General features: G+C 55.2%; 111 protein-coding genes, 3 tRNA genes and 1 pseudogene (2 of these 115 running past the window's edge). 45 read left to right on the top strand and 70 right to left on the bottom strand.

The window, feature by feature from the left end; all coding sequences use genetic code 11:
- From AC8GFP_RS12785 to AC8GFP_RS12715, 15 genes are all read right to left on the bottom strand, one after another.
- Positions 1-232 carry the 5' portion of an SDR family oxidoreductase gene (locus tag AC8GFP_RS12785; protein ID WP_506613778.1) on the bottom strand. The gene continues 671 nt to the left of window position 1, outside the view, so only the first 232 of its 903 coding nucleotides appear in the window; it begins with the start codon at positions 230-232; its stop codon lies beyond the left edge, outside the window.
- Complete coding sequence (locus tag AC8GFP_RS12780; RefSeq protein ID WP_506613776.1) at positions 229-1155, bottom strand: glutathione S-transferase family protein; 927 nt, start codon at positions 1153-1155, stop codon at positions 229-231. Before AC8GFP_RS12780 ends, AC8GFP_RS12785 begins: the two co-directional genes overlap by 4 nt.
- Positions 1156-1161: 6 nt before the next feature.
- The gene (locus AC8GFP_RS12775; RefSeq protein ID WP_506613773.1) at positions 1162-2175 is read right to left on the bottom strand and encodes an NADP-dependent oxidoreductase; all 1014 of its coding nucleotides are present in this window, start codon (positions 2173-2175) and stop codon (positions 1162-1164) included.
- A gap of 15 nt (positions 2176-2190) precedes the next feature.
- Positions 2191-2982, bottom strand: a complete 792-nt coding sequence (locus AC8GFP_RS12770) for an SDR family oxidoreductase (RefSeq protein WP_506613771.1) — start codon at positions 2980-2982, stop codon at positions 2191-2193.
- A 23-nt stretch (positions 2983-3005) separates the two neighbouring features.
- Positions 3006-4835 carry an acyl-CoA dehydrogenase gene (locus tag AC8GFP_RS12765; RefSeq protein WP_506613769.1) on the bottom strand — a complete coding sequence of 610 codons (1830 nt, stop codon included), beginning with the start codon at positions 4833-4835 and terminating at the stop codon, positions 3006-3008.
- Positions 4836-4954: 119 nt separating this feature from the next.
- Complete coding sequence (locus AC8GFP_RS12760; protein ID WP_506613768.1) at positions 4955-5347, bottom strand: hypothetical protein; 393 nt, start codon at positions 5345-5347, stop codon at positions 4955-4957.
- A gap of 158 nt (positions 5348-5505) precedes the next feature.
- On the bottom strand, positions 5506-6042 hold the full coding sequence (locus AC8GFP_RS12755; RefSeq protein ID WP_506613766.1) for a superoxide dismutase family protein: 537 nt from the start codon (positions 6040-6042) through the stop codon (positions 5506-5508).
- Positions 6043-6068: 26 nt separating this feature from the next.
- Positions 6069-7244, bottom strand: a complete 1176-nt coding sequence (locus AC8GFP_RS12750) for an acetyl-CoA C-acyltransferase (protein ID WP_506613764.1) — start codon at positions 7242-7244, stop codon at positions 6069-6071.
- 9 nt (positions 7245-7253) lie between these two features.
- Positions 7254-9356 (bottom strand): 3-hydroxyacyl-CoA dehydrogenase NAD-binding domain-containing protein, encoded by a 2103-nt coding sequence (locus AC8GFP_RS12745; RefSeq protein WP_506613762.1) that lies wholly within the window; start codon positions 9354-9356, stop codon positions 7254-7256.
- A 62-nt stretch (positions 9357-9418) separates the two neighbouring features.
- A complete protein-coding gene (locus tag AC8GFP_RS12740) occupies positions 9419-10114 on the bottom strand; it encodes an ABC transporter ATP-binding protein (RefSeq protein WP_506613760.1) in 696 nt (231 codons plus the stop codon).
- A gap of 1 nt (position 10115) precedes the next feature.
- Positions 10116-10880: an ABC transporter ATP-binding protein gene (locus AC8GFP_RS12735; RefSeq protein WP_506613758.1), complete on the bottom strand. Its 765-nt coding sequence runs from the start codon at positions 10878-10880 to the stop codon at positions 10116-10118.
- On the bottom strand, positions 10877-12157 hold the full coding sequence (locus AC8GFP_RS12730) for a branched-chain amino acid ABC transporter permease (RefSeq protein WP_506613756.1): 1281 nt from the start codon (positions 12155-12157) through the stop codon (positions 10877-10879). Before AC8GFP_RS12730 ends, AC8GFP_RS12735 begins: the two co-directional genes overlap by 4 nt.
- Entirely contained in the window at positions 12154-13182 is a 1029-nt protein-coding gene (locus tag AC8GFP_RS12725) for a branched-chain amino acid ABC transporter permease (RefSeq protein WP_506613754.1), read from the bottom strand. Before AC8GFP_RS12725 ends, AC8GFP_RS12730 begins: the two co-directional genes overlap by 4 nt.
- A 64-nt stretch (positions 13183-13246) precedes the next feature.
- A complete protein-coding gene (locus tag AC8GFP_RS12720) occupies positions 13247-14476 on the bottom strand; it encodes a branched-chain amino acid ABC transporter substrate-binding protein (protein WP_506613752.1) in 1230 nt (409 codons plus the stop codon).
- A 104-nt stretch (positions 14477-14580) separates the two neighbouring features.
- Positions 14581-16206 (bottom strand): 3-(methylthio)propionyl-CoA ligase, encoded by a 1626-nt coding sequence (locus tag AC8GFP_RS12715; RefSeq protein ID WP_506613750.1) that lies wholly within the window; start codon positions 16204-16206, stop codon positions 14581-14583.
- Positions 16207-16268: 62 nt separating this feature from the next.
- Between AC8GFP_RS12715 and AC8GFP_RS12710 the strand changes: the two genes are divergently transcribed.
- From AC8GFP_RS12710 to AC8GFP_RS12690, 5 genes are read left to right on the top strand one after another with little or no spacing between them, the layout of a single operon-like run.
- Positions 16269-17765, top strand: a complete 1497-nt coding sequence (locus AC8GFP_RS12710) for a protein adenylyltransferase SelO (protein WP_506613748.1) — start codon at positions 16269-16271, stop codon at positions 17763-17765.
- Positions 17762-18172 (top strand): peptide-methionine (R)-S-oxide reductase MsrB, encoded by a 411-nt coding sequence (gene msrB, locus AC8GFP_RS12705; protein WP_506613746.1) that lies wholly within the window; start codon positions 17762-17764, stop codon positions 18170-18172. Before AC8GFP_RS12710 ends, msrB begins: the two co-directional genes overlap by 4 nt.
- 4 nt (positions 18173-18176) lie before the next feature.
- A complete protein-coding gene (locus AC8GFP_RS12700) occupies positions 18177-18731 on the top strand; it encodes a septation protein A (protein WP_506613744.1) in 555 nt (184 codons plus the stop codon).
- The gene (locus AC8GFP_RS12695) at positions 18728-19000 is read left to right on the top strand and encodes a BolA family protein (RefSeq protein ID WP_506613742.1); all 273 of its coding nucleotides are present in this window, start codon (positions 18728-18730) and stop codon (positions 18998-19000) included. Before AC8GFP_RS12700 ends, AC8GFP_RS12695 begins: the two co-directional genes overlap by 4 nt.
- 60 nt (positions 19001-19060) lie before the next feature.
- Positions 19061-19849, top strand: coding sequence for a peptidylprolyl isomerase (locus AC8GFP_RS12690; RefSeq protein WP_506613740.1), 789 nt, complete (start codon positions 19061-19063; stop codon positions 19847-19849).
- Positions 19850-19955: 106 nt separating this feature from the next.
- Here the strand turns inward: AC8GFP_RS12690 and AC8GFP_RS12685 are convergent, their stop codons facing one another.
- On the bottom strand, positions 19956-20339 hold the full coding sequence (locus tag AC8GFP_RS12685; protein WP_506613738.1) for a hypothetical protein: 384 nt from the start codon (positions 20337-20339) through the stop codon (positions 19956-19958).
- 31 nt (positions 20340-20370) lie between these two features.
- Positions 20371-24342, bottom strand: a complete 3972-nt coding sequence (gene purL, locus AC8GFP_RS12680) for a phosphoribosylformylglycinamidine synthase (protein WP_506613736.1) — start codon at positions 24340-24342, stop codon at positions 20371-20373.
- A gap of 115 nt (positions 24343-24457) precedes the next feature.
- Here purL and map point away from each other — a divergent pair, with 115 nt between their 5' ends.
- Together map and AC8GFP_RS12670 are read left to right on the top strand one after the other, a co-directional pair.
- On the top strand, positions 24458-25267 hold the full coding sequence (gene map, locus AC8GFP_RS12675; RefSeq protein ID WP_506613734.1) for a type I methionyl aminopeptidase: 810 nt from the start codon (positions 24458-24460) through the stop codon (positions 25265-25267).
- Entirely contained in the window at positions 25200-27884 is a 2685-nt protein-coding gene (locus tag AC8GFP_RS12670) for a [protein-PII] uridylyltransferase (RefSeq protein ID WP_506613732.1), read from the top strand. The genes map and AC8GFP_RS12670 overlap by 68 nt, the downstream gene beginning before the upstream one ends.
- Before the next feature lie 18 nt (positions 27885-27902).
- Here AC8GFP_RS12670 and def read toward each other — a convergent pair whose 3' ends face one another.
- From def to AC8GFP_RS12645, 5 genes are read right to left on the bottom strand one after another with little or no spacing between them, the layout of a single operon-like run.
- Complete coding sequence (gene def, locus AC8GFP_RS12665) at positions 27903-28439, bottom strand: peptide deformylase (protein ID WP_506613730.1); 537 nt, start codon at positions 28437-28439, stop codon at positions 27903-27905.
- A gap of 3 nt (positions 28440-28442) precedes the next feature.
- The gene (gene ligA / locus AC8GFP_RS12660; RefSeq protein WP_506613728.1) at positions 28443-30527 is read right to left on the bottom strand and encodes an NAD-dependent DNA ligase LigA; all 2085 of its coding nucleotides are present in this window, start codon (positions 30525-30527) and stop codon (positions 28443-28445) included.
- 15 nt (positions 30528-30542) lie between these two features.
- Positions 30543-31595: a cell division protein ZipA C-terminal FtsZ-binding domain-containing protein gene (locus tag AC8GFP_RS12655; protein WP_506613726.1), complete on the bottom strand. Its 1053-nt coding sequence runs from the start codon at positions 31593-31595 to the stop codon at positions 30543-30545.
- Complete coding sequence (gene smc / locus AC8GFP_RS12650; RefSeq protein WP_506613724.1) at positions 31592-35107, bottom strand: chromosome segregation protein SMC; 3516 nt, start codon at positions 35105-35107, stop codon at positions 31592-31594. Before smc ends, AC8GFP_RS12655 begins: the two co-directional genes overlap by 4 nt.
- Before the next feature lie 53 nt (positions 35108-35160).
- Positions 35161-35517 carry an Hpt domain-containing protein gene (locus AC8GFP_RS12645; RefSeq protein ID WP_506613722.1) on the bottom strand — a complete coding sequence of 119 codons (357 nt, stop codon included), beginning with the start codon at positions 35515-35517 and terminating at the stop codon, positions 35161-35163.
- An 18-nt stretch (positions 35518-35535) separates the two neighbouring features.
- Between AC8GFP_RS12645 and dapC the strand changes: the two genes are divergently transcribed.
- Genes dapC through AC8GFP_RS12620 form a run of 5 tightly spaced genes read left to right on the top strand, consistent with a single transcriptional unit; the run spans position 35536 to position 41655 of the window.
- The gene (gene dapC / locus AC8GFP_RS12640; RefSeq protein ID WP_506613720.1) at positions 35536-36729 is read left to right on the top strand and encodes a succinyldiaminopimelate transaminase; all 1194 of its coding nucleotides are present in this window, start codon (positions 35536-35538) and stop codon (positions 36727-36729) included.
- Positions 36730-36756: 27 nt separating this feature from the next.
- A complete protein-coding gene (gene dapD / locus AC8GFP_RS12635) occupies positions 36757-37593 on the top strand; it encodes a 2,3,4,5-tetrahydropyridine-2,6-dicarboxylate N-succinyltransferase (RefSeq protein ID WP_506613718.1) in 837 nt (278 codons plus the stop codon).
- A gap of 17 nt (positions 37594-37610) precedes the next feature.
- Positions 37611-38768, top strand: coding sequence for a succinyl-diaminopimelate desuccinylase (dapE, locus tag AC8GFP_RS12630; protein WP_506613716.1), 1158 nt, complete (start codon positions 37611-37613; stop codon positions 38766-38768).
- Positions 38765-39649 (top strand): 50S ribosomal protein L3 N(5)-glutamine methyltransferase, encoded by an 885-nt coding sequence (prmB, locus tag AC8GFP_RS12625; RefSeq protein ID WP_506613714.1) that lies wholly within the window; start codon positions 38765-38767, stop codon positions 39647-39649. Before dapE ends, prmB begins: the two co-directional genes overlap by 4 nt.
- Entirely contained in the window at positions 39646-41655 is a 2010-nt protein-coding gene (locus AC8GFP_RS12620; protein ID WP_506613712.1) for an ABC-F family ATP-binding cassette domain-containing protein, read from the top strand. Before prmB ends, AC8GFP_RS12620 begins: the two co-directional genes overlap by 4 nt.
- Before the next feature lie 56 nt (positions 41656-41711).
- Here the strand turns inward: AC8GFP_RS12620 and AC8GFP_RS12615 are convergent.
- The 5 genes from AC8GFP_RS12615 to tolB all read right to left on the bottom strand — a co-directional run bounded on the left by AC8GFP_RS12615 (position 41712) and on the right by tolB (position 45271).
- Positions 41712-41787, bottom strand: a tRNA-Lys gene (locus tag AC8GFP_RS12615).
- 84 nt (positions 41788-41871) lie between these two features.
- Positions 41872-42642: a tRNA threonylcarbamoyladenosine dehydratase gene (locus AC8GFP_RS12610; RefSeq protein WP_506613710.1), complete on the bottom strand. Its 771-nt coding sequence runs from the start codon at positions 42640-42642 to the stop codon at positions 41872-41874.
- A 1-nt stretch (position 42643) separates the two neighbouring features.
- Positions 42644-43441: a tol-pal system protein YbgF gene (gene ybgF, locus AC8GFP_RS12605; protein WP_506613708.1), complete on the bottom strand. Its 798-nt coding sequence runs from the start codon at positions 43439-43441 to the stop codon at positions 42644-42646.
- Positions 43442-43464: 23 nt separating this feature from the next.
- Positions 43465-44010 (bottom strand): peptidoglycan-associated lipoprotein Pal, encoded by a 546-nt coding sequence (gene pal / locus AC8GFP_RS12600; RefSeq protein ID WP_506613706.1) that lies wholly within the window; start codon positions 44008-44010, stop codon positions 43465-43467.
- A gap of 16 nt (positions 44011-44026) precedes the next feature.
- Positions 44027-45271 (bottom strand): Tol-Pal system beta propeller repeat protein TolB, encoded by a 1245-nt coding sequence (gene tolB, locus AC8GFP_RS12595; protein WP_506613704.1) that lies wholly within the window; start codon positions 45269-45271, stop codon positions 44027-44029.
- A gap of 119 nt (positions 45272-45390) precedes the next feature.
- Between tolB and msbA the strand changes: the two genes are divergently transcribed.
- Positions 45391-47151 carry a lipid A export permease/ATP-binding protein MsbA gene (gene msbA / locus AC8GFP_RS12590; protein ID WP_506613702.1) on the top strand — a complete coding sequence of 587 codons (1761 nt, stop codon included), beginning with the start codon at positions 45391-45393 and terminating at the stop codon, positions 47149-47151.
- Here the strand turns inward: msbA and rng are convergent.
- Genes rng through clpS form a run of 10 tightly spaced genes read right to left on the bottom strand, consistent with a single transcriptional unit; the run spans position 47148 to position 56597 of the window.
- A complete protein-coding gene (gene rng, locus AC8GFP_RS12585; RefSeq protein WP_506613700.1) occupies positions 47148-48626 on the bottom strand; it encodes a ribonuclease G in 1479 nt (492 codons plus the stop codon). The two genes, msbA and rng, sit on opposite strands and share 4 nt — an antisense overlap.
- Before the next feature lie 2 nt (positions 48627-48628).
- Positions 48629-49234 (bottom strand): Maf family protein, encoded by a 606-nt coding sequence (locus tag AC8GFP_RS12580; protein WP_506613698.1) that lies wholly within the window; start codon positions 49232-49234, stop codon positions 48629-48631.
- Positions 49231-49698, bottom strand: a complete 468-nt coding sequence (gene rlmH / locus AC8GFP_RS12575) for a 23S rRNA (pseudouridine(1915)-N(3))-methyltransferase RlmH (protein ID WP_506613696.1) — start codon at positions 49696-49698, stop codon at positions 49231-49233. Before rlmH ends, AC8GFP_RS12580 begins: the two co-directional genes overlap by 4 nt.
- Positions 49695-50324, bottom strand: coding sequence for a ribosome silencing factor (gene rsfS / locus AC8GFP_RS12570; protein ID WP_506613694.1), 630 nt, complete (start codon positions 50322-50324; stop codon positions 49695-49697). The genes rlmH and rsfS overlap by 4 nt, the downstream gene beginning before the upstream one ends.
- Positions 50308-50910 (bottom strand): nicotinate (nicotinamide) nucleotide adenylyltransferase, encoded by a 603-nt coding sequence (gene nadD / locus AC8GFP_RS12565; RefSeq protein WP_506613693.1) that lies wholly within the window; start codon positions 50908-50910, stop codon positions 50308-50310. The genes rsfS and nadD overlap by 17 nt, the downstream gene beginning before the upstream one ends.
- A gap of 17 nt (positions 50911-50927) precedes the next feature.
- A complete protein-coding gene (hemF, locus tag AC8GFP_RS12560) occupies positions 50928-51845 on the bottom strand; it encodes an oxygen-dependent coproporphyrinogen oxidase (protein ID WP_506613691.1) in 918 nt (305 codons plus the stop codon).
- 14 nt (positions 51846-51859) lie between these two features.
- Positions 51860-53149 (bottom strand): phosphoribosylamine--glycine ligase, encoded by a 1290-nt coding sequence (gene purD, locus AC8GFP_RS12555; protein ID WP_506613689.1) that lies wholly within the window; start codon positions 53147-53149, stop codon positions 51860-51862.
- The gene (locus AC8GFP_RS12550) at positions 53146-53865 is read right to left on the bottom strand and encodes a YebC/PmpR family DNA-binding transcriptional regulator (RefSeq protein ID WP_506613687.1); all 720 of its coding nucleotides are present in this window, start codon (positions 53863-53865) and stop codon (positions 53146-53148) included. The genes purD and AC8GFP_RS12550 overlap by 4 nt, the downstream gene beginning before the upstream one ends.
- A gap of 2 nt (positions 53866-53867) precedes the next feature.
- Entirely contained in the window at positions 53868-56195 is a 2328-nt protein-coding gene (gene clpA / locus AC8GFP_RS12545) for an ATP-dependent Clp protease ATP-binding subunit ClpA (RefSeq protein ID WP_506613685.1), read from the bottom strand.
- A gap of 54 nt (positions 56196-56249) precedes the next feature.
- Positions 56250-56597 (bottom strand): ATP-dependent Clp protease adapter ClpS, encoded by a 348-nt coding sequence (gene clpS / locus AC8GFP_RS12540; RefSeq protein WP_506613683.1) that lies wholly within the window; start codon positions 56595-56597, stop codon positions 56250-56252.
- Between the two features lie 173 nt (positions 56598-56770).
- Here clpS and AC8GFP_RS12535 point away from each other — a divergent pair, with 173 nt between their 5' ends.
- Positions 56771-57076 carry a cold-shock protein gene (locus tag AC8GFP_RS12535; RefSeq protein WP_506613681.1) on the top strand — a complete coding sequence of 102 codons (306 nt, stop codon included), beginning with the start codon at positions 56771-56773 and terminating at the stop codon, positions 57074-57076.
- A gap of 23 nt (positions 57077-57099) precedes the next feature.
- Here AC8GFP_RS12535 and icd read toward each other — a convergent pair whose 3' ends face one another.
- A complete protein-coding gene (icd, locus tag AC8GFP_RS12530) occupies positions 57100-58353 on the bottom strand; it encodes an NADP-dependent isocitrate dehydrogenase (protein ID WP_506613679.1) in 1254 nt (417 codons plus the stop codon).
- Positions 58354-58432: 79 nt separating this feature from the next.
- On the opposite strand from icd, the gene AC8GFP_RS12525 reads away from it, so the two are divergent.
- Positions 58433-58873, top strand: coding sequence for a DUF192 domain-containing protein (locus tag AC8GFP_RS12525; RefSeq protein ID WP_506613677.1), 441 nt, complete (start codon positions 58433-58435; stop codon positions 58871-58873).
- A 43-nt stretch (positions 58874-58916) separates the two neighbouring features.
- Here the strand turns inward: AC8GFP_RS12525 and xseA are convergent, their stop codons facing one another.
- Positions 58917-60200 carry an exodeoxyribonuclease VII large subunit gene (gene xseA / locus AC8GFP_RS12520; RefSeq protein WP_506613675.1) on the bottom strand — a complete coding sequence of 428 codons (1284 nt, stop codon included), beginning with the start codon at positions 60198-60200 and terminating at the stop codon, positions 58917-58919.
- Positions 60201-60272: 72 nt separating this feature from the next.
- Here xseA and AC8GFP_RS12515 point away from each other — a divergent pair, with 72 nt between their 5' ends.
- From AC8GFP_RS12515 to adk, 6 genes are all read left to right on the top strand, one after another.
- Entirely contained in the window at positions 60273-60896 is a 624-nt protein-coding gene (locus tag AC8GFP_RS12515; RefSeq protein WP_506613673.1) for a MotA/TolQ/ExbB proton channel family protein, read from the top strand.
- 1 nt (position 60897) lies between these two features.
- A complete protein-coding gene (locus AC8GFP_RS12510; RefSeq protein WP_506613671.1) occupies positions 60898-61326 on the top strand; it encodes an ExbD/TolR family protein in 429 nt (142 codons plus the stop codon).
- 57 nt (positions 61327-61383) lie between these two features.
- Positions 61384-62418, top strand: coding sequence for a tetraacyldisaccharide 4'-kinase (gene lpxK, locus AC8GFP_RS12505; protein WP_506613669.1), 1035 nt, complete (start codon positions 61384-61386; stop codon positions 62416-62418).
- On the top strand, positions 62399-62581 hold the full coding sequence (locus AC8GFP_RS12500; protein WP_506613667.1) for a Trm112 family protein: 183 nt from the start codon (positions 62399-62401) through the stop codon (positions 62579-62581). Before lpxK ends, AC8GFP_RS12500 begins: the two co-directional genes overlap by 20 nt.
- Positions 62582-63349 (top strand): 3-deoxy-manno-octulosonate cytidylyltransferase, encoded by a 768-nt coding sequence (gene kdsB / locus AC8GFP_RS12495; RefSeq protein ID WP_506613665.1) that lies wholly within the window; start codon positions 62582-62584, stop codon positions 63347-63349.
- An 81-nt stretch (positions 63350-63430) separates the two neighbouring features.
- The gene (gene adk / locus AC8GFP_RS12490) at positions 63431-64087 is read left to right on the top strand and encodes an adenylate kinase (protein ID WP_506613663.1); all 657 of its coding nucleotides are present in this window, start codon (positions 63431-63433) and stop codon (positions 64085-64087) included.
- 78 nt (positions 64088-64165) lie between these two features.
- On the opposite strand, the gene AC8GFP_RS12485 is transcribed toward adk, so the two are convergent.
- Positions 64166-65137, bottom strand: coding sequence for an asparaginase (locus tag AC8GFP_RS12485; protein ID WP_506613661.1), 972 nt, complete (start codon positions 65135-65137; stop codon positions 64166-64168).
- A gap of 101 nt (positions 65138-65238) precedes the next feature.
- Here AC8GFP_RS12485 and lexA point away from each other — a divergent pair, with 101 nt between their 5' ends.
- Positions 65239-65898, top strand: coding sequence for a transcriptional repressor LexA (lexA, locus tag AC8GFP_RS12480; RefSeq protein ID WP_506613659.1), 660 nt, complete (start codon positions 65239-65241; stop codon positions 65896-65898).
- Between the two features lie 14 nt (positions 65899-65912).
- The gene (locus AC8GFP_RS12475; protein ID WP_506613657.1) at positions 65913-66188 is read left to right on the top strand and encodes a hypothetical protein; all 276 of its coding nucleotides are present in this window, start codon (positions 65913-65915) and stop codon (positions 66186-66188) included.
- Positions 66189-66242: 54 nt separating this feature from the next.
- Here the strand turns inward: AC8GFP_RS12475 and AC8GFP_RS12470 are convergent, their stop codons facing one another.
- Positions 66243-66911, bottom strand: coding sequence for a glutathione S-transferase (locus AC8GFP_RS12470; RefSeq protein ID WP_506613654.1), 669 nt, complete (start codon positions 66909-66911; stop codon positions 66243-66245).
- Positions 66912-67004: 93 nt separating this feature from the next.
- Here AC8GFP_RS12470 and AC8GFP_RS12465 point away from each other — a divergent pair, with 93 nt between their 5' ends.
- From AC8GFP_RS12465 to AC8GFP_RS12440, 6 genes are all read left to right on the top strand, one after another.
- Complete coding sequence (locus AC8GFP_RS12465) at positions 67005-68525, top strand: 3-hydroxyacyl-CoA dehydrogenase (RefSeq protein WP_506613652.1); 1521 nt, start codon at positions 67005-67007, stop codon at positions 68523-68525.
- 4 nt (positions 68526-68529) lie between these two features.
- Positions 68530-69312, top strand: a complete 783-nt coding sequence (locus tag AC8GFP_RS12460) for an oxepin-CoA hydrolase, alternative type (protein WP_506613650.1) — start codon at positions 68530-68532, stop codon at positions 69310-69312.
- A 73-nt stretch (positions 69313-69385) separates the two neighbouring features.
- A complete protein-coding gene (locus AC8GFP_RS12455; protein ID WP_506613648.1) occupies positions 69386-70102 on the top strand; it encodes a Crp/Fnr family transcriptional regulator in 717 nt (238 codons plus the stop codon).
- A 4-nt stretch (positions 70103-70106) separates the two neighbouring features.
- Positions 70107-71195, top strand: coding sequence for a phosphotransferase (locus AC8GFP_RS12450; protein WP_506613646.1), 1089 nt, complete (start codon positions 70107-70109; stop codon positions 71193-71195).
- Between the two features lie 22 nt (positions 71196-71217).
- A complete protein-coding gene (locus AC8GFP_RS12445) occupies positions 71218-72480 on the top strand; it encodes an acyl-CoA dehydrogenase family protein (RefSeq protein WP_506613644.1) in 1263 nt (420 codons plus the stop codon).
- 2 nt (positions 72481-72482) lie between these two features.
- Complete coding sequence (locus tag AC8GFP_RS12440) at positions 72483-73190, top strand: glutathione binding-like protein (RefSeq protein WP_506613642.1); 708 nt, start codon at positions 72483-72485, stop codon at positions 73188-73190.
- Position 73191: 1 nt separating this feature from the next.
- Here AC8GFP_RS12440 and AC8GFP_RS12435 read toward each other — a convergent pair whose 3' ends face one another.
- Complete coding sequence (locus AC8GFP_RS12435) at positions 73192-74115, bottom strand: hypothetical protein (RefSeq protein ID WP_506613640.1); 924 nt, start codon at positions 74113-74115, stop codon at positions 73192-73194.
- A 74-nt stretch (positions 74116-74189) separates the two neighbouring features.
- On the opposite strand from AC8GFP_RS12435, the gene AC8GFP_RS12430 reads away from it, so the two are divergent.
- Positions 74190-74885 carry a hypothetical protein gene (locus tag AC8GFP_RS12430; RefSeq protein WP_506613638.1) on the top strand — a complete coding sequence of 232 codons (696 nt, stop codon included), beginning with the start codon at positions 74190-74192 and terminating at the stop codon, positions 74883-74885.
- Positions 74886-74948: 63 nt separating this feature from the next.
- Positions 74949-75668, top strand: a complete 720-nt coding sequence (locus AC8GFP_RS12425) for a hypothetical protein (protein ID WP_506613636.1) — start codon at positions 74949-74951, stop codon at positions 75666-75668.
- An 8-nt stretch (positions 75669-75676) separates the two neighbouring features.
- Here the strand turns inward: AC8GFP_RS12425 and AC8GFP_RS12420 are convergent.
- Together AC8GFP_RS12420 and AC8GFP_RS12415 are read right to left on the bottom strand one after the other, a co-directional pair.
- Positions 75677-75753 (bottom strand) — tRNA-Arg (locus AC8GFP_RS12420).
- Positions 75754-75796: 43 nt separating this feature from the next.
- A tRNA-Pro gene (locus AC8GFP_RS12415) sits at positions 75797-75873 on the bottom strand.
- Positions 75874-75994: 121 nt separating this feature from the next.
- Here AC8GFP_RS12415 and AC8GFP_RS12410 point away from each other — a divergent pair.
- Genes AC8GFP_RS12410 through pobA form a run of 7 tightly spaced genes read left to right on the top strand, consistent with a single transcriptional unit; the run spans position 75995 to position 83294 of the window.
- Positions 75995-77572: a benzoate-CoA ligase family protein gene (locus AC8GFP_RS12410; RefSeq protein ID WP_506613634.1), complete on the top strand. Its 1578-nt coding sequence runs from the start codon at positions 75995-75997 to the stop codon at positions 77570-77572.
- Positions 77573-77603: 31 nt separating this feature from the next.
- Entirely contained in the window at positions 77604-78788 is a 1185-nt protein-coding gene (locus AC8GFP_RS12405) for an ABC transporter substrate-binding protein (RefSeq protein WP_506613632.1), read from the top strand.
- Entirely contained in the window at positions 78788-79651 is an 864-nt protein-coding gene (locus AC8GFP_RS12400) for a branched-chain amino acid ABC transporter permease (RefSeq protein ID WP_506613631.1), read from the top strand. Before AC8GFP_RS12405 ends, AC8GFP_RS12400 begins: the two co-directional genes overlap by 1 nt.
- Entirely contained in the window at positions 79648-80631 is a 984-nt protein-coding gene (locus AC8GFP_RS12395) for a branched-chain amino acid ABC transporter permease (RefSeq protein ID WP_506613629.1), read from the top strand. Before AC8GFP_RS12400 ends, AC8GFP_RS12395 begins: the two co-directional genes overlap by 4 nt.
- Entirely contained in the window at positions 80624-81388 is a 765-nt protein-coding gene (locus AC8GFP_RS12390; protein WP_506613627.1) for an ABC transporter ATP-binding protein, read from the top strand. The genes AC8GFP_RS12395 and AC8GFP_RS12390 overlap by 8 nt, the downstream gene beginning before the upstream one ends.
- Positions 81385-82095, top strand: a complete 711-nt coding sequence (locus AC8GFP_RS12385) for an ABC transporter ATP-binding protein (protein ID WP_506613625.1) — start codon at positions 81385-81387, stop codon at positions 82093-82095. The genes AC8GFP_RS12390 and AC8GFP_RS12385 overlap by 4 nt, the downstream gene beginning before the upstream one ends.
- A 2-nt stretch (positions 82096-82097) precedes the next feature.
- The gene (pobA, locus tag AC8GFP_RS12380) at positions 82098-83294 is read left to right on the top strand and encodes a 4-hydroxybenzoate 3-monooxygenase (protein WP_506613623.1); all 1197 of its coding nucleotides are present in this window, start codon (positions 82098-82100) and stop codon (positions 83292-83294) included.
- 190 nt (positions 83295-83484) lie between these two features.
- Here pobA and AC8GFP_RS12375 read toward each other — a convergent pair whose 3' ends face one another.
- Positions 83485-83799 (bottom strand): CcdB family protein, encoded by a 315-nt coding sequence (locus AC8GFP_RS12375; protein ID WP_506613621.1) that lies wholly within the window; start codon positions 83797-83799, stop codon positions 83485-83487.
- 1 nt (position 83800) lies between these two features.
- Positions 83801-84070: a type II toxin-antitoxin system prevent-host-death family antitoxin gene (locus AC8GFP_RS12370; RefSeq protein ID WP_506613620.1), complete on the bottom strand. Its 270-nt coding sequence runs from the start codon at positions 84068-84070 to the stop codon at positions 83801-83803.
- A gap of 115 nt (positions 84071-84185) precedes the next feature.
- Here AC8GFP_RS12370 and AC8GFP_RS12365 point away from each other — a divergent pair, with 115 nt between their 5' ends.
- On the top strand, positions 84186-85136 hold the full coding sequence (locus AC8GFP_RS12365; RefSeq protein WP_506613618.1) for a CoA transferase: 951 nt from the start codon (positions 84186-84188) through the stop codon (positions 85134-85136).
- Positions 85137-85336: 200 nt separating this feature from the next.
- On the top strand, positions 85337-85636 hold the full coding sequence (locus AC8GFP_RS12360; protein WP_506613617.1) for a hypothetical protein: 300 nt from the start codon (positions 85337-85339) through the stop codon (positions 85634-85636).
- Between the two features lie 45 nt (positions 85637-85681).
- Here the strand turns inward: AC8GFP_RS12360 and iaaH are convergent, their stop codons facing one another.
- From iaaH to AC8GFP_RS12335, 5 genes are all read right to left on the bottom strand, one after another.
- Complete coding sequence (gene iaaH / locus AC8GFP_RS12355) at positions 85682-87109, bottom strand: indoleacetamide hydrolase (RefSeq protein WP_506613795.1); 1428 nt, start codon at positions 87107-87109, stop codon at positions 85682-85684.
- A 211-nt stretch (positions 87110-87320) separates the two neighbouring features.
- A complete protein-coding gene (locus AC8GFP_RS12350; protein ID WP_506613615.1) occupies positions 87321-88019 on the bottom strand; it encodes a helix-turn-helix transcriptional regulator in 699 nt (232 codons plus the stop codon).
- 355 nt (positions 88020-88374) lie between these two features.
- On the bottom strand, positions 88375-88716 hold the full coding sequence (locus AC8GFP_RS12345; RefSeq protein WP_506613613.1) for a type II toxin-antitoxin system PemK/MazF family toxin: 342 nt from the start codon (positions 88714-88716) through the stop codon (positions 88375-88377).
- Entirely contained in the window at positions 88716-88964 is a 249-nt protein-coding gene (locus tag AC8GFP_RS12340) for a hypothetical protein (RefSeq protein WP_506613610.1), read from the bottom strand. Before AC8GFP_RS12340 ends, AC8GFP_RS12345 begins: the two co-directional genes overlap by 1 nt.
- A 344-nt stretch (positions 88965-89308) precedes the next feature.
- Complete coding sequence (locus AC8GFP_RS12335; protein WP_506613609.1) at positions 89309-91702, bottom strand: YgiQ family radical SAM protein; 2394 nt, start codon at positions 91700-91702, stop codon at positions 89309-89311.
- Between the two features lie 148 nt (positions 91703-91850).
- Between AC8GFP_RS12335 and AC8GFP_RS12330 the strand changes: the two genes are divergently transcribed.
- Genes AC8GFP_RS12330 through AC8GFP_RS12315 form a run of 4 tightly spaced genes read left to right on the top strand, consistent with a single transcriptional unit; the run spans position 91851 to position 93721 of the window.
- On the top strand, positions 91851-92120 hold the full coding sequence (locus AC8GFP_RS12330) for a type II toxin-antitoxin system Phd/YefM family antitoxin (RefSeq protein WP_506613607.1): 270 nt from the start codon (positions 91851-91853) through the stop codon (positions 92118-92120).
- A gap of 2 nt (positions 92121-92122) precedes the next feature.
- Positions 92123-92536, top strand: a complete 414-nt coding sequence (locus AC8GFP_RS12325) for a type II toxin-antitoxin system VapC family toxin (RefSeq protein ID WP_506613605.1) — start codon at positions 92123-92125, stop codon at positions 92534-92536.
- Positions 92537-92538: 2 nt separating this feature from the next.
- A complete protein-coding gene (locus tag AC8GFP_RS12320) occupies positions 92539-93105 on the top strand; it encodes a chromate transporter (protein WP_506613602.1) in 567 nt (188 codons plus the stop codon).
- Between the two features lie 34 nt (positions 93106-93139).
- Positions 93140-93721 carry a chromate transporter gene (locus AC8GFP_RS12315; protein WP_506613601.1) on the top strand — a complete coding sequence of 194 codons (582 nt, stop codon included), beginning with the start codon at positions 93140-93142 and terminating at the stop codon, positions 93719-93721.
- Positions 93722-93770: 49 nt separating this feature from the next.
- On the opposite strand, the gene nudB is transcribed toward AC8GFP_RS12315, so the two are convergent.
- The 17 genes and pseudogenes from nudB to thiD form a co-directional block, all read right to left on the bottom strand.
- Complete coding sequence (gene nudB / locus AC8GFP_RS12310; RefSeq protein WP_506613599.1) at positions 93771-94229, bottom strand: dihydroneopterin triphosphate diphosphatase; 459 nt, start codon at positions 94227-94229, stop codon at positions 93771-93773.
- Positions 94226-95692 (bottom strand): annotated as a pseudogene (gene lpdA / locus AC8GFP_RS12305) (dihydrolipoyl dehydrogenase); the annotation flags it as partial. The gene nudB and the pseudogene lpdA, both read right to left, overlap by 4 nt.
- Before the next feature lie 60 nt (positions 95693-95752).
- A complete protein-coding gene (lipA, locus tag AC8GFP_RS12300) occupies positions 95753-96718 on the bottom strand; it encodes a lipoyl synthase (protein WP_506613597.1) in 966 nt (321 codons plus the stop codon).
- A gap of 18 nt (positions 96719-96736) precedes the next feature.
- Positions 96737-97045: an MTH1187 family thiamine-binding protein gene (locus tag AC8GFP_RS12295; RefSeq protein WP_506613595.1), complete on the bottom strand. Its 309-nt coding sequence runs from the start codon at positions 97043-97045 to the stop codon at positions 96737-96739.
- On the bottom strand, positions 97032-97739 hold the full coding sequence (locus AC8GFP_RS12290; protein WP_506613593.1) for a lipoyl protein ligase domain-containing protein: 708 nt from the start codon (positions 97737-97739) through the stop codon (positions 97032-97034). Before AC8GFP_RS12290 ends, AC8GFP_RS12295 begins: the two co-directional genes overlap by 14 nt.
- 8 nt (positions 97740-97747) lie before the next feature.
- Positions 97748-98866 carry an acetoin dehydrogenase dihydrolipoyllysine-residue acetyltransferase subunit gene (locus AC8GFP_RS12285; protein ID WP_506613591.1) on the bottom strand — a complete coding sequence of 373 codons (1119 nt, stop codon included), beginning with the start codon at positions 98864-98866 and terminating at the stop codon, positions 97748-97750.
- Positions 98863-99879, bottom strand: a complete 1017-nt coding sequence (locus AC8GFP_RS12280; protein WP_506613589.1) for an alpha-ketoacid dehydrogenase subunit beta — start codon at positions 99877-99879, stop codon at positions 98863-98865. The genes AC8GFP_RS12285 and AC8GFP_RS12280 overlap by 4 nt, the downstream gene beginning before the upstream one ends.
- Positions 99880-99896: 17 nt before the next feature.
- Positions 99897-100880: a thiamine pyrophosphate-dependent dehydrogenase E1 component subunit alpha gene (locus tag AC8GFP_RS12275; protein ID WP_506613587.1), complete on the bottom strand. Its 984-nt coding sequence runs from the start codon at positions 100878-100880 to the stop codon at positions 99897-99899.
- 24 nt (positions 100881-100904) lie between these two features.
- Positions 100905-101975, bottom strand: coding sequence for an ATP-NAD kinase family protein (locus AC8GFP_RS12270; protein ID WP_506613585.1), 1071 nt, complete (start codon positions 101973-101975; stop codon positions 100905-100907).
- 123 nt (positions 101976-102098) lie between these two features.
- Positions 102099-102623 (bottom strand): redoxin family protein, encoded by a 525-nt coding sequence (locus tag AC8GFP_RS12265; RefSeq protein ID WP_506613583.1) that lies wholly within the window; start codon positions 102621-102623, stop codon positions 102099-102101.
- Between the two features lie 61 nt (positions 102624-102684).
- A complete protein-coding gene (locus tag AC8GFP_RS12260) occupies positions 102685-104631 on the bottom strand; it encodes a sigma-54-dependent Fis family transcriptional regulator (protein ID WP_506613581.1) in 1947 nt (648 codons plus the stop codon).
- Positions 104632-104829: 198 nt separating this feature from the next.
- Entirely contained in the window at positions 104830-105879 is a 1050-nt protein-coding gene (locus AC8GFP_RS12255; RefSeq protein WP_506613579.1) for an ABC transporter ATP-binding protein, read from the bottom strand.
- A gap of 15 nt (positions 105880-105894) precedes the next feature.
- Positions 105895-106986 carry an ABC transporter ATP-binding protein gene (locus AC8GFP_RS12250; RefSeq protein ID WP_506613577.1) on the bottom strand — a complete coding sequence of 364 codons (1092 nt, stop codon included), beginning with the start codon at positions 106984-106986 and terminating at the stop codon, positions 105895-105897.
- 9 nt (positions 106987-106995) lie between these two features.
- Positions 106996-107847 (bottom strand): carbohydrate ABC transporter permease, encoded by an 852-nt coding sequence (locus AC8GFP_RS12245; protein ID WP_506613575.1) that lies wholly within the window; start codon positions 107845-107847, stop codon positions 106996-106998.
- Between the two features lie 107 nt (positions 107848-107954).
- Entirely contained in the window at positions 107955-108815 is an 861-nt protein-coding gene (locus AC8GFP_RS12240) for a carbohydrate ABC transporter permease (RefSeq protein ID WP_506613573.1), read from the bottom strand.
- 70 nt (positions 108816-108885) lie between these two features.
- A complete protein-coding gene (locus AC8GFP_RS12235) occupies positions 108886-110556 on the bottom strand; it encodes an ABC transporter substrate-binding protein (protein WP_506613571.1) in 1671 nt (556 codons plus the stop codon).
- 235 nt (positions 110557-110791) lie between these two features.
- Positions 110792-111661, bottom strand: coding sequence for a bifunctional hydroxymethylpyrimidine kinase/phosphomethylpyrimidine kinase (gene thiD, locus AC8GFP_RS12230; protein WP_506613569.1), 870 nt, complete (start codon positions 111659-111661; stop codon positions 110792-110794).
- Between the two features lie 77 nt (positions 111662-111738).
- On the opposite strand from thiD, the gene AC8GFP_RS12225 reads away from it, so the two are divergent.
- A complete protein-coding gene (locus tag AC8GFP_RS12225; protein WP_506613567.1) occupies positions 111739-112206 on the top strand; it encodes a low molecular weight protein-tyrosine-phosphatase in 468 nt (155 codons plus the stop codon).
- Here AC8GFP_RS12225 and rlmB read toward each other — a convergent pair.
- Together rlmB and AC8GFP_RS12215 are read right to left on the bottom strand one after the other, a co-directional pair.
- Positions 112193-112945: a 23S rRNA (guanosine(2251)-2'-O)-methyltransferase RlmB gene (gene rlmB / locus AC8GFP_RS12220; RefSeq protein WP_506613565.1), complete on the bottom strand. Its 753-nt coding sequence runs from the start codon at positions 112943-112945 to the stop codon at positions 112193-112195. The genes AC8GFP_RS12225 and rlmB overlap by 14 nt on opposite strands.
- 17 nt (positions 112946-112962) lie before the next feature.
- Positions 112963-113655, bottom strand: partial view of an enoyl-CoA hydratase/isomerase family protein gene (locus tag AC8GFP_RS12215; RefSeq protein WP_506613563.1) — the 3' portion only. It continues 441 nt past the right edge of the window; the window shows 693 of its 1134 coding nt (coding positions 442-1134); the start codon falls outside the window, past its right edge; its stop codon occupies positions 112963-112965.

The following is a 113655-nucleotide window of genomic DNA, read 5'->3' as shown; positions in this document are numbered from 1 at the left end:
CGGCGCTGGCCAAGCCTTGCATCGCGTCGGCATTCGACACATCCACTTTTTTGGCCATCACCGTGGCACCCAGGCTTTTCAGTTCATCGTGGGCTTGCATCAAAGCGTCGGCTTGCACATCCACGATCACCAGGTTCATGCCCAAACGTGCACCGATGCGGGCGCACTCCAGGCCAAAGCCCGAAGCGCCACCTGTCAAGATCGCTGTCTTGCCTTTGAAATCAGAAATCATGCGTCAACCTTTTTCATGATGAAGCCCAAGCGGGGGAAATGCACGTGCACCGTGCCGGTTCGTTCGTGTTCGCGGCGCAAGGTGTAACGGGTGCGCGTGGCGGCCACCAATTCGCCGGTGGTGGGTTCGGTGCCAAAGCTTTCGGCGGCCACCGTGACCATGCTGCCCAAAGCAATGCCGTGCTCGTCTTGGAAAAATTCACCAGACACGGCCACAGGGGTGGCGGCTTTAGCCACCGCCAAGGCTTCTTCGGCGCTCATCTTGGTGGGGCTGCCCTGACCGAAGGCCGCCATGCGGGCGGTCCAGGCTTTCACCACCGGTGTGGCGTCCAAGATACCGGCCAAGATCGGCACTTGCACCTGGGTGAACCACACCGAGTGGTACACCGAGAAATCGGCCAAGCATGGTGTGTCACCCAACAAAAACGCCTGGTGTTCCAACATGCTGGCAATACGACGCAACTGGCTTTTGTACATGCCGGTGCCATCAGCTTGGTGCATGCGGGCGCCACCACCGCGCATGGCTTGCCGGTCTGCGGCAAATGCCTTCACGGTTTCAGGCGTGAAACTGGCCATCACTTGGGCCGCGCCTTGCGGTTGAAAGTTGTAGGCCATGGCCACTGGGAACAACAAGGTGTCGGCCCATTGCGCCACGCTGCGCACCAAGCCCTTGGGGGCTTTGTTGTAGAGCGAGGGCGTGGGTGCCACCTGCTCCAGCACATCGCAAATGAGCGCGGTGTCGCAGTACACATCCGCGCCGATTTGCAGCACCGGTGTTTTGCGGTAGCCGCCCGTGAGGGGCATCAGGTCCGGTTTGGGCATGACCGATGGAATCATCACGCTGTGCCAGGCAAGCTGTTTGAAACCAAAGACAGCGCGGATTTTTTCTGCGAACGGTGACGCGGGGTAGTGGTGAAGAATCATGGCGGATTAAATTTGAACAACTTGTTTGCCGAAGTTTTGGCCCTTGAGCAAACCGAAGAAGGCTGCTGGTGCGCTGGCCAAACCTGCTGCCACGGTTTCGCGTGGGCGAAATTTCCCACTGCCCACCAGTCCGCCGAGTTCTTGCAAAGCCAGCGGCCAATCATCTGGGTGTTCGCTGACGATGAAGCCCTGCACTTTCATGCGGTTCACCAGAATCAGTGACGGGTTGGCCATGGGCAGCGGTTGACCGTTGTAGCCTGCGATCATGCCGCAGACCGCGATGCTGCTGAAATGGTTCATGCGCAACATGACGGCATCCAACACCATGCCACCAACGTTTTCAAAATGGCCATCGATGCCGTCTGGACAAGCCTCTTTCAAGGCTTTTGACAAGGACAGATAGTCTTTGTGTTGTTTGTAGTCGATGCAGGCGTCAAAGCCAAGTTCTTTCACCACATAGTCGCATTTGTCTAGTCCACCGGCGATGCCGACGACGCGGCAACCACGTGCTTTGGCCAGCGCACCAAAGGCGCTGCCTACCGCGCCACTGGCGGCACTCACAGTAAGCGTTTGACCTGCCTTGGCTTCGATGATGCGCACCAAGCCATGCCATGCGGTGACGCCGGGCATGCCCACGGCACCCAGGTAATGGCTGATCGGCACGTGGGTGGTGTCCACCTTGCGCAGCATGCCGGGGGTGTCGGCATCGACCACGCTGTAGGTTTGCCAACCGCCCATGCCGACCACTTTGTCGCCCGCTGCAAATTTGGGATGGCGGCTCTCGACCACTTCACCCACGGTGCCGCCAATCATCACGCTGTTGAGCGGCTGCGGCAGGGTGTAGCTTTTGGTGTCGTTCATGCGGCCACGCATGTAGGGGTCGAGGCTGAGGAAGGCGTGTTTGACCAAGACTTGTTTGTCTTGCAAGGCCGGGGTGTCCAGGGTGACCAACTTGAAGTTGTCGGCCGTGGGTTCGCCGGTGGGGCGGCTGACCAAATGGATTTGGGGGTTTTGGGGCATGAAAGTCTCCTGAAGTTATCCGCCGGTGATGCAAGACACACCGCCGTCGATGGCCAGCCATTGGCCGGTGATGTGTTTGCCTGCATCGGATGCAAACAACACGGTGATGCCTTTCAAATCTTCGTCGTCACCCAAGCGTCGCAAAGGCGCATGGGCGGTCAACACGTCTTCGCCATAGGTTTCAAACGTGCCAGCCGTCATTTTGCTGGGGAAAAAGCCGGGGCAAATGGAATTGACGCGGATGTTGTGAACGCCCCATTCGCCAGCCAGTGCACACGAGAAATTGATGACCGCGGCTTTCGATGTGTTGTAGGCGATGGTGTTGATGCCGGTGGGGTTGCCGCCCAAGCCGGTGATGGACGCGATGTTGACAATGCTGCCACTGCGGCGTGGAATCATGCTGTGCTTGCCGATGTATTGGCTCAAGATGAAATAGCCGCGCACATTCAGGTTCATCACCTTGTCCCAGCCCTCGATCGGATGGTCTTCGGCGGGTGCACCCCAGGCCGCACCAGCGTTGTTGAGCAGCACATCGACATGGCCAAATGTTTTCAAGCTGTGTTCACCCAGTTTTTTCAAATCCTGTTCATCGGCACAGTTGGCGGCCATCCAATGCGCATCAATGCCGGCAGCTTTCAATTCCGCCACGGCTTGCTCTAGTTCTGCGGCCTTGCGTGACGCGATCATCACTTTGGCACCCGCCTCGCCCAAGGCATGCGCCATTTGCAAACCCAGGCCGCGCGAGCCCCCGGTCACCAAGGCGGTTTTGCCGGTCAAATCAAACAGTTGTTTCACAGTGCGGGTCATCTCAGGTTCCTTCAGTGTCAACATCAAAAAGCATCTTCGGGCATGTGGGCGCAAGTTGCGTCTTGACTTGCAACCACGTTCAACCATGCGCCGATTTTGGGCAATTCATAGTGATAGAAAAATTGGCAGGCCTGGCGGCGTCCGACATGAGCCGCCGCTGTGCCCGTGCTGGCCAAGTGCAATTCCAACCAAATCCAGGCCAACACCGTGTGACCAAAGGCTTGCATGTAGGGCACGGCGTTGGCCAGACTCAGGGCGGGGTCTGTCCCCTGCCAAGCCGCATGGGTGGCTTGCAGCACATCGCTCCACGCGTTTTGCAATGCCTGTGCATAGGCTTTGGTTTCTTCGGTGTGGGCCTTGGCCATGGTGACTTGCATGCGCTCGCCCAACAGCGCGAGTCCCAGGCCTTTGTCCATCAATACTTTGCGCCCCAGCAAGTCCATGGCTTGAATGCCGTGGGTGCCTTCATGGATCATGTTCAGGCGTTGATCGCGCCAATACTGTTCCACTGGGAAGTCGCGCGTGTAGCCGTAGCCGCCATGAATTTGGATGGCCAAGCTGTTGGCTTCTAAGCACCATTCGCTGGGCCAACTTTTGATGATGGGTGTCAACACTTCCAGCAACCACTGGGCTTGATGTTGTTGTTCAGGTGTACCGGTGTGCAAGTCATCTACCAAGGTCGCGCCATACAAACCCAGCGCCAGTGCGCCTTCGCCATAGGCTTTTTGCGCCAACAGCATGCGCTTGATGTCGGCGTGTTCAATCAAACGCACCGGGGCTTGCGCCGGGTCTTTGCCCGCCGGGCCCACTGGGCGGCCTTGGGTGCGGGTTTGGGCATAGTTCAGCGAGGCGTAGTAGCCCGCCAAACCCAACATGGTGGCGGCCAGACCGACACCAATGCGGGCTTCGTTCATCATGTGGAACATGCATTGCAAGCCTTTGCCCGGCTCGCCCACCAAATAGCCAATCGCACCTGCACTGCCACGCACCGGGTATTGGCCTTCACCAAAATTCAGCAAGGTGTTGACCGTGCCGCGCCAACCGAGTTTGTGGTTCAATCCGGCCAAAGCCACATCATTGCGTTCACCCGTGAGCTGACCTTGTGTGTCCACCAAATTTTTGGGCACGATGAAGAGCGAAATGCCTTTGGTACCCGGGATGGTTTTGCCGTCAGCCCCGGGAATTTTGGCCAACACCAAATGAATGATGTTCTCGCTCAATTCATGGTCGCCGGTGGAGATCCACATCTTGTGGCCCTTGAGCCGAAACCGGGGGCCCAAGGGGTCTTGCAAGTGGTCTGCGCCATCGGGGGTGGCGCGGGTGGCCACATCCGACAACGACGACCCGGCTTGTGGTTCGCTCAGGCACATGGTGCCAGTGAATCGACCGTTGAATTCGTTCAGGGCAAACACTTCTTTTTGCAAGGCACTGCCATGCTTCATGAGCAAATTGGCATTGCCCACGGTGAGCATGCCACCGCCGATGCTGACGGAGGCACACGCAAAAAAAGCATTGGCGGCCGCCTCGACGGTGAATGGCAATTGCATGCCACCGATGTCATGGCTTTGTGACGCGCTCAACATGCCACTGTCGACATACGCTTGGTGTGCATCGCGGGTGGACTCGGGCAAAACAACCCGCAACCCGCCTTGGCCGTCAGGCTCGGTGCGTGGTTCTTGGGTATCCACTTCACGGTTGAAGGGCGCAAATTTGTCACGGGCGATGCGCTCGCAGGTGTCAAGAACCGCGTCAAATGTTTCGCGACTGTGGTCGGCAAACCGAGGTCGTTGCGTCAAATCTTGAACGCGCAACCAGTCGTGAAGTAGAAATTGCAGACAAGCAGAAAGATGCATGGCACGACACAAAAAAAGGCAAGAATGACCACTGTAGCAGTCATTGACTGCCGCGATTGACTCTGAGATGACACCTCTGGCCTGGCCACTGCCCCTTGTTGGCAGTGGCATTGAGAACGCTAGAGCGGGCTTTGGCGGGGACGCTGAAAATGCAAGCTCAAATCACAACTGCCCCCGCCTGCAAACCAACGTGCTTCAACCTTGGACTGCGGTGACAACCAAGTTTGCGACACCGTGGCATTGCCACGGGTGTAAGAGGCCAACGAATGCGCCATGCCCAAGCGTGGAGACAGTGCATGCACCCAGTCTTGGGCCCGCGCTTTGCAAACCTGATGGGTCACGGCAGCACCTTGGTGCGGCACGCTTGCCACGATTTCGACAATCTGCCCGCCAGCATCGGCCATGGCCATGACGGTGGCAGACATGCCAGCCACCGTGGCTGTCACGACCGATTGATCACGTTCATCACAACCGGGCCCGATTTGCAACGCAGCGCGGTCCCATACAGCCATATGCTGCGCGGCCGTTTGCAGGGCGGATCCAAGCCGAAAGCTGCTCAGCCCCTGAGGATGAAGGGTCAAGTGGGGTGAGGTGGTATCGGCACAGGCCAAGCTGGATGCCAAGGTCAGCCAGCTCGCCACACCAGTGGCGCAAAACCCCTGCCAGCCGTTCACTGCACAGGCTTGACCACGCCGCAGTAACGACGGGCACCGGCTCCACCAATGGGTTGGGCCAAATGATCGTCGCGGTTCTCGTGGATCACGATGGCCGCTCCGTTGTCGTCTAGCAGCGCAGGTCGGCCACCTTGTCCGCTGAGGCTGGCCAGCATGGTGAACAACTCCACCTCCACCGACCCATCAGCATGCACCATCAAATTGGGGAGATCACCAGCATCAGGCCCTTCGGGGTTCATCAGCCCGTGCTTTTTGGCAGAAGGGTTCAGGTGGGCACCGGATGCCACAAAACCTTTGTCACCATCGGCGCAAGTGCCGACCTGATGGACGTGCATGCCTTTGGGCCCTGCAGGCAAACCCTTGGCGCTGACGTGCAGCAAGATGCCATGGGGGCCATCGGTGAAGCGAACTTCACCAACGACTTGACCTGCGCGGTCTTGCAGCACTGCCATGGCTTGATTGCTGGCTTGGGCGGACGCCGTGAACGTCAGTGCAAGCAAGCTTGGCAAGACGGCCATCCATGTGTTCTTCATTGAAATTCCTTCATGATTGAAAAGCTTTACAACACCTCAAACACACCAGCCGCGCCCATGCCGCCGCCAATGCACATGGTGACGCAAACACGTTTGGCACCACGGCGTTTGCCTTCAATCAGGGCATGGCCGGTCAGGCGTTGACCGCTGACACCATAGGGGTGGCCCACAGCGATGGCGCCGCCATTCACGTTCAGCAGTTCAGCGGGAATACCCAGCTTGTCGCGACAGAACAGCACCTGAACTGCAAAGGCTTCATTCAATTCCCACAGGTCGATGTCTTGCACCGTCAGACCCAAACGTTTCAACACTTTGGGAATGGCATACACCGGTCCGATGCCCATTTCATCCGGTTCACAACCGGCCACCGCAAAGCCCAAGAAACGGCCCAGCGGTTTCAAATTGCGCTTGGAGGCCAAGTCTTCGCTCATGATGACGCAAGCACCGGCACCATCGGAAAACTGGGACGCGTTGCCAGCCGACACCACGCCACCGGGCATGGCGGGTTTGATGCCTGCAATGCCTTCTTTGGTGGTGCCATCGCGCAGACCTTCATCCACACTGACGGTGACTTGTTTGGTCATCATGCCCATGACCTTGTCGACCACACCCGCTTGCACCGTGATGGGTGCGATTTCATCGCTGAACTTGCCCGCCGCTTGCGCAGCACACGCTTTTTGCTGGCTGGCGGCACCGTACTCGTCCATGGCATCACGGCCGATGTTGTAGCGCTTGGCCACTTGCTCGGCGGTTTGCAACATGTTCCAGTAAATCTCTGGTTTTTTCTTGTTGAGGGCTGGGTCCATCAGCATGTGCTGGTTCATTTCTTGTTGCACACAGGAAATGCTTTCCACACCACCGGCCACATACACCTCGCCTTCACCCGCGATGATGCGTTGTGAAGCCAGCGCGATGGTTTGCAAACCGGAAGAACAAAAACGGTTGATGGTCAGGCCACTGACGGTGACGGGGCATTCGGCCATCAGGGCGATTTGACGCGCGATGTTGGCACCGGTGGCCCCCTCGGGGTTGGCGCAACCCATGATCACGTCTTCGACTTCGTTGGCTTCGATGCCTGCGCGGGCAATGGCGTGTTTGACCGCGTGGCCACCCAAGGTGGCACCGTGGGTCATGTTGAAAGCACCGCGCCAACTTTTGGCCAAGGGGGTGCGGGCGGTTGAAACAATGACAGCGTTGGTCATGGTGGTTCCTTAATTGAAAGTTTTGCCGTCAGCGACCAAACGGGCCAACAAAGGCGCGGGTTGCCAGAATTGAGCGTCATCATGCGGGTTTTGCGCAAAGCGTTTCATGGCTTGGATGACGTTGAACAAACCGAATTGATCGGCATACAGCATGGGGCCGCCACGGTAGATGGGGAAGCCATAGCCGGTGATGTAGACCATGTCGATGTCGCTGGCCCGGGCTGCAATGCCCTCTTCCAAAATGTAGGCGGCTTCATTCACCAAGGCGAACACCAAGCGTTGCACGATTTCGTCGTCGCTGATCTTGCGGGCGGTGATACCAAGCGAAGTGCGGTGCTTGGCGATCATGTCTTCCACGTCTTTGTTGGGGATGGCGTCGCGCTTGCCCGCCACATAGTCGTACCAGCCCTTGCCCACTTTTTGGCCAAAGCGCCCTTGTTCGCACAACAAGTCGGCAGTTTTGCTGTACTTCATGTGGGGCTTTTCCACATAGCGGCGCTTGCGGATGGCCCAGCCAATGTCGTTGCCCGCCAAGTCGCCCATGCGAAACGGGCCCATGGCGAAACCAAATTTCTCCACCGCTTTGTCAACTTGTTGAGGCGTGCAACCTTCCTCGATCAGGAAGCCTGCTTGACGGCTGTATTGCTCGATCATGCGGTTGCCAATGAAGCCATCGCACACGCCTGAGACCACAGCGGTTTTCTTGATTTTCTTGGCCACGTCCATGACGGTGGCCATGATGTCTTTGCTGGTATCAGCACCGCGCACAACCTCCAGCAGTTTCATCACGTTGGCAGGGCTGAAGAAGTGCAGGCCCACAACGTCTTGGGGGCGCTTGGTGAAATGGGCGATGGCGTTCACATCCAGGGTGGAGGTGTTGGACGCCAAGATGGCACCGGGCTTCATCACCTCGTCGAGTTTGTTGAAGACCTGTTCCTTGACCCCAATTTCCTCGAACACGGCTTCAATCACCAAATCGGCATCGGCCAAGTCTGCGTAGTTCAAGGTGCTGGACAACAAGGCCATGCGTTGCTGGAATTTGTCTTCCTTCAACTTGCCTTTTTTCACCTGGGCTTGGTAGTTCTTCTCGATGATGGCAATGCCTTTGTCCAAAGCTTCTTGCTTCATCTCCAAAATTTTCACCGAGATACCGGCATTCAAGAAGTTCATGCTGATGCCGCCACCCATGGTGCCCGCACCAATCACGGCCACGCTCTTGATCTCGCGTTTGGGCGTGTCGGCCGGTACATCGTCGATTTTGGAGGCCGCACGTTGGGCCATGAACAAATGGCGCAAAGCGCGGGACTCTGGGGTCCACATCAGGTTGATGAAGATTTCGCGCTCGGCTGTCATGCCATCGTCGAATTTCATTTTGGTGGCGTTTTGCACCGCTTCAATGCATTTCAAAGGCGCAGGGTATTTGCCCTTGGTCATGCCGTTGACCATGTTGGTGCTGAATTTGAAGAAGGCGTCTGCATTCGGGTGTTTGCAAGGCAGGTCGCGCACACGCGGCAACGGACTGGTGCCCACCACGCCTTTGGCAAAGGCCATGGCTTCATCCAGCAACTTGCCAGCGGAGGACGCCATCTCGTCGAACAATTTTTGGCCCGGCAACATGGCCAGCATCTCGCTTTGAATCGCTTCGCCGCTGACGATCATGTTGAGGGCGGCTTCAACGCCAATGACGCGGGGCAGGCGTTGGGTGCCGCCCGCACCAGGCACCAAGCCCAGCTTGACCTCGGGCAAGGCCACCGAGCAACCAGGGGCGGCCACGCGGTAATGGCAACCCAGCGCCAACTCGAGACCGCCGCCCATGACCACCGTGTGGACCGCCGCCACGGTGGGCTTGGGACAGTTTTCCAGCGCCGTGATCAGGTTGAGCAAATTCGGCTCTTGCAGGGCTTTGGGCGAACCGAATTCTTTGATGTCAGCGCCGCCCGAAAAGGCTTTGCCTGCGCCGGTGACCACGATGGCTTTGACCGCGTCATTGGCCACCGCTTGGTCCAGTCCCTGCATGAAGGCTTGGCGCGTGGCCAAACCCAAGCCATTGACCGGCGGATTGTTCAAGGTGATCACGGCGACGTCGCCGTGAACTGCGTAATCAGCACTCATAGGGGTTCCTTGTCAGAAGCGTTGTTGCGTGGAGAAGTATAAAAAAGAACGACCGTTCTATTTTATACCTCAAGCCATTCTTGCCGAATCGACGCGTTTTCACGCAGCTCGGCTGGGGTGCCATCGAACACGATGCTGCCGTGCCCCATGACCAAGGCGCGGTCGGAGATGTTCATGGCGATGGTGAGTTTTTGTTCAATCAGCACCACGGATACGCCTCGGTTGCGCAACTCGCGCAGAAAGTCACCCACCAAGGCGACGATCTTGGGTGCCAAACCTTCGGTGGGTTCATCGATGATGACCAGATCGGGGTCGCCCATGAGGGTGCGACACAGGGTGAGCATTTGTTGTTCTCCACCTGACAAGACCCCTGCTTCGGTGTGCTGGCGTTCGCGCAGCCGAGGAAACAAGTTGTACATGTCCTCAAAGTTCCAGCGCCCGGTGGGTTTGTCCCCTTTGAGGCCGAGCAACAGGTTTTGCTGCACTGTGAGTTTGGGAAAGATGTCACGGTTTTCAGGCACGTAGCCCAAACCCATGTGGGCGATGTCAAAGGGCTTGCGATTGAGCAAGCTCTGGCCTTTGAACTGCAAATCGCCGTGGCATTGCACCAATCCCATGATGGCTTTGGCGGTGGTGGATCGGCCCGAGCCATTGCGACCCAACAGCGCCACGATTTCACCCTGCCCGACGCTGAAATTCACGCCTTGCAACACATGGCTTTTGCCGTAATACGCATGAAGGTCTTGGATGTGCAGCATGTCAGTGGCCTTGTTCTTCCATGCTGCCCAAATAGGCCTCTTGCACCCGCGCATTGGCGCGGATCTTGTCGGGGGTGTCGTAGGCAATGATTTCGCCATACACCAGCACGGCGATTTTGTCGGCCAAACCAAACACCACGCCCATGTCGTGCTCCACCGTGAGCAGGGTTTTGCCCTGGGTGACGTCTTTGATGAGTTCGATGAAGCGCTCGGTTTCGCTGTTGCTCATACCGGCCGTCGGTTCATCCAGCAACACCACGTTCGCGCCACCAGCCATGGTGATGCCAATTTCCAAAGCACGCTGCTCTGCATAGGTCAGGTTCATGGCCAAGACCTCGCTTTTGGCCTGCAAATGAATGCGTTCCATCCATTCATGAGCCAAGGCATTGGCGTCTTTCAGGTTGCCCAAGAAAGACCAAAAACTGTAGCGGTGACCCAGGCCCCACAAGACCGCGCAGCGCAAGTTTTCAAACACGCTGAGCTTGGGGAAGATGTTGGTGATTTGGAAACTGCGCGACAAGCCCAGCCGGTTGATCTCGAAGGGTTTGCAACCGTCAATGCGTTGCTGGTTCAAATAAATCTGCCCACTGGTCGGGGCAAAACGTCCGCTGATCAAGTTGAACAAGGTGGACTTGCCTGCCCCATTCGGGCCAATGATGGCCACGCGTTCGCCGCTGAAAACTTCCAAGTCCACACCGCGAATGATCTCTGTGTTGCCAAATTTTTTCGCGACTGCTTGCAAACGCAATGAAACAGAATCGGTCATGACTTCTCCTGCTTTGCTTGCGCGTTGATTTCGGATTGAATATCCGCCCAGATCGGCATGAAGCGTTGACGCAACCATTCAAAGCCAGCCAATCCCACCAAGGCGATGGCCAATGACGCCAGCCAAGTACTTGGTGCTTGGGCATTGAGTATCAAACCAGCAAATGGCAGATCAGGTCCCAAAGAGGCATTGAGTTGCTGGTGGTAAATCATTTCAACCAAGGCACCGGCACCTGCCAGCATCAGCAAACAAGTGAAAGCCATGCCCACATAGATGGGCACCAAGCGTCGCAGCGCACCAACCTGCATCACCCGCACATTGGCCATGATCAAACCGGCCAAACCGCCGGGCGCATAAATCACCATGAACAAGAACACCAAGCCCAAATACAACAGCCAAGCTTTGGTGATCTCTGAAAGCAACACAAAGGCCAAGACCATCAAAATGCCGCCAATGATGGGGCCAAAAAAGAAAGTCGCACCGCCCAAGAATGTGAACAACAAATAAGCACCCGAGCGAGCGGGCCCCACCACTTCGGCAGTGACAATTTCAAAATTCAAGGCGCCCAAGCCACCGGCAATGCCAGCAAAAAAACCGGCGATGATGAAAGCACGGTAGCGCACTTGCTGTGTGTTGTAGCCAATGAACTCGACCCGCTCTGGGTTGTCGCGCACCGCATTCAAGATCCGTCCCAACGGTGTTTGAGTGAAGGCATAAAGCAACCCAACCGAGACAAATGTGTAGATGGCGATCAGGTAATAGACCTGTCTTTGCGGACCAAATGTGATGCCCCAAAAAGCTTGGCCCACGACACGGTTGCCAGACACACCGGCCTCGCCACCAAAAAACTCCGAGAACATGAGCGACATGGCAAACACCAACTCGGCCATGCCCAAGGTGATCATGGAAAAAGCGGTGCCGGACTTGCGCGTGGTGACATAGCCGAGCAACACCGCAAAGCCCAAACCGGCCACGCCCCCCACCAAGGGCAACAAGACGACAGGAATGTAGAGGTTGCCGTTGCTAACCGCATTCAGCGCATGGATCGTGAGGTAACTGCCCAAGCCGGTGTAAACAGCATGGCCAAAACTCAGCATGCCCCCTTGACCCAACAAGATGTTGTAAGACAGGCAAGCAATGATGGCGATGCCCATTTGAGACAGCATGGTCATCGACAGGTTGCTGATGAACACCCAAGGAGCGACCAACAACACCAAGGCAAAGCCCAGCCAGATGGTGTAGTTTGCGGTGCTGGAGAGGTGCTGATGTCGCATCATGTTTCACGCTTTCCCAGCAAGCCCCGCGGGCGAAAAATCAAAATCAAGACCAAAAACAAATACGGCAAGATGGGCGCGGCTTGGGACACCGTCAACTTGGCGAAAGAATTGTTTTGCAGGCTTGCACTGCTGGCGACGCCCAAGTCGCTTAGCAATTGCAAAACGGAATAATCAATGGCCACGGCAAAAGTCTGAATGATGCCAATCAGCAAGGAAGCCAAAAAAGCGCCGCTGAGGGAGCCCATGCCACCGACCACCACCACCACAAAAACCACCGAGCCGACTGTGGCCGCCATGGCGGGTTCGGTGATGAAGGTAAAGCCACCAATCACGCCTGCCAAAGCAGCCAGACCGGTCCCCATGGCAAACACCATCATGAAAATACGCGGCACGTTGTGGCCCAGCGTTTCGACAGTTTCGGGATGGGTGAGTGCGGCTTGAATCACCAACCCCGCCCTTGTGCGGGTGAGCACCCACCAAAGACTCACCACCATGGCAATCGCGGTGACCATGATGAAGGCTCGGGTGGCTGGGAATGGGGTGCAAATCACGCGCACCGCCTCTGCCGACTGGCAAGCCGCACCGGCGGCACCAGCGACCAATGACAAACCTTGCTCGGCATGGTTGATCAAGGTGAAGACCGGGCCCTGCAATTCACTTGGTGGATTGAATTCAACAGCCACCCGGCCCCAAATCAACTGAACCAACTCCAACACAATGTAGGACAAACCAAAGGTGACCAGCAGTTCCGACACATGGCCGTATTTGTGTACCTTGCGCAGCACCTGGCTTTCAAACAAAGCACCGGCTGCGCCAGTGAGGATGGGGGCCAATAGCAAGGCAGGCCAAAAGCCGATGACGCCTGCCAAGGTGTAGGCCAAATAAGCACCCAGCATGTAGAAACTGGCGTGTGCAAAGTTCAACACGCCCATCATGCTGAAGATCAGCGTCAGGCCCGAGCTGAGCATGAACAGCAGCAGGCCATAGCTCAGGCCATTGAGCATGGAGATCAGAAAAAACTCCATGTCAGCCTGTTACTTGAATTCTGTGCAAGGCTGCATCCATTCCCACCAACAGCATCTTCACGGTTCAGGGCATTTTCATTTGGCAACTGGTGGGTGTGCTGGACACATAAGGCTCGAAAGTTTTGACAAGTGCCAAAGTCATGCCCGTGTTTTCAGCGCTGTAGGGGAATTTTTTATCTGCTTTCTGCCAGACGGTGACAAACAGTGTTTGTTGCAACTGGTGGTCGAGTTTGCGCATCTCCATGTCGCCATTGAAACCTTTGAATTTCATGCCATGCATGGCGGCGGCCACCTTGACCGGATCGGTGGATTTGGTTTGGGCCATGGCTTGCGTCAGCACATCAAAGATGCTGACCATCGAGCCGGTGTAGAGATCGTCGTTGTGTTTGGCTTTGAAGCCTGCCATGTGCTTGCCCATGACACCGCCCATGTTGTAGTGTGCATAAGCCACTTGATAGACCCGTCCTGCGGCGTTTTGACCCAGCGCAGTGGGCGTGCCTGTGACACCGGTGTAATAGGTGAAGAACTTGCCGTTGTAGCCACCTTCGTTGGCCGCTTTGACCAACAAAGCCAGGTCGGAGCCCCAGTTGCCGGTGATGACCGAGTCGGCACCAGAGGCTTTGATTTTGGCAATGTAGGGTGCGAAGTCGCGCACTTGGGCCAAAGGATGCAGGTCTTCGCCCACGATTTGGATGTCCGGGCGCTTGCGTGCCAAGTTTTCCTTGGCGTACTTGACGACTTGCTGACCGTGCGAATAATTTTGGTTGAGCAAATAAATTTTCTTGACCGAGGGTTGCTCTTTGATGAAGGTGGTCATGGCTTCCATTTTCATGGAGGTATCTGCATCAAAGCGGAAATGCCAGTAACTGCATTTGCTGTTGGTGAAATCAGGGTCCACCGCCGAGTGGTTCAAGAAAATAATTTCTTTGCCCGGATTGCGCTCGTTGTGCTTGTTCACCGCGTCAAGCAAGGCACCGGCCACCGAAGAGCCATTGCCTTGCGTGATGTAGCGCACGCCTTGGTCGATCGCAGACTTGAGCAGGTTCAGACTTTCGGCTGGGCTGAGCTTGTTGTCCAGGCCCAAAATTTCAAATTTCACACCAGCCACATTGTTTTTGTTGTATTCCTCGGCCAGGTACTGAAGTGTTTTGAGCTGATTGGAGCCGACAGGCGCCATCAGGCCGGAGAGTGGATCGATCCATGCAATTTTGACGGTTTCGCCTTTTTGAGCCCAAGCATTGACCGAGCTCAACAGACCCCATGCCAACAACCAACCGAATTTGCCAAAGCGCATGCTTTTCTCCTCATTCAAAGACTTCAGAGCCTAACTTCAATTGATGGACCGACCGGCTAGGGAATCCCCTAGCAAGGCCGATCTTGTGAAAAGAGCCAGCCTGCTCAGATCGGCAGTTTGTAATCGGCAAGTTGCTCTCGCAAACGGGTTTTGAGCATCTTGCCGGTGGCGCCCAAGGGAATGGCCTCGACAAACACCACGTCATCGGGGATTTGCCATTTGGCGATCTTGCCCTCATAAAACTGGAGCAAAGCGTCGCGCTCTAACGTGGTACCAGGTCGCTTGACCACCACCACAATGGGTCGCTCATCCCACTTGGGGTGCGCCATCCCAATGCAAGCAGCCATCGCCACCTCAGGGTGGGCCATGGCGATGTTTTCCACGTCAATCGAGCTGATCCACTCACCGCCAGATTTGATGACGTCTTTGCTGCGGTCGGTGATTTGCATGAAGCCTTCGGGGTCCACGGTGGCCACGTCCCCGGTGGGGAACCAACCATCCACCAGCGGTGAGCCACCCTCTTGTTTGTAGTACTCGCGCACCACCCACGGGCCTTTGACCAACAAATCGCCATAAGCCTTGCCATCGTGCGGTTGCTCCACGCCTTGGTCATCGACGATTTTGAAATCCACACCAAAAATAGCGCGGCCTTGCTTCAAGCGGATTTTCATTTGCTCGTCTTTGGGCAACGCCAGGTGCTTGTTTTTCAGGGTGCACAAGGTGCCCAAGGGGCTGAGCTCGGTCATGCCCCAGGCGTGCAGCACTTCCACGTTGTAGTCGTCGTTGAAGGCTTGGATCATGGCCGGTGGGCAGGCTGAGCCGCCAATCACGGTGCGCTTCAAATGGCTGAATCGCAAGTTGCCGGCCTTCAAATGGCCCAACAGCATTTGCCAAACCGTGGGCACGCCAGCGGCCAAGGTCACTTGCTCGGTCTCAAGCAATTCGTAAACCGACTTGCCATCCAACGCCGCCCCTGGAAAAACCAGTTTGCATCCCACCATGGCCGCGCTGTAGGGGATGCCCCAGGCGTTCACATGAAACATGGGCACCACCGGCAAGACACTGTCGCGCGCAGACAAACACATCACATCAGGCAAAGCGCAGGCATAGGCGTGCAGCAAGGTCGATCGGTGGCTGTAGAGCGCGGCTTTGGGGTTGCCGGTGGTGCCACTCGTGTAGCACATGCATGAAGCGGTGTTCTCGTCCAGGTCGGGCCAGTGATAGGTGTTGGCTTGCGAATGAATCCAAGATTCATAGCTCACCAGGTTGGGGACGCCCGTGTCGGCAGGCAGTTTGTCGGCGTCGCACAAAGCCACCCAATGCTTCACAGTGGGACATAGCGCATGGATGTTTTGAACGATCGGCAAAAACGTCATGTCAAAACACAGCACATGGTCTTCGGCGTGGTTGACGATCCAAGCAATTTGCTCGGGGTGCAAACGCGGATTCAAGGTGTGCAAGACACGGCCACTGCCGCTGACACCAAAATAAATTTCCAAATGCCGATAGCCGTTCCAAGCCAGCGTGGCAATCCGCGCACCTTGCGCCACCTTCCAAGCATCGATGGCATTGGCCACTTGGCGGGAGCGCTTGGCGATCGTGGCCCAGTTGCTGCGGTGGATGTCGCCCTCGATGCGACGTGAAATGATTTCTGTGTCTGCGTGGTGCTTTTCAGCAAACTCGATCAGCGAAGCAATCGACAAGTTTTGGCTCTGCATCAATCCCAACATGGGAAGTCTCCTTAATGGCACTCGGGTGCGTGTTGTTTCCACGTATTGTGCACAATCCCCTCATGCCAGCCTTAGACAACCAGCCTTTCACCTTGCCCTGGCGCAACCGTTATGCGGCGCTTGGCCTTGATTTTTTAAGCCCTGTGGCGCCAACCCCTTTGCCCGATTTGCATTGGGTGGCTCAAAACACCGCATTGGCTTCGGACATGGGTTTGCCCGCTTCATTCTGGAACGACCCACAGGTGTTGGCCGCGCTGGGAGGCAGTGCCACCTTGGATGGAAGCACGACCTTGGCCAGTGTCTACAGCGGCCACCAATTTGGCGTCTGGGCGGGCCAATTGGGCGATGGCCGCGCCTTGTGGCTTGGTGAAATAGACACGCCCATGGGGCCTCAAGAGTTGCAACTCAAAGGCGCCGGCAAAACCCCCTACTCCCGCATGGGCGATGGCCGCGCCGTTTTGCGCTCCAGCATCCGAGAGTACTTGTGCAGCGAAGCCATGCATGCGCTTGGCATCCCCACCACCCGGGCCTTGGCCTTGGTGGGTTCACCTGCCAAAGTGATTCGCGAAGAGCTTGAAACCGCCGCCGTGGTCACCCGCGTGGCGCCCAGTTTTTTGCGCTTTGGTCACTTGGAACACTTCGCGGCCAAAGGACAGCTTCAGCAGCTTCAAAGCTTGGTGGATTTTTTCATCGCGCACCAATGGCCCGATTTGCAGTCCTTTGACGCAGGCCCAGCGCGTTACACCGCCTTGTTGGCGCGGGTGTCTGAACGCACCGCTGCCTTGTTGGCGCAATGGCAATCGGTCGGTTTTTGCCACGGCGTGATGAACACCGACAACATGAGCTTGTTGGGCCTGACCATCGACTATGGTCCGTTTCAATTCTTGGATGGCTTTGACCCCAGTCACATTTGCAACCACTCTGACCACCAAGGCCGTTACGCTTATGCGCGTCAACCGCAAATTGCTTTTTGGAATTTGTACTGCCTGGGACAGGCGCTGATGCCCCTGATCAACGACCAAGACCTGGCGGTTTCTGCTTTGGAAGGCTTCAAAACCGACTACCCCAAAAGCTTGGACCAACAATTTGCAGCCAAGTTGGGCTTGCAACAGCGCCAAAGCACAGACCATGATTTGATTCACAGCTTGCTGACATTGTTGGCCACCGAAAAAACGGATTTCACGATTTTTTGGCGGCGCTTGAGCCATGCTGTGGCGGATCTCGCCTCAATGAGCACGGCAGTTGCATTCACACCGGTGCGTGATTTGTTCATTCAACACGGCGCTTGGGATGCTTGGTTGCCCGATTATTTGCAGCGTCTTGAACCGCAAAATGCGGCTCAGACGGGCCAACAGATGCTCAACACCAATCCCAAATTCGTGCTGCGCAACCATTTGGGCGAGGCCTCCATCAATCAAGCGAAAATAGGCGACTTTGCCGGTGTGCAAACACTCTTCACCCTGCTGTCCTCGCCCTTCGAGGAACACCCGGGGTTTGACGACTTTGCCGCCTTTCCGCCCGACTGGGCCTCCTCCATTTCCATCAGCTGTTCCTCATGACCTTGCCTGACAACAACGCCGATTGGCGTGCCCATTTGGCCGCCAAAAACGCCGAACCAGTGGCGTTTGAAGTGACCCGCATGGCGGCCACCGAGCGACCTTTCACTGGCCGCTACGAAGCCCACTGGGCTGCGGGCAGCTACCACTGCATTTGCTGCGACGCCAAATTATTCGATGCCGACACCAAGTTTGACGCTGGTTGCGGGTGGCCCAGCTTTTCCAAAGCCGCACAGCCGCAGGCCATCGAGGAACGTGTCGACAGAGCGCACGGCATGCTGCGCACTGAAACGGTTTGTGCCCATTGCAAGGCCCACTTAGGACACGTCTTTCCAGATGGTCCTGCACCCACGGGTTTGCGCTACTGCATGAATTCAGCCGCTTTGGCGTTTGAACCTGCCAAGGATTGACGCGATGAAACTGCTGATTGATTTTTTCCCCATCATTTTGTTTTTCGTCACTTTCAAATTGGCGGGTATTTTTTATGCGACTGCTGTCGCGATCCTTGCCACCTTGATTCAAATTGCCTGGTTGTTCAAGAAAAACGGTCGCGTTGAAGCCATGCATTGGATCAGCTTGGGTGTCATCGTTGTGTTTGGCGGGGCCACCCTGCTGACTCAAAATGAAACCTTCATCAAATGGAAACCCACCATCTTGTATGCGCTCATGGGCGGCGTTTTGTTGATCGGGCAGTTCATCTTCAAACGCAATTTTTTAAAAAGCCTCATGGGTTCACAAATGGTTTTGCCCGAGGCTGTTTGGCGGCAATTGCTCTTGAGTTGGGTCGGGTTTTTCAGCTTCATGGGCCTGCTCAACCTTTGGGTGGCCTACAACTTCGACACCGACACCTGGGTGAATTTCAAAATGTTCGGCGGCCTGGGTTTGATGGTGGTGTTTGTCATCTTGCAAGCCTTGTTCCTTAGCCGACACGTTCAGCCCGACACCAAAGAAGAAGAAGCCAAACCATGAACATCACTGCCGACCAATTGCATGATCGTCTTTCCACCCAATTACAGCCCTTTGCCTTGCAGGTGCTTGATGAAAGCGCAGACCATGCCGGTCATGCGGGTTCGGATGGGTCGGGTCAAGGCACGCATTTTCGGGTGCGCATCGGGGCTGGGGTTTTTCAGGGCTTGAGCCGCGTGGCCAAGCATCGGCTTGTGTATGATGCCCTGCAACAATTCACCGACCAAGGCATGCACGCTTTGGCCATTGAAATTGTGGATACAACTGATTGATATGTTTGGTTAGTTTCAAAGTCCGGCCCTTGGCCGCCCCGATCAATTCGAAAGTGATTCATGAATAAAACATCTGTGACATCGGCTGCTGCCTTGCTGGTTTTGGCCTTTGCGAGCCTGCATGTCAACGCCCAAAACCTCGCCATTGTCAATGGAAAAGCTGTTCCAAAGGCAAGAATGACCGCACTGGCTGCACAACTCGAGCGCTCTGGCAAGCCCGTTGGACCGGAAATGGAACAACAATTGCGCGAAGAAGTGATTGCGCGTGAAATCTTCATGCAAGAGGCCCAAAGACGAGGCATGGAAGCCAATGAAGACTTTAGATTTCAAATGGAAATGGCCAAACAAAGTCTTTTGATTCGCGAGTTGTTCACTGACTTTCAGAAGAACACGGTGATCAGCGATGCTGAAGCCAAAGCCGAATACGACCGCTACATGGCCAACGCAGGCGACGGCAAAGAATACCGCGCCCGACACATCCTGGTTGAAAAAGAAGACCAAGCCAAGGCCATCATTGCGAGCTTGAAAAAAGGCGGCAAGTTTGAAGAGATTGCCAAAAAGCAGTCCAAGGATCCAGGCTCAGGTGCCAATGGTGGCGATTTGGAATGGGCGACACCCCAAACTTTCGTGAAGGAATTTTCGGATGCGATGGTGGCGTTGAAAAAAGGACAGTTCACTGAAACACCTGTGAAGAGCCAATTTGGTTTCCACATCATCCGTCTGGATGATCTGCGCGACACACCCCAACCCAAGTTCGAAGACGTCAAGCCAGAAATCGTGCAACAGCTCCAGCAAAACAAACTGGTTGATTTTCAAAAGGCTTTGCGGGATAAAGCCAAAATCGAATAACTGCGGTTATCAGGCACCCCTTAGCGGTGTTTGAGGCCAGCTTCTAGATCCTGCAGCCAAGCTGGCCACCTCAAGTTGGGCCTGATTCATCATCAGGCCCAACCGCTCAATGCGAACTGGGGTTGATCAAGTGGCTCAGCGTGAAAACTTCGCTGTTGAGCAACTTGGCAGTGCGGATTTTTTCAAATTCGTTGAGGATGCTTGACGCATCCGTGTGATTTTGAATCAGCAACTTGATGAGTTGCTCTTGCTGTCGGTGCAAGATGGCCACTTTCTTCAGGGCATCGGCCAATGCCTTCATCTCGGGCGATTCATCTTTGGTTTCATGGGGAACGTCCATCAAGCCCTGCTTGTTCTCACCCAGTGTCAACGCTGTTTGATGGCCTTGATGGTGGCTGTTCATGACGTTCAAATCATCTTGCAACTGGCTCAAGTGGTTCACACTGTTGTAGAGCAAATCTGCCAGTTCACGGTCTCGGGTGATGCTCATGGGGTTGCTTCTCAATGGTTGATGACAGGCCTCAGTCTACCCAACGGCGGGCATTGCGCCACAAGCGTATCCAAGGGCTGAGATCTTCAGGCTTGGCATCAGCATGGCCAGGTGCCCAGCTGAACTGCAATTGGCGAAACACCCGCTCGGGGTGCGGCATCATGGCGGTGAAGCGGCCGTCAGGCGTGGTGACAGCCGTCAAGCCTTGCGGGCTGCCGTTCGGGTTGAACGGGTAGGCCTCGGTGGCCAGTCCATGGTTGTTGACAAAACGCATGGCGGCAATCGCTTGAGTGGGATCGCCCCGCTTTTCAAAATTGGCAAAGCCTTCGCCATGTGCAACGGCGATAGGGAGGCGGGAACCGGCCAAACCTTGGAAAAACAAACTCGGTGAATCGAGCACTTCCACCATCGACAAACGCGCCTCAAAGCGTTCGCTTTGGTTGGTGGTGAAGCGGGGCCAGTGCTCGGCACCCGGAATCAAGCTGGCCAGCTCAGCAAACATTTGACAGCCATTGCAAACGCCCAGTCCAAAGGTGTCACTGCGGTCAAAGAAGCTTTGAAATTGCGCAGCCAACACCGGGTTGAAGGTGATGCTTCGCGCCCAGCCGATGCCTGCGCCCAAGGTGTCGCCATAACTGAAGCCACCACAGGCCACCAAGCCCTTGAAGTCTTTCAGGTTGGCGCGGCCTTGCTGCAAATCGGTCATGTGCACGTCATAGGCTTCGAAGCCTGCTTCGGTGAAGGCATAAGCCATTTCCACATGGGAATTGACGCCCTGCTCGCGCAAAATGGCAACGCGTGGACGGCTTTGACCCACATAAGGCGCGGCCACATTGTCCAAAGCACCTGCGGACAAATGCAGATGCAAACCAGGGTCTTGGGGGTCACCGGCTGCAGCATGTTCGGCATCGGCCGTGGCGGGGTTGTCGCGCTCGCGGGCGATTTTCCAACTCACGCTGTCCCATACTTGGTGCAAATCCTGCAATGGCGCACTGAAAATTTCTTTGGCATCGCGCCAAACACTCACCTGACCCACACCACGTTGCACTTCAGAATGCGCGGGACGGGTTTTGCCAATCACATGGCTGTGCTTGGACAAGCCGTGTTGCCGCAGCACCTGCATCACGCGGTCGCGTTCTGAGCCCCGTACTTGAACCACCACGCCCAACTCTTCATTGAACAAGGCTTGCAAACTGCGTTCGTCTCGGCGCACTGAAACTTGTTGCGCCCAGTTTTTGCTGTCGCCGTGGTCGGCGCGGCTGTCTTGGATGCCGTCGCCCTCGTTCACCAGCAAATCGATGTTCAAGGTCACGCCCACATGACCGGCAAAGGCCATTTCACAAACCATGGCCCACAAACCGCCGTCGCTTCTATCGTGGTAGGCCAACAGCAAGCCTTGTTGACGTAAATCGTTCACCGCATGCACCAACTTGATGAGGTCTTGGGCATCGTCCAAATCCGGCACATCGCCACCGGCTTGGTTCAACACTTGCGCCAAGATGCTGGCACCCATGCGGTGCTGGCCTTGGCCCAAGTCAATCAAAATCAGGCTGGTGTCGTCTTCGGCGTTGAGTTGCGGGGTCAACGTGCCGCGCACATCGGCCAGTGATGCAAAGGCGGTGATGACCAAACTCACCGGTGACGTGACCTGTTTGGTTTGACCCTGGTCTTGCCAGCGGGTTTTCATTGACAAGCTGTCTTTGCCCACCGGAATCGAGATGCCCAGTTCGGGGCACAACTGCATACCCACGGCTTGCACCGTGTCAAACAAAGCAGCGTCTTCACCGGGTTCGCCACATGCGGCCATCCAGTTGGCCGACAACTTCAACTTGCCCAACTCGATGGGTGCCGCCAAGATGTTGGTGATGGCTTCAGCCACCGCCATGCGCCCGGAAGCGGGCGCGTTCAAAGCCGCCAGCGGGCTGCGCTCACCCAAGCTCATGGCTTCACCGGCCACACCTTTGAAATCAGCCAGCGTGACCGCGCAATCAGCCACCGGCACTTGCCATGGCCCGACCATTTGATCCCGGTGGCTCAAACCGCCCACGGTGCGGTCCCCGATGGTGATGAGGAAGCGTTTGCTGGCCACGGTGGGGTGGCTCAGCACTTGAATCACGGCGTCTTGCAAACGCACATCGCTCAGGTTCAAAGGCGGCGATTGGCGCTGAACGCGTTGAACATCGCGCAGCATTTTGGGCGGCTTGCCCAGCAACACGTCCAAGGGCATGTTGACCGGTGTGTCCAAGGGTTTTTGGCTGACCACCAGTTTGCGCGTCGCCGATGCCACACCGACCACCGCAAAAGGGCAACGCTCGCGCTCACAGAAAGATTTGAATTGATCCAACGAGCTGGGGTCGATCGCCAACACATAGCGTTCCTGGCTTTCATTGCTCCAAATTTCTTTGGGCGACAAACCACTTTCTTCCAGTGGCACTTGGCGCAAATCAAAACGGGCGCCGCGACCGGCATCATTCACCAATTCAGGGAAAGCGTTGGACAAACCACCGGCGCCCACATCGTGGATGGCCAAGATGGGCGTCATCGGTCCCAAGGCATTGCAATGGTTGATCACCTCTTGGGCACGACGCTGAATTTCGGGGTTGCCGCGTTGCACCGAATCAAAATCCAGCGCCACGCTGTTGGTGCCACTGGCCAAGGAACTGGCAGCACCGCCGCCCATGCCAATGCGCATGCCCGGACCACCCAGTTGAATCAGCAAGGTGCCGGGCGGGAATTCAATTTTGTGGGTCAGTTCTTGGCGAATCACGCCCAAGCCACCGGCCAGCATGATGGGCTTGTGGTAGCCCCGTTGCACCCCATCCACCACTTGCTCGTATTCGCGAAAGTAACCCAGCAAATTGGGGCGGCCAAATTCATTGTTGAAAGCCGCGCCACCCAAGGGGCCTTCGGTCATGATGTCCAAGGCTGAGGCCATGTGGGCCGGTTGACCCAGCGTGCTGCCCCAGAGCTTTGACACGCTGAAACCGGTGAGGCCTGCTTTGGGTTTGGCGCCGCGCCCGGTGGCGCCTTCGTCGCGAATTTCCCCGCCCGCCCCCGTGGCGGCCCCGGGGTAAGGCGAAATGGCGGTCGGGTGGTTGTGGGTTTCCACCTTCATCAAGACATGTTGCACACCTTGGCCCTTGTCGTAGCGCGGCATGAAGCCCGTGAGGGGTGCGCTGAAGGTTTCGACCCGATGCCCTTTCATCACGGCGGCGTTGTCGGCATAAGCCACCACAGTGTGTTGCGGGTTCAGTTGGTGGGTGTTGCGGATCATGCCAAACAAGCTGTGGTTTTGCGCTTGGCCATCGACGATGAAGTCTGCATTGAAAATTTTGTGGCGGCAGTGCTCGCTGTTGGCCTGCGCAAACATCATCAGCTCGGCGTCACTCGGGTTGCGATCGAGTTGTTTGAAAGCTTGCAGCAGGTAGTCGATCTCATCGTCAGCCAGCGCTAAACCCCAGTCGGTGTTGGCCTTCACCAGGGCTGCACGTCCACCTTGCTTCACATCCACAAAGGCCAGGGGCTGGGCTGGCAAACTGGTCAACAAAGATTGCGCGTCCTGCCTGTTGGGCCAAACCGATTCGGTCATGCGGTCGTGCAACAAGGCTTGCAATGCCGATGTCACTGACGCTGAAAGGCTGGGCTTGAGACCTTGCAAGTGGAATTCGGTCAGTCGTTCCAAACGTCGCAACTTGAAACCGCAGTTGCGGGCGATGTCGGTGGCCTTAGAGGCCCAAGGAGACACCGTGCCCATGCGCGGCGACACCACGCAAGAGACGCCAGCGGCTGCCGCTTCAGAGGGGCTGCTTTGGACATCGAGCAATTGCGCCATGCGCTGGTGGTCGGCCGTTGCCAGCGGCTGTTCGGTTGCCAACAAGTAGATGTGGTGGGCAGTGAAACTTTGGATCTCGGGGCAAACCGCTTGGAGTTTGGCCAGCAGGCCTTGGGATTTGAATGCGCTGAAGGCGGAGCCGCCATCAAAAAAACGGATATGAAGTGTCACGGACGGCCTTGGACGTTGAGAGCTTGCGCACGTTGGCGTACTGCAAAGAAGCCCGAATTTTAGCGATAAGCCTCTTTCGGCCAGAGGCCACGGTCAGCCTGAGATAATTCCATCCATGATCACTTACAAAGACGAACAAGGCATTGCTGGCATGCGTGTGGCTGGTCGCTTGGCCTCGGAAGTGTTGGATTACCTGACCCCGCACGTGCAACCTGGCATCACCACCAATGAATTGGACAAATTGGCCTTCGACTACATCACGCAAGTCCAACAAGCCATTCCTGCGCCCCTGAACTACAACCCCAGCGGCAACAACCCCTACCCCAAGTCGATTTGCACCTCGATCAACCACCAGGTTTGCCATGGCATTCCCAGTGACAAGCAGCTGAAAAAAGGCGACATCGTCAACATCGACATCACCGTCATCAAAGACAGCTGGCATGGCGACACCAGCCGCATGTTCATCGTGGGTGAAGGCTCGATTGCCGCCAAACGGCTGTGTCAAATGACCTACGACGCCATGTGGCACGGCATTGTGAAAGTCAAACCCGGTGCCCATTTGGGCGACATTGGCCATGCCATTCAGGTGTTTGCCGAAGGATTGGGTTTTTCCATCGTGCGCGAGTTTTGCGGCCACGGCATCGGCCAAGTGTTTCACGAAGAGCCCCAAGTTTTGCACTACGGCAAACCCGGCACCTTGGAAGAACTCAAAGCAGGCATGGTGTTCACCATCGAACCCATGGTCAATGCGGGCAAGCGCGACATCAAGGAAATGAACGACGGCTGGACCATCATCACCCGGGACCATTCCTTGTCGGCCCAATGGGAACACACCGTCTTGGTGACCCCGACTGGCTATGAAGTGCTCACCCTCTCAGACGGCAGCCCACCCCTGCCCTCGTTCGTCAAAACCACCAAGTGTTGAACTGGTGAACCCCGCAACAGCGCCTTTTCGGCAAGAAAAAACCGACTTGTTGGCGCAGTGCGCCCAATTGCAAAGCCTGAAACGCGCGCACCGGGTGCATGGGCACTTGCAGCGCTTAAGCAACTTGTGCGATGCGCATTTGCAAACCTTGTGGCAAGTAGCCGGTATGCCCGCCCACGCTTGTTTGGTGGCCGTGGGGGGCTTTGGCCGAGGTGCTTTGTTCCCTTATTCCGATATCGATGTGCTGGTCTTGTTGCCCGCCCATGTCTCGGTGGATGAAGACGATGCCATAAAGTCCAAAGTGGAACAGTTCATCGGCAGTTGCTGGGATGCGGGTTTGGAAATTGGCTCCAGTGTGCGCAACCTGACCGAATGCCTGAGCGAGGCGGCCAAAGACATCACGGTGCAAACCGCCATGTTGGAGTCGCGCCCCGTGGTGGGTGATCCAGCCTTGTTTGCGCAATTCAGCGAAGCCTTCAAAGCGCAAATGGAAGCACGCGCCTTCTTCACCGGCAAAACGCTGGAAATGCAGCAGCGGCACAGCAAATTCGAGAACACGCCTTACGCCTTGGAACCCAATTGCAAAGAGTCGCCGGGCGGCCTGCGCGACCTGCACATGCTGTTGTGGTTGGCCAAAGCCAGCGGCTTGGGGGCCACTTGGAAAGACTTGGCCGCCAAGGGCATGATCACCGAACTGGAATGGCGCCAATTGCAGCGCAACGAAGATGTGTTGTCCCTCATCCGTTGGCGGCTGCATTTGTTGGCCAAGCGGCGTGAAGACCGCTTGGTGTTTGACCTGCAGACCGCTGTGGCACAAGACCTGGGTCTCTCAGCCTCGAAAGACGGCTCACCGCATCCACGCAAAGACAGTGAAGCCTTGATGAAGGAGTATTACTGGGCAGCCAAAGCGGTCAGCCAGCTGAATCAAATCCTGCACCTGAACATCGAAGACTGGTTGTTCCAGCAAGCCCAGGCCCATCCACCCCAAGTGCTGAATGAGCGGTTTTTGGACAAATCGGGCATGTTGGAGGTGGTGGATGATGGCCTGTACCAACGCCACCCCGAAGCGATTCTGGAAACGTTTTTGCTCTACCAAGAAACCGTGGGCATCAAAGGTTTGTCAGCCCGCACCTTGCGAGCGCTCTACAACGCCCGGGGTTTGATGGACGCGGGGTTCCGGCGCAACCCGGTCAACCGCGACATGTTCATGCGGATTTTGAAGTCGCCACAAGGCATCACCCATGCCATGCGCTTGATGAACCAAACCTCGGTGCTGGGCCGTTACTTGTGGGTGTTTCGCCGCATCGTTGGGCAAATGCAGCACGACTTGTTCCATGTGTACACGGTGGATCAGCACATCCTGATGGTGCTGCGCAATGTGCGGCGTTTTTTCATCGTCGAACACTCCCACGAGTACCCGTTTTGCTCGCAGTTGGCCGCTGGTTGGGACCAGCCTTGGATTTTGTATGTGGCCGCCTTGTTTCACGACATCGCCAAAGGCCGTGGCGGTGACCATTCCGATTTGGGTGCCCATGAGGTTCGCATCTTTTGCAAACAGCACGGCATTGCCAAAGCCGATCAGCAGTTGATTGAATTTTTGGTGCGCGAACACCTGACCATGAGCCACGTGGCACAAAAGCAAGACCTGAGCGACCCCGACGTGGTGCAGGCCTTTGCCAAGCGCGTGGGCAATGAACGCTATTTGCGAGCGCTCTACCTCCTGACCGTGGCCGATATCCGAGGCACCAGCCCCAAGGTGTGGAACGCTTGGAAAGGCAAGTTGCTGGAAGACCTGTACAAAACCACCGCGGCGGTGCTGGGCGGTCAAGCCCACGACCCGGATGCCTTGGTGGAAATGCGCAAGCGCGAAGCCTTGGAAACCCTGAACCTGTACGCCATGCCGTTCGAGTCGCACAAAGCCTTGTGGGAAACGCTGGACGTGGGCTATTTCATGCGCCATGAAGCGGCGGACATTGCTTGGCACACACGCCAGTTGTCGCGCCCTTTGGCCTTGGCCAAAGCCGAAGGCAAAACGCCCGGCGTGACCGTGAAAGCCCGGCTATCCCCCTTGGGCGAGGGTTTGCAAGTGATGGTCTACACGCCTGATCAAACGGACTTGTTCGCTCGCATCTGTGGCTATTTCGACCAGGCCGGTTTCAGCATCTTGGACGCCAAAATCCACACCGCCCGCAACGGTTACGCCTTGGATACGTTCCAAGTGGTGACCCCGATGTTGAATGCCCACTACCGTGAACTCACCAACATGGTGGAAAACGATTTGAAAAACACCGTCGAGCAAGGCGGCCCCTTGCCCAAAGCCGGGCGCGGCAGGGTGTCTCGGCGAGTGAAAAGCTTTCCTGTGGCACCGCGTGTGCGCTTGCAGCCGGATGAAAAAGCCCAGCGTTGGCTGTTGTCCATTTCGGCCAGTGACCGCGTCGGCCTGTTGTATGGCGTGGCGCAGGTGCTGGCCCACCACCAGATCAACGTCTTGTTGGCCAAGATCAGCACCTTGGGGGAGCGCGTGGAAGACACGTTTTTGATCGATGGCGCGGCCTTGCAACAAAACAAAGCGCAGTTGGAAATCGAAACCGAGTTGTTGGCAGCCTTGCAGGCTTGAATTCAAACGCAGCCCAAGTCAATCGTCGGCGTCGTCCAAGCCCGGAAACAGCACCTCGGTGTAGCCAAAGCGCGAGAAATCCCGCACCCGCATCGGGTACAGCACGCCCATCAGGTGGTCGCATTCGTGTTGCACCACCCGGGCGTGAAAGCCCTCCACCGTGCGGTCGATGGGCTGGCCCTGTGGATCGAAACCTTGATACCGCAAGTGCGTGTAACGCGGCACCATGCCGCGCAAACCGGGCACCGACAAACAGCCTTCCCAGCCCTCTTCTTGATCTTCACCCAGCGGCGTGAGCACCGGGTTGATGAGCACGGTGTAGGGCACCACCGGTGCATCGGGGTAGCGCGGGTTGACCTCGCCCGAACCAAACACCACCACTTGCAAATCGACGCCAATTTGCGGGGCGGCCAAACCCGCGCCGTTGGCCGCGACCATGGTGTCGTTCAGGTCTTGCAGCAATGCTTGTAGCGTTGGCGTGTTGAATTGCGTCACCGGTTGCGCCACTCGCAGCAGGCGCTCGTCGCCCATTTTCAAAATCTCGCGGATCGCCATGGCTTAGTTGCTCACGTCGCTGCTGTGCGCGTTCACCAAGGCCAACAACGCAGCTTCATCCAGCACCGGGATACCAAGCTCTTGGGCTTTGTCGAGCTTGCTCCCCGCCTCGGCCCCGGCCACTACGCCATGGGTTTTCTTGCTGACGCTGCCAGCCACTTTGGCCCCCAGGGATTCGAGCATGTCTTTGGCTTGATCGCGGCTCAGCGTGGGCAAGGTGCCGGTCAGCACATAGGTTTGACCCGCCAAGGGCAGGCTGGCCCCGGCACTGGGAACGCCTTCGCTCCAGGTGACACCACAGGCCCGCAGTTGTTCCACCACTTCGCGGTTGTGGGCTTGATCGAAAAACGTTCGCAGGCTTTGCGCCACGATGGGCCCAACATCCGGCACTTGCAGCAATTGGTCGACGGTGGCATCCATGATGGCGTCCATCTTGCCGAAATGGCGGACCAACTCTTTGGCCGTGGCCTCGCCTACATGGCGAATGCCCAGACCAAACAAAAAACGGGGCAAGGTGGTTGGCTTGGATTTCTCAATGCTGGCCAGCACGTTGTTGGCGGATTTTTCAGCCATGCGGTCCAAGGTGGCCAAGGCGCTGAAACCCAAGCGGTAAATATCGGGCAAGGTGTTGACCAAGCCTGCGTCCACCAGTTGCTCCACCAGTTTGTCGCCCAAGTCTTCAATGTCCACCGCACGGCGGTGCGCAAAGTGCAGGATGGCTTGCTTGCGCTGGGCGCTGCAAAACAAACCGCCGGTGCAGCGGTAGTCGGCCTCGCCTTCTTCGCGCACCGCAGGGCTGTTGCACACCGGACATTGGTGCAGCATGGTGAATATTTGCGCGTCTTGCCGTTTTTCCAGCACCACCGACACCACCTCGGGAATCACATCGCCCGCACGGCGCACCACCACGGTGTCGCCCACCCGCACATCTTTGCGGCGGGCTTCGTCTTCGTTGTGCAAGGTGGCGTTGGTGACGGTGACCCCACCCACAAAAACGGGCGCCAACTTGGCCACAGGCGTGAGCTTGCCAGTGCGCCCCACCTGCACCTCGATGGCTTGCACCGTGGTGAGTTCCTCTTGCGCGGGGTATTTGTGCGCCACCGCCCAGCGCGGCTCGCGGGTCACGAAGCCCAGCTGCCGTTGTGCGGCCAAGCTGTTCACTTTGTAAACCACACCGTCGATGTCAAAGGGCAAGGCATCACGTGCTTGACCGATGCGTTGGTGAAAGCCCACCAGGCCAGTTGCGCCTTGCACCACGCAGGTTTGCACCGCCACAGGGAATCCCCATTGTTTCAGTGCCATCAGCAACTCAAAATGAGTTTCAAAGGTGGGGCCGCCTTGTTCAAAAGGTGTGATGTCGCCCAGACCATAAGCAAAAAAGCTCAAAGGTCGTTGCGCGGCGATGCTGGGGTCGAGTTGCCGCACGGCACCAGCGGCGGCGTTGCGCGGGTTGACGAAAGTTTTTTCGCCCTTGTCGCCCGCCGCGATGCGCTGTCGTTGGCGTTCGTTCAAGGCTTCAAAGTCAGAACGCGCCATGTAAACCTCGCCGCGCACTTCCAACAAGTCGGGCACCCGCAAGGCGGAGCCTGTTTGAAGCCGCAATGGAATTTGTCCAATGGTGCGGATGTTGTGGGTCACGTCCTCGCCCATGTCGCCGTCGCCTCGGGTGGCGGCTTGCACCAAGACGCCCTGCTCGTAGCGCAGGCTCATGGCCAAGCCGTCAAATTTCAACTCTGCCACATAGTCCACAGCAGGGTCGGTGTCGCGCAAGCCCAGTTCTTTGCGGATGCGTGTGTCAAAGGCTTCGGCACCACTGGCTTCGGTGTCGGTTTCGGTGCGGATGCTCAGCATCGGCAGGGCATGTTTGACGCTGGCAAAACTGTCCAAGGGCTTGCCGCCCACCCTTTGGGTAGGCGAATCGGCTGTGATCAATTCGGGGTGCGCGGCTTCCAAGGCTTGCAGCGCCTTGAACAGCCGGTCGTACTCGGCGTCAGGCAGCGTGGGCGCGTCTAAAACGTAGTACAGGTGGGCGTGGTGGTGCAGCTCGGCCCGCAGTTGGGCGGCTTGATCGGCAAGTGTGTTGGACATAGGCCCGCTGTGGGCTTAACTGAACAAGCGTCGCGCTTGCAAAGAACCCGCAGACAGGTCGCGGGCGGCCAAGGCGTCGTAGAGGCTGCGCAAGTCATGGTCGATCATCTGGATGCCTGCCTCGGTCAAGACCTGGCCATTGTCATCCGTGATCAATCCGTCCATGGCCTGCGCCAGGTTTTGTGCGGCTTCACACAAGCGCGAAAACGCTTGTTCGGACTGGGCCACCTGTGGCACATCCAAGCTCAGGCTGACGCTGCGCAAGGCCGCTTGGTTCGGGTCTTCGGCCATGGCGGCGCGGGCATCGAAAGTCAACACCAGCACGGGTGGCAAGCCCGGGGTGGCCGCTGGCACCACCATGCGCCCGGGTATGACGCCGGGCACAAAGCCCAAACGCGCGGCTTGTTGTTGCACATAGCCCGGGCTCCACGCGGCTTTGCGCGAGGCCAAGGTGAACCCCAGTTGGGCGTCGTGGGCACTGGCGAAATGGTCCAGCTCGCGGGCTTGCGCCACCACTTCGTTCATGTCGGGGAACTCGGGTGTGGCGGAAAACACTTCGGCAAAGGCTTGGGTTTTCACCACGAATTCGGAAAATTCGATGTCGTTCAAAGGGCCTTGGCGGTTGGCCACTTGCATACCGGCTTGGAAGGCGCTGTAGTAACGCTGGGTTTGCAGGGCTTCCCATTCGCCGCTGTCAGCATTCAGGCCTTCAACCAAAAACAATTTGTTGCCCACACGTCGAATGGGCGGCAGCGCAGCGATGGCGGCTTCGCCAGAAACAGGGCTGTCGAGTTCCATGGTGGCAATCACATCGATCAAAGCATCGAGTTGCGACCGCGCATCCAAATGCGGCAACTCGTGCGGCATGCCAGGGAAAGCGTGGCCTGTTTGCAGGTCGTCGCCCAACTCAGCGCTGGGTTCGGCCACCAAGGCGTCCAATTCTTCCTGGGACACCAAGGGCTCGGCTTGTTTGGGTTGGCTTTGACGCGATGTCCAGGTGCTGTGGGCGACCACCACCACCAAGACCAAGCCGCCTGCCACGGCCAGCCAAAGTTGCAAATTGCTCATGCGGGCTCAACCAAACTGGCGGCGGCTTCCATGTCCACGGCAACAATGCGCGACACGCCTTGCTCTTGCATGGTGACGCCAATGAGTTGCTCGGCCATTTCCATGGCAATTTTGTTGTGCGAGATGTACAAAAACTGGGTCTCGGCGGACATTTTGGTGACCAACTTGCTGTAGCGCTCGGTGTTGGCGTCGTCCAGCGGCGCGTCCACCTCGTCGAGCAAACAAAACGGCGCGGGATTGAGTTGGAAGATGGCGAACACCAAAGCGATGGCGGTGAGGGCTTTTTCGCCACCCGACAATAGGTGGATGGTTTGGTTTTTCTTGCCCGGCGGCTGGGCCATGACCTGCACACCCGAATCCAAAATCTCGTCGCCAGTCATCATGAGTTTGGCATTGCCGCCGCCGAACAGCTCGGGGAACATGACGCCAAAGTGTTTGTTCACGGTTTCAAACGTGTCGCCCAATAACGCCCGGGTTTCAATATCAATCTTGCGGATCGCGTCTTCCAAGGTGTTGATTGCATCATTCAAATCGGCAGACTGCGAATCGAGGAAGGTTTTGCGTTCGCGGGCGGTGCCCAGCTCGTCCAAGGCAGCCAAATTCACGGCCCCCAGGGCTTGGATATCGCGGTTCAAGCGGTCAATCTCCGTCTGCAAGCCCGTCAATTTGACTTTGTCTGTTTCGATGGAGGCTTCGATCAGCGCCATATCGGCTTGGGCTTCTTGCAAGAAACGGTCGTATTGCTCGAAGCCCAAACGCGCGGCTTGCTCTTTGAGCTGCATGTCCACGATGCGTTGGCGCAGCGGGTCGAGTTCGCGCTCAATCTTCAAGCGGTCTTCGTTGCTGGTGCGCAAACGGTTGGTCAGGTCGTCGTACTCGGAACGCTTGGCAGCCAACAGGCTTTCTCGTTCAAGCTTCACAGCCAACGCAGCCTGCAAACCCGACTGGGCCGCACTGTCAGACAACAAGGCCAGCTCGGCCTGTTGACTGGTGTGCTCGGCCCGCAAGCTGTCCATTTGCTTGGCAGCGGTGTCTTGGGTGCGCTGCAACTCGGCCAATTTGGCCGACAAGCTGCGCATGTTGAAGTCGGCTTCCTGCACTTGGCGTTCAAGTTGACGCAAGCCATCACGCGCTTGGTTCAGTTGCTGTTCAGCTGTGATGGATTTTTCTTGCAAGTTGGCGTGGCGTTCTTGGGTTTGCGCCAGTTGCATGTCCAGCGCTTCAAAACGGGCTTCGGCTTCTTCGCTGCGGGTTTGCAATTGCGCCATTTGGGTTTGCAAGTCGCCCACTTCGGTTTCAAGCTGGCCTTGGCGTGCGCGGGCTTGCTCAGCTTGCTGCTGCACCCGCATAAAGTCCACCTTCAGCGCGTGTGCCTGGGCTTGGGTGTCGGTGGCTTCTACGCGCTTTTGGGTGCGTTCTTGGGCCGACTGGGCGGCTGCGCTTTCTGAGCGTGACAAGTGGACACGGGCTTCTTCGCTCATCAGGCTTTGAGCGCGGATTTGCTTGTCCAGGTTTTCAATTTCTTGGGCACGCGCCAACATGCCCGATTGCTCGGAGTCTTGGGCGTAGAACGTGACGCTGTGCAAGCCCACAGCATGGCCTTGGGCGATGAAAATTTGCTCACCCGCTTGCAGTTGGTTGCGAGCGGCCATGGCCTCGTCCAAGCTGTTGGCGGTGTAACAGCCTGTCAGCCAATCGGACAGCAAGCCACTCATGCCTGCATCGTTGAGTTTGAGTTGGTCAAACAAGCGCGGCAACTTGTGCTTGGGCGCCGCAGCCACGGCGACACCCGGGGTGTAGAAGCTGAGCTTGGCCATGGGCACATCGGTGGCAAAGGCTTTGACGCTGTCGATGCGGGTCACTTCAAGGGCCGCCAAACGCTCGCGCAAAGCGGCTTCCAAGGCCTGCTCCCAACCGGGTGTGATGTGCAGTTTGTTCCACAGCGGTTGCAAATCTTGCAAGCCGTGTTTGTTCAACCAGGGCGTGAGTCGCTCGTCGGTGCGCAGTTTTTGTTGCAAGGCTTTCAAGGCTTCTTGACGGGCTTGCAACTCGACCAGCTTGGCCGATTGTTGGTTGCTGGCCTCTTGCGCTTGACGCCGGTTGTTTTCCACTTCCTCGGCCATGTCTTCCAAGGTTTGCAATTGGGCTTGGCTTTGGGCCGAGCGTTCTTCGGCTTCGGCCAGTTGCGCTTGCAATTGCTGCAAATGCGTGTCTTCAGGCAGGGCCAAGGCTTGCTGATCGGCTTGCAAACGGGCTTGGCGTTGCTCGAGTTGGCGGGCTTGCTCTTGCATGCCACGTTGCTCGGCAGCCAACACCTGGATTTGTTGTTGCACCTCGTTCACCAAGGTGGACTGGGCATGAACCTGTTGTTGGGCATCGCGCCAGAACTGCTCAAGTTCGGGCAGCTGTTCGGCTTTCAGGCCCAGGTCATCCTGCAAACCAGCCAGTTGCGCTTGCGCCGTGTCTTGGTTGTCCAGCAGGTGTTGCGCTTCTTCCTGCGCTTGGGTGCTTTGGCTGCGCCATTGTTCAATTTGCGCTTGAATTTGAATCAAGCGTTCTTCAGCGCGTTGACGGCCTTCCACCACGAAACGGATCTCAGCTTCCAACCGCCCCACTTCAGCACTGGCTTGGTAGAGCTGGCCTTGTGCCTGGTTGACTTGTTCGCCGGCTTCGTAATGCGCTTGGCGAATGGTTTCCACACTGGCTTCGACTTGGCGCAAATCGGCGGTTTTCGACTCCAAACTGTTGGCCGCTTGCTCGGCTTGGGTGTGCACTTGGGCTTGCTCGGCTTGCGCGTCACTGCGCTTTAAAAACCAGAGCTGGTGTTGTCGGGTCGTGGCTTGGTGTTGCAAGTCGTGAAAGCGTTGCGCCACCTCGGCTTGGCGTTCCAATTTTTCCAGGTTGGCGTTCAATTCGCGCAAGATGTCTTCCACACGCGTCAGGTTTTCGCGGGTGTCGCTCAGGCGGTTTTCGGTCTCGCGGCGACGCTCTTTGTATTTGGAAACACCAGCCGCTTCTTCCAAGAACAAACGCAACTCTTCGGGCTTGGACTCGATGATGCGGCTGATCGTGCCTTGGCCAATGATGGCGTAAGCGCGTGGGCCCAAGCCGGTGCCCAAGAACACATCTTGCACATCACGGCGGCGCACTGGTTGGTTGTTGATGTAGTAGCTGCTGGTGCCGTCGCGGGTCAAAACGCGCTTGACGGCAATCTCGGCGAACTGGCTCCATTGGCCGCCCGCACGGTGGCTGGTGTTGTCAAACACCAGTTCGACACTGGCGCGGCTAGCGGGTTTGCGGCTGGTGGTGCCATTGAAGATGACGTCTTGCATGGACTCGCCACGCAATTCGCTGGCTCGGCTTTCGCCCAGCACCCATCGCACGGCATCAATGATGTTGGACTTGCCGCAGCCGTTGGGGCCGACCACGCCCACCAATTGACCGGGCAACATGAAATTGGTGGCGTCTGCAAAGGATTTGAAGCCAGACAGCTTGATGGAATTAAGACGCACCGAAAAACCTTTTCATCACGGGGAGTTCAAACATCGGTAAAAGCCGGCACCGCTCAGGCTTGCTTTTGCAGTTCGGTGGATTTCCAACGGGTGACTTCAGCCAACAAGGTCTGCAAAGACGGCAACACCGCTTGGACAGTGTGGCGCACTTCGTCGACAGGGCTTTGGCGGCTCATGGACTCCAGATGTATCACTTTAGAACTCAATTCATCCTTGCTGAGAAAGGTCACATAGCCTTTCAAAGCATGCAGCAAACGACGCATGGGGTCTGGATCCTGGTTCTCCAAGGCCTCGCCAAGGGCTTTGAGGTCTTGGGTCAAGCTGGTTTCGAAGGTTTCGGCCAGATTGAGCATCTGCTCTGGGTCCATGGCGAAATCCTGAGCGCGGCTGGGGTCGAGGTAACTGTACATGGCTCGATAATATCAGCCATGAACCCACTGTTATCAAAGCTACACCCCTACCCGTTCGAGCGTTTACGTGTTTTGTTTTCAGACGTCACCCCCAGTCCGAACTGGTCCCCGATCAGCTTGGGCATTGGCGAACCCCGCCATGCCACCCCGCCCCTGATCATCGAGGCTTTGCGCCAACACACCGATGCTTTGGCGGCCTATCCGGCCACTGCGGGTTCCTTGGCCTTCAGGCAAGCATGTGCCGGATGGGTTCAACGCCGCTATGACGTGACTTTGAACCCCGAAACCCAGGTGTTGCCCGTCAATGGCTCGCGCGAGGCCTTGTTTGCTTTTGCCCAAACCGTGTTGGACGGTCAGCATGACTCGGTGGTGCTGTCGCCCAATCCTTTCTATCAAATTTACGAAGGTGCCGCGCTCTTGGGTCAAGCCCAAATACATTACGTGCCCAGCTTGCCCAGCCAAAACTTTGCGGTCGACTGGGACAGCGTTGCACCGGAGGTGTGGCAACGCACCAAACTGGTGTTTGTTTGTTCGCCCGGCAACCCCACGGGTGCGGTCATGCCCTTGTCGGAATGGCAAAAGCTCTTCGCCTTGAGCGACAAATACGGCTTTGTCTTGGCTTCTGACGAGTGCTACAGCGAAATTTATTTTGGCGACACGCCCCCGCTGGGTGGGTTGCAAGCCGCCCAATTGCTGGGCAGAAACGATTTTAAAAACCTGATCAGTTTCACCAGCTTGTCCAAGCGCAGCAATGTGCCCGGTCTGCGCAGTGGCTTTGTGGCTGGTGACGCGGCCCTCATTGCGCCTTTTTTGCGCTACCGCACCTACCACGGCAGCGCCATGGGCGGCATGGTGCAAGAGGCCAGCATCGCCGCTTGGAATGATGAAGCCCACGTGCAGGCCAACCGTGCCTTGTACAAAGCCAAGTTTGAACAAGTCACACCCTTGTTGGCCCAGGTGTTGGATGTGGCCTTGCCTGATGCCGGTTTTTACCTGTGGGCCGCTGTTCCAGGGGGTGATGACGAGGCTTTCGCCCGTGACTTGCTGGCTCAATACAATGTCACGGTGTTGCCTGGCCGCTATTTGGCGCGTGAGGTCAACGGTATCAACCCCGGCCAAGGCCGCATTCGCATGGCTTTGGTGGCACAACCCCAAGAATGCCTCGAAGCCGCTGAACGCATCGTGGCTTTCGTCAAACAAACCCATTCTTAATTTCAACTCAGCTCAAAGAAAACAACCATGGCTCAACACCAACTGCAACACATCATCGACAACGCCTGGGACAACCGCGCCACCATCAACGCTGAAAACGCCACCCATGAAGTGATGGATGCCGTCAACCATGTGATTGCCGAGCTCAATGGCGGCCGTTTGCGTGTGGCCACCCGTGAAGGCGTGGGCCAATGGACGGTTCACCAGTGGTTGAAAAAAGCCGTGTTGCTGTCCTTCCGTTTGAACGACAACAAAATCATCAAAGGCGGCGACTTGGGTTACTACGACAAAGTCAAAACCAAGTTTTCAAATCTCTCGGATGAAGAATTCAAGGCCGCTGGGGTGCGTGTGGTGCCGCCTGCCGTGGCGCGTCGTGGCAGCTATGTGGCCCCTGGTGCCATCCTGATGCCCTCCTACGTCAATATTGGCGCCTATGTTGACAGCGGCACCATGGTCGACACCTGGGCCACCGTGGGTTCCTGTGCGCAAATTGGCAAGAACGTGCACTTGTCGGGTGGTGTGGGCATTGGCGGCGTGCTCGAACCCTTGCAAGCCAACCCCACCATCATTGAAGACAACTGCTTCATCGGCGCTCGCTCTGAAGTGGTGGAAGGCGTCATCATCGAAGAAAACTCGGTGCTGGGCATGGGCGTGTTCATCGGTCAATCGACCCCCATCTTCGACCGCGCCACTGGCGAAATCACCTATGGTCGCGTGGCCTCGGGCTCGGTGGTGGTCAGCGGCAATATCCCCAAAGTGGCAGCCAACGGCGCACCCTACAGCATGTACGCCGCCATCGTGGTCAAGCGTGTGGACGCCCAAACCCGCTCGAAAACCAGCATCAACGATTTGTTGCGCGATTGATTGTTGCCAACCGTTTGATGTCTCGCACCCTCCAACTCACCGAGCAACTCATCTCGCGCCCCTCGGTCACCCCCGAGGACGCGGGTTGCCTGGACCTGATCGCTTCACGCCTGACGCCGCTGGGGTTTGCTTGTGAGCGCATGGACAGCGGGCCCGACAACTTTCGCGTGAGCAACCTGTGGGCCGTGAAACGCAGCACCCACGCCAAGGCCAAAACCTTGGTGTTTGCCGGGCACACGGATGTGGTGCCCACTGGCCCCTTGGACCAATGGACGCAAGACCCGTTCACGCCCACCCACCGCAATGGCATGTTGTATGGCCGAGGCAGCAGCGACATGAAGGCCTCACTGGCCGCCATGGTGGTGGCCTGTGAAGAGTTTGCAGCGTCTTGCCCCGAACCCAGCATCAACATCGCTTTCCTGCTCACCAGTGACGAAGAAGGCCCGGCCCTGGATGGCACCGTGGTGGTCTGCAACGCGCTGAAAGCCCGTGGCGAACAACTCGACTGGTGCATCGTGGGTGAACCCACCTCGGTACAACGCACTGGCGACATGATCAAAAACGGTCGGCGCGGCACCATGAGTGGCAAGCTCACCGTCAAGGGTGTGCAAGGTCATATTGCCTATCCACAGTTGGCGCAAAACCCGATTCACTTGTTGGCTCCCGCCTTGGCGGAATTGGTGGCCATTGAGTGGGACAAGGGCAACCCCTTCTTCCCACCCACCAGCTGGCAGGTCAGCAACATCCATGCGGGCACCGGAGCCAGCAATGTGATTCCAGGTGCTTGCGTGGTGGATTTCAATTTCCGTTTTTGCACCGAGTCCACACCCGAACAATTGCAGCAGCGCCTGCGCGCTGTGCTCGACAAGCACGGCTTGCAATACGACCTGGCCTGGACCATCGGTGGTCTGCCTTTTCTCACCACGCCCGGCGATTTAGTGGGCGCGGTGCAAACCGCCATTCGCGACGAAACCGGGTTGGACACCGAACTCTCCACCACCGGCGGCACCTCGGACGGCCGCTTCATTGCACAGGTTTGCCCTCAGGTGATTGAACTCGGCCCGAGCAACGCCACCATCCACAAAATTGATGAATGTGTTCCTGTGGCTGATATAGAGCCCTTGAAGAATATTTACCGACGGGTTTTGGAACATTTGAACCGCGCTTTGGCATGACCCTCTCCATGCTGATTCAGCGGGTTGCTGAACAACTCAGTCATGCTGGCGTGGCTTTTGGCCAAGGTACCACCACGGCAGAAGACGAAGCAGCTTGGTTGGTGCTGTGGCAGTTGGGTTTGCCTCTGGACACCGACTTCAACGAAGCAGCGCACCACGCCGAACTCATGCCAGCGCACATAGAACAAGTGCAAGCCTTGATCGCGCAGCGTATTGAGCGCCGCCAACCTGCGGCCTACCTCACGAAGGAAGCTTGGTTGCAGGGTGTTTCTTTTTACATTGACGAGCGGGCCATCGTGCCGCGCTCACTGATTGCCGAGGTATTGGCCGAGGGCGGCATCGACCCGTGGCTAGACCCGAACAGCCGCCGTGTGCTGGACTTGTGCACTGGCAATGGCAGTTTGGGCATCTTGGCGGCACTGGCCTACCCTCAGGTGTCGGTGCTGGGTTTGGATTTGTCGAAAGACGCTTTGGCGGTGGCGCAGATCAATATCGAACGCCATGGCTTGGAAGACCGTATGACGCTTGCTGAGTCCGATGGCTTGCAGCAAGCCGATGGTTTATTTGATCTGATTTTGTGCAACCCGCCCTATGTGAATGCGGAAAGCATGGCCACGTTGCCACCCGAGTTCAAAGCCGAACCCGCACTGGCCTTGGCCGGTGGCACCGACGGCATGGACTTTGTGCGCCAACTGTTGCGCGACGCGCCTGCCCACATGAACGAAAACGCTGTGTTGGTGCTTGAAATCGGCCACGAGCGCGAACACTTTGAAACAGCCTTTCCAAATTTAGATGTCGTGTGGCTATCGACCAGTGCTGGTGATGACCAGGTCTTACTTCTCACCCGACAAGCGATGGCGCCAAGCGCTCAGAAACCATGATCACGATCAAAAATGTCACCTTGCGCCGCAGCGCCAAGGTGTTGCTCGAAGGGGCCTCCGTTACTTTGAACCCCGGCGAAAAAGTCGGCTTGGTGGGCCGCAACGGCGCTGGCAAATCGTCGTTGTTTGCCTTGCTCAATGGCGGCTTGCACGAGGATTCGGGCGAGTTTTACATTCCCAGCCAATGGCGCATGGGGCAGGTGTCGCAGGACATGCCCGAGACCGATCAAACTGCCACGGCCTTTGTGATTGAAGGTGACACGGTGCTGACCGATGCTCGCGCCGAAGTGGCTGCTGCCGAAGCCTCCGGCGACGGCGACCGCATGGGCCACGCCTACATGGCGCTTTATGACGCAGGCGAGCACGATGCTTCATCGCGAGCGCAAGCCCTGATCTTGGGTCTGGGCTTCAAAACCACCGAACTGGACAACCCAGTGAACAGTTTCTCGGGCGGTTGGCGCATGCGTTTGCAACTGGCCCGTGCGCTGATGTGCCCTTCAGACTTGCTGCTCTTGGACGAGCCCACCAACCACTTGGACTTGGACGCCTTGGTGTGGCTGGAAGCTTGGCTCAAGCGCTATGAAGGCACGATGGTGGTCATCAGCCATGACCGTGAATTTTTGGATGCGGTCACCAACGTCACACTGCACATCGATGCGGGCAAGTTGGTGCGCTACGGCGGCAACTACAGCAAGTTTGAAGACATGCGGGCCGAGCAAATGGAGTTGCAACAAAACGCTTTCTCCAAGCAACAAGACAAGATCGCGCATTTGCAAAAGTTCATTGCCCGCTTCAAGGCCAAGGCCAGCAAAGCCAAACAAGCGCAAAGCCGGGTCAAGGCCTTGGACCGGATGGAAAAAATCGCCCCCTTGTTGGCCGATGCCGATTTCAGTTTCGAGTTCAAAGAACCCGCCAATCTGCCCAACCCCATGCTGAGCATGCAAGGTGTGAGTGTGGGTTACCCGGCTCCTGATGACGCACCTGCGGGCACACCGCCCACGGTGATCGTGCAAAACATCAGCCGATCGGTGTTGGCTGGTCAGCGCATTGGCATCTTGGGGGCCAATGGCCAAGGCAAATCAACGCTGGTGAAAACCATCGCCCGCGACTTGAAAGCTTTGGGCGGCGACATGACCGAAGGCAAGGGCTTGAACATCGGCTACTTTGCGCAACAAGAACTCGATGTGCTGCGTCCGGCTGACAACCCGCTGCAACACATGATCGATTTGTGTAAAAAGTTGACCGTTGAAGGCAAGCTGGCCGGTCAGGCAACGCGCGAGCAAGACTTGCGCAGTTTCTTGGGCCAGTTCAACTTTGGCGGCGACATGGTCAAGCAAGCTGTGGGCAGCATGAGCGGCGGCGAAAAAGCGCGGTTGGTGCTGTGCATGTTGGTCTGGCAGCGCCCCAACCTGTTGCTGATGGACGAGCCTACCAACCACTTGGACTTGGCCACCCGTGAAGCCCTGAGCATGGCCTTGAATGAATTTGAAGGCACGGTCATGTTGGTCAGCCACGACCGCGCCTTGCTGCGGGCTGTGTGCGACGAGTTTTGGATGGTGTCCCGCGGCGGTGTGTCGCCCTTCGATGGCGATTTGGACGACTACCAACGCTATTTGTTGGACGAGGCCAAGCGAATGCGTGCTGAGGCCACCGCAGCAGCCAATGCAGCGTTGACCGTTGCCGCTGCACCGGTGGTGGCAGCCCCGGTGAGCGTGGCAGATGCCAAGCCCGTCGTGGCTTCACGTGAACAGCGCAAAGACGACGCACAGCAACGCAAAGAAGCCAACGAGAAAAAACGCCCCTTGAAAAAAGAACAAGACGGCATTGAAAAAAACATGGCAAGCCTGGAAGCCGAGAAGCAAAGCCTGCACAACAAATTGGCCAGTTCCTTGGCCCCTGCTGAGATTGCCGAAGCGGGCAAGCGTCTCAAAGTGGTGGAAGATGAATTGGAAGAACTGGAGTTGCGCTGGTTGGAATTGACCACTCAACTTGAGACTTTGGCTTGAGATTTCAAAGACGAAAAAAAACCAGTTCTGTTTGAACTGGTTTTTTTGAATGAGGGTGGTAGGACGTACAAGATTCGAACTTGTGACCAACGGATTAAAAGTCCGCTGCTCTACCAACTGAGCTAACGTCCCCCTTTGCATTGCAGTTTTGCTGCTCTGCGAAGCCGCAAAGTATAACTGTTTTTTTGCGCTTTTTGACGGTTTTGAAAAAACCAATCAGGCGGCCAATTCATTCAACACCCATGATGCTGCGCAATTACCGAATGTGGCTGTGACCGTCACCACAGAACCATAGCCATGGCAATTCAAAGAACTGTCGCGTGAAGCTTCGCTTTCTTTGGCGGGCATCAAAACACGTTCTTTGCTGAACACCGATTGAACGCCGAAAGCTGCGCCGCCAGCAGGCGCTGCATGGTGTTTTCGCAGACGTTGGCGCACTTGCGCGAGCAAGGGATCATGCGTGGCCTGCGCCAAATCTGCCATGTCGACCAAGTGGGCTTGTCGCTTGCCACCAGCCGCCCCCACTGTGACCAAACGCGCATGATGGGTCATGGCCCAAGCAGCCAAGGCCACTTTGGCACTGACTTGATCGCAGGCATCTATCACTGCATCTATGCCGCTAGGCAGGAGTTCTTGGGTGTTCTCCGGTGTGATGAAGTCATCAATGACGTGAACCACACATGCCGGATTGATTTGCAGAACACGGTCTTGCATGGCCAACACCTTGGATTGACCCAGCGTGTCGGAGACCGCGTGCAATTGACGGTTGATATTCGACTCGGACACATGGTCCATGTCGATCAAGCTGAGTTGCCCCACGCCGCTGCGCGCCAAACACTCCACAGCCCAAGAGCCCACACCACCCACACCCACCACGACCACATGCGCTTGTCGAATACGTTGGGCCCCTGAGGCGCCATACAAACGCGAAAGACCGCCAAAGCGGCGGTCTTCGTTGTTTTCTGTAACTAGCGCAGTCGTGGTCAATTTACTTGAGTTTAGACAAACGTTCTTTGCCAGCAGCAGCAGCGTCGGTATTGGGAAACTGTTTGACCAATTCGTCCAAGGTTTTTTTGGCCTCTTTGGCTTGCTTGGACTCCAGCTGGGCATTGCCCATCGTCAACAGAGCTTCAGGCACGCGCTGATGGTTGGGACTCAGAGCCATGAATGCTTTGAGTTGATTGATCGTATTGGCGTAATCACGGGCAACGTAATTGGCGCTGCCTAACCAAAACAAGGCGCTGGGTCGGTAACCGCTGACGGGATATTTGCGCAAGAAACCTTCAAAAGAAGCAGCCGCTGCCGCGAATTCACCCTTTCGAAAGACAGCCAAACTGGCATCGAAATCTTTTTTCTCTGCGGGCTCGGCTTGAAACTCCAGACCGTCAACTTGAACCGTGATGGGTTCGAATTGATCAAATCGTTGGTTCACCATTTTGAGGCGGTCATCAACAGCAGTCAGGGTTTCTTTTTGGCTTCGTTGTAACAACGCGATCTCGCGCATCAACTCCTCGCGTTCACCCCGCAAACTTGATATGTCCTGCTTCAAACTGTCAATTTGAGATTGCAGTTGCAGCAAAGATTGCTTGTACTGATTGACCTCTTGCTCAGCCGATTTTTGAACCTGAGTGGCTTGTTCAATCGACTTTTGCAGATTTTGATCACCAGTTTGCTGGGCTTGACGCAAGGTTTCAACACGCTGGCGCAATTCCAAAATAGCGCGACGGGCTTCTTCGTCTTCAAACAACGCTGCATGCAAGGATGAGCAGGCCAAGGCCAAGCTCATCAATGCCCACTTCGTGCTTAGCCTCATTTGTAGAAGAATTCAGTGCGGCGGTTTTTTGAGAATGCAGACTCGTCACTGCCTTGAATCGCAGGCTTTTCTTCACCAAAGCTGACAGACTCTACTTGTGCCGATGACACACCCAAGAGGCTCAGGCTTTGACGCACCGCATCCGCACGCTTTTGCCCCAAGGCCAAGTTGTACTCGCGACCTCCACGCTCATCGGTATGACCTTCCAATGACACCTTGGCGCGAGGATTGTTTTTCAAGAATTGAGCATGACCCTCGATGGCATTTTGGAATTCTGCTTTCACCACGAAACTGTCGTAATCAAAGTAAATGACTTTGGTCACGCCATTGGGGCCAGCCGCCAAGTTGTCGGATGTGACCGTACTGACTGGGGCCACTGCGGACTGGGCTTGCGCAACGGCTGGTGCTGGCGTGGGCTCTGGTGCTGGTGCACTCACGCTGGATCCAGATTTATCTTCAACGGGAACATCATTGAGTTTGACGCCGGAGGCACAAGCCGACAACAACACGGCCAGGCCAAAAGACAAGAAAAATTTATTCACAACATACTCCAGTGATTCAAGGTTTTAAAAAAGGTCCCCAATGGGGTTCTCGGATATTGTTGGTTTGTCCCGCCAATTTCGCGCTTATTTTGCCATCAAGCGTGGTCGTCATCAGCACCTCCTTGCCTTGAACCATACTGGCATAAAGGATGAGTTTGCTGTTGGCTGAAAAACTCGGGCGTTCATCAATATTGGTATCGGTGAGGGGGTATACCTTGTCGGTGGCCAGTTCCAAAAGATGCAATCTGTATTGGCTTGCGTTTCGAGCGATGTAAGCCAACCAGCGTCCATCAGGGCTCAGAGTAGGCGAAATGTTGTAATTCCCCAAGAAGGTTACCCGCTGCACTGGGCCGCCTGCTGCAGGTGTTCTGTAAATTTGGGGTGAGCCACCGCGGTCACTGACAAAATAAAGGGCACTGCCGTCCGGGGTAAACACCGGTTCAGTGTCGATGCCGTTGGATTGCGTGATGCGTTTGGGTTCCCCGCCTTTGGCATCCAAGGAGAAAATTTGTGATGAGCCATCCCGACTCAAAGTGACAGCCACTGTTTTGCCATCGGGGGACCAAGCTGGGGCACTGTTCGAGCCTTTGAAATTGGCGAGTATGCGACGTTTGCCGGTAGACACATCGTGGACGTAGACCACAGGTTTGCGAGACTCAAAGGAAACATAGGCCAAGTCGGTGCCGTTGGGCGCCCATCTGGGAGAAATAATGGGCTCGGGACTGGTCAAGGCTGCTTGTGCATTTTCCCCATCCGCATCGGCCACCCAAAGCACATGTCGCTGACTTTGCTTGGTGACATAGGCAATGCGTGTTGAAAAAACACCCTTGTCACCTGTGAGTTTTTCATAGACCTGATCAGCAATCCGATGTGAGACCAAGCGCAAATCAGAAGCCACCACCAAGAAGCTTTGACCACCTAAATCTTGGCCTTTGATCACATCCCACAAACGGTACTTGACCTCAAAACGACCATCCGCAGTTTTTTGAATGCTGCCTGTGACCAAGGCATCGGTGTTGGTTTGGCGAATCGCTGCAAAATCGGGGCGGCTTGTGTCATCCAAAACCATGCCGGGATCCATGGTTTTGAATTGACCGCTGCGGTCCAAATCAGACGCAACGATCAGTGCGGGTTTTTGCGGCGCGGCATCTTGTCCCTTGAATGAAGCAATGCCAATTGGAATTTGGGTGATGCCTACACCTGAAACTTCAACACGAACTTCAGACCATGCCGAACTGACCAAGCCGACGGAGATGGCCATGGCAGTCAGAATTGGAAGGAAAAAGTTGATCATCGCTTCTATGAGTAGAAAAAAAACAATTCTAACCATGCTAAAGAGGACCAAGGCGATAATCAGAAGAACGAGTTCAAGCTGACCCCATGCCCGAGAAATCCAATATCTTTAAACGCTTGCAAAGAGCAGGCCGGTACTTTGTACACCCGCCCTTGGCTTGGGTGACCGCATTGTTCTGTCTTTTGATTGTGGCCATCGCTGAACCCATGGTGCCAGCCTTGTTGCAACCGCTGCTTGACAAAGGCTTCAAACAAAACAGTTTTCCCATTTGGATGGTGCCCGTGGCCTTGATTGGTCTCTACACGATTCGTGGACTCAGCATGTTTGTTGGTCAGGTCTGCATCGCCAAGGCCACCAACCAAGGCCTGTTGAAATTGCGCGTGGCCATGTTCGAACGCTTGCAAGATGCCTCTTTGAACCTTTACAGACAGCAAAATGCCAGCACCTTGGGCAACACCTTGGTCTACGAAGTTCAAACTGGCGCACAAATGCTGGTGGGTTCATGCATGAGTTTGTTTCGTGACAGCCTGACACTGATCGCACTGATTGGCTATTTGCTGTATTTGAATTGGCAACTCAGTTTGATCGTCGCCTTGTTGATTCCTTCAGTCGGTTTTTTAATGAAGGCCATGAGCAAACGTCTTTATGGTCTCACACGAAAAAACCAAGCGGCAACCGATGAACTGGCCTATGTGGTGGAAGAATCTGCGCTGGCTTACCGTGAAATTCGCTTGCATGCGGCTCAACATTTACAAGCCCGTCGCTTTGAATCTTTGGGTCGCACACTCGAGCGTCTCACCATGAAAATGGCGGTGGCCAGTTCTGGCATCACACCGCTGACCCAATTGTTTGCCGCCATCGCCTTGTCAGCCGTCATCAGCGTTGCGCTGATGCAAAGTCAAGACAGCAATATGACAGTTGGCGGATTCGCGTCATTTGTGACCGCCATGTTGATGTTGGTCAACCCCATCAAGCATTTGTCTGAAATTGCAGGCCCCATCACACGTGGTTTGGCGGCCCTAGAGCGCGGTTTGGAATTGATTGAAAACACTCCTCAGGAAACCGGCGGACAGCACCGGTCTGCACACGCCCGTGGGCACATTCAATGGGAAAACCTGGGTGTTCGTTATCAAGCAGACCATCCTTGGGCATTGCGTGACGTTCATTTAGACGTCTTACCTGGGGAAACCGTGGCACTGGTTGGCAGCTCAGGCTCTGGCAAAACCACCTTGGCCAATCTTTTGCCGCGTTTTGTGGATTGGACAGAGGGCGATTTAAAGCTGGACGGCGTCAGCGTGCGTGATTGGTACTTGCCCGATTTGCGACGTCAATTTGCCATGGTCAGCCAGAATGTGGTGGTTTTGAATGACAGTTTGGCCATGAATGTGGCCTTGGGCCAAACTCCTGAACCGGAGAAAGTCCTTCGTTGTTTGGAAGCGGCTAATTTGGGTGACTATCTGCGCAGCCTGCCGCAAGGCATCGACACCGTGGTTGGGCACAACGCATCCAGCATGTCGGGCGGTCAAAGACAACGATTGGCGATTGCGCGAGCGCTTTACAAAGAGGCGCCCATTCTGATTTTGGACGAAGCCACATCAGCGCTGGACAATGAATCTGAACGCATGGTGCAAGATGCCCTGCTGCGCCTACAACAAGGAAAAACCACATTGATCATCGCCCATCGGTTATCGACCATTGAGTCTGCAGACCGCATCGTGGTGATGGACTCAGGCCGCTTGATCGAGATGGGCAACCATGCCAGTTTGCTAGCGAAAAATGGGGCTTATGCTGCCATGTTCAAGCTCAAAAGCGTCAGCCATGAGCAAGCGCCGCTCAATGAAAGCTAAATCAGCACGATACTGAACTGTTCAGGACCCATGCCGAATTCGGCTTGCAATGAAATGGGCTTGCCAATGAAGTCACTCAAGCCTGCCAAGTGCAGGCTTTCTTCTTCTTGCAACAGATCCACCACAGCAGGTGGCGCCAAGACTCGAAATTCCTTGGGGCTGAACTGTCGCGCTTCACGCAAAATTTCGCGCAAGATGTTGTAAGCCACACTGCGAGCGGTATTCACAATGCCCTTGCCTTGGCAATGTGCACAGGGCTCACACAATATTTGTGCCAAAGATTCTCTGGTTCGTTTGCGCGTCATTTCAACCAAGCCCAAGGATGAAAAACCACTCACGGTGGTTTTGACACGGTCTTTGGACAAATGTTTGCGCAGCTCCTGAATAACGACTTCGCGGTGATCTTCGCGTTGCATGTCAATGAAATCGGTGACGATCACCCCACCCAAATTACGCAATCGCAACTGCCGCGCAATCGCACCCGCAGCTTCCAGATTGGTTTTGAAAATCGTGTCGTCAAAATTGCGAGCGCCCACAAATCCACCCGTGTTCACGTCCACGGTGGTCAGCGCTTCCGTTTGGTCGATGATCAGGTAACCGCCAGACTTCAGCATCACTTTTCGGCCCAAGGCCAGTTGAATCTCATCGTCAATATTGAACAAATCGAAGATGGGGCGCTCACCTTTGTAGTGGGCTAACTTCGCCACAGAAGAGGGCATGAACTCTTTGCCAAACTGCTGCAACATGTTGTGCTGTTCAACTGAATCCAAGCGAATGGTTTGGGTGGTTTCCAACACCATGTCTCTGAGCACCCTTTGAAGCAAGTTCAAGTCTTGGTGAAGCAGGGATTTGGGCGGCAATTGCACACTCGCTGTTTTGATCTTGGCCCATGTTTTGCGAAGATAGCTGATGTCTTCATCCAACTCGGCGTCGCTGGCTTCCTCACCATTGGTGCGCAAAATAAAGCCGCCTTTGTCGTCCCCTTTGTGCGCCAAATTGATCAAGCGTTTGCGCAGCTCGTCGCGCTGTTCTTGCGGTATTTTTTGGGACACGCCAATGTGGTTGTCTTGCGGCAAAAAAACCAACAAGCGACCAGCAATGCTGATTTGGGTGGACAGCCTTGCGCCCTTGCTGCCAATCGGATCCTTGATGACTTGGACCAACAAGGACTGACCTTCAAACACTTGTTTTTCAATCGGCAATACAGCGACAGTTTGGCCTTCCGCATCTGTTTGTCGCGGTGCGGTAGTGCTGAATACATCAGCCACGTGCAAAAACGCAGACCGGTCCATGCCGATGTCGATGAATGCCGACTGCATGCCAGGCAATACCCGGGCCACTTTGCCCAAGTACACGTTGCCCACCAAGCCACGCTCCAATGAGCGCTCGATGTGGATTTCTTGAACCGCGCCGTTTTCCACCATCGCAACGCGTGTTTCTTGGGGGGACCAATTGATCAGAATGTCATGCTGCATCTTCAACCTTCAGCTACTTTGCGCAGCAACCGGGTGGTTTCAAACAAGGGAAGTCCCATGATGCCAGAGTAACTGCCCTGAATGCTCCGAATAAACCCGCTGGCCAAGCCTTGGATGCCATAGGCACCGGCTTTGCCCATGGGCTCTTGGCTAGCCACATAAGCCTCAATCTCCTGCGCACTCAATGTATCGAAGCGAACTTTAGAGCGACTGAGTGCTCGCAAGGTTTTTCGCCCATGCGCGATGGCAATGGCGGTGAACACCTGGTGGGTTTGGCCGCTCAAACGTTGCAGCATGTCTTTGGCCTCTTCTGCATTGTGTGGTTTGCCCAAGATAAGGGCGCCCAAAGCCACGGTGGTGTCGGCACACAAAATGGGATGCACAGGCCAAGCCAGTCGCGTGCATTCAGTCTTGGCGTGTTGCAATTTCAACAAGGTGACGCGTTGGACATAGGCCAAGGGCGTTTCGCCGGGCAGAACGCGCTCCAATTCTTCGGCAGCTGCCACATCCTGAGGCAACAACACCTCAAAAGGCACACCGATTTGTGTTAACAACTGCTGCCGTCTGGGGCTTTGCGAAGCCAAATAAACAAAGGGCAAGGGGTTCATTCGCGGTGGTAGGGATGGTTGGCCAAAATCGACCAAGCGCGGTAGAGCTGCTCCACCAACAAGACCCGCACCATGGCGTGCGGCAAGGTCAGGTCAGACAAACTGATCAGGTCCTCACCAGACTGCCGAATGGCTGGGTCAAAGCCATCTGGCCCACCAATGATGAGGGCCACGTCTTGGGCATTGGCTTGCCAGCTCAACCAACGCTGCGACAAGGCGACCGTGGTCAGGCGTTGCCCTTTTTCGTCCAGCCAGACCTTGTGGCAGTCTTTCGGAATAGCCGCGTCAATGCGGGCGCGTTCAGCCGCCCAAATTTGGGCGGTGGTGCGTGAGCCGCGCGGCTCTGTTTTGACGGTTTTCAGAGTGAGTTTGATGTCAGCAGGAAAGCGCTTGGCGTAATCGTCCCAGGCGGTTTGCGCCCAGTGGGGTACCCGAAGCCCTACGGCCACCACCCACAGCCTCATGCTTTGGCAGGTTTGCGCGGGGACTTCTTCGCGGCAGGCTTGTTGACCGTGACTTTTTTCACGGTGGGTTTGACAGCGGTTTTGGCAACAGTTTTGGCTTTGGGGCTGCTCGAAGAAGCCGGTGTTTTACTGGTGGATGTCGCAACACGATGACTTGCAGGTGCAGACTTTTTAGCGGCTGTTTTGCCGCTGGTTTTTTTGGCGGCTTTCTTGGGCGGCTCGGGTTCGGGTTCTTTTTTCACCACTGCTTTGGGTTTGTCGGCACCGAGTTTGAGGCGAACCGGTTTGTGGCCCCAAATTTCTTCCAAGTGGTAGTACTGGCGAATGGAGGGCTGCATGATGTGAACCACCACCGAACCGCAATCGACAATGATCCATTCACCGTTTTCTTCGCCTTCCATGCGAGGTTTACCAAACCCAGCATCCCGCACTTCATCGCGCACACTGGCTGCCAAGGCCTTGGTTTGGCGGTTCGAGGTGCCACAGGCAATGATGACCCGTTCAAACAAGGCCGACAAGTGTTCGGTGTTGAAGGCTTGAATGTCTTGCGCCTTGATGTCCTCCAAACTGTCAACGATCACACGTTGCAATTTTTGGACGTCTTTTTTTTCAGAAGCTTCGGTCATGGTTGTCCAGGTAAAGATGGTTGTTTTGAATGTATCGAATGACCGCGGTGCTGAGCAAAGCGCTTAAGTCCTCTCCAGTGCGGCAGCGTTGTCGTATATCGGTGGCACTGAGTGGCATCAAGGGCATGTTCAAGTGCAGATGCGCTCGATTGTGCCATTCAGGAGATGCCGCCTTTTCTTGACCCTCCAAGGATCGGTCGGCGATGGCCAATTGGGCCCAAGCCAAAATTTGATCACTTTGATGCCAATGAACGAACTGAGCCGCTTGATCCAAGCCCAGCACCACGAAAAATTCGGCGCCTGCGTAGCGTTCGCGCAAAACCGCCAACGTGTCCACCGTGTAACTTGGCCCTGGACGTTTCAACTCCAAGTCATCCACCACCACGTTTGGAAAGGACTCGAAAGCCTGCTGGCACATGGCCAATCGGTGATGACCTGGCGTTAAGTCGCGGGGTTTGTGCCACGCATCGCCGGTGGGCAGCACATGCAAGACGTTCAAGGACAACTGCCTCAAGGCCGCTTGGGCCAAGGCCACATGGGCGTTGTGCGGTGGGTCGAAAGCGCCCCCGAACAAGCCGATGCGCACGGGCTTTGTATCGGTGCTCAGACCCAGTCTCTCGCTTGCAAAAAATAGGAGGTGAGACGCTCTTCTGGTGTGCCAGGTTCTGGCTGATGTTGGTAGGACCAGCTGACCAAGGACGGCATGGACAACAAAATGGATTCGGTGCGACCGCCTGACTGCAAACCAAAATGCGTCCCTCGGTCCCAAACCAGGTTGAACTCGACATAGCGACCGCGGCGGTACAACTGGTGCTCGCGCTCGCGTTCACCGTAAACCATGTGCTGGCGTTTTTTCACGATGGGCAGATACGCTTCCAAGAGATGGTCACCCACACTTTGCATCATGCCAAAGCTTTTCTCAAAGCCCAGCTCTGAGAAATCATCGTAAAAAATACCCCCAATGCCACGCGGTTCGTTGCGGTGCTTCAAATAAAAATACTCGTCGCACCATTTTTTAAAGCGCGGATAAAGCTGCGGGTCGAAACCATCCAAAGACTCTTTGCACACCGTGTGAAAGTGAACAGCGTCTTCGTCAAAGCCGTAGTAAGGCGTCAAGTCCATGCCGCCGCCAAACCATGCCACCGGATCACCATGGACCGGTTTGGCCAGCAAGGCCCGCACGTTCATATGGACTGTGGGAACGTAAGGATTGCGAGGATGAAACACCAGTGACACGCCCATGGCTTCAAAGGCAGAGCCACTGAGCTCAGGACGATGCTGTGTGGCAGAAGGTGGCAGCTTGGGGCCGGTCACATGCGAAAAACCGCAACCAGCTCGTTCAAACACAGCGCCCTGCTCCATGATTTTGGTGATGCCGGTGCCTTGCAACATCTCGCCCGGTGGCTTTTCCCAGGCATCTGAAATGAAACTGCCCTGCCCATCAAGCTCAGTCAAAGCCGTGGTGATGCGGTGCTGCAAATCAATCAAATAGTTGCGAACAGGTTCAAAGGCTGGCGTCATTCAGGCTCCCTTGTTTATTTGCGCACCGCGCGGTGGCCTATGTCTCGGCGGTACTGCATGCCTTCAAAGTGGATCGCGTCCACCACTTCATAAGCATGAACCTGGGCCTGGCGAACCGTGTCACCCAAAGCCGTGACACACAAGACCCGCCCACCATGGGTGTGAATTTCTTTGTCTTTCATTTGGGTGGCCGCGTGAAAAACCATCAGCTCATCTTGATCAGCAGGCAATCCTTGAATGGCATCACCCTTGCGCGGTGTGCTGGGGTAGTTGGCAGCAGCCAACACCACACCGAGTGCGAATCGGCGATCCCAACTCAGTTCAACATGAGCCAAAGCCGCAGGATCCTTGTCAGTGGCACTCAAAAGTGCTTCCAACAAATCGCTTTTCAAACGCATCAAAATGGGCTGGGTCTCCGGGTCGCCCATGCGGCAGTTGAATTCCAACACCTTGAGCTGTCCTTGCGGGCCAATCATCAAGCCTGCATACAAAAAACCGGTGTATGGAATGCCATCGGCTTGCATGCCCTTGAGGGTGGGTTGAATCACCTCGCGCATGACCCGCGCATGCATTTCAGGTGTCACCACGGGTGCAGGCGAGTACGCGCCCATGCCACCGGTGTTGGGGCCTTGGTCGTTGTCCAGCAAACGCTTGTGGTCTTGTGATGTGGCCAAGGGTACCGCCACCAAGCCATGGGCGATCACCATGAAACTGGCTTCTTCACCTTCTAAATATTCTTCAATCACCACCCGAGCGCGGCCTGCGTTGTGTTGCACACCCAAGGGGTTGTCAAGCAACATGTTGTCGATGGCGGCGTGGGCTTCCTCAAGCGTGGCGGCCACGACCACGCCCTTGCCCGCGGCCAAACCATCGGCTTTGACAACGATGGGTGCCCCATGCTGATTCACGTAGGCATGGGCCAGGCTTGCGTCTTCGAAAGTTTGGTAATTGGCGGTCGGGATGCCATGACGCTCCATGAAGGTTTTGGAAAACGCCTTGGAACTTTCAAGCTGAGCGGCTGCTCGGGTGGGGCCAAAGATGCGCAAACCGTGGGCCCGGAATTCATCGACCACCCCTGCCGCCAGAGGTGCTTCAGGACCCACCACGGTGAGGCCAATATCGTTGTGTTGCGCCCATTCGCGCAAAGCCACCACGTCGGTGAGGTTCACCACTTGAAGGTTTTTATCTCGGGCCACACCTGCATTGCCTGGGGCCACGTAGACCATTTGCACTTGCGGCGATTGGGTCAGTTTCCAAGCCAAAGCGTGTTCGCGGCCGCCCGCACCAATGACCAGCACTTTCATAGCGCGGCGTTGTGGTAAACCTCTTGCACATCGTCGAGTTCTTCTAGTGCATCCAAGATTTTTTGCATCTTCACCTGATCGTCTTCACTCAACTCGATGGTGTTTTCTGCGCGGTACGTGACTTCAGCCATGCCAGCCACCAGCCCTGCTTTGTCCAAGGCGGTTTTCACGGCTTCGAAGTCAGTGGCTTGTGTCAGTACCTCAATGGCACCTTCGTCATCTGTCAGCACGTCTTCAGCACCAGCTTCCAAGGCCACTTCCATGACCTTGTCTTCGGAGGTGCCTGGCGCCAGGATGATTTGTCCGCAGTGCTTGAATTGAAAAGCGACCGAGCCTTCGGTGCCCATGTTGCCGCCGTTTTTGCTCAGGGCATGGCGCACCTCGGCCACGGTGCGCACTTTGTTGTCTGTCATGGTGTCGACCATGATTGCCACGCCACCAACGCCATAACCTTCATATCGAATTTCTTCGTACTGAACGCCTTCCAAATTGCCTGTGGCTTTGTCGATGTTGCGCTTGATGGTGTCAGCGGGCATGTTGGCCGCTTTGGCTTTTTCCACCGCCATGCGCAAGCGCGGATTGGTGTCCAAGTCGCCACCACCCAAGCGGGCAGCCACCATGATTTCACGGATAACACGGGTCCAAACCTTGCCTCTTTTTTCGTCTTGGCGCCCTTTGCGGTGCTGGATATTCGCCCATTTGCTGTGTCCTGCCACGATCAACTGGCCTCTGCTTCTTCGGGTTCAGCAGGCTCGGACTTGGAGGAACGAGATTCTTTCTTGGGCAAAGGCTGGATATCGAGTTGAACCTCTTCTTTGTCGTCCAGACTCACTGTCAAACGACCGCCGTCGGTCAAGCGACCAAACAAGAGCTCATCGGCCAAGGCTTTGCGAATCGTGTCTTGGATCAGACGTTGCATGGGACGAGCGCCCATGAGCGGATCGAAACCTTTTTTCGCCAGATGCTTGCGCAAATCGTCGGTGAAGGTGACCTCGACTTTTTTCTCGGCCAGCTGGGTTTCGAGTTGCAGCAAGAATTTGTCGACCACGCGCATGATGACGATTTCATCCAAGGGCTTGAAGCTGACGGTAGCGTCCAAACGGTTGCGGAACTCGGGCGTGAACAAACGCTTGATGTCGGCCAGTTCGTCACCGGGTTCACGCGCATTGGTGAAGCCGATGGTGGACTTGTTCATGGTTTCCGCGCCCGCATTGGTGGTCATGATGATGATCACGTTGCGGAAGTCGGCTTTGCGCCCGTTGTTGTCGGTCAGCGTGCCGTGGTCCATCACTTGCAACAAGACGTTGAAGATGTCGGGATGGGCTTTTTCAATCTCGTCGAGCAACAACACGGAATGCGGTTTTTTGGTGACAGCTTCGGTCAGCAACCCCCCTTGGTCAAAGCCCACATAGCCGGGAGGCGCACCAATGAGTCGGCTGACGGCGTGGCGTTCCATGTACTCGGACATGTCAAACCGCAGCAGGTCAATGCCCAAGATGTAAGCAAGTTGTTTGGCGGCTTCGGTTTTGCCAACGCCAGTGGGGCCGCTGAACAAGAACGCACCAATCGGTTTGTCAGATTTACCCAAGCCAGAACGCGCCATTTTCACAGCCGATGCCAACACCTCCAGCGCTTTGTCTTGACCAAACACCACGCTCTTCAAATCACGTTCCAGGGTTTGTAATTTGCCGCGGTCGTCATTGGAGACACTGGCGGGCGGAATGCGTGCGATCTTGGCCACGATGTCTTCAATTTCAGATTTGCTGATGGTTTTCTTGCGTTTGGAAGCGGGCAAGATGCGCTGCGCGGCGCCTGCTTCGTCAATCACGTCGATGGCTTTGTCGGGCAAGTGACGGTCGTTGATGTACTTGGCACTCAACTCTGCGGCCGCTTGCAAGGCCGCCACCGCGTATTTCACGCTGTGGTGTTCTTCGAAGCGGGACTTCAAGCCCTTCAAAATATCAACCGTTTGTTCAATGGTGGGTTCAACCACATCGACTTTTTGGAAGCGTCGGCTGAGGGCGGCGTCTTTTTCAAAGATGCCACGGTATTCGGTGAAAGTGGTGGCGCCAATGCACTTGAGCTGCCCGCTGGACAAAGCAGGCTTGAGCAAATTGGAGGCATCCAAGGTGCCGCCGGAAGCAGCACCCGCACCGATGAGGGTGTGGATTTCATCGATGAACAACACCGCATTGGGTTTGTCTTTCAAGGACTTCAAAACGCCTTTCAAGCGTTGCTCGAAGTCGCCTCGGTATTTGGTGCCAGCCAGCAAAGCACCCATATCGAGGGAATACACCACGGCTTCCGACAGAATTTCGGGCACGTCTTTTTGGGTGATGCGCCAGGCCAAGCCCTCGGCGATGGCGGTTTTGCCGACACCCGCCTCCCCCACCAACAGCGGGTTGTTTTTGCGGCGACGACACAGGATTTGGATGGTGCGCTCTACCTCGTATTCGCGGCCAATCAGCGGGTCGATCTTGCCGTCCTTGGCCAGTTGGTTCAGGTTTTGGGTGAACTGCTCTAGCGGCGAGGCTTTTTCAGACTTTTCTGTCGCTTCTTCGCTTTCTGGTGCAGAGGACTCGTTGTTCTTGACCGGTTCTTGGGGGTCGCTCTTTTTGATGCCGTGGGCGATGTAATTCACCACGTCCAAGCGGGTCACGCCTTGTTGGTGCAAATAGTAAACGGCGTGCGAGTCTTTTTCACCAAAGATGGCGACCAAGACATTGGCACCCGTGACTTCTTTTTTACCGTTGCCCGTGGACTGCACGTGCATGATGGCGCGCTGGATGACCCGCTGGAAACCCAAGGTTGGTTGGGTGTCTACTTCGTCACTGCCGGCCACTTGGGGCGTGTTGTCCTTGATGAAATTTGATAAAGATTTGCGTAAATCATCAATATTGGCAGAGCAGGCTCGCAATACTTCTGCGGCGCTGGGGTTGTCGAGCAGGGCCAACAACAGGTGTTCAACGGTGATGAATTCATGACGCTGCTGTCTGGCCTCGACAAAGGCCATGTGCAAGCTGACTTCGAGTTCTTGGGCAATCATGATTTCTTCCTTGGGGCGTGCTTGGGGTCAACTGTATATGGAAACGATGGGGGTTTATTCAACCGGCTCACTCAAACATTGCAGCGGGTGGCCTGCCTCGTGAGCGGCGTCTTGCACTTGGTCAACTTTGGTGGCTGCAACGTCTTTGGAGTAAACGCCGCAGACCCCTTTGCCGTCCAGGTGGATCTTCAACATGATTTGGGTGGCCGCTTCGCGGTCTTTGTTGAAAAACTCTTGCAACACCCGCACCACGAACTCCATGGGCGTGAAGTCGTCATTGAGCATCACGACCTGGTACATCTGCGGGGGCTGGGTCCGCTGGGTGCGACGCTCTAAAACAACTGAATCACCGTCGGAAATCTGGGTTGGTGGGACAACAGGCTGGGGTGATTTGCTGGGCATGGGGCCATTCTATCGAGCAGTTTCCAAACACATCTTCAAATGATGGATTGTCAGGAAAAGTTTAAAAATAAGTAATTAAATAGTACTTTACAAAACATAGAATCTATTTTTTAATTTATAAACACGCTTTTTTAAATTAAAAGTATGTATTTATTACCAATGGAGAACAAGACATGGCTTTCGGAATTGTGAAATGGTTCAACAACCACAAGGGGTTTGGTTTCATTGAGTCGTCTGAAATAGGACAAGACGTTTTTGCGCATTTCAGCGAAGTCGAAATGATCGGGTTTAAAACCTTGCAACAAGGAGCCAGCGTGGTTTATGAACCGATGGAAGGGCCACGGGGATGGATGGCCAAAAAAATCAAGGTGATTGCTGCACCTGCCGCAGAACAAGTGGAATCAGACGTCCAAACACAACGGGGTTCTCGTTTGAGAACCCCGCAATTTCGAGCCAACCTGCTGGCCCAAGGCGCATGAAACACGCCTTTTTCAGAGGCTGATCACATGTTGTCGATCATCACCTGACCAAAACCCGAGCAGCTCACTTGGGTGGCACCATCCATCAGTCTGGCAAAGTCGTATGTGACTTTGCGGCTGAGGATGGATTTCTCCATCGATGAAATGATCAAGTCGGCGGCCTCGATCCAGCCCATGTGGCGCAGCATCATTTCCGCTGACAAGATTTCGGAACCGGGGTTCACATAGTCTTTGCCTGCGTATTTTGGGGCTGTGCCGTGGGTCGCCTCAAAGCAAGCCACAGAATCGGACAAATTCGCGCCTGGTGCGATACCAATGCCACCCACTTGCGCGGCCAATGCATCCGACACATAGTCGCCATTCAGGTTCAGCGTGGCAATCACGCTGTACTCGGCAGGACGCAACAAAATTTGCTGCAAGAAGGCATCGGCAATGCTGTCTTTGACGATGATTTCTTTGCCAGTGCGGGGATTGTTGAATTTGCACCAAGGTCCGCCATCAATCAGTTGGGCGCCAAATTCTTTTTGCGCCAAGGCGTAAGCCCAATCACGGAAGCCACCTTCGGTGTACTTCATGATGTTGCCCTTGTGCACGATGGTCACATTGGGTTTGTCGTTGTCGATGGCGTATTGAATGGCTTTGCGCACCAACCGCTCGGTGCCTTCCCGAGACACAGGCTTGATGCCAATGCCCGAGGTGTTGGGAAAACGGATTTTGGTGACGCCCATTTCCTCTATCAAGAATTTGATGAGCTTTTTGGCTTTGTCGCTTTCGGCTTCGTACTCGATGCCCGCATAAATGTCTTCCGAGTTTTCACGGAAGATGACCATGTTGGTTTTTTCAGGTTCTTTCAAGGGGGAAGGTACGCCTTTGAAATACTGCACTGGGCGCAAGCACACGTACAAATCGAGTTCTTGGCGCAGCGCCACGTTCAAAGAACGGATACCACCGCCCACGGGCGTGGTGAGTGGGCCTTTGATGGAGACAACGTATTCTTTCAAAGCGGCCAAGGTTTCCTCGGGCAACCACACGTCGGGGCCATAAATTTGGGTGGATTTTTCACCGGCATAAACCTCCATCCAGTGGATTTGGCGCTTGCCGCCATAGGCTTTGGCCACCGCAGCATCAACCACTTTGAGCATGACGGGCGTGATGTCTAAACCGGTGCCATCACCTTCAATGTAAGGAATGATGGGCTGATCGGGCACGGTCAACGACATGTCTTTGTTGACGACGATTTTTTCGCCCTGTGCGGGCACCTTGATATGCTGGTACAAGTGAGAATCTCCAGAAAAAATGTGCAGGGGCCTTGAACAGCCCTTTGTTTTCATTCTAACCATCGACCCTGACCCGACCATGACCCGAATCGCGCTGAGCTTTTGTCTCGTTTTCTTGTCTTTTGCTGCGTGGCCTCAGCAGGCGCAAACCAATTTGCCCCGTGTTCAATTGCAAGCAGGCATGTTTCAAATTGATGCCCAAGTCGCTGCCACCCCGAAGCAGCGTGAAATTGGCCTCATGTTTCGCCAAGACATGGCCACCCACGAAGGCATGCTGTTTGTCTTTGAGCAACCTCAACAACAGTGCTTTTGGATGAAAAACACCCTCTTGCCCCTGACTGCTGCCTTTGTCGATGACGACGGCACCATTGTGAATTTGGCAGACATGAAACCGCAGTCGACCCAATCTCATTGTTCAGAGAAACCGGTGCGGTTCGTGCTGGAGATGAACCAAGGTTGGTTTGCCAAAAGAAACATCAAGAAGGGCTTCAAGCTCAAGGGACCCTTGTTCAAAGCTTAGCCTCAGAGGCTCAGTGGACAAATCTTTCAGCCATGGCAAAACCTCAAGGCTTGGATTTGGCTTGCACCTTCATCCACACCTCGCCATCGGCCAACTTGGCTTGCACCGATTGCCCGGGCGACAAATCCTGAACCGAGCTGAGCGCTCGTCCGTCTTCGTTTTGCAGCCAGGCATAGCCACGCTTTAACACCAATGCCGGATCAAGCGATCTCAGCAGCCCTTCAAACCTGTCCAGCCGATGCTGCTGCTTGAAAGGCACGTCGGCAACGGCCCGATCAAAGCTGGGACCCAAGGGCTGCAAGGTCAAGCGTTTGCGATGCAGACTTTGAGTGATGCCGCGCCCCAAGCGACTGGCCAAGCTATTGCACTCGGTTTGCTGTTGATGCAACCAGCCCGAAGGCCGTCCCAAATGCCGCTCGACACGGTCCAAGGCTTGGGCGGCTTGGTCCAAGCGCCAATGCACGGTCTGAGACAGAGGCTCTTGCAGCTTTTGCAGGTGCAGCAGGTCGCTCGCCAGATCGATGGCGCACATCTCAGCGGCAGCAGTGGGTGTGGGCGCCCGCAGATCGGCACAAAAATCGGCGATGGTGAAGTCGGTTTCATGGCCCACACCGCAGATGACCGGCAACTTGCAAGCCACCAGCGCACGCGCCAAAGATTCGTCATTGAACGCCCACAGGTCTTCCAATGAACCGCCACCGCGCACCAGCAAAATGACGTCCACGTCGGGCAGCGTCTGCAAAGCCTGCAAAGCTGCCACCAATTGCGCTGGGGCATCTGCACCTTGCACCAGGCTGGGCGCGATGCGCACGGGGATGTGCGGTACGCGTCGTTGCAACGCCGTGGCCACATCATGCAAAGCCGCCGCACCCAAGGAGGTGACCACGCCAATGGCACGGGGCCGTTTGGGAATGTCACGCTTTCGCGCAGCATCAAACAAACCCTCAGCCTCTAGCTTGGCTTTGAGTCGAGTAAAGGCTTCATGCAGTTGACCGGCTCCGGCTGGGCGCATGGCCTCGACCACCAGTTGCAGTTCACCACGGGGTTCATACAAGCCGACCCGGCCCTGGACTTCCACCAAATCGCCATCACGAGGGGCAAAGTTCAGGTGGTCGGCAGAACGGCGAAACATGGCGCAACGCATCTGCCCCGCGTCGTCCTTCAATGAAAAATAGCAATGCCCGCTGCTTGCGCGGGTGAAGCCTGACAGTTCGCCTTGCACCGACACCGGGTTGAACCGCGACTTCAAGATGTCGCTGATGGCATGGCACAAGCCGCTGACCGTCCAGACGCGGCTTGCCATAGGTGTCTGAAGGAAAGAGGACATGACGATTTGAAAAGTTGATGGAGAACAAACGGGCTGGGCCATAATCCGCGCAAACCTGACAGGAGAACAACTTTGCTAGGCATCATACAAGCGGCTGGTTGGCCGATTTGGCCCCTATTGCTTTGTTCCATCATCGCCTTGGCCTTGATATTCGAGCGGTTTTATAAGCTTAGACCGCAGTTGGTGATTCCGGACAAATTGCTGGAAGAAGTTCTGCACCTGTCGCAGCGCAGCATGCCCAGTTTGGAGTCGATTGAAAAACTCAAAGCCCATTCAGCTTTGGGAGAAATCATTGGCACGGGTTTGGCCGAGCTGCAAAAGCATCCCCAGTGCAGTGAATCAGAATTTCGTGGTCATGTCGAAGCCGCTGGTCGACGCGCCGCGGCCAACCTCGAACGATATTTGAGTGCCCTGGGATCGATTGCTTCTGCGGCCCCGTTGCTTGGCCTGTTTGGCACGGTGGTCGGCATGATTGAAATTTTCGGCTCGCAAGCCCCTGGAACCGGTAACCCCGCGCAATTGGCTCATGGGATTTCGGTGGCCCTCTACAACACGGCGTTTGGTTTGGTGATCGCCATCCCCAGTTTGGTGGCGTGGCGTTATTTTCGAGCCCGCGTCGACTACTTTGTGCTGGAAATGGAAATCGACAGCGAGCGCCTGGTTCGACATTTTTTCAGTTCTAAAAAGGGCGACTGAGATGCGTTTTGGCCGCCCTGCCTCTCAAGAACCTGAAATCAACCTGATTGCGTTCATTGATGTGCTGTTGGTGGTGCTCATTTTTTTGATGATGACCACGACTTATGGTCGCCTGACCCAGCTTGATTTGAGCCTGCCGCAAGCCGACAGCACGCCGCAACAAGAACGCCCGCGAGAAATTCGCATCACCGTGAGCAGCGACGGCCTGTTTGCTGTTCAACAAACGGTGGTGCCCGCCAACATCGCTGCCTTGTCGCAAGCCCTGACGCTTGCTGCCAAGGATCTGAACAGTCCCTTGGTGGTGATCAGCGCCGACGCCCGTGCCAGCCATCAGTCGGTGATGTTGGTCTTGGAAGCTGCGCAAAACAGCGGTTTGCAGCAAATCACGTTTTCGGCGCAGTCCCGCAGTCAAACCAAGACCTTGCCCTGAAGCGTGCTCGAGCCGACGCCACTTGCAGCCGATTGATGACCATCCGCGCCTGAACCGATGCCCAACAAAGCTGATTTTTTGCGACAAGCTTGGCAATCCAAGGGCTGGTTGGCCTGCTTGTTGTGGCCAACGACCCTGCTCAGCCGCGTCTGGTTGTCACTGAATCAACAAGCCTACCGACACGGATGGCGTGTTGTCACCCACATGCCCATTCCGGTCTTGGTGGTCGGCAATGTGACGGTGGGTGGTTCGGGCAAAACGCCCATCGTCATCAGTTTGTCCGCTTTTTTTCAAAGCTTGGGTTGGCAAGTGGGCGTGATTGCCCGTGGTCATGGCGTTGACAACCTGCAGGTGAAAGAAGTTCGATTGGACAGCCATGCCACTGACGTTGGCGATGAAGCTTTGCTGGTCAAGCAACGTTGCAAACTGCCGGTCTTTGTCGGTCGCCAACGTGCGTTGGCAGCCCAAGCGTTGCTCAAAGCCTATCCCCGCACACAGCTGATCATCAGCGACGATGGGCTCCAACACCACGCGCTTGGGCATGACATCGCCTTGTGCGTGTTTGACGATCGGGGCTTGGGCAACGGCTGGTTGCTGCCCGCAGGCCCGTTGCGTGAAGCTTGGCCGCGCCGCGACATTTCGCACCTCGTCGACCCGACTAAATCAACGAAACAGTATCTGGTGCACACCGGACAATTGCCGTTTGAAAACAGCTTCAAAGCCGATCGCCAACTGGCCGCACAAGCCGTGAACGGCAAAGGCCAAACCAGAACCCTGGAGAGTTTTCAAGGCCAAGCCGTGCAGGCCTTGGCGGCCATCGCCCAGCCCGAGTTGTTTTTCCAAGCCCTGCAAGCACAAGGCTTGCAACTGGCCGCCACCCATGCCCTGCCCGACCATGCGCCTTTGCAGCACTGGACACCTTCGCGCCCTGAACAACTGCTGTGCACCGAAAAAGATGCGGTCAAACTCTGGCCACATTTACCGCAAGCTTGGGCCGTACCGCTGGATTGCCAATTGCCCGATGCATTACTGGCTCAGCTGCACAAAGATGTGCAAGCACTATCATCCGGCCATGGACAAAAAACTGCTTGAACTGCTGGTCTGCCCGGTCACCAAAGGGCCGCTGATCTACCACCCTGAAAAGGAAGAACTTGTTTCGCGCAGTGCCCGCTTGGCGTACCCCATCCGTGACGGTATTCCGGTGCTGCTGGAAGTGGAAGCCCGCACCCTGACAGACGAGGAATTGGAACGCTGAATGGCGAACACGCCTTTTGTGGTGCTGATTCCAGCCCGTCTCGCTTCCAGCCGTTTGCCCAACAAACCTCTGGCCGACTTGGCCGGATTGCCCATGGTGGTGCGGGTGGCCCAACGCGCCCTGCTCTCCAAGGCCCGTCAAGTGGTGGTGGCCGCCGATGACGACAGCATCCTGCAAGCCTGCGCAGCGCATGGCATCCAAGCAGTGCTGACACGATCCGACCATGTGAGTGGCAGCGACCGACTGGCTGAAGCCGCTGGCCTGTTGGGCTTGCGCGAAGACAGCATTGTGGTGAATGTGCAAGGCGACGAGCCGTTGATTGAACCCACCCTGATTGACGCGGTGGCCGATTTGCTGGCCGCCTCCCCCGACTGCAGCATGAGCACCTTGGCCCACGCCATCGACAACCCCGCCGATTGGCGCAGCCCGCATGTGGTCAAAGTGGTCTTGAATGCGGCCAACCGCGCCAGTTACTTCAGCCGGGCCAGCATTCCAGTGTGGCGAGATGGCCCCGTCGACCAGTTGCCGCCCTACCCGGTCTGGCGCCATGTTGGCCTGTACGCTTACCGCGTGGGTTTTTTGCAGGCCTTTCCAAATTTAAGCCCAGCACCCACCGAGCAGGCCGAGTCTTTGGAGCAACTGCGGGCCCTGTGGCATGGCCATCACATCGTTGTTCATGTCTCAGACCAAGTGAGTGCCTCAGGCGTCGATACCCCGGAGGATTTGACGCGTATTCGATCACTGCTTGAATCCAAGATGCAAAAGTAGGGCATCCTGACCGCGTGCTATTCTCGGCACAACTGATGAAAAACACCCCGCGAAGATGGGGCTGAACCACCAAGGACGACAATGAGATTGATTCTGTTGGGCGCACCCGGCGCCGGCAAAGGCACCCAAGCCACCTTCATTTGCCAAGAATATGGCATCCCCCAAATTTCCACTGGCGATATGTTGCGCGCTGCCGTCAAGGCTGGCACCGAGATGGGCCTGGCCGCTAAAAAAGTCATGGATGCTGGCGGTTTGGTCGGTGACGACATCATCATCGGCCTGGTGAAAGAACGCATCGCCAACCCCGATTGCGCCAAGGGCTTTTTGTTTGACGGCTTCCCCCGCACCATTCCCCAAGCCGACGCTTTGAAAGAAGCCGGTGTCAAGCTTGATTGCGTGCTTGAAATTGATGTGCCATTTGAGGCCATCATCGAACGCATGAGCGGTCGTCGTGCCCATGTGGCCAGTGGCCGCACTTACCACGTGAAATTCAATCCCCCCAAGGTGGAAGGCATCGACGACGTTACCGGCGAGCCACTGATTCAGCGCGATGACGATAAAGAAGACACCGTGAAAAAACGCCTTGAGGTTTACAGCGCACAAACCCGTCCGCTGGTCGAATACTACGCACAGTGGGCCAAAACAGATGCCGCCGCTGCACCCAAATACCGCGCCATCAGTGGTCAGGGCAGCGTGGAAGAAATCAAAAACCGCGCTTTGCAGGCCTTGGCTTCTTGACTTTCAGCCCGGCGGGGCTGATGAACAAAAGGTCCTGCGGGGCTCATACACAAGGCCCTTCGGGGCTTTTTTTGATGTTTAGCGTGTGCCTGCTAACAGCGACAAACTCAGCGCCACCATGGCTTTGGCGGGGTTCAATGAGGTGGCTACACCGTAAGGCTTGTCCTCATAAAACCGCGCCTGCCCCCAAACGCAGCGGCTGCTCACCCAAACTTCAACACCAACCGCGCGGGCTTGGATCAGCGCGTTTTCCATGCCCACACTGATCGTGCCAGAGCCGGTAGCAGCCACCACCAAACCGCGCAGTGGTCGCTTGGCCTTGGACGAACCGGCCAACAAGGACATCACCATCTCACCATCTGCACTGGCGTGGTTGCTGACCCATTCCACGCGAGGCCAATCGGCGGTGTTCAAAAGGGTCTGCAAGTCAGGCGTTCGCCCATTGCGAGGAAGCTGATCCGCTGGTTCTCTCAAAAGCCATTGCCCCTTGTGCATCTGGGCCAATGGCTGGCTCAAACCACTGGAAAAAGCGTCGTCTTGGTCGGTTCTGATTTTTTGCAAATGCTGCGGGTGATGCGCCTTGCCCGCACACACCACGGCCACACCTTTGAAAGCGGGGTGTTGCGCCAACAACAAGGCGTCGCGCAGGTTGCCCGGGCCGTCAGCGGTGGGGGAATCTGCCGGTTGCATGGCGCACGTCAGGACCACCGGTTTTGGCCAAGGCCCCATCACCTCCAATAAAAAAGCGGTTTCTTCAATGGTGTCGGTGCCGTGCGTGATGACCACGGCTTGTACATCGGAGCGTTCTTGAGCCTGAGAAATGGCTTGCAAAAGGGGCCGCCAAACCGCTGGACCCATGTCTTTGCTGTCAATTCGGGCCACATCTTGCATTTCCAGACCTGCGGTTTGAATACCGGCCTGCTGCAGAATGTCAGTCAATCCTAACTGAGAAGCTTTGTAATTACTTGGATTTGAAGGATCCGCAGCCAATCCAGCAATGGTGCCACCGGTGCCCAAAACCACGGTTTTTAAATTTATTTGCGGGTGCATGCTTGCCAAAGCTTAAAAACTGGTTAAAAATACAGTTACTGGATATCCAAACAGCTTGTTTGAATATTTTTCTGAACCCCAAGCATAGTGCAGGAGCCCCCATGGACCACATCAAGCTCACAGCCCGTCAGCAGCAAATTTTGGAACTCATCCAAACCGCCATCCACAACACGGGCGCGCCACCCACCCGCGCCGAAATCGCCACCGAGTTGGGTTTCAAATCCCCCAACGCTGCCGAGGAGCACTTGCAGGCCTTGGCGCGCAAAGGCGTTATCCAGCTGGTCAGTGGCACATCTCGGGGCATCCGCCTCAAAGCCAACCCCGAGCCCGTCTTGGGCGGCAGCGGTTTCAAGCAATTCACTTTGCCAGGTTTGGGGCAGCTCATGTTGCCGCTGGTGGGTCGTGTCGCCGCCGGTTCGCCCATCTTGGCGCAAGAACACATCGAACAAACCTACCAAGTCGAGGCGTCCATGTTTGTGCAGCAACCCGACTACCTGCTGAAGGTCAAAGGCTTGTCCATGCGCGACATCGGCATCATGGACGGCGACTTGCTGGCGGTCAAAACCACCCAAGAAGCCCGCAACGGCCAAATCGTGGTGGCCCGCTTGGGTGAAGAAGTCACCGTCAAGCGCTTCCAAAAGTCCCCCCAAGGCATTGCCCTGCACCCCGAAAACCCCGATTTCGACACCATCCATGTCCGTGCTGGCGAGCCCTTCCAAATTGAAGGCTTGGCCGTCGGCCTTATCCGCAACCAGTTTTAGCTCAGGAGATCACCATGAACACAGCCGTTTGGAGCAAGCAACCTGTTTTTCAACGTGTGGACGCCGCCTACCGCGCCCTCATGTCCAACATCATGGCCAAAACACCCGTGGCCGCCATGCCCAGCATGGCTTGTCAGCGTCCTTTGCGCGTGGTGCGCATTGCTGAAGACCAGCGCCCGCCCAAGCACACAGCGGGTCGCATGGTCATCTCTGGCCGCATGGCCGATGTTTGCGCCGAACTCGACCGCCTGATTGCGCTGGAAAACCAACGCGCCTCGTTCAGCAACTGAAACCCACTAGCGCTTGGCTCATCAGCCAAGCCCTTGGCTTGCCGGGTCCGTGAGTCAAGCTGGTTTTTTCTTGCTCAGCAAATTCATCATCAGCTCGCTGTTGGCTTTGCGGGCGGCCAACACCCCAGCCATGTGCGGGTTCTGCGCCATTTGTTGGGTGTAGGCTTTCACAGGCAGTTCTGCCAGCAGGTCTTCTCCCAGTACCAGCTTGCATGCAGACACGGCAATCGGCAAATGAAATGCCGCCGCGCAGTCCGCCAAAGTGAATTGCTCCCCCGCCACATAGGGCGAAAACTTGGCCAAAGCTGCGAACGCAGGCACATTTCTGGCCAATTGCTGGCGCACTTTCTCTTTGGTGCCGTCACTGACTTGGCCACCAAAAAAGGCTTGGGGGTACAAGGCCCTCACCACCAACTCGATGTGCAACTCCAAATACACAATCAGTTCACGCACCTTGGCCGCTTGAAACGGGTCTACAGGCACCAGCGGTTTGTCAGGGTAAGCCGCTTCGATGTAATCCGCACACACCAAGGATTCCGAGAGATAGCCGTCTGGCGTTTCAATGAATGGCACCTTGCCCATGGGAGAGCGCGACACCAGTTTGGGATGGTTGTTACCCGTCCAAACCAACTCTTCTTCAAAGGGCACACCTTTTTCCAGCAGTTGCAGCTTGATCTTGTTGTAGTAGTTGCTGGCGGCAAAACCGCAGAGCTTGAGTGTCATGGTGTCCCCTTGGGCGTGGTTGTTTGATCTGATTCAATTCTGTCACAGGCCCATCAGCCATCACGCATAGACACTGGGACATAATCATTTGCTATGAATCAGAAAACGCAACACATTGGGGTGGTCGGCGCCGGTGCCATGGGACAAGGCATTGCGCAAGTGGCCACCCAAGCGCAAGCCCAGGTGTTGGTGTTCGATGTTGTCGCAGGTGCTGCCGACAAAGCCTGTGCCGCGGTACGTGGGCAGTGGCAAAAACTGCAAGAAAAAGGTCGCCTCACTGCTGACCAAGTTCAAGATTTCAGCAGTCGCCTGAAAGCCGCCGAACACCTCCACGACCTGGCTCCATGCCATGTGGTGATTGAAGCCGTGGTGGAAAACCTCACGGTCAAAAAGGCACTCATCGCCCAACTCGAAAACCTGTTGGCCGAGACCGCCATCATGGCCAGCAACACATCGTCTTTGTCTGTCACAGCGCTGGCCGCCGACATGAAGCACCCGCAGCGCTTCGCGGGCTTTCATTTTTTCAACCCTGTGCCGCTGATGAAAGTGGTGGAAGTTGTGGCCGGTCTGGCCACCAGCGAAACCACTTGCCAAAGCCTAATGTCTTTGGCCCAAGCCATGGGTCACCAAGGGGTGCGGGCCAAAGACACTCCCGGTTTCATCGTCAACCACGCGGGGCGCGGTTACATCACCGAAGCACTTCGCACCGCGTCTGAGGGCATTGCCGATTTCGCCACGATCGACCGGATTTTGAAAGACCAAGTGGGCTTCAAACTCGGCCCGTTTGAATTGTTGGATCTGACGGCCTTGGACGTCTCACACCCCGTGATGGAATCCATTTACCACCAGTATTTTGAAGAACCTCGCTACCGCCCCAACGTCATCACCAGCCAGCGCTTGGCAGGAGGCTGGCTCGGCCGCAAAACTGGCCAAGGCTTCTACACCTACACCGAGGGCAAAGCGCAAGTTGCGCCAGAACCATCAGCGCCACGCGTGGCTGATTTACCGCCTGTGTGGGTGTCGTCGCGTGCCGCCCGCCGTGCGGAACTCTTGCAACTCTTGAAAGACCTGGGCGCCAAAATCGAAACCGGGTCCGCACCCTCGCCTCAAGCCTTGTGTTTGGTGGCTCCTTTGGGTTTTGATGTCACCACCTGCGCCATTGTTGAGAGGCTCGACCCCGCCCGCACCTTGGGACTGGACATGCTGATGCCCGACACAGCCACCAAACGCCGTGTTTTGGCCACCAACCCGGCCACGCGAAGCGACATGCGGGACGCGGCCCATGCCTTGATGGCGAGTGATGGCAAAGCCGTCAGCGTCATCGAAGACAGCGGTGGCTTCGTGACCCAGCGGGTGCTGGCCCAAATCGTCAACATCGCCAGCGACATTTGCCAACAAGGCATCTGCACCCCACAAGACCTCGACACCGCCGTCACCCTGGGCTTGGGCTACCCCAAAGGCCCACTGGCCTTGGGCGACAGCTTGGGGGCCGACAACTTGTTGGAAGTGTTGTTCAACCTGCAAACCGTGTATGGCGACCCGCGCTACCGCCCCAGCCCTTGGCTGCGTCGCCGTGGCGCTTTGGGCTTGAGCCTGTTGCACACCAGCCATTGACACCATGACCGCCCAACTCAAAAGCCACAGCCAAGGTCAAACCTTGGTCTTGACGATTTCCAACCCTGAGCACCGCAACGCCTTGGGCCCCGAGATGTACAGCGCTGGTGTTGAAACCCTGAACGTGGCCGAAAGCAACCCGGATGTGCGCAGTGTCGTCATCACCGGCGAAGGCGCCCATTTCAGCGCGGGCGGCAACTTGAACCGATTGCTCTCCAACCGTGAATTGCCCCCTGAGCACCAAGCGCAAAGCATCGAAGGCTTGCACAACTGGATCGAAGCCATTCGCACCTTTCCCAAGCCTGTGATTGCGGCGGTGGAAGGGGCGGCTGCAGGCGCGGGTTTTTCGTTGGCACTGGCCTGCGATTTCTTGGTGGCCGCGCAAGACAGCGTGTTTGTCATGGCCTACAGCTCGGTGGGTCTGTCGCCCGATGGCGGCGGCAGTTGGCACCTGGGGCGTGCCTTGCCACGCGCATTGGTAAGCCAGTGGTTGATGCTGGGCGACAAAATCAGCGCCACCGATTTGCACCGCTGGGGTTTGGTGAACCAACTCAGTCTGCCAGGCGAAGCAATGACACAAGCCTTGGCCTTGGCCGAACGGCTGAATCAACGCGCACCCAACGCCTTGGCCAGCATCAAAGAGTTGCTGTCATCGGCCCAGCAGCAAGACCTGTATGCCCAGTTGCCCCTGGAAAAAAAGCACTTCGTGAATAATCTACACCATCCCAACGCGGGGATTGGCATCCAGGCTTTTTTGAACAAAGAAACGCCACACTACAAACCCTGACATTTCATCAACCAGCCCCGAGTGGTCCCGCCGGTGACAGCTTGGGGCTTTATGGTCACCCACACGACAGACGATGGACGATCCAATCCTTACCATTGAAGAACGCGAGGCAGTCAATGCCGGGCGCTGGTTTTCTTCCCTTTCACCTTCCCTCAGACACGACATCCTCCGATGCGCTTATGTCAAACGACTCAAAGACGGCGAATTGATTGCCGCCCGCGGCGACTCGCCCGAAGAGTGGATGGCCTGCGCCAAGGGCGCGGTGCGTGTCAGCAGCACAGCATTGTCGGGCAAGCAAATCACCTTCACTTATGTGGAGCCGGGCATCTGGTTCGGCGATGTGGCGATTCTGGACGGCGACAGCCGCACCCACGATGTGTATGCCCACGGCGAGACCACCATCCTGTGCGTGGCCAAAGCCGATTTCCAGAAAATTTTGGCCACGCATGTCGAGTTCTACGACGCGATGCTGCGTTTGCAAGCCCGGCGCATCCGCCAGCTGTTTGGCTTGGTGGAAGACCTCAACACCCTGCCCCTGCGTTCACGCTTGGCCAAGCAGTTGTTGCATCTGGCCCGCAGTTACGGCGTCCCCTCCTTGAACCACGGCGACGAAATTCGGATTGGCTTGCATCTGGCTCAAGAAGAATTGGCGCAATTGCTGGGCGCGTCACGCCAGCGGGTCAACCAAGAGCTGAAGGCGATGGAGCGCGAAGAGGCGCTGCGCATCGAACCAGGTGGTCTGGTGATACGCAACCAGCAGGCGCTGATGAAAATCAGTGCCACGGAGTAAGGCCATGAGCAACTTTGACAATTTCGTTGGCACCAAACAGGTGAGTGACGCGCACCGCTTCGACACAGCCGCCTTGGAGCACTGGTTGGGCCAACACATGGCGGGCTTTGAAGGCCCCTTGCAAGTGGAGATGTTCAAGGGCGGCCAGTCCAACCCCACCTACAAACTCAACACGCCCAACGCCAGCTATGTGATGCGGGCCAAGCCCGGCCCGGTGGCCAAATTGCTGCCCTCGGCCCATGCCATTGAACGCGAGTTCAAGGTGATGCACGGTTTGCACGGCACTGGTGTGCCCGTGGCGCAAATGCATGTCTTGTGCGAAGACGAATCCATCATTGGGCGCGCGTTTTACGTCATGGAGTTCGTGCAAGGCCGTGTTCTGTGGGACCAAGCCTTGCCCGGCATGTCCACCACCGAGCGCCGCGACATTTACTTGGAAATGAACCGCGTCATTGCTGCTTTGCACGCCGTTGACTACAAGGCCCAAGGCCTTGAAAGTTTCGGCAAACCTGGCAATTACTTCGACCGCCAAATTGGCCGCTGGAGCAAGCAATACGTGGCCTCCGTCACCCAGCCCATTGCTGAGATGGACCAACTGATGGCTTGGTTGCCTGCCAACATGCCTGAGAGTGCCCGGGCCGATATCACCTGCATCGTGCACGGCGACTTCCGTTTGGACAACCTGATCTTCCATCCCACCGAACCACGCGTCTTGGCCGTGCTCGATTGGGAGCTCTCCACGCTGGGCCACCCGCTGGCCGACTTCAGCTACCACTGCATGTCTTGGCACATTCCGCCGGGCAGTTTTCGGGGCATTGGCGGCCTGGACCACGCGGCTTTGGGTATTCCCTTGGAAGACGAATACGTCGATTTGTACTGCCAGCGTTCGGGCATCACCACACTGGCAGCACTGAAAAAAGACTGGAATTTCTACCTGGCCTACAACATGTTCCGCATCGCGGCGATCTTGCAAGGCATTGCCAAACGGGTGGAAGACGGCACCGCGTCCAGCGCCGAGGCCAAAGCATCAGGCGCAGGTGCTCGACCCATGGCCGAACTGGCCTGGTTGTTCGCCCAACGCAGTTCTCAATGACAAACACCAACTGGAGCAACGCATGAACTTCGATTACACCGACAAGGTCAAAACCCTGCAAGCGCGCTTGATCGCTTTCATGGACGAGCACATCTACCCGAACGAAAAACGCTTCTTTCAAGAGATTGCCGACAACCGTGCCAAAGGCAACGCTTGGGTGCCCACCAAACTGATTGAAGAACTCAAGCCCCTGGCCCGCAAAGCCGGTTTGTGGAATTTGTTTTTGCCGCACAGCAAACGCGCACCCGAGGGTTTGAGCAACCTCGAATACGCGCCCTTGTGCGAAATCATGGGCCGTGTGCCCTTCGCTGCCGAGGTGTTCAACTGCTCGGCACCCGACACCGGCAACATGGAAACTTTCGAGCGCTACGCCAGCGAAGCACTGAAAGACCAGTGGTTGGAACCCCTGCTGCGCGGTGAAATCCGCTCGGCCTTTCTGATGACCGAGCCCGAAGTGGCCTCATCGGACGCTACCAACATCCAAACCCGCATCGAGCGCGATGGCGACCATTACGTCATCAACGGCCGCAAATGGTGGTCGTCAGGTGCTGGCGACCCCCGTTGCGCGGTCTACATCGTCATGGGCAAAACCGACCCCGACGCACCACGACATTCACAACAAAGCATGATCATCGTGCCCGCCAATTCACCCGGCGTCACCATCATGCGACCGCTGTCCGTGTTTGGCTATGACGATGCACCCCACGGCCACATGGAAGTGGACCTGAAAAACGTGCGTGTCCCTGTGGGCAACCTGCTGCTGGGCGAAGGCCGAGGTTTCGAGATCGCCCAAGGCCGCTTGGGCCCAGGCCGAATTCACCACTGCATGCGCACCATCGGTGCCGCCGAACGCGCCATGGAATTGATGGTCAAGCGCTTGAACAGCCGCGTGGCTTTTGGCAAACCGGTGTCCTCGCAAGGCGTCTGGCATGAGCGCTTGGCCGATGGCCGCATCATGATCGAGCAAGCCCGCTTGCTGACCCTGAAAGCCGCTTACATGATGGACACCGTGGGCAACAAAATCGCTCGCACTGAAATCGCCATGATCAAGGTGATTGCCCCGAACATGGCTTGCCAAATCATCGACTGGGCCATCCAAGCGCACGGCGGTGGTGGTGTCAGCGACGATTTCCCCTTGGCTTATGCCTACGCCAACCAACGCACCTTGCGCTTGGCCGATGGTCCAGATGAAGTGCACCGCAACGCGATTGCCAAACTCGAGTTGGCCAGGCACATCAGCACAGCACCCCAAGACGTGGAAATGCCCGTGACTCGAGGCAGCTGAGCATGATCGATGTCTACAGCTGGCCCACGCCGAATGGCCACAAAGTCCACATCATGTTGGAGGAATGTGGTTTGCGGCTGGGCCGTGACTGGCTGGCGCACCCCATCCACATCGGGGAAGGCGAACAGTTCACGCCCGAGTTTTTAACCATCAGCCCGAACAACAAGATTCCAGCCTTGGTAGACCCGAACGGCCCCGATGGTCAGCCCATCAGCTTGTTCGAGTCGGGCGCGATTCTGATTTACCTGGCCGCCAAGTTTGGCAAGTTCATGCCCAAAAGCGACCGCGCCAAATATGACGTGCTGCAGTGGTTGATGTTTCAAATGGGTGGCGTCGGCCCGATGTTGGGCCAAGCGCATCATTTTCGAATTTATGCGCCTGAAAAGGTTCAGTACGGCATCGACCGCTACACCAATGAAGCCCGGCGTTTGTATGGCGTGATGGACAAACAACTCGCCCTTCACCCGTATATCGCTGGCAAAACCTACAGCATCGCTGACATGGCCATCTTCCCTTGGCTGCGCAGTTGGAAAAACCAAGGTATCGATTGGGCCGATTACCCGCGCTTGAAAGAATGGTTTGACATGATCAGCGCACGACCTGCTGTTGTTCGCGGCTGCGAGGTGTTGGCTGATTTACGAAAGCCCTTGCAAAACGACAAGAAGGCGATGGAAACCTTGTTTGGCAAGGCGCAGTATCAGAAGCGGTGAATCAAAGCTTGATCTTTAGGATCGAGCCAGCGTTTGGGTCAGTGTTGCAGGAACCATTGCTGGCGTACAAATAACCGTCACTGACTGCCAAACCAGCTAACCCGCAAAAGCCAGGGGAAATAGAGCCCCAATTTCCATTTGTTGCATCTAAATACCTTTCTGCAGGACTGTTATCAAGCATGTACTTTCGGCTGATGTACCCTCCATCACCCGTACCTGCTGTGCCGTAGTTAGCGATGTACGCATAATTTCCATCAAAAACAATTGCATTTGGTTGACTAAAAATGCCCCAACTTCTCATAACTTGATAATAGGGAGCACTCGAAGTTGAGAGTTTTATTACAACATTATTGTTTGGTATGCCTGAGTTCGTAACAGTTACATAGATATCCGAACCATAAACTCCAATTCCTTGCACTGAACCTTCAGTAATTGTTCGAACCGGTATTGAAGCTGCGTCAACCTGGCTAAAGTCAACTTTCGCAGGATCTGGATCACTGATGTAATAAGTCAATATTTGACTTGGTGAATTACCGGCGGCATAAAGTCGTTGGTTAAGTATGCCCAATCCGTACCAATTTCCACCACTAATTACATTGGAAGTGTTTTTGTAAACCCCATCAGTTGAAGATGTCCAAATCAAATCAGAATCATTGACAATTAGTCCAATAGGTTTGAGCCTGTTATCTTGAAAAAAATTGTGCCCGGTCGTTACATTTCTGAGGAGTCCACTATTTTGAACGGCAACATACAAATCACCACCGCTAAAAGCCATATGCTTGGCACCGTTCAATCCCGTAGCAATAACAGTAACAGTTTTTGGAATGACTGCTACCTCAGAATTGCTCCCTCCCCCACACCCCACCATGGTCAGCGTCATGGCAGCAGCCAAAGTAGGTATAAAGGATTGAATTGAAATAGTCATGGTTGCTTCTAGATCGACCTGGCCAAGCGGTCCTTAAGTTGATAATACCCCGCATGCCATTTCCAATGTTGACCATGCTCAAAACTTCTCACATCCGATCGCTTGCATTTCTCATGCTTGTGGGATTGACAGCTTGTTCTGATGACAAGCCTGCCACTGAACCCAAGTTCAAACCCATCCCTGAAAAGCGTTCGGCCACCCCACAAGAAGAAGAGAATTTTTCACGCCGGGTGCAAGCTGTTTTGAATGAAGGCGTAGAGAGTCAAGAAGGCAAAGATGAAGCGCCTCGTGCTTCACAAGTACGCCCGCCTAATTCGGGCAAGGACCCGATGCTGCGCTTGTCCAAGGACAACAAGCCATTGGGCGAGGTGGTTTACAACAATGACAAGATCGACTATTACGAATGTTCAGGCATCGTGGCGCCCTGGTTTCTTGAATTGGTGGTCGCTGAAATGAACTATTTCAATGAATTGATTGAATTGCCTTTTGTCGATCCAAAAACCTGCATCGTGACCTATGGCACAGAGCGCAGCCTCACGCCCGGGCGCATCGGCATTCAGTTGTTTGAAAGCCCACGCCAGTTTGACCGATGCATTCGGCATGAACAGTGCCCCATTTTTCGCACTGTCAATTTCGTCCCCAACCGCACAGCCATCATGCGGTCTTACTTTTTTTCAGATGTCAGCCGACAACTCATTCAACACCACTGCGTCACAGACACCGGCAAATGGCACCGAGACCAAACCTGCTACACCGTTGAGAACCCTTGATGCGTTGCTGGCTCAAGACCGCCCTTCATGTGCCGATACATTGACACGACCTCTTCTCATGTCATGAAAACATATTCTTACTTTTTGCGTTTGTTGCCGATGCTGATGGCCCTGGCATGCCTGAACTTGGCCCGGGCAGAAGACCCCAAGCCCAAACCTGAACCGGCCAAGCAAGAGAAAAAAGCGGATGACGCCGCTAAGAAGCCTGAGCCCAAAAAAGAAGAGAAAGCCCCTGCAGGCAAAGACGCCCCGGCAGCGGTTGAACGGCCCAAACGCACTTTTGAAGGCCAGGAACCCCTGTTCTATTTCGATGCCAATCGCCGCCCCTATATCGAACCTTTTCACAAAACCGATACAGAAGAGTACTTTATTTGTCGTGGCGTGATTGGCGAGTGGTACCGCCAATTGTTGGCGCAAGAAGCCAATATGCTGGCCGAAAAAGACGGTCTTGACAAAGTCACTGGATCCACTTGTGCTGTGCGCTTGGTGGCCACCCAATCTGGCAAAAAACTACCCGTGGTGTCGATCGAGCTCTACACCAGCTCGAACGTGATGCGCTCATGTATTTTGGGAGACGGTTGTCCCCAGTCGCGCACCGCCATCATGTATGTGTTGGATAAAACCCTCTACCGCAGTTGGTTCGTCACCGACCGTGAGAAAAAAATTCGCCGCTTCTACTGCTTGGACAATAAGAGCAATGTCTTGGCCAAGCAAGAATGCTGGTACCACTTCTTTGACAAAGCGGCCAAAGAAAAACCACCACCCTCTGGGGGCGCTCACTGAGCCCCATGTGGCCTGCCCGGAGGGGATCGAACCCCCGACCCACAGCTTAGAAGGCTGTTGCTCTATCCAACTGAGCTACGGGCAGATGCATAAAAAAAAGGCTCCGTTGAGGAGCCTTTTCTGCATGTTGGTCGGGGCGATAGGATTCGAACCTACGACCCTCTGGTCCCAAACCAGATGCGCTACCAGACTGCGCTACGCCCCGATCGGTCTATTCTACCCGCACAAACTTGGACAGCTTGGCTGTTCATGCAAATATGCATTTTGATGCATGCATCCGTAAGCAATAATCTTCCTCTTTCGCGCCATGCTTGCCAGCCATCCTCATGCACCTGAGTCACTCCGATCACACTGTCAGCCCACCACTGGTCGTCATTCCGCGTGAATACAACGCCGCTTGCGATCTGCTGGGGCGTCATTCGAATCGCCGTGACAAAGTCGCCTATGTCGACGGCTTGACGCTAGAGACGTTGACGTATGCCCAGTTGTCAGACAGGGCACACCGGTTTGCCCAAGGCTTGCTGGACCAAGGCTTCATTCAAGAGCAACGGGTTTTGTTGTGCATGCATGATGGTTTGCATTGGCCAGTGGCTTTCTTGGGTTGCATCTTGGCTGGCGTGGTGCCCATTGCAGTCAACACGCTGCTCACCACCGACGATTACGACTTCATGTTGCGCGATTCACGGGCACAGGGTTTGCTCGTGTCCAAGGCTTTGTGGCCTGTTTTCGAACCCCTGTTGCCCAACTTGATGGGGTTGAAACAGATCATTGTCGATGGAGGGGATGACAGTACGCCAGGTGTCAGCTTTGCCAACCTGTTGCGCCAGTCCAGTCCACTGCAAGAGCCCTCTCACACACTGGCCGATGATGTTTGTTTTTGGTTGTACTCCAGCGGTTCTACCGGGTCGCCCAAAGGCACATTGCATCTTCACAGCCATGTGGTGCAAACCGCTGAGTTGTATGGCCGTGCGGTGCTGGGATTGCAAGAAAACGATGTGGTGTTTTCTGCCGCGAAATTGTTCTTTGCTTATGGTTTGGGCAACGCCCTGAGTTTTCCATTGACTGTCGGCGCCACCACCGTGCTGCTGAGCGCTCGTCCCACGCCCACCGAGGTATTTGGCTTGCTCGAAAAACACCAGCCCACGGTGTTTTACGGGGTGCCAACTTTGTTTGCAAGTTTGTTGGCACAAAACCAGCGCCCCTCGGCGCAAAAGCTGAATTTACGCGTGTGCACCAGCGCAGGCGAGGCCTTGCCTGCTGAAATTGGCAAGAAGTGGCAGCAAGACTATGGCGTGGATATTTTGGATGGCATTGGCTCGACCGAAATGCTGCACATCTTTTTGTCGAACCGGCCCGGTCGGGTGCGCTACGGCACCACGGGTGAAGTGGTCCCAGGCTACCACCTCAGATTGGTGAATGATGAAGGCGAAGAATGCGCCGATGGTGAATTGGGCGAGTTGCAAATTTGCGGCCCCTCCTCGGCCATCATGTACTGGAACAACCGCGAGAAAACCAAGCACACCTTTGCTGGCGAATGGACCCGCAGCGGCGACAAATACATTCGGGATGCGGATGGTTTTTTCACCTATGGCGGGCGCACTGACGACATGTTGAAGGTGGGCGGTATTTATGTTTCGCCCTTTGAAGTAGAGGCCTCGATCATGACCCATCCCAGCGTTTTGGAAGCGGCTGTGATTGGCGTGTCGGATGAAGACGGATTGACCAAGCCCAAAGCTTATGTGGTTCTCAAGCAAGACAAGCATTTGGACGAGGCTGGATTGAAAGCCCACGTGAAATCCCAATTGGCTCCCTACAAATACCCACGATGGGTGGAATTTGTGCCTGATTTGCCGAAAACCGCCACTGGCAAAATTCAGAGGTTTAAACTGCGCGCTTCACAATAAAAAAATTGTCCCCTTTTCAGGAGTTCAACCAATGACCACTCGCCGACTTGTTCTCTCGCGTTCCGCGGCCCTGCTGGGTGCCGCATCCTCAGGTCTTCTGCTCCCTGCCCATGCCCAAAACAGCAAAATCCGCATCGGCTTGATGCTGCCCTACACCGGCACGTTTGCCCAACTCGGCCAAGCCTGCGACAACGGTTTTCGCATGGCCTTGGAAGAAAAGGGCAACAAACTCGGCGGTCGCGACATCGAGTACTTCAAAGTGGATGATGAGTCGGAACCTTCCAAGGGCGTTGAAAACGCATCCAAATTGGTCCAACGCGACAAGGTGGACGTGCTGGTGGGGACTGTGCACTCGGGTGTGCAAATGGGCATCCACAAAGTCGCCCGTGAAACCGGTGTGCTGTGCATCATTCCCAATGCAGGCATGCATGCTGCCACCCGCGCCTTGTGCGCACCCAATGTGTTCCGCACCTCATTCACCAACAGTCAGCCGACCCTGGCCTTGGGCAAAGCCATGATGGCCAAAGGCCACAAAAAAGCTGTCTGGATCACTTGGAAATACGCCGCCGGTGACGAAGCCGGTGAAGGTTTCAAAGAAGGCTATTTGGCCGCAGGCGGCACCATTGTGAAAGAACTCGGCCTGCCTTTCCCGAATGTTGAATTTCAAGCTTTGCTCACTGAAATCGCGTCCATCAAGCCTGATGCTGTGGCTTGCTTCTTCTCTGGGGGCGGCGCTGCCAAATTCATTCGCGACTATGCGGCCGCCGGTTTGAAAGGCAAAATTCCGCTGTATGGTTCAGGTTTCTTGACGGAAGGTTTGTTGGATGATGAACTGGCACCTGCTGCCCAAGGCATCATGACCACCCTGCACTACAGCACCTCATTGGCCACCAAGCGCAATGATGCCTTCCGCTTGGCCTATGCCAAGGCTTTCAAAATGCAACCCGACGTTTATGCGGTTCAAGGCTATGACGCTGGCCAACTGTTGTTGCAAGGGGCTGCGGCTGTGAAGGGTGATTTGTCCAACAAAAAGGCCTTGTATGCGGCCATGGAAGCCGCCGTCATCGACAGCCCGCGTGGCCAATGGACCATGAGCAAAGCACACAACCCGGTGCAAGACATGTATTTGCGCGAAGTCAAGGGCAAAGAAAACATCGTCTTGGGTGTGGCTGCCAAAGCCTTGTCTGACTCAGGTGCTGGTTGCAAGCTGGGTTGATGGATCTCGCTAACTTTTCAATTCAGCTGCTCAACAGCGTTCAATACGGCCTGCTGCTTTTTTTGCTGGCAGCCGGACTGACGCTGATCTTCGGCATCATGGGTGTGGTCAATTTGGCGCACGGCAGTTTCTACATGCTGGGCGCTTATTTGGCTTATGCGCTCACGGGTGCATGGGGCAATTTGGCGCTGGCCGTGGTGGTTGGCACGGCCCTGAGTATTGCCCTTGGTTGGTTGCTTGAAAAATTGTTGTTCAGACATTTCTACCACCGCAGCCACCTTGATCAAGTCTTGCTCACCTTCGGCCTGATTTACATCTTTGAAGAATTGCGCTCCATGTTGTGGGGCGACGATGTGCACAGTGTGGGCATCCCTGAGGTGTTGGATTGGTCGATCAAGTTGACCGACACCTTGTCTTACCCTGCTTATCGCTTGTTCATGCTGGCCATTTGCTCCGCCCTGGCTTTGGGCCTGTGGTTGCTGATCAGCAAAACCAAACTGGGCATGAAGATTCGAGCAGGCGCGTTCAACAGTGACATGGCCCAGGCCATGGGCGTGAACATTGTGCGATTGCATGCGTTGGTGTTTGCCATGGGTGTGGCTTTGGCCGCTTTGGCAGGTATGCTGATCGCACCCTTGTCCAGTGTCTACCCTTACATGGGCTCGCAGGTGCTGATCATGTGCTTTGTGGTGGTGGTGATTGGCGGCATTGGTTCGGTACGTGGCGCCCTCACCGCTGCCTTGCTGGTGGGCTTGGTCGATACCTTTGGCAAGGTGCTGCTGCCGCAGTTCGCCAGCATGTTGGTCTATGTGCTCATGGCCTTGGTCTTGCTCTACAAACCAGAAGGCTTGTTCAAACAATGAGCGCACCTCAAGCCCATCTTGAAACCCTGCCGCGCAGCGTGCAACTGCTGTTGGCTTTGGGACTCTTGGCCTTGCTGGCCTTTCCGTTTGCGGGCCAAGACTTCTACACCCAGATGGTCACCCGCATGATGATCTTGGCCATCTTCGCCATGAGCCTCGATTTGTTGCAAGGCATCACGGGTTTGGTGTCGCTGGGACACGCCGCCTACTTTGGTTTGGCTGGTTATGTGTTGGCGTTCATGTCGCCTGCGGATGCGGGGGCCAACATCCTCACCACCCTGCCCTTGGCTGTCTTGGCTTCGGCTTTGGTGGCCTTGGTGATTGGTTTTTTTGTGGTGCGCACCCAAGGCATTTACTTCATCATGGTCACCATGGCGTTTGCCCAAATGCTCTATTACCTGTTCTTTGACAACAAAGGCTTGGGTGGTTCGGACGGTATTTACATCAATGTGCGACCTGCGGGTTTGGGCATGGACCTTGAGAACAAGCTGGTGCTGTATTACTTCACCTTGGCCTGCATGCTCTTGGTTTATTGGTTTTTACGGCGTCTGCTCTGGAGCCCCTTCGGCCGCACCTTGAACGGCATTCGATTGAATGAACACCGTACCCAAGCATTGGGCTATGCCAGCTTCAGCTACAAACTCACGGCCTTCACCGTGGCTGGCGGCTTGGCTGGTTTGGCGGGTTATTTGTGGGGTGCCCAAACCGGTTATGTGAACCCTGAGTTGATGGGTTTTCACATGAGCGCCCACGCCATCATGATGGTCATCTTGGGCGGCATGGGCAATGTGGCTGGTGCCCTCATCGGTGCCTTTGGGTTCGAGTTGTTCATGCACATGTTCAAAGACCTGCCCAAGGTGGGCAGCTTTGACTTGGGCAAGCACTGGCAACTGTGGATGGGTTCACTCATTGTGTTGGTGGTCATCATTGCGCCTCAAGGCCTGATGGGCTTGCTGCGATCAAGGAAACAAGATGACTGATGCCTTGTTGCAAGCCAAAGGTTTGAGCAAACGTTTTGGCGGCTTGCTGGCCGTGAACGATGTGTCGCTGTCCTTGTTCAAAGACCAATTGCATGCCGTCATTGGGCCCAATGGTGCGGGTAAAACCACGCTCACCCATTTGCTCAGCGGCGATATTGCAGCCAGCAGCGGCGAGTTGTGGCTCAAAGGCCAATCGGTCACAGGCTGGCCACACCACCGCTTGTCTTTGCAGGGTTTGGGGCGCAGCTATCAAAAAACCAATGTGTTCTTGCCGCTGACCGTTTGGGACAATTTGATGTTGGCAGCGCAGGCGCGTGACGCCCATGCACCCTTCAATCCGCTGTCCTGGTTCACCCGCGCAGACCGCAATCCTTCCGTGGTGACTCGCGCAGAACGTGCCTTGAAACTGGCTGGCTTGGCCGCAGTTCGTGACAAAACCGCCGCCATCCTGAGCCACGGTATTCAACGCCAATTGGAAATCGCCATGGTCTTGGCCACCGAACCCGATGTCTTGTTGCTCGACGAACCACTGGCAGGCATGGGTGCTGCTGAAGCCGACACCATGGTGCAATTGTTGCAAGCGTTGAAAAAGGAACATGCCATGTTGCTGGTCGAGCACGACATGGACGCCGTGTTTGCCTTGGCCGATGTGCTGACCGTGATGGTGAATGGCACCGTCATTGCCACAGGCACGCCCCAAGCCATTCGCGAGGATGCCAAGGTGCAAGCCGCTTACTTGGGTGAGGCCAACGCATGAGTAACTTGCTGAACGTTCAGGGTTTGAACACCTACTACGGTGCCAGCCACATCTTGCGTGACTTGTCATTCAAGGTGGGGCGCGGCGAAACCGTGGGCCTCATGGGTCGCAATGGCATGGGCAAATCCACGCTGTTGAAAAGCATCGTCGGTTTGGTCCAAGCCCGCAGTGGACAAATTGAATTTCAAGGCCATGCCATTCAAGGCCAGACACCCTTCACCATTGCCCATCAGGGCATGGCCTATGTGCCCGAAGGTCGAGGCATCTTTGGCAACCTGAGCGTGCATGAAAACCTGGTGATGGCTGCCCGCCCAGGTGTGCGTGGTCAACAAGACTGGACCTACCAGCGTGTGCTGGACACCTTCCCCCGTTTGGGTGAACGCTTGAGCCACGGTGGTCAACAACTCAGTGGTGGTGAACAGCAAATGCTCAGCATCGGTCGGGCCCTCATGACCAACCCCGACTTGCTGCTGCTGGACGAAGCCACCGAAGGTTTGGCACCGCTCATCGCTTTGGAAATTTGGCGCATCTGTGCGCTGGTGGCGCAATCGGGCATCAGCACGGTCATTGTTGATAAAAACTGGCAGCATGTCACCAAAGTCACTCAGCAGAATGTGATTTTGGTCAAAGGTGAAGTTGTGTTCCAAGGTTCAAGCGCTGAACTGCTCAGTCAACCTGACGTTCTGAATCAACATCTCGGAGTTTGAGCATGTCCAACAGCCGTACCCAAGTCGCCATCATTGGCGCGGGGCCCTCTGGGCTGTTGTTGGGTGCGTTGTTGCACAAAGCGGGCATCGACCACGTCATCATTGAGCGCCAGTCTCCTGAATACGTGCTGGGTCGGATTCGCGCTGGCATCCTCGAACAAGTGTCGGTCGATTTGCTGCACGAAGCCGGTGTGGGTGAAGGTGTGTCACAAGGCGGCACCATCCACCACAGCATCGAATTGGTGTTCAAAAACACCCGGCATCCGATTGAAGTCACCAAGCTCACTGGCGGCAAGGTGGTGACCGCTTATGGACAAACCGAAGTCACCCATGACCTGATGAAGCAGCGTCAACGACTGGGCTTGGACACGGTTTACAGCGCGGCTGATGTGAGCCTGCACGACTTTGACAGCGCGTCCCCGCAAGTGCGTTATGTGAAGGATGGCCTGTCGCATGTGCTGCACTGCGACTTCATTGCAGGCTGCGATGGCTTTCATGGTGTGGCCCGCGCCAGTGTGCCCAAGGCTGCCATCACCGAGTATGAAAAGGTCTATCCGTTTGGCTGGTTGGGCGTGTTGGCCGATGTGCCGCCTGTGTCCAGTCATGCCATTGTTTATGCCAACAGTGACCGAGGCTTTGCGCTGTGCTCGATGCGCAGCATGACCCGCAGCCGTTACTACGTGCAATGCCCACTGAACGACAAGGTGGAAGACTGGAGTGATCAGCGGTTTTGGGATGAACTGCGCAAGCGACTGGACCCCGACATGGCCGAGCGCATCATCACCGGACCATCGATTGAAAAAAGCATCGCGCCCTTGCGCAGCTTTGTGGCTGAACCCATGCGCTTTGGCCGCTTGTTTTTAGCCGGGGACGCTGCCCACATCGTGCCGCCCACCGGCGCCAAGGGCTTGAACCTGGCCGCCAGTGACGTGAAATACCTCAGCAGTGCGTTCATCGAGTTTTTCAACGAGCACAGCCCGGTTGGCATTGACCATTACTCGCAACGCGCACTGTCGCGCATTTGGCGGGCCGAGCGTTTTTCTTGGTGGCTCACCAGCTTGATGCGCCGCTTTCCAGACAGCGCAGGCTTTGGTCAAAGAATGCAAGAAGCCGAGTTGGACTATTTGGTGCACAGCGAAGCCCTGTCCACGTCGTTAGCCGAAAACTATGTGGGTTTGCCGCTGAACTTTGCGTCTTAAAACGGTATCCTGACTTGCAACCAATAGCGGTTGCGATCAATGGGATGATCCGTTTTGGTGTCTGCCGATCTGGGATCTTTGCCATCACGCTGCGCCCAAGCTCAGGCCCCAGATCAAACTGGTCAAAAGCGGCAAGCGGCAAGTTGAAAGTGTCATGTTCAATAAAAGCATATTTCAAGCCAAATGCTTGTCAAATGCCGCTCAAGACCGCGTCCATGGCTGCAATGATGTCGGTTGAACGGTCGGCCAGCGAAGCCACTTCTGTTTTCAGCAAGCGCTTGTCCAAAGGCGCGGCTTCAAAGGGCACCAGCATCAAGGACAGGCCGAGAACCGAGACCAACGGACACAAGCGACGCGGGATTTGCGCAGGCGTGACGGCTGGAACCGCCAACGGGACCACCATCCGGGTGGGCAAGCCGGACAGCAAATCACTTTGTATATCAAGCACATACGGATACACATCGCGTTTTTGGGGGCTCGGGTTGTCGAACACGGCGAACTGCATGTCACCACACCTTCAGGTCGTCGTTCCACAAACCATAGGTGTCAAAGCGCTGGTTTTGGGCGGCCAGCCAGGCTTGATGGTCTTGCTCAAACTGGGCTTTTCTCTGCGCCACGGACGCGGTTTGACTGGCCGACTGCAATGCCTCGTAGTGCTTGGCTGACAAAATCACCGAGTCGATGCGGCCATCTTTTTCAATGAAGACCGGCCCATCCTTGGCCTGGGCGCAGACCGCGCCGAAGCGGTTTTTGGCTTGTGTGGCAGTGAAGTGCATGGATGGCTCCTGTTGCTTGATGGCTATTTTAGCTAAAGCTAAGGTGAGTGTCATGAAGTTTTCATGGATGCATCCTCTAAGATCAAGCATCCACACACTATATATAGAGCACCCCATGGCACAACCCGATTTCCAAGAGACCGACAGCAGCCTCAAGGGCGTTCGCATCCTGAGCGTGGCTCTGAACCTGCCCGGGCCCGCCGCCCTGATGCGCCTGGCCGCCATGGGTGCCCAATGCAGCAAACTCGAACCGCTGCCGCCCGCCGGTGCGCCCAAAGGCACGCCCTCGGACCCCATGGGTTTGTACGCGCCCCACGCCTATGCCCAACTTCACACGGGTGTGAAAGTGGTGCAAGCCGACCTGAAAACCGCCAAAGGCCAAGCCCAGCTGCACAAGCTCTTGGCCAAGACCGACGTGCTGCTGACCTCGTTTCGCCCTTCGGCCTTGAAGAAACTGGGCATGTCCTGGGCCGACTTGCACGCCAAGTTCCCTGCCCTGAACATGGTCAGCATTGTGGGTTCGCCCGGCGCGGGCGCGGAAATACCCGGCCACGACCTGACCTATTTGGCAGCCAACGGTTTGGTGACTGGCCTGGCCCTGCCCGCCACATTGTTTGCCGACATGGCCGGGTCCATCCAGGCCAGCGAAGCCGTGCTGAAAACCTTGTGGCAACGGGCCAAACCGGGCCGCGGCCACGGCAAAGGCGTGTTTCACGAGGTTGCGCTTGAAGATGCAGCAGGCTACTTGGCCCTGCCCCGGCACTGGGGCCTGACCGCGCCCAAGGGCTCGGTGGGCGGCGCCCATGCGGGCTATCAGGTGTATGCCTGCGCCAATGGGCGTGTGGCCGTGGCCGCCTTGGAGCCGCACTTCGCGGCCAAACTTTTGCACATCGCCGGCCTTGAAAAACCAAAAAACATAATAAAATCAACAACTTACGTAAAACGCGATCCAATGTTGCTGCCCGCCATGAAAGCCAAGCTGGCGGCCTTCTTCGCCACCCTCACCCGCCGACAGATTGATGCACTGGCCACGCAGCATGATTTGCCCTTGGTGACCATGGCCTGAAAACTTGGTGACCATGGCCTGCTTGGTGACCATGGCCTGCTTGGTGACCATGGCCTGAAAAGCTGGTTCTATCTTGGCCGCCTTGGGTTGTCGGTTGGTCTGGGGAAGACCACTTGCTTCGAAGCGGCCAAAAAGTGTCAATTTAGCTTGGCATCGATTTTGCATATTTCTTGACATCTGTTCACTTCAAGGAATACAGCATGACACCCCAAACCACTTTGATGATTTACAACACCACCATGTCCGCCCAGGATTTGATCGCCAAGGCCGAGCAACTCGACCATGCCGGCAAAACCCACGAGGCGCTGGAGTTGTACCGTCACTGGTTGAAGCATGACCGTACCCACAGCAAGTACTCGGTGTGGTTCAACTACGGTTGGTTGTTGCAAAAGCAAAACCTGTTGGACGAAGCATCACAAGCCTACGACCAAGTGATCAACTGCTACGCCGATCATTTGCAAAGTACGGCTGCGGCCAACGCCCCTGCTGCTTACGCTTGAAGTGAAACGGCCCGGCTGCGTTTGACACGAAGCGGGCCGTTGGCTTCAATAGCCTGAAGGGTCGGGCAAACGACCCAACACTTTTTCCATCGCCAGTCCCAAGGCCAGCAATCGTCGATCGCTGCCCAGAGGTCCGTCGATTTCAATCCCCACCGGCAAGCCGTTCGCTGTCAAACCTGCGGGAATCGACAAGCCTGGATTGCCAGCATTGCTGCTCGGGTCCGCATTTCGAATGTAGGTTCCAAAGGTGTCTGCGGGTTCGCCGCCGTTGATGCTGACCTTGCTTGAGCCGTTGACCGCATCAATCGGTTCGGCTGCCAGCGGCGTGGTCGGAAACAACATGGCGTCGAGCTTGTTGTCCTTGTAATACGCCGCCATTTTCTTTTGCAAAGCCGGACGGTGCACGTTCATTGCGTCTGGATACGCCTTGCCAAACACATCGCCCATGATGGCGCCCATCGCGCCTTTCACATCTGGGCTGGCCACCTTGTCGACGATGTCTTTCAAACTCATGTCGATGCCACTGGCTTTCAAATAAGGTGGGAAATCTTCCAAGGGTTCGTGCAAGGCCACCATGAAGGACACCTGGTTGTTCAAGTCGAACACATCGGGGTCCACATCCACCATGACCACACCGGCCGCGGCCAACTTGTCTTTGGCCTCCATCACCACCGCTTGCAAGTCCGACGACAAACCAGCCCAGAACTTAGCGGGCACACCCATGCGCACACCTTTCAAATTGGCCGCGGTCGCCATCGGTGTGCCAGTGATGGCGGCGTCCAAGAACGCCACATCAGCCACGGTTTTGCCCATGGGACCGACCGTGTCACGCGTGTGGCTGATCGGCACCACGGCGTTCTCGTTGTGGTAGCGACGCTGTTTGCCGCCATTGCCCACCGACGGACGAAAGCCAACGATGCCACTCAGGGCAGCGGGCACGCGGGTCGAACCACCGGTGTCAGTGCCCAAGCCGCAAGGTACCATGCCCACCGCAATGGCCACAGCCGTGCCACCCGATGAACCACCGGGAATGCGCGTGCTGTCGTAGGGATTGCGCACGATGCCAAAACTGGACAAATTGGTGCTGGTGATGCCAAAGGCCAACTCATGCAAATTGGACTTGGCCAAGACGATGGCACCCGCTTTGGTGAGTTTTTCAATCGACGGTGCCGTGTTTTTGGGCACCACGCCTTTCAAGGCATCGGTGCCGCCCGTGGTGGGCATGTCCCGGGTGTTCATGTTGTCCTTGGCCACGATGAACAAACCGGCCAGGGGTTTCAAAGGGCGACCGGCTTTGCGATCGGCGTCAATGGCCGCCGCCGCTTTCACAGCAGCCGCTTCATTCAAAAAGATGAGCGCATTCAAACCCGCGTGTTTTTGGGTTTGCCCCAGCAGGGCTTGCAAGTAAGCCGTGGCTGACATCTTGCCCGACTGAATGGCGGCCACGGCTTGCGGTGCCGATAGCTTCAACATGTTGGAAGTTGCATCACCTGCGGCCCATGCTGGAACCACCTGACTCAACAACAATCCCGCGGCGGTGGTTTGCAACAGTTGTCTTCTTGAAATGCCTTGTTGTGCCATGTCGTGCTCCTGAAGTTGAACAACCAACCCATGGGTTGTTTGATGTTCATCCTAGGCAGGCGGCAGGCTGCTGGCTATCGTGCAAATGGGGGATGCTGCAGGCCTAGTGCAAACCCAGGGAACGGGCCAAGACACTGCGGTTGTTGATGCCCAGTTTCTTGAAGGCGTTGTCCAGGTGGGTCCGCACCGTGGTTGGCGAAATACCCAACTGGCGGGCAATTTCTTTGTCGCCCAAACCCATGGACGCGCTTTGCGCCACCTGCAACTCGCGTGGGCTCAAGTTGGTGTTCGTCAACACGCTGCTGGGTTTGTCCATGGCGCGGGCTCTGGACAGCGAGGCCGTGAAAGCCGGCAAGATCATGTCGAGCAAGCGCATTTCGTCATCGGTGAAATTCTCACGCCGCTTGTCGCGCCAAATGCGCATGTCGCCAATGTTGTGGCCACGGTGCCAAGCGTAGAGGTTGACGCCCCAATGCAGGCCGTCTTTGGCGAGAAAGTCATTGAAAAACTCGGTTTGCATCAGCTCGTGCTGGGGCAGCACGTCGCTTGCCCGAACCGCCACTTGGTAGCGTTGCATGCTGGGCGTGATCGGGTCGTGGAACTGGTAGTAGGCCTCGTAATCGGCGATGTTGCTGGGGTCCATATTGATCTGAACCGTGTCCATGAAGGCGTTGCAGTCAGCATTCCAAACGAAAGACGCGTAAAACTGCGCTTGCATCAACTGCATGATCAACTCGCCCACTTGCTGGCGAATCTCGTGCTCTTGATGCGGCTCGGCCAGCACCTGCATGATCTGGCTCATCAACCTGGTTTGTGTGCCTGACAAGTACATTGGCAGCCCCTGTAGTCCTTGCCGCATTTTGCCGGTGCTGGTGCGTGAAAAACCACTTGTCAGGGTTAGTACCGTCCTCTGAATAGGGGATGTTTTGCGCCTTGCGTTGAAGCAGTCCCTTAAGCCACCCGCCATGGGGGCTCATTTTTCTAATTGGGGTTAGATTCCAATTGTTTCTCAAGCCACCCGCCATGGGGTAATTGGGGTCAGATTCCAATTGTTTCTCAAGCCACCCGCCATGGGGACTCATTTTTCTGGTCTTTCGCTCAAAAAATGGCCCCCAGGCCAGGCAGCTTTAACGAGACATTCTTGGTCCGCGGATGGCTCAATTCAAGCCATACACCTGCTTGACCGCCACTTCAATGGCGGCCATGTCTGCAGCCGCCAACTCACCCATGGGTTTGAGCAACCGCGCTTTGTCGATGGTGCGCAACTGATAGCAAAGCGCCACCGCGCCTTCGCCCGCTGAAGGCACGCTGACGGTGACGGGTTCGTGCACCCGCGCGCTGCTGGACAAAGGCACCACCCCCACGGTTTTGAACTGCTTGTTGAACGGCGTGATGCTGAGCACCACGCAGGGACGGGCCCGGCCTTGTTGCTCGCTGCCCAAAGTGGGCTCCAAATTGACCCGGTAAATATCGCCGCGCTTGATGACGTCACTGGCCATCAAAGTCCTTGCAAGCCATCGGCGGCGGTGGCTTCCCACAGCGCGTCGTCAGTCAGGGACTCGGCACTGGCGGGGTCGGCCATGAACGCGGCAGCCACTTTTTCAAGATGCGCTTCGCGGGCCTGCAGCGCCAACTCCATGTATTGCTCGACTACGCGACTGCGCTCGCCCAGCGGAATGGCGGCGTTGAAACGCGCCAAGGTGGGCGCGGAGATGGTGTAGGAAGCGCGAAGCATTTGTGCGGCCATGTGCAGTGTTCCAGTAATACTGGCGCAATCTTATGCACTGGACTCTGCCCTGTCAACAGAAATTGGGGTCAGATTCCAATTGTTTTGAGGTTCAAGATACGCATCTGCTGGCCGGGAAATTTGGGTCAGATTCCAATTGTTTTGAGGTTCAAGACACTCATCTGCTGGCCGAACATGGTGGGTCGGACGCGTAGCGAACGTTGCAGCTCCGCTGCGGTGAGCGGCGGACGAGCCCACCGTGGTCGGCAAGCAGGCGTGAATTAATTGGAAACTGACCCCAATTATTGGAAACTGACCCCAATTACTGGCGTGAATTAATTGGAAACTGACCCCAATTACCCCAATTACTTGGTTTTGCGGGGTGGCAAGCCGGTGTGCTGGGTCAACATCTTGCCCGGTGCAGCCTTGACCGGACCGCTGGAAGCGGCACCCGCCTTCACCCGCCCCTGCGTCACCGGTGAAGTTCTGGCCGCCGCAGACGTGCTGTTTTTGCGCCGACTGCTGGTGTAGCCCTCGGTGTTGAGCGGCTGAAAACGCGGAATCAGATGCTGCTTGCCATTGCCAATCAGGTCGGCGCGGCCCATGGCTTTCAAGGCGTCGCGCAGCAACGGCCAATTGTTCGGATCGTGATAACGCAAAAACGCCTTGTGCAACCGGCGGCGTTTTTCGCCACGCACGATGTCCACCGCTTCGCTTTCGCGGCCAACGCGCTTCAACGGATTTTTGCCCGAGTGGTACATGGCCGTGGCTGTCGCCATGGGGCTGGGATAAAAAGTCTGCACCTGGTCGGCGCGAAAACCATTCTTCTTCAACCACACCGCCAAATGCATCATGTCTTCGTCGCGGGTGCCCGGGTGCGCCGCGATGAAATACGGAATCAGGTATTGCTTCTTGCCAGCCTCGGCGCTGTACTTGTCAAACATCTGCTTGAAACGTTCGTAGCTGCCAATGCCCGGCTTCATCATCATGGACAGCGGGCTGCCTTCGGTGTGCTCGGGCGCAATTTTCAAATAGCCGCCCACGTGGTGCGTCACCAACTCTTTCACATACTCGGGGCTTTCCACCGCGAGGTCGTAACGCAAGCCCGAGCCAATGAGGATTTTTTTCACGCCGCGCAAGGCACGTGCTTTGCGATAGAGCTGAATCAGCGGCGCATGGCTGGTGTTGAGGTTTTGGCAGATGCCAGGAAACACGCAACTGGGTTTGCGACACGCCGCTTCAATCTCGGGTGTTTTGCAACCGATGCGGTACATGTTGGCTGTGGGCCCGCCCAAGTCGCTCACCACACCGGTGAAGCCGGGTACCTTGTCGCGGATGTCTTCAATTTCGCGCAAGATGGATTCTTCGCTGCGGCTTTGGATGATGCGGCCTTCGTGCTCGGTGATCGAGCAAAAGGTGCAACCACCAAAGCAACCGCGCATGATGTTGACGCTGAAGCGGATCATTTCCCACGCGGGAATTTTGGTCTCGCCATCGTGGCCACCTTGCGCATCCGCATAACTCGGATGCGGGCTGCGGGCATACGGCAAATCAAACACATGGTCCATTTCAGCCGTGGTGAGCGGAATGGGCGGCGGGTTGATCCACACATCGCGAGCCGTGCGGCCTTCGCCATGCGCTTGCACCAAAGCACGTGCATTGCCGGGGTTGGTTTCCAAATGCAACACGCGGTTGGCGTGGGCATACAGCACCGGGTCGCTTTTCACTTGCTCGTAACTGGGCAAACGAATCACCGAGCGGTCGCGCGGTGGCACTTTCAGCTTGCCCAGGCTCAGCGCCGGGTTGGGCACAAATGTCAGGGGTGATGTGGTGAAGGCTGAGGCATTGGCTTTGTTCGCACTAGAAGCGACTGCAAGTTGGGCTTGACCCACTTGCAGGCTGGCCGCATCCGCCACGGCTTGCGCTTCGTCTTCACGCGCGCAGGTTTCGCCTTGCGCCTTGGCCTGGTCGCTCACCATCAGGTAGGGGTTCACGTGGGCTTCAATGCGCCCGGGCGTGTCCACTTCGGTGCTGTCAATCTCGAACCAATCCTCGGGTGTTTGCCGCACCATGAAGGCGGTGCCGCGCACATCGGTGATTTGTGCAATCGGTTCTTTCGCCGCGATGCGGTGCGCCACTTCCACCAACGCTCGTTCGGCGTTGCCATACAACAGCAGGTCGGCTTTGGCGTCAATCAGGATGGCGCGGCGCACCTTGTCTTGCCAATAGTCGTAATGCGCAATCCGCCTGAGCGACGCTTCGATGCCACCGATGATGATCGGCACTTCCGGGTAGGCCTCGCGGCAACGTTGGCTGTAAACCAACACACTGCGATCGGGTCGCTTGCCACCTGCGCCGCCGGGCGTGTAGGCGTCATCGCTGCGGATTTTGCGGTCCGCGGTGTAGCGGTTGATCATGGAATCCATGTTGCCCGCGGTCACACCAAAAAACAAATTGGGTTGACCCAGTGCTTGGAAGGCGTCGGCGCTGTGCCACTCGGGCTGGGCGATGATGCCCACGCGAAAACCTTGGGCCTCCAACATGCGCCCAATGACGGCCATGCCAAAACTCGGGTGGTCCACATAGGCGTCGCCCGAGACCAAAATGATGTCGCAACTGTCCCAGCCCAGCTGCGTCATTTCGGCGCGGCTCATCGGCAAAAACGGCGCCGTGCCAAATCGCGCTGCCCAGTATTTGCGGTAGCTGGTCAGGGGCTTGGCGGCGCGTTGAAAAAAGGAGACGTCCAGAGGGGCATTCATCAGCCCACGATTCTAGTTGGCGGGCCTGCTTTGAAGGACTGACAAGGAAAATGGCCTTGCTCTGCCAAGGCATGCTTCGCAAAAAAAAACGTGACATCAACAGGTGCTTGTCATAACATACAAGCATTGCTTCAACCAGGAGCCAGCTGTGCCACTTCACACCTATTCCAGCCGCGATTTCACCCGCGATGTCTCCGCCGCCAAACGCGCCGCCGAAAAAGGGCCCGTGTTCATCACCGACCGTGGCCGCCCGGCCTACGCCTTGCTGCGCATCGAGGACTATTACAAACTGCAAGGCCAGCCCACCGAAAGCCTCTTGGACATGATGAACGCCATTCCGGGTGGCGACGGCATTGACTTCGAACCACCCCGTTTGCAATTGACCATCGAACCAACACAGGGCCTGCAAACAGACTGACCATGTTTTTGCTCGACACCAATGTCATTTCAGAACTGCGACAAGGCAAGCCCATGCAAAACGCCCAGGTTCTGGCCTGGGCCAAGGGTCACATTTTTGATCGGTTCTTTTTGTCTGCCATCACCATCCTCGAACTTGAAAAAGGCGTGCAAGCGCTGGAACACAAACAACCGCCGCAAGGCCAGGCGCTGCGACGATGGTTGGACGGCGTGACCGATGTGTTTGACGGCCGCACCATTCCTTTTTCTGCCAGCATGGCCAAGCGCTGTGCGGCACTGCATTTCCCCAACGCGCTTTCAGAGCGCGACGCCATGATCGCCGCCACCGCCCTGGAACACCGCTTCACCGTGGTCACGCGCAATCTCAAAGACTTCCAAAGCACGGGCGTACAGTTGCTCAATCCATGGGAAACCTGAAAATGACAAACCTGCCCCGCTCCCGCACCGATTTGTTTTTGTCCTTCAGCTGGCTGGGCCTGCAAGGCTTTGGCGGTGTGTTGGCGGTGGTGCAACGCGAGCTCGTTGACCGCAAGCAATGGATGTCCTTGGCTGAATTCGCCGAGGAATGGGCGCTGGCGCAAACCCTGCCAGGCCCGAATGTGGTCAACCTGTCGGTCATGTTTGGCGGCAAACACTTTGGCCCCAGCGGTGCTTTTGCCGCACTCAGTGGTTTGCTGTTCTTTCCAGGCCTCTTGATGCTGGCCATCGTCTTCACCTTCCAAGCTTTTGCACACCTGCCCTTGGTGGCTTCTGCCCTGCACGGCATGGGTGTGGCCGCAGCAGGCATGGTGATGGCAGCGGGTTGGCGCTTCATGCCCACCTTGCGTCAACACCCCATCGGTTTCCCGTTGGCGCTGATGTTTGCCGCACTGAGTTTTGCACTGGCTGCTTTGGTGCATTGGCCCTTGGCCCATGTGATTGCCTTGGTGGGCAGTGTGTCGTGTGGCCTCACCTGGTGGCGCATGGTTCCCAAGGACGCGTCATGAGTTGGTGGTTGTGCTTCAGACAGAAAGTGGCTGCATGACTTGGCAACTCTGGCTCGATCTGCATCTGCATTTCTGCATGTTGTCGCTGCTGGCGGTGGGTGGTGCCTTGGCCATCATCCCCGAGATGCACCGCTATTTGGTGACCGATTTGCACCTCATGAGCGAAATCGCTTTCAGCCAATCGGTGACGCTGTCGCAAATCGCGCCGGGCCCGAATATTTTGCTGGTGGCCGTCATGGGTTGGAACATCGGCTTGCAAAGCGCGGGTGGTTTTGAAGCCGGTGCGGCGGCCATCGGGTTTGGTTTGTTCATGGCGCTGGGTTTGCTGGCTGCTGTGGTCTTGCCCTCCTCCTTGCTCAGCTACTTCATGGTCAAGTGGTTGCAACTGCACCAACATGCACGCGGTGTGCGGGCCTTCAAAGCAGGCATGATTCCCTTGGTGATGGGCCTGATGCTGTCAGCGGGTTGGTTGTTGCAAACGGCGAGCAATCCGCAAACAGATTGGCGCTTGTTGCTGATCTGCGGCCTCAGCATGGTGTTGGTGTTGAAAACCCGCTTGCACCTGTTGTGGCTGATGTTGGGTGGTGCCGTGTTGGGTGCGGTGTTAGGTTTGTAACAGCAGCAGACTAAAACTTGATCATTTGAAAAACATGACAAATCGATGGTCATTTCTTGGCTTCCAATACATTGGCGTTGATGCGTCGGATAGCATCTGCATTGGTAGATGAAAAAACCAGTTCAATGGCCTTGTCAGCAGTTTGCCAACACCAATTGGCATGTTCGCTGGGGTTCAGCACAATGTCGAACCGCTCTGGTACTTGAAGTGAAAAGACATGTTCCAAATTGTGTGTGGTGCCTTGCGCATAACGATGAATATAGCTTGGATGAATTTCAAATTGATGGCTGGTGTTGAGATCCATCAAATGATGGTCAGGTGCGAGTCCATCAATACCCGTTTCTTCTTTGACCTCGCGCAATGCCGCGCGATAGGGGCTTTCTTCCAAACTGTCAAGGCTGCCTGTGACCGACTGCCAGCCCATGCCGTCGGCTCTCTCGATCAGCAAAAACTCTCGCATGGGCGTGAATATCACGACCAATACAGAGTGAGGAATTTTGAAAGTCATCTGCGCACGGGCGGCAAATCTGTACAAACCCCATGATAGGCCTCTGCAGCCATGCCAATGCTTTCACCCAAGGTGGGATGTGGATGAATGGTCTGACCAATATCCAATGCTGTCGCACGCATTTCAATGGCCAGCGTAATTTCACCGATCAGGTCACCAGCGCGGGTCCCCACTATGCCCCCGCCAACTATGCGACCGTGGCCCAGTGCTTCCTCCGAATCTTCAAACAAGAGCTTGGTGAAACCTTCGTCACGACCATTGGCAATCGCCCTGCCCGATGCCATCCATGGAAACAAGCCTTTTTTCACCTTGATGCCTTGTGCCTTGGCCTGGTCTTCCGTGAGGCCCACCCAGGCCACTTCGGGATCGGTGTAAGCCACTGAGGGAATGAGCCGCTGATCAAACGAGGTCAAGGCGAGAGTTGCATCGCCCAACTGTTCTCCTGCGACAACTTGCGCTGCCACATGGCCTTCGTGCACCGCCTTGTGCGCGAGCATGGGCTGTCCAACAATGTCACCAATGGCGAAGATGTGCGGGACGTTGGTGCGCATTTGCGAGTCCACATTGATGAACCCACGATCGTTCACATGCACACCGGCTTTATCTGCGGCGATCTTCTGACCGTTAGGTTTGCGGCCCACCGCTTGCAATACCAGGTCATACACCTGCGGCACAGGGGGATTGCCGCCGCCATTCACCGCAGCAAAGCTGACTTCTATACCTTCTGGCAGTGCTTTGGCAGACACTGTTTGGGTGTTGAGCATGATGTGATCAAACCGTTGTTTATTCATTTTTTGCCAAACCTTCACCAAGTCGCGGTCTGCACCTTGCATCAAGCCGTCAGTCATTTCCACGACATCTAGCCGTGCCCCCAAGGTGCTATAGACCGAGCCCATTTCCAAACCAATGATCCCGCCTCCCACAACCAACATTCGTTTGGGCACCTTGGTCAATTGCAAGGCACCGGTGCTGTCCACTACGCGAGGGTCGTCAGGCATCAAGGGCAAATGCACGGCTTGACTGCCCGCAGCAATGATGCAGGACTTGAAACTCACCAAATGGGTTTGGCCTGTTTTGTCCTGCGCCGTGCCTTGGGTTTCTTCCACCGAAACGTGGTGACTGTCCACGAACACACCGTATCCTCGCAACACCGTGACTTTGCGCATCTTGGCCATGGCCGCCAAACCGCCATTGAGTTTGGCTATGACTTTTTCCTTGTGGCCACGAAGCATGTCGATGTTGACCCGGGGCTTGCCATAGTCAATGCCCAAATTGACCAAGTGGCTCACCTCGTCCATAACAGCTGACACATGCAACAAAGCCTTTGATGGGATGCAGCCAACGTTTAAGCAAACACCGCCCAATTGGGCATAGCGCTCAACGATGACAACCCTAAGGCCAAGGTCTGCGGCACGAAACGCAGCGCTGTATCCTCCTGGGCCACCACCTAAAACAAGCAGATCGTAATCATGGGATTGATTGTCTATGTTCGTCATATCTAGAAAAGAGGGTTTAATGATCCATCAAAACATCAATGCAGACTGTTGATCTGCGTGGTACGAGCTCCTCACCAAAGGGCCAGAAGTCACTTGCTGAAAACCCATGGCCAGGGCTTTGTCTTTGAAAATAGCAAATTGATCCGGATGCACGTAGCGCATCACAGGCGTGTGGAATGCAGAAGGTGATAAATACTGTCCCAAGGTCAACATCTCCACACCATGCAACCGGAGATCATTCATCACAGAGACGATTTCATCGTCTGTTTCACCCAAGCCCAGCATCAAACCGCTTTTGGTTGGAACATCAGGGTGTGATTTTTTGAATTTTTCCAACAACTGAAGACTGAAAGAATAGTCACTGCCAGGTCGAATTTGCTTGTACAACCGCGGCACAGTCTCTAAGTTGTGATTTAAAACATCAGGTGGCGACTGGGTCAAGATGCCCAATGCCCTATCGTCTCGACCCCGGAAGTCTGGAATCAAAATCTCGACTTTGGTACCAGGCGAAAGTTTCCTCACTTCGGAGATGCAGGAAACAAAATGGGATGCACCGCCATCCCTCAAATCGTCTCGATCCACACTTGTGATGACCACGTAAGTCAAACCCAGTGCCGCAATGGTTTTGGCCAGATTGTGTGGCTCTTGAAGATCCAGTGGATCTGGTCGTCCATGTCCAACATCGCAGAATGGGCAGCGCCTGGTGCATTTATCGCCCATGATCATGAAGGTGGCTGTCCCTTGTCCAAAGCATTCAGACATATTGGGACAGGCCGCCTCTTCACAAACGGTGTGCAACCGGTTTTCGCGCAGAATGTTTTTGATTTCAAAAAACCGCGAATTTGGCGCTGCTGCTTTCACCCTGATCCAATCGGGCTTGGGCAGTTTTTCACTCGGAATGATTTTGATGGGGATGCGATCTGTTTTGGCTCTAGCCCTGCTTTTGAACAACGGATTGTGGGCGGCTTGAGGCATCAATGCGTCAGAAGGCATGTACTTGTTCCAAGCAATTCAAGTATGCAGTGTGCGACCCAACTTGGCTTGCACAGCAGCAGTTTTGCTTTTTAAACGACCTTTGGGGCCTTTTCGATAATCCACTTTCAGACTCACCGCAATTCGGTTGAATTCTTTGTCAAGTACTTTAAAACAGCGATCAACGACACCCATGACCTCTTCCCACTCACCTTCCAAAATGGTACCCATTGGGGTGAGCTGGTAGTCCACACCGCTTTGATCAATCACGTCAATCACCTTGGCCACGTGTTCGCTGACACTTTCACCGACGCCCACAGGAGCCATTGCAAATTCAAGAAGTACCATGAGAAATCTCCAAATGTTGAGTTGAAAATTGATGCGTCAACGCGCTCAGTGTTTGCATTTCAATGTCACCACTGAAGCAACACTCCTGCGCTATCGATGTGATGGAATTCGCTAAATACCTTCTCTTTGATCCAATGGATTCTTCAACTGCGTTCGCTGCTTGAATCAAAGGTTCTGCTTCAATGTCTACCAGCAAAACAGCATGCGCAAGAACCACCTTTGTGCCATTGATTTTTTTCCATGATTGCGCTGTGCCAACCAACTTTTGTCCATGAACGGACAGGTTGAACTTGCCATCACAAAATGACCCTGGTGTGCTCCCCGTGCTGACATAAATGCCCAGTTCCTTGAGTGCAACAGCAATTTTCAAACACATGGCCTGGTAGATTTCATTGATGTCTAAATCGAATGCCTGACTGACCGACCAGATCAATGACAAATTCCAAATCCCAGGCCCCTGCGGCACCAAACCACCACCAGATGACCTGATCAAGCATCCCTGTTTGTGAAGCAGCGCTTCACTGACTGCCAAGAGATAACTTTTGGGAACCACCCATCCCCTTGATGACTGCCAAAGATGGGCATAGGCCTTGCCATCTTCGGCAGCTTGATGCATCCACTGCTTTTCCAATTCCAAGCCGTTATCCAACGCCCGATGGTGCTGAACAACCTGGAATTGAGCTGGCAGTGGCATGGTGGGACCTAGTTTGAAATGGTGTGTCTCTTGATGAGCGCATTCACCTCGTTGGCCTTTTCGAGCATGACCATGTGCCCTGCCCCATCCAGGACAGCCACATGCGCACCAGTTGGTGCATTCTTGGCATGCGTTGCAGGTATGACCTTGTCTTGCGAGCCCCAAATCACCAGCACAGGCGGTTGGTTGCCTGTCAGCTTAAGCCCAGGTGTCTCGACTTGCTGACCATCCTTGAACAAGGCCTTGCCCAATTGCGCCAAAACATCAGGCACACCGTCAATGCGCTTGTATTTCAACAAGTCGTCCACCAATGCACGTGTGACCAATTCAGGATTGGCAAACAATTGCTCAACCACCGGTTTCAGTTCACGTTTGGATGAAGCTGCGATGAAGCCATCTGTATAACCGGTATTGATTTCCTTGCCCAAGCCAGCACTGCAAATCAGTGTGAGAGAGCGCGTTCTCGATGGGTAACTCAAGGCAAATTGACTTGCAATGGCGCCGCCCATGGAGTGCCCCCCGATATGCACCTGATCCACGCCGATTTGGTCCAGGAAGGCTGCCACGAAGTCAGAAAGATGCTTGAGCGAAGTGCCGGGCAGCTTGGCGTGAGACTGACCATGCCCCGGCAAATCCAGGGCGATCACGGGTTGCTGTTCAGCAAGTGCGTCAATATTGAACAACCAATTGCCTTGATCGCCACCAAAGCCGTGCAACAACACCAAGGGGACACCTTCTTCTGGGCCCCGGCGTGCATAGCGAATCTTGATACCTTGGATGTCTGCGTAATCGAATGACGGACCACCGTCCTCGTCTTCATCTGCAGCAGCAGGCACTTCGAAGGCCGCTATGAAGGCATCGATTTCAGCATCGCTGACATCAGAATCCGCCATCACACCCAGCAATGCCCGCACAGGCAAGGTTTCACCTGCATTTGCAACACGTCGTCTCAACAGACCTGCATCCGCAGCTTCTACAGAATTGCTGAGCTTGTCTGTCTCGACATCCATGATGGGCATGCCGACAATGATTTGTGTTCCCACATCGACCAGCCAATCTGCAATGGTGCCTTCTCGCATTTCGAGTCCCCACTTGGGCATGATGATGGGTGTGATGGCAGAACTCACTGATGGCCTCCTTTGACAGTTTTACGAACTGCAGCGGCGATTTGAGCGCCGCTGGGTATGTAGAGGTCTTCCAACACCGGTGAGAAAGGCACTGGCACGTGGGGTGGCGTGACCATTTCGATACCTGCTTTCAGAGCACCAAATGCTTGCTGCACCACTTGCGCTGAAATATCAGCAGCGATGGAGCAGCGTGGGCTGGCTTCATCCACACACACCAATCGACCTGTTTTGGTCACGCTGTCGAGCACAGTGTCCATGTCCAAAGGTGAAAGTGTTCGCAAATCAACAATTTCAACCTCAATACCCTCTTTGGCCAACTCTGCAGCCGCTTCCAATGAGCGGTGAACCATGAGGCCGTAGGTCACGATCGAAGCGTGTTTGCCTTCACGCACGATATTGGCTTCACCAAAAGGAATGGCATAGCTTGCCTCGGGCACTTCACCCTCAAAACCATACAAATTTTTGTGTTCGCAGAAGATCACAGGATCGTTGTCACGGATGCTTTGAATCAACAAACCTTTGGTGTCATAGGGTGTGCTTGGACACACAACCTTCAAACCTGGAATATGGGTGAACAAAGGCGTGAGCATTTGGCTGTGCTGTGCAGCAGCACGGAAACCCGCACCCACCATGGCACGAATAACAACAGGGGTTTCTGCTTTGCCACCAAACATGTATTTGAATTTGGCGGCTTGATTGTAAATTTGGTCGAAACAAACGCCCATGAAGTCAATGAACATCAGTTCTGCAACCGGGCGCATGCCACAGGCTGCGGCACCAATAGCTGCACCAACATAGGCACTTTCGCTCAAGGGGGTATCCATCAAACGGTCACCATGTTTGGCATACAAACCTTTGGTCACGCCCAAGACACCGCCCCAGGCGTCCATCTCACCATCGCCACCGGCACCACCCACAATGTCTTCACCCATGCAAATGACGGAAGGGTCACGTGCCATTTCCAAATCAAGCGCTTCATTGATCGCTTGCTTCATGCTGATTTTTCTTGCCATTTTGAGTCTCCTTCAGTTCAATATTTCACGTAAACATCGGTGGTCAGATCGGCCAACGTGGGCAGCGGTGCCGCTTTAGCTTCCTTGACAGCTTTTTCAATCAGCTGCATCACTTCATCATCAATAGCCTTGATTTCAGCGGCAGTAATGACGCCTGAAGCGGTGACCTCGGCAGTGAATTTTTTCAAGCAATCTTTGTTGGCTCGAATGTCATCGAGTTCGCCAGGGCCGCGGTAGGTTTGCGCATCCCCCTCGAAGTGACCGTAAAAGCGCACCATCTTGCATTCCAGTAAGGTGGGCCCCCCACCTTCGCGGGCACGCCGAATGATTTCACCTGCAGCCTCATACACAGCGAAGAAATCAGTGCCATCTACCGTGACACCAGGCATGCCAAATCCAGCTGCACGATCCACATACGAATCCACAGCCACACCGTAATCACGTGATGTGGATTCTGCATAACCGTTGTTCTCGACAACGAAAATGGCTGGCAAATTCCAAACGGCTGCCAAATTCAAGCTTTCTAAAAAAGTGCCTTGGTTACTTGCACCGTCACCTACAAAGCTGATCGCGACTTCGCCTTTTTTACGCAATTTGGCAGCCAATGCAGCACCACACACCAACGGTGCCCCTGCGCCCAGGATGCCATTGGCACCCATCATGCCTTTGCTCAAATCGGCAATGTGCATGGAGCCGCCCTTGCCGTTGCAAGATCCGCCTTTTTTGCCGTAAATTTCTTTCATCATGTCGATCACATCCACACCTTTGGCGATGCAATGTCCATGGCCACGATGGGTACTGGCGATGCGGTCACCGTCTCCCAAGTGCGCCATGATGCCGGTGCCCGAGGCTTCTTCACCAGCGTAGAGGTGAACAAAACCAGGAATATCGCCACGTGCAAAATCAACGTGCAGACGTTCTTCAAACTCTCGAATCGTTTTCATTTTTCGATATGCTTCGAGCAACTGCGTTTTATTCAGTGGATACGGATTGCCTGCCATGGTTGTCTCCTTTGATTTGATGGCTTAAAAACGGAATAGCCCTTTGTCTGCACCAAGTTGCATGCAGCGGGCTACGTCCACGGTGAAAAATGCGTTTTTCTTCAGGGTGATTGCCACACGGTCCCCTGTTTTGAATGTCATCTCACGTTCGCCGTCCAAGGCCACTACGCCTGCAGACAAACGCACGGGTGCTGCTTGCTCGGCAGGCAACAAGGACCAGCTTGCAATGGGGATGTCTCTCATCATTCCTGGGGCAATCGGGGCTCTAAGTTTGAATTGAGCCTGTTCAGGGTCACCGGCCAGTTCAATCACCAACCCTTCTGGTTGCTTTCTGGTCACGGGTTGCAGTAAACCGCCGATGGCTGACAGACCAATCACCTCGGGATCAGCGTAGGTGAGATAGACCGCAGCAAGGCTGTCTGGACGCCACAAAGCTCTGGAGCCAATCACACGCTCGTGAGAGATGACAGCATCCACAATGGCGATGTCCCTTCTTTCTCCCTCATTGATCGAGATATCGAGCACTTTGTTCGCCAAAAGGGCTTCATCGCGGGAAAGTTGGCGGGTTGCGAAAAGGCCAACAGCCATGGCCGTCACTGTAGGCTCTCGCATTTCAGGAAATGCATTGTTGGTGCCTGTGGACAAGCCTGCGATAGGAATATCGCCGCACTCTCTGGCCACTGCGCGATGGGTGCCATCACCACCCAAAACCACGATGGCATTCACACCTGCTTGTCGCATCAAGCGTGCTGAATGGAAAGTGTCATCGACGGTTGATAGGGGCTCGAAGTCCAAATACTCAACTTCTGGGAAACCTTGCCCCATTTGTCCTTCACGCATCAACTGACGCATCAGCAATGGACGCATGCCAGATTTGTCCGGCATCATCAGGACCTTCTTCACACCCATGCTCGCCATGGTGCTCAAAAGTCGCAAGACGATGTTGACCCGATCCGATGTCTGCAAATTACTGGCATTGGCAATGACGCGTCGGATGTCTCGGGCGGACACAGGATTTGCGATGATTCCAACAGTCGGTATGGGCTTGCTCATTCCTCGTTCCTTGAAGATCAAGAAACACAATGCAAGGTGCATACCAAGCTCAATGAGCACTTAAAACCACGCTGAAATCGTCTTTAACTAGATATAAACCCTTGGATCCGACTCAAAGTCTGTCTCAATTTTTGTAACAGGTCCAAAACGTATCAGGCGTGACAGTCACACCATTTCTGCATTGAGATGCAACGACATGGCTTTGCTCAAACCGCTGAGGTCCGGTCCATCCATGAGGTCTGCAGCCAATTTGGCATAGATAACTTTATTCATGGCATCCAACACCATCACGGCCCTGGCGCCCAGCCCTTTGAAGCGCCCACTTGAGATCATCAACCCGTGACTGAGTAAAAACTTTTGGTTTCTAAAGGCTGACAGGATATCCATGTTTTGAATGCCTTCTGTCAGACGCCACTTTTGAAGCGCACAAGGCAAGTCACTTGAAATCACAAAACATTTAGCACCGCGAATACCATGACTGGCTCTTTGTAATTGCCCTGCATGTTGGACAGCGCGTGGTGAATCGATACTGGGGTAAAAATCCAAAACTTTGAACTGACATTTGAATTCATTGATACAGACATCTTCCCAATTAGAGTCTGTCAAATACAGAGGTGAAATCGTCTTGCCAATTTGTGGAAAGCTGCCATCGGTATAGAGTGTTTCGCCTAAGCATGTCACACGAGCCATGTTGCATCTCCTTTTCAGGAGATGCCAGCAACAGCTGTGCCAATGTGGCGCTTGAGATGACTTAGTGCAAACTTTCAGGCACTTCGATTCCGTAGCGCTTCATGCGTCGGTAAAGGGTCATGCGAGAGACACCGAGTTGTTTAGATACAAGCGTCACGTTCCAGTTGGCGGCACGCATGTACTGCACCAAGAGAGCAGCATCAGCAGAAGCAACACTCGATTTGGGGGGTGTTTGTGAAGGTTTGATCAGGGCCTCTTCATGGATTGAAATGGCGTCAGGCAAATCTGCCAAACCAATTTGTCCATCACTGCAAACGGCCTTGGCGTAGTCCAGCGTGTTTCTCAACTCGCGCAAGTTGCCTGGCCATTTATGGACTTGCAACAGCTTTTCTGTTTCAGGGAGCAAAGTAGGCACACTGGCTTCATCGTCCAATCCCATAGAGAGCATGCGTTGAATCAACCATGACAAATCGGTGCGAGAGCGCAAGGGGGGCAAGTTAATTCGGGCACCCGCCAAGCGGTAGAACAAATCATCGCGGAACTTACCAGCTCTGACCTGATGTTCGATATTGAAGTGGGTGGCCGCGATGACCCTGATGTCAACAGGAATGGGTTGGGTCGCACCCACTGGCAAGACTTCTTTTTCTGCCAACACACGCAGTAAACGAGATTGCAACGGCATGGGCATGTCGCCAATTTCATCCAAGAACAAAGTACCACCGTGCGCCGCTTGAATGAGACCGACTTTGGATTTGCTGCCAGACCCTGAAAAACTGCCCGGCCTGTGCCCAAACAACTCGCTTTCAATCAGGGTTTCAGGAATGGCTGCGCAATTGACCGCGATGAATGGGCGAGAACGTCGCTCACTGCTCTCATGGATGGCTTTCGCAAAATACTCTTTTCCAGTGCCCGTCTCACCTGTCAGCAAAACACTGACGGGTGTGTTGACGAGTTTGGCAGCACGTTCAATTTGACGATCCAAGGCGGTATCGCCACCCGACAGTGCCGCCAATGGCGCAGGAATTTTGAACGTCACAACATGACTGGCACCAGGTTGTGACACTTTGGGAGGTGGAGTGGCGATCATGAACAAGATGGAGCCACCTTTGGCCAAAGTCACCACGTTTTGATCCGTCGCACGCCCTGCAGAAAATCTGGTGAGCTCTTGAAGTTTCAAATTAAACAGGTCTTCAAAGTTTTTACCAATGACTTTTTCATTTGAAAAACCTTGCAGCAGCAACTGGGCTCTTCGGTTGTGACCCAGCACTTTGCCCGTGGCGTCTAGGGCCACAAGGTAGTCGGGTTTGACGTCTAAGAATTGAGGTGCCGTGCTGAGTTTGAGAACCCATTCAGCTTGGAACATACGCATGAAAGCCGCGTTTTCGATGTGCTGTGCGTAGGATTTGACCAACTGCAAGGCCAAATGCTGGCTGTCTTTGGGTTGGCTTGATTGAAGTTGAGAAATATCGAGGACCGCCATCAAATCGCCGAGTGCGTTGAACACTGGGGAAGTGGTGCATGTCAGGGGGATGTGCGTGGCATCAAAGTGGTCCGTGAGATGGACGGTCAGCGCCTCGCCAGTGGCGATACAAGTGCCGACACCGCACGTCCCAGCCACAGCTTCACTCCAATCAGCCCCAAGATACAAGCCCGCTTTGCGCAAACTAGGCTCGAAGACCAAGTCGCCAATGAAATCGACCGTGACCCCTTTGGCATCCGTCAGCAACACGCAATAGCCCAAACCAGAAACTTGGTGATAAAGCGTTTCAAGGCCGTGCCTTGCGATGTGTAAAAACTCTTCCAACCTGTCTTGGTGTTCACGCAAACGGTTGTGAGGAAGAATAACCGCTTGCTGAGGGCGCGTGGGGTCTAACCCATGTAGATTCAAACATCTGAACCAAGATGCTTTGATGATGTCTTCATGCTTGAAAGCACGCGTTGAGCCCACCCCATGTTCAGCGACATCCATCACGGTGGCGATGTGTTCATTGGCGTGAGAATGAAGCATGGTTGTGGCCTTCAAATCAATGTAAAAACCTGGGTGGTTTTGACATTCTTAAATATTAGTTATTTAACGCACCAAAGTCATGAGGGTTTGTCCTAGTCAACACGAAAGAAGAATGATTTGAATCATGAAATCATGCATTTTTGGCAAGTTCGCAAAGGCGAGCTGCTTGATAAATTCAATTCAAAAGTTCACACACTCTCAGTCGCGAAAGAAATGAACATGGGACAAATCGGGTTGGAGATACAAACGTGAACCCTCGGTGAATTGAGACTGTCCAGACAGCCTGACCTTCATTGTTTGCTGGGAAGCATGGAGATCAAGAATGGTGTGACCACCCAAGGGTTCAACCGCCACCACGGTAGCCTCAAATCCGTCCTTTGTGACTTGACTGGAAACGTCAAAATTTTCAGGACGGATGCCCATGGTCACAGCTCCAGCTATTGGCTTGTTTGGAATTGAAGACACATTGATGGAGAAATTAAAGTCATTCGCAAAAAAAACGTCGGATTGATCGATGGTTCCTTGGATCAAATTCATCGGTGGTGAGCCAATCAAATGGGCAACGCGAACATCGACCGGTGCGTCATATATTTTTTCAGGAACGTCCACCTGAATAATCTTGCCATCAACAACAATCGCCAACCGATCAGCCACACTCATGACTTCTTCTTCGTCGTGCGAGACATAAATGAAGGTGTGATTCCCCTCAGATTGCAAGCGCTTGAGTTCAACGCGCATCTCCTCTCGCAAACGGGCGTCCAAAGCTGCAATAGGCTCGTCCAACAAAAAGGCTCCGGGCTCACGTACAAAGGCACGGCCCAATGCAATCCGTTGCCTTTCACCACCACTCATTTGGGCCGGTACTTTGTGCAGTATGTGATCGATATGCAAAACCTTGGACACACGATCGACTTCAACCTGAACTTTCGCCTTGTCAAATCCTCGCTCGATCAGCGGAAAGGAAATATTGTCATAACCATTCAAATGAGGAAACAAGGCTAAATTTTGAAACACCATGGCCATGTTGCGCTCTTCAGGTGAAAAATTGGTGGCGTCAAAGCCATCAATCATCACCCTGCCCTCGTCTGGCTGGACCAATCCCAGAATGATTTTCAGTATGCTGGTTTTGCCACATGAAGGTGGCCCAAAGATGCCAAAAAATTCATTGCTCTTGATGTCCAAGTCAATGGGGCCGATGGTGAAGTTGGGGTAACGCTTGACCACGCCACGAAGTGAAATATTTGCCATTCAAATCCCCATCTATCAAATCAACCGATTGCCGGTCGTGGTGTCAAAAGCAAGGCACTTGGCCACAGGTAAATTCAGAATTAAATGTTGCCCCGCCTGAGCCAACTCGACACCTTGCATGCATTTGAGAATGCCTATCTGCGTTTCAACGTGAGCGACTTTGACTGGGCCAATGCGTTCAACCACGTCAACCCTGCCAGGGATGATGATGTCGTGATCGGACGCTTGACCTGCACGAACTTCTTGTGCTCGAATACCCAGACTCACCGCGGATGAAATCGATTTTGAAAAGAGCTGATGCAAGTCAGATGGCAATTCAATTTGTTGACCATTGGCAACACTCAAATAAGCAGACGATCCTGAAATGCGCACTTCACCGTCCACCATGTTGATGGCTGGTGAACCGACAAAGCGAGCTACAAAAATATTGGCAGGGTTGTTGTAGACATCTAACGGAGCACCAACTTGCATCAATTTTCCTTTGTCCATGATGGCAATTCGATCAGCCAAACTCATGGCCTCAATCTGATCGTGGGTCACGTAAATCATGGTTTGTTTGAATTCATGTTGCAATATTTTCAGCTCCGCACGCATGTAAGCGCGAAAACCTGCATCTAGATTGGACAAGGGTTCATCCAACAAAAACACCTTGGGCTCGGCAATCGCCGAACGCGCAATGGCTACTTTTTGCATTTCGTTGACACTGAGACTGCCAGCCAACTCTGCGAGTCGATGGTCAATGCTCATTCGCTTGGCCATGGCTGTCACACGGCGATTGATTTCGTCAGTGGGTCGCTTCTTGACAGTCAACGAAAACGCCAAGTTGTCCCGCACTGTCATGTGGGTGAAGATGGCATAGTTTTGAAATACAAACCCTATCCCTCTGTCTTGCAATTTTTGACTCGTTGGTGGCTTGCCATCGAACAATAACTGTCCATTGCTGGCGGATTCAATGCCTGCCACCATATTCATGGTGGTGGTTTTTCCACAGCCCGAAGGACCCAACAAGGCCATGAATTCACCGTTGGCGATTTCCAAATTAAGCTTATTGACAGCGGTGAAATCTCCAAATTGCTTTGTGATGTTTTGAAGTGAAATGGAAGACATGGTGACCCCTTATTTCGAAACAGTTGCAGGCTGTGCACCACGCTTGAGCAATTGCGCTGCAAGCACACTCAGAGCCAGCAGGGTGCTCAATCCAATGGCCGCCACGTAGCCCCATTCATAGTCACCAAACGTCATTCGGTACAAATACACGGAAATGGTTTCGGTTTGCACACCTGGCCCCCCCTTGGTCATCACGCTGATGGAGTCAAAGACTTTGAAAGACTCCACAGTTCGGAGTGCCAACACGATGATGATGACCCGCTTCATACGGGGAATGACGATGCGCTTGAAAATTTGAAATTCGGATGCACCCAACAGCCTGGCTGCCAATATTTGATCGTTGGGAACACCCAACATGCCTGCCAACAAAATCAAAAACATGAGTGGTGTCCACTGCCAAATTTCGGACACGATGATGGTGATGATGGCGCGATTGCGGTCAGTCAGCCATGAGAAATTGGTGGGCAACCCCAGATGGTTGTTGATCGGACCAGTGCCTTGAAAGCACAGGTAAAAAATCAAACCCGCCACGGCAGGTACGATCATCATGGGAGTAAGCAAGACGGAATAAAAAAACTTTTTCCCAGGGAATTCGTCGACAAACAAGGTGGCCAAACCCAGTCCCAAGGCAAACTGAATGGGAATCGTGATGAGCATGATGAACAAGGTTCTACCAATCGCACCCCACATCTCACCGTCTTGCAAGAGTCGCCAGTATTGGCCCAAGTAATCAAAGCTTTCGTAAGCTTTGTACCAGGGAACGCCATCTAACGGCGACCACATGGTGACGCTTAAATACAGTTGCATGATGAGTGGGAAAACCACAATGAACACCAGCAAAAGCATGGTGGGCAAGGTCATCCAAAATCCTAATTTCTCAGGATTTGAGCCCACTTTCCCCCAGTACCCGAGGGACTTATTTGCGTTTGAATTTTGTGTCATGTTTCAATTCCTTATGCATTCAAAACTCATTGCTTGAGTGCGCCAAAAGTCAATCCTCGAACCAAATGCTTTTGAATGAGCAGGCCAAAAACAACGGGTGGTAGTGCGGCGACCAGGCCAAGAGCCGCTTTCATGCCATACATCTGTCCCCCCATGGCTGATGTCAAGGTGGCCATATAGACAGGCAAAGTGACCCAAATTTTTTGTGTCAACAGCAAGGCCAAGAGGTAATCGGACCAATTCAAAATAAAGACAAACAAGGCACAGGTGGCTAAACCCGGTTTCACAATCGGCAAAGTGATGCGCCAAAAGACACGCCAGTGACTGCACCCATCGACGCGTGCCGCTTCTTCAATTTCCACAGGCACTTCATCGAAGAAGGTCTTCATCAACCAAAATGCGAATGGCAGTGTGACAATGCCATAGATAAGCGACAGACCCCACCATGTATCAACTGCCCCCAAAAATGCCCACATCACCATCACCGGGATCATCACAGCCAAGGGTGGAAACAAACGAAGTTGCAGCACTTGCAAAGGCAACCCAGCGCCAACCTTGAAACGCACAACGGCATAGGAAGCCAACGTGCCGCAAACGACTGCAATCAGCGTGCCAACGGTGGATGTGACCAAACTGGCCATGAAAGGTTGAAAAATGGTTTTGTCCAAGGACACCACCAAACCTTCAGCGTGACCGTATATGAGAAATTCAAAATTTTGAAATGTCGGATTTCGAGGCCACCATGTCAATTGATCCCCCACCGTCGTCCACTCAGGATACGGTTTGAAGGCCATGGTGAACATCCAATAAAGGGGATACGCCACAAAGAAGACAGCCAATACCAGCAACGCATATCGAACGACATGCCGAGTCATCGAGGTTTTCACAGAGATTCCTTTTGCAAAATGAACTATCCAGGAGTGGAAACCCACTCCTGGAAATCAGTCACTTGGATACTCAGGCTGGATCAACCAAGGTAGGCCATGTCTTGCGACTTGCTGCAATGGCCTTCAAGATGCCACTCTTCTCTTGACGCTTGATGATTTGTTCCCATTTTTTCTGGGCCGCAATCATGGCTTCTTTGGCAGTTTTTTGACCTGTTAAAGCGGCCTGCAACTCTTGATCCAATGCATTGTCCAAAGCAGTTTGACCTGCAAAGTTCAGTGTGGGCGCAGAGCGTGCAATCGTCTTGGGGATCATGTCCATCGAGTACGGCTGGTAGGTTGCTGCTACCAGGGGCTCTTTGAAATTTGCCAATTGCATGGGGTCGAAATAACCGCCAGGGTTGCCAGCCATCCAGGTGTAGGTGCGAGTGGAACTCAGCCATTGCATGAACAGATAGGCTGCTTCGGGATGTTTGCTTTTGGAAGACAACCAGCCAGTGATGTGGTAATACAAAACCGAGCGACGGTTGATCTTGTCACCAAATTTACGGCCCACCGGCAAGTGCGCAGCCAACTTACCTGTGGCTTTGCTTTTCGGTGATCCATCATCCTTGTAACCATCGCCAAACTTGGCAATGTTGGTGTAGATGGCAGTATGCGGACACTTCAAATTCCAAACCGTCGCGTAGGCTTCGGCCCATGTGAAAGTCAAGGCATCAGGTGGGGACCACTTGAAACTGTTCACGTGTTCGTTGGCGCACTGAATACCTAGTTCGGTGGCCAGATTGGGTTTGCCGTTTTCGTCGAAGAAATAGAAGTTGGGCATGGCCATGGATGCGAAGCGACTGTAGAAAGTTGCCAAACCCCAAAATGGACTCATCAGGTTGCCGTTTCCGTACATGGGGCCATTGCCTACATCCAGGCCAGTGAAAAATTCGGAAATTTTGTCCACTTCCTCCCATGTGTTGGCTGGGCCGAGCTTGTAACCGTATTTGTCGGCGAACTTCTTCTGGACATCTGGTTTCTCATAGATGTCTTTCAAGTAAAACCAAGTTTGAAAGTCACCGTCCAAGCTGAATGAGTAGTAGCTGCCGTTGTAGGTGTAAAGCAACTTCTCCATTTCAGGCGTTGGGGTGCCACGTTGTGGGTCTGCCCAATCAGGCTTGTAGGCTTTGACAAACGGGTCACAGTTGACGGCACCACCTGCAGCGACCAAGTCACCGGTGGAGTTCCATGGGCCGGTGTAGATGTCAAACTGACCTGACCCTGTGGTCACATCTTGCATGACTTTTTTGAAAATATCGTCCGCTGTGGCACCAACGATGTCGATCTCAATGCCTGTTTCACGTTCCCACACTTCTTTGGCAGATGGTGCCCCCGTGGGATAAGTTTGTGCACCAATTTTTCCAACTGGGAAAGGCTTGGTGATTTGTCCAATCGCCCCATCGGTCAGCAACATGGTGAGTTTCTTGGGCGCTTTGCCTGCGGCTTTTAATTTTTTAATGCCTTCAATTGCACGTCCTTCCGACATGGAAGCGTTGTATTGGAAACGTTCAGCACCGTTGAAACCGGTGGGCCCGCCCGTCATGCCTGGTGCCAATCCACCTTTATTTTGGGCCATGCCTGCAATGGGGTTAGCTGTCAGTGCCGCACCTGCGCCCAATGCACCAGCTTGCTGAAGAAAGCCGCGACGTGAGGGTTTAACCGTGTCGTCATGCACATTAGATTCGTCTTTGTTATCCATTGATGTCTCCTGGTTTTGTCAAGTGGACTTGCCATTGGGCAAGGAAAGGAACAACTCTTTGGCTGCTCTCCTAACTCACTTCTCAAGAAACATGCCATGCAAAAACAAGATCTTCAACACTTGCAAACCTATGATTCATATGGATTTATTAGTTGACCGGTGTCAATCTACTGCAACTGTCACATGTGAGACGCTGTGACAGTCACGCGACATGCCGTGACATGCACTGCCGAATTCATGCTTGTTCCTTTGAATCAGCGATGTCTTGAATGTGCATTGATCTAGGGGAAAACCCATGGTTCAAGGGCCCGTGACCTTGTCCAGTTTGAACACTGGCACCATGCTTCAAAGCTTGGTAAATAAAGTCGCGTGAGGATGCCACAGCGCTTGGCAAATCGAGCCCCAAAGCCAAATAGGCCGCAATGGCTGACGACAGTGTGCAGCCTGTGCCATGCGTGTTGTGGGTTGGAATTCGCGACGATGAAAATTCATGGTGTGCGCCCGAGGCCAAAGCCAACACATCCCACAACTCATCACCCGGCAGATGGCCGCCTTTGATCAGTACGTTGCGAGCCCCCATGGATTGCAAAAACCGAACGGCCACAGTGAGGTCTTTTTTGGTTTTCAGATTTTGCTTCAGTAACCAGCCTGCTTCATCCAGATTGGGGGTGATGAGTGTCACCAAGGGAAACAGCCGTTTGACCAATACTTCCATGGTTTCTTCGGTAATCAATTGATCTCCACTGGTAGCCACCATCACAGGATCAAAAACAACTTGTTGAAGACCATAGTGCTCGATGGCCCAAGCAACCACCTCCACCAACTCGGGACTGTGCAACATGCCAATCTTCAAGGCATCAATCCCGATGTCATCAATCACCGATTGAATTTGCAGCTTCAAGAAGTCCGCAGAAACGGCTTGAATACCTTGAACACCCACTGTGTTTTGGGCCGTGAGTGCGGTGATGGCTGCCATGCCAAAGCAACCAAGCGCCATGAAGGTTTTCAAGTCTGCTTGAATGCCTGCCCCCCCACTGCTGTCTGATCCCGCAATGGATAAACATCGGGGGTACTTGTTGTTTTTAGAGGGTAAATGGGTGGTCATGAATAAACTCCATCAATATTTGCTACCTTCACCCTTTAGCAAATTTCAGTCCAGTTCAATCAACTTGCAAATAAACCATGAAAATTCTTTTTGTATGCATGGGAAATATCTGCCGAAGTCCAACTGCAGAGGGTGTGATGCGGCACCTCATGACAAAAGCCCAACTGAACGAGCGCATCCATGTGGATTCGGCAGCAACGCACAATTACCAAATAGGATCTGCGCCCGATCCAAGAACACAGCAGCATGCGCTGCAAAGAGGCTATGACTTATCGGCTCTGCGAGCCAGGTTGTTGACGCATGAAGATTTTGAACATTTTGATTTGATTTTGACCATGGACCACAACAATCAAACAACTGTCAACGAGCGATGCCCTGAAAACCTCAGACACAAAGTTCGTTATTTCTCAGAATTTTTCGAGCAATACGAACTCACAGAAATTCCCGACCCCTACTATGGTGAAGCGAAAGACTTTGAATTGGTTTTGGATTTGGTTGAAGACGGTGTAAAAGGGCTGATCAGCCATTGCATCAGGCCAAGCTGATCCGTTGCCGCACCGTTTCAAACAAACAAATGCCGCTGGCCACCGACACGTTCAAACTCTCCACGCCACCGGCCATCGGAATGCGCACCAGTTGATCGCAGGTTTTGCGGGTGAGTTGACGCATCCCATCGCCTTCTGCACCCAAGACCCACGCAGTGGGGATTTTCAAATCCACCTCATACAGTGTTTTTGGCGCATCGTCACTGGTGCCGGTGATCCAAATGTTGCGCTCTTTGAGTTCATTCAAGGTGCGGGCCAAATTCGTCACCATGAAGTAAGGCACGGTGTCCGCCGCACCACTGGCCACTTTGGACACCGTGGCGTTGATACCCACGGCATGGTCTTTGGGCGCGATGACCGCGTGCACACCTGCCCCATCGGCCACGCGCAAACACGCGCCCAGGTTGTGCGGGTCGGTGATGCCATCCAAAACCAGAATCAAGGCCGGTTCATCGGTGGGCAAGGCTTCCAAACATGCATCGAGGGATTTGGCAATGTCAATCTGGTGCACCCGCGCCACCACGCCTTGGTGGCCATGGCTACCGGCCAGTTGAGACAAGCGCAGGCCATCGGACTCGACCAGTTTCACTTTGGCTTCTTTGGCACGCTCTTGAAACTGGCGCATACGAGCGTCGCGGCGTGTCGGGTCAATGAACACCTCAATCACCGAGTCTGGCGCGGTTTTCAGGCGCACACCCACGGCATGGAATCCAAACATCACTTTGATCGGGCTGGCCATGGCTGTCCTGTGAAAACTCAAACCACTCGCGCCCGCAAGTCCATCAAGGGATGGTCATGGGCAGGCCAAGGGCTGTTGAAAAAAGGCGTCACCATGTCGGCGGTGACTTCATGCAGTTGTGCGGGCAACCAACGCGGTGCATGGTCTTTGTCCACGGCCAAGGCGCGGATGCCTTCCACCGTGTCGCTTTGCGCTGGTGTGCGTTGCAAGTGTGTGGGATGAAAACTGTGACGCACCATGTCACGCTCCATGCGCAATTCGTCACTCAGGTTCATGTGTCGTGCACGGCGAATTTGTTCAAGGCTCACCGCCAGCATCAAAGGGGATCGTTTGTGCAAAGCCTCTAAGGCATGTGTGTGGCCAGCGGCTTCCAAGGCTTGCGCAATGGCTTGCAGATCGGCTGCACCGAAGGCTTGGTTCAAGCTGTCGTTCCACCAAGCGGGTTGGCTGGCTTGCGCGTGCTGCGTGACTGCTTTGAAGGCGGCACTGAAGCCCTCCAAGGCATCAGGCTGTGACCAATGGTGTGCAGGCAACTGTGCCCACAGTGTGTTCAAGGACGCACTGTCCACCAAGACATCGGCCAAGCCTGCGAACACGGCTTCTGCCCCATTCAACATCTGACCGGTGAGGCCCAAGTACTCGCCCAAAGCACCATCACAACGGCTGAGGAAATAACCGCCGCCGACATCGGGAAACAAACCAATCATGGT

The sequence above is a fragment of the Limnohabitans simekii (SeqCode) genome (assembly GCF_965234735.1).
Lineage (GTDB): Bacteria > Pseudomonadota > Gammaproteobacteria > Burkholderiales > Burkholderiaceae_C > Limnohabitans > Limnohabitans simekii.
This window is presented reverse-complemented; position numbering and strand designations above follow the sequence as displayed.

Bases quoted from the DNA above. Each gene is read 5' to 3' on its own strand.
- AC8GFP_RS12780 (WP_506613776.1), bottom strand. From the start codon at position 1,155: ATGATTCTTCACCACTACCCCGCGTCACCGTTCGCAGAAAAAATCCGC.
- AC8GFP_RS12775 (WP_506613773.1), bottom strand. From the start codon at position 2,175: ATGCCCCAAAACCCCCAAATCCATTTGGTCAGCCGCCCCACCGGCGAA.
- AC8GFP_RS12770 (WP_506613771.1), bottom strand. From the start codon at position 2,982: ATGACCCGCACTGTGAAACAACTGTTTGATTTGACCGGCAAAACCGCC.
- AC8GFP_RS12765 (WP_506613769.1), bottom strand. From the start codon at position 4,835: ATGCATCTTTCTGCTTGTCTGCAATTTCTACTTCACGACTGGTTGCGC.
- AC8GFP_RS12760 (WP_506613768.1), bottom strand. From the start codon at position 5,347: ATGGCTGTATGGGACCGCGCTGCGTTGCAAATCGGGCCCGGTTGTGAT.
- AC8GFP_RS12755 (WP_506613766.1), bottom strand. From the start codon at position 6,042: ATGAAGAACACATGGATGGCCGTCTTGCCAAGCTTGCTTGCACTGACG.
- AC8GFP_RS12750 (WP_506613764.1), bottom strand. From the start codon at position 7,244: ATGACCAACGCTGTCATTGTTTCAACCGCCCGCACCCCCTTGGCCAAA.
- AC8GFP_RS12745 (WP_506613762.1), bottom strand. From the start codon at position 9,356: ATGAGTGCTGATTACGCAGTTCACGGCGACGTCGCCGTGATCACCTTG.
- AC8GFP_RS12740 (WP_506613760.1), bottom strand. From the start codon at position 10,114: ATGCTGCACATCCAAGACCTTCATGCGTATTACGGCAAAAGCCATGTG.
- AC8GFP_RS12735 (WP_506613758.1), bottom strand. From the start codon at position 10,880: ATGACCGATTCTGTTTCATTGCGTTTGCAAGCAGTCGCGAAAAAATTT.
- AC8GFP_RS12730 (WP_506613756.1), bottom strand. From the start codon at position 12,157: ATGATGCGACATCAGCACCTCTCCAGCACCGCAAACTACACCATCTGG.
- AC8GFP_RS12725 (WP_506613754.1), bottom strand. From the start codon at position 13,182: ATGGAGTTTTTTCTGATCTCCATGCTCAATGGCCTGAGCTATGGCCTG.
- AC8GFP_RS12720 (WP_506613752.1), bottom strand. From the start codon at position 14,476: ATGCGCTTTGGCAAATTCGGTTGGTTGTTGGCATGGGGTCTGTTGAGC.
- AC8GFP_RS12715 (WP_506613750.1), bottom strand. From the start codon at position 16,206: ATGTTGGGATTGATGCAGAGCCAAAACTTGTCGATTGCTTCGCTGATC.
- AC8GFP_RS12710 (WP_506613748.1), top strand. From the start codon at position 16,269: ATGCCAGCCTTAGACAACCAGCCTTTCACCTTGCCCTGGCGCAACCGT.
- msrB (WP_506613746.1), top strand. From the start codon at position 17,762: ATGACCTTGCCTGACAACAACGCCGATTGGCGTGCCCATTTGGCCGCC.
- AC8GFP_RS12700 (WP_506613744.1), top strand. From the start codon at position 18,177: ATGAAACTGCTGATTGATTTTTTCCCCATCATTTTGTTTTTCGTCACT.
- AC8GFP_RS12695 (WP_506613742.1), top strand. From the start codon at position 18,728: ATGAACATCACTGCCGACCAATTGCATGATCGTCTTTCCACCCAATTA.
- AC8GFP_RS12690 (WP_506613740.1), top strand. From the start codon at position 19,061: ATGAATAAAACATCTGTGACATCGGCTGCTGCCTTGCTGGTTTTGGCC.
- AC8GFP_RS12685 (WP_506613738.1), bottom strand. From the start codon at position 20,339: ATGAGCATCACCCGAGACCGTGAACTGGCAGATTTGCTCTACAACAGT.
- map (WP_506613734.1), top strand. From the start codon at position 24,458: ATGATCACTTACAAAGACGAACAAGGCATTGCTGGCATGCGTGTGGCT.
- AC8GFP_RS12670 (WP_506613732.1), top strand. From the start codon at position 25,200: ATGAAGTGCTCACCCTCTCAGACGGCAGCCCACCCCTGCCCTCGTTCG.
- def (WP_506613730.1), bottom strand. From the start codon at position 28,439: ATGGCGATCCGCGAGATTTTGAAAATGGGCGACGAGCGCCTGCTGCGA.
- ligA (WP_506613728.1), bottom strand. From the start codon at position 30,527: ATGTCCAACACACTTGCCGATCAAGCCGCCCAACTGCGGGCCGAGCTG.
- AC8GFP_RS12655 (WP_506613726.1), bottom strand. From the start codon at position 31,595: ATGAGCAATTTGCAACTTTGGCTGGCCGTGGCAGGCGGCTTGGTCTTG.
- AC8GFP_RS12645 (WP_506613722.1), bottom strand. From the start codon at position 35,517: ATGTACAGTTACCTCGACCCCAGCCGCGCTCAGGATTTCGCCATGGAC.
- dapC (WP_506613720.1), top strand. From the start codon at position 35,536: ATGAACCCACTGTTATCAAAGCTACACCCCTACCCGTTCGAGCGTTTA.
- dapD (WP_506613718.1), top strand. From the start codon at position 36,757: ATGGCTCAACACCAACTGCAACACATCATCGACAACGCCTGGGACAAC.
- dapE (WP_506613716.1), top strand. From the start codon at position 37,611: ATGTCTCGCACCCTCCAACTCACCGAGCAACTCATCTCGCGCCCCTCG.
- prmB (WP_506613714.1), top strand. From the start codon at position 38,765: ATGACCCTCTCCATGCTGATTCAGCGGGTTGCTGAACAACTCAGTCAT.
- AC8GFP_RS12620 (WP_506613712.1), top strand. From the start codon at position 39,646: ATGATCACGATCAAAAATGTCACCTTGCGCCGCAGCGCCAAGGTGTTG.
- ybgF (WP_506613708.1), bottom strand. From the start codon at position 43,441: ATGAGCTTGGCCTTGGCCTGCTCATCCTTGCATGCAGCGTTGTTTGAA.
- tolB (WP_506613704.1), bottom strand. From the start codon at position 45,271: ATGGCCATCTCCGTCGGCTTGGTCAGTTCGGCATGGTCTGAAGTTCGT.
- msbA (WP_506613702.1), top strand. From the start codon at position 45,391: ATGCCCGAGAAATCCAATATCTTTAAACGCTTGCAAAGAGCAGGCCGG.
- rng (WP_506613700.1), bottom strand. From the start codon at position 48,626: ATGCAGCATGACATTCTGATCAATTGGTCCCCCCAAGAAACACGCGTT.
- AC8GFP_RS12580 (WP_506613698.1), bottom strand. From the start codon at position 49,234: ATGAACCCCTTGCCCTTTGTTTATTTGGCTTCGCAAAGCCCCAGACGG.
- rlmH (WP_506613696.1), bottom strand. From the start codon at position 49,698: ATGAGGCTGTGGGTGGTGGCCGTAGGGCTTCGGGTACCCCACTGGGCG.
- rsfS (WP_506613694.1), bottom strand. From the start codon at position 50,324: ATGACCGAAGCTTCTGAAAAAAAAGACGTCCAAAAATTGCAACGTGTG.
- hemF (WP_506613691.1), bottom strand. From the start codon at position 51,845: ATGACGCCAGCCTTTGAACCTGTTCGCAACTATTTGATTGATTTGCAG.
- purD (WP_506613689.1), bottom strand. From the start codon at position 53,149: ATGAAAGTGCTGGTCATTGGTGCGGGCGGCCGCGAACACGCTTTGGCT.
- clpA (WP_506613685.1), bottom strand. From the start codon at position 56,195: ATGATTGCCCAAGAACTCGAAGTCAGCTTGCACATGGCCTTTGTCGAG.
- clpS (WP_506613683.1), bottom strand. From the start codon at position 56,597: ATGCCCAGCAAATCACCCCAGCCTGTTGTCCCACCAACCCAGATTTCC.
- AC8GFP_RS12535 (WP_506613681.1), top strand. From the start codon at position 56,771: ATGGCTTTCGGAATTGTGAAATGGTTCAACAACCACAAGGGGTTTGGT.
- AC8GFP_RS12525 (WP_506613677.1), top strand. From the start codon at position 58,433: ATGACCCGAATCGCGCTGAGCTTTTGTCTCGTTTTCTTGTCTTTTGCT.
- xseA (WP_506613675.1), bottom strand. From the start codon at position 60,200: ATGTCCTCTTTCCTTCAGACACCTATGGCAAGCCGCGTCTGGACGGTC.
- AC8GFP_RS12510 (WP_506613671.1), top strand. From the start codon at position 60,898: ATGCGTTTTGGCCGCCCTGCCTCTCAAGAACCTGAAATCAACCTGATT.
- lpxK (WP_506613669.1), top strand. From the start codon at position 61,384: ATGCCCAACAAAGCTGATTTTTTGCGACAAGCTTGGCAATCCAAGGGC.
- AC8GFP_RS12500 (WP_506613667.1), top strand. From the start codon at position 62,399: ATGGACAAAAAACTGCTTGAACTGCTGGTCTGCCCGGTCACCAAAGGG.
- kdsB (WP_506613665.1), top strand. From the start codon at position 62,582: ATGGCGAACACGCCTTTTGTGGTGCTGATTCCAGCCCGTCTCGCTTCC.
- adk (WP_506613663.1), top strand. From the start codon at position 63,431: ATGAGATTGATTCTGTTGGGCGCACCCGGCGCCGGCAAAGGCACCCAA.
- AC8GFP_RS12485 (WP_506613661.1), bottom strand. From the start codon at position 65,137: ATGCACCCGCAAATAAATTTAAAAACCGTGGTTTTGGGCACCGGTGGC.
- lexA (WP_506613659.1), top strand. From the start codon at position 65,239: ATGGACCACATCAAGCTCACAGCCCGTCAGCAGCAAATTTTGGAACTC.
- AC8GFP_RS12475 (WP_506613657.1), top strand. From the start codon at position 65,913: ATGAACACAGCCGTTTGGAGCAAGCAACCTGTTTTTCAACGTGTGGAC.
- AC8GFP_RS12470 (WP_506613654.1), bottom strand. From the start codon at position 66,911: ATGACACTCAAGCTCTGCGGTTTTGCCGCCAGCAACTACTACAACAAG.
- AC8GFP_RS12465 (WP_506613652.1), top strand. From the start codon at position 67,005: ATGAATCAGAAAACGCAACACATTGGGGTGGTCGGCGCCGGTGCCATG.
- AC8GFP_RS12460 (WP_506613650.1), top strand. From the start codon at position 68,530: ATGACCGCCCAACTCAAAAGCCACAGCCAAGGTCAAACCTTGGTCTTG.
- AC8GFP_RS12455 (WP_506613648.1), top strand. From the start codon at position 69,386: ATGGACGATCCAATCCTTACCATTGAAGAACGCGAGGCAGTCAATGCC.
- AC8GFP_RS12450 (WP_506613646.1), top strand. From the start codon at position 70,107: ATGAGCAACTTTGACAATTTCGTTGGCACCAAACAGGTGAGTGACGCG.
- AC8GFP_RS12445 (WP_506613644.1), top strand. From the start codon at position 71,218: ATGAACTTCGATTACACCGACAAGGTCAAAACCCTGCAAGCGCGCTTG.
- AC8GFP_RS12440 (WP_506613642.1), top strand. From the start codon at position 72,483: ATGATCGATGTCTACAGCTGGCCCACGCCGAATGGCCACAAAGTCCAC.
- AC8GFP_RS12435 (WP_506613640.1), bottom strand. From the start codon at position 74,115: ATGACTATTTCAATTCAATCCTTTATACCTACTTTGGCTGCTGCCATG.
- AC8GFP_RS12430 (WP_506613638.1), top strand. From the start codon at position 74,190: ATGCTCAAAACTTCTCACATCCGATCGCTTGCATTTCTCATGCTTGTG.
- AC8GFP_RS12425 (WP_506613636.1), top strand. From the start codon at position 74,949: ATGAAAACATATTCTTACTTTTTGCGTTTGTTGCCGATGCTGATGGCC.
- AC8GFP_RS12410 (WP_506613634.1), top strand. From the start codon at position 75,995: ATGCACCTGAGTCACTCCGATCACACTGTCAGCCCACCACTGGTCGTC.
- AC8GFP_RS12405 (WP_506613632.1), top strand. From the start codon at position 77,604: ATGACCACTCGCCGACTTGTTCTCTCGCGTTCCGCGGCCCTGCTGGGT.
- AC8GFP_RS12400 (WP_506613631.1), top strand. From the start codon at position 78,788: ATGGATCTCGCTAACTTTTCAATTCAGCTGCTCAACAGCGTTCAATAC.
- AC8GFP_RS12395 (WP_506613629.1), top strand. From the start codon at position 79,648: ATGAGCGCACCTCAAGCCCATCTTGAAACCCTGCCGCGCAGCGTGCAA.
- AC8GFP_RS12390 (WP_506613627.1), top strand. From the start codon at position 80,624: ATGACTGATGCCTTGTTGCAAGCCAAAGGTTTGAGCAAACGTTTTGGC.
- AC8GFP_RS12385 (WP_506613625.1), top strand. From the start codon at position 81,385: ATGAGTAACTTGCTGAACGTTCAGGGTTTGAACACCTACTACGGTGCC.
- pobA (WP_506613623.1), top strand. From the start codon at position 82,098: ATGTCCAACAGCCGTACCCAAGTCGCCATCATTGGCGCGGGGCCCTCT.
- AC8GFP_RS12375 (WP_506613621.1), bottom strand. From the start codon at position 83,799: ATGCAGTTCGCCGTGTTCGACAACCCGAGCCCCCAAAAACGCGATGTG.
- AC8GFP_RS12370 (WP_506613620.1), bottom strand. From the start codon at position 84,070: ATGCACTTCACTGCCACACAAGCCAAAAACCGCTTCGGCGCGGTCTGC.
- AC8GFP_RS12365 (WP_506613618.1), top strand. From the start codon at position 84,186: ATGGCACAACCCGATTTCCAAGAGACCGACAGCAGCCTCAAGGGCGTT.
- AC8GFP_RS12360 (WP_506613617.1), top strand. From the start codon at position 85,337: ATGACACCCCAAACCACTTTGATGATTTACAACACCACCATGTCCGCC.
- iaaH (WP_506613795.1), bottom strand. From the start codon at position 87,109: ATGTTGAAGCTATCGGCACCGCAAGCCGTGGCCGCCATTCAGTCGGGC.
- AC8GFP_RS12350 (WP_506613615.1), bottom strand. From the start codon at position 88,019: ATGAGCCAGATCATGCAGGTGCTGGCCGAGCCGCATCAAGAGCACGAG.
- AC8GFP_RS12345 (WP_506613613.1), bottom strand. From the start codon at position 88,716: ATGGCCAGTGACGTCATCAAGCGCGGCGATATTTACCGGGTCAATTTG.
- AC8GFP_RS12340 (WP_506613610.1), bottom strand. From the start codon at position 88,964: ATGGCCGCACAAATGCTTCGCGCTTCCTACACCATCTCCGCGCCCACC.
- AC8GFP_RS12335 (WP_506613609.1), bottom strand. From the start codon at position 91,702: ATGAATGCCCCTCTGGACGTCTCCTTTTTTCAACGCGCCGCCAAGCCC.
- AC8GFP_RS12325 (WP_506613605.1), top strand. From the start codon at position 92,123: ATGTTTTTGCTCGACACCAATGTCATTTCAGAACTGCGACAAGGCAAG.
- AC8GFP_RS12320 (WP_506613602.1), top strand. From the start codon at position 92,539: ATGACAAACCTGCCCCGCTCCCGCACCGATTTGTTTTTGTCCTTCAGC.
- AC8GFP_RS12315 (WP_506613601.1), top strand. From the start codon at position 93,140: ATGACTTGGCAACTCTGGCTCGATCTGCATCTGCATTTCTGCATGTTG.
- nudB (WP_506613599.1), bottom strand. From the start codon at position 94,229: ATGACTTTCAAAATTCCTCACTCTGTATTGGTCGTGATATTCACGCCC.
- lipA (WP_506613597.1), bottom strand. From the start codon at position 96,718: ATGCCTTCTGACGCATTGATGCCTCAAGCCGCCCACAATCCGTTGTTC.
- AC8GFP_RS12295 (WP_506613595.1), bottom strand. From the start codon at position 97,045: ATGGTACTTCTTGAATTTGCAATGGCTCCTGTGGGCGTCGGTGAAAGT.
- AC8GFP_RS12290 (WP_506613593.1), bottom strand. From the start codon at position 97,739: ATGCCACTGCCAGCTCAATTCCAGGTTGTTCAGCACCATCGGGCGTTG.
- AC8GFP_RS12280 (WP_506613589.1), bottom strand. From the start codon at position 99,879: ATGGCAAGAAAAATCAGCATGAAGCAAGCGATCAATGAAGCGCTTGAT.
- AC8GFP_RS12275 (WP_506613587.1), bottom strand. From the start codon at position 100,880: ATGGCAGGCAATCCGTATCCACTGAATAAAACGCAGTTGCTCGAAGCA.
- AC8GFP_RS12270 (WP_506613585.1), bottom strand. From the start codon at position 101,975: ATGCACCTTGCATTGTGTTTCTTGATCTTCAAGGAACGAGGAATGAGC.
- AC8GFP_RS12265 (WP_506613583.1), bottom strand. From the start codon at position 102,623: ATGGCTCGTGTGACATGCTTAGGCGAAACACTCTATACCGATGGCAGC.
- AC8GFP_RS12260 (WP_506613581.1), bottom strand. From the start codon at position 104,631: ATGCTTCATTCTCACGCCAATGAACACATCGCCACCGTGATGGATGTC.
- AC8GFP_RS12255 (WP_506613579.1), bottom strand. From the start codon at position 105,879: ATGGCAAATATTTCACTTCGTGGCGTGGTCAAGCGTTACCCCAACTTC.
- AC8GFP_RS12250 (WP_506613577.1), bottom strand. From the start codon at position 106,986: ATGTCTTCCATTTCACTTCAAAACATCACAAAGCAATTTGGAGATTTC.
- AC8GFP_RS12245 (WP_506613575.1), bottom strand. From the start codon at position 107,847: ATGACCTTGCCCACCATGCTTTTGCTGGTGTTCATTGTGGTTTTCCCA.
- AC8GFP_RS12235 (WP_506613571.1), bottom strand. From the start codon at position 110,556: ATGGATAACAAAGACGAATCTAATGTGCATGACGACACGGTTAAACCC.
- thiD (WP_506613569.1), bottom strand. From the start codon at position 111,661: ATGACCACCCATTTACCCTCTAAAAACAACAAGTACCCCCGATGTTTA.
- AC8GFP_RS12225 (WP_506613567.1), top strand. From the start codon at position 111,739: ATGAAAATTCTTTTTGTATGCATGGGAAATATCTGCCGAAGTCCAACT.
- rlmB (WP_506613565.1), bottom strand. From the start codon at position 112,945: ATGGCCAGCCCGATCAAAGTGATGTTTGGATTCCATGCCGTGGGTGTG.